A 93,797-nucleotide genomic window follows, 5' to 3' on the forward strand; every position below is an offset into this window, starting at 1 on the left:
TTGGTCACCGACTCCTTGGCCATGTCCGGGTATTCCCAGTCCTTGGTCTCGGGCTTCTCGAACTTGGTCATGCCCACACCGATGACGAACACGCGGTTGCCCATGGTGCTACCTCGCTACCTTCACGGGACGCCTTTTCTTTTGCCTCTAGACTATAACTCCGCTATGTGAACGGTGCTTGTCGACTGTTCAGTCCAGGGATGAGACGCGCGATGTAACTGCCGATAACCTCGTCCACGTGTCGCTCCATACTCCTCGTGAGCATGGCTGACATGGCCGCCGCGGTGAGCGGGCGGAAGCGCTGGGCCAGTGCCGTGAGTTCGGTCACCTCCTCGCCGCGGGGCAGCTGGTCCCCGTGCTCGCGCAGGAAGTGTTGGTAGAACAGCACGATCAGGTCGTGCATCGCCGAGTCGACCGCCCGGCCGAGCCGGCCGACCAGCTCGAGCACCCCGTCCAGCGGGACCCCGGCGGTGACCAGCTCGGCGGCCGCGCGCAGCAGTCGGGGGCTGGGCACCCGCAGGTCCTTCTCCTCGCGCTCCACCAGCTCCGCGTGGATGGCCTTCTCGATCAGGTCGTCGGCGTCCGGCGCGCCGAACAGCGCGTGGACCTCCTCGACGGTCATCGACTCGGCCGACTCCTGGCCCCAGAACCCGGTCACCACCTGTTCCAGGCCGAGGATCTCGGACAGGTCCCGGCCCTGGGTCCACGCGGTGAGCAGCTCGGTGATGGTGGCGACGGTGTAGCCGCGGCCGAGCAGTTGGGTGATCACCCGCAGCCGGGCCAGGTGCGCGTCGGAGTAGATGCCCACCCGGCCCTCGCGCCGGGGGGCGGGCAGGATGCCGTGGTCCTGGTAGGCGCGGATGTTGCGCACGGTGACCCCGGAGGCCTGGGCCAGCTCGTCAATGCGGTATCTCGTCACGTCCCGGTCTCTCCGGCTGCGGTACTCTGGCCGCGCCAACGTTGCCAGTCTTCACTGTCTCAGTAGTGGAAGATAGTGAATCGGTGATGTTTCTGTCGCGGGGGAGGTTATTGGATGAGCCCGGTTGGTGGGCGGACCAACTGGTCCCGGTTCGGGCTGGTGTTCGTGCCGGCGCTGCTAGTCCTGGTGGTCATCGCGCTGGGCGCGACCAGCGGCGCGGTGCCGGTCGCCCTGGCGGTGGAGGGGCGGCAGGCGGTCAAGATCAGCGTGCGGAAGCTGTCCCTGCAGGCGGCGGGCACCATGCCGGAGTTCTTCCAGACCGCCGGCGGGGAGAAGAAGCCCACCGTGGTGATTACGTTGAAGGACATCCACGCGCAGGGGCTGTGCGGCTCGTTCCGGGTGGACACGCCGGCCGGGCCGTACGTGCTGCGGTTCACCACGCCGGACGACCGCGACCCGGTGAACATCGGAACCCTGCGGTTCGCCCTGGAGAGCGTGGACGGGTTCGGCGTGCTCGGTGAGGACATGGAGCTGAACCGGGCATTCACCGAGGCCGGCCTGCCTACCGACGCGGGCGACCCGGGTTTCCTGCCGATCAAGGCGGGCGGCCTGCTGCTCAACCTGAACGTGACGGTCCGCTGGGCCACGGCGAACGGCCTGCGGCTGTCCGGGGTCCGGATGGCGGTCGGTAGTGACCAGAAGGAGTGTTTCTAGTGGTCCTCGGGGTGGTCACGCGCCCTGTGGGTGCGCACCGGGCCGCGTCGCCGGGCTGGCGGGACTGGTGCCGGGGGCGTCCGTTGCTGGCCGGGGCGTGCACGTTCGCCGGCGGGCTGGTCGTGGTGCTCCTGCCGGCCGGCGCCTACACGGTTCTGCTGCTGCCCGGGTTGGCCGGGGTGTCCGGGTTCCTGCTGGGCGGGATGCTGTGCGTGTGCGGGCTGTGCCTGGTGTGGTCGCCGGGGTTGCACGGCTTCCTCGGCCTGGTCGCCGCACTGATCGCGCTGACCGCACTGGTCTCCAGTAACATCGGCGGCTTCCTGCTGGGCACCCTGCTCGGCCTGCTGGGCGGCTCGCTCGGCTTTGCCTGGACACCCGGGGAAATTGCTCAGGAAAGCAGGTAAAGAACTTGTTGACTACGTGCTCAACTCATTGTTAACGTAGTAGTTGCAAGCACAATCACCCGCGTTCTACTTTCCCTGTCTACAGTTGTGCCTGGTCACCGGTGGTCTCTCCGGTGAAGCGGATTCGAGCTGGGGGGCAATTCCGCAATGCGCACTTCTATCTGGTGTGACCATGTGCAGTTTTACGTGCGGGATGCGCGCGCGGCTGCTTCGGAGTTCAGCTCCGCCTACGGGTTCGTCGAGCTGCTCGCCGCGCCGGCCGGGCCGGCGCGGTCGGTGGTGCTGGGGCAGGGCTCGATCGTGCTGGCGCTCACCGAGCCGCCGGACATCGGTCCCGGGCGGGACTTCCTGGCCGCGCACGGTGACGGTCTGGCCCGGATCGGGTTCGCCTGCACCGACCTGCGCGAGGTGTATGCGCGCGCGGTGGCCGGCGGAGCGCGGGTGATCGAGCCGCCGCGCCGGTTCGGCCCGGTGCGGATGGCCGCGCTGCGCGGGGTGGGCGACATCGTGCACACCCTGGTCGAGCAGCCCGCCGGGGCGCCCACCCGGTTCCTGCCCGGGCTGGGCTCGGTGCCGCGCGGACCGGTGCCGGCTCCGCTGGGCCTGCGGGAGATCGACCACTTCGCGATCTGCGTGCCGCACGGCGAGTTGGCCGAGGTGGTCGCGCACTACCAGCGGGCGTGGGGTTTCGAGCAGATCTTCGCCGAGCGCATCGAGGTAGGCGCGCAGGCGATGGACTCGGTGGTCGTCGCCAGCCCCGACCGGGGCGCGGTGTTCACACTGATCCAGCCGGGCGGCGCGGAGCCGGGGCAGATCGACCACTTCCTGCGCGAGCACGGCGGACCCGGCGTGCAGCACATGGCGCTGCGCACCGACGACATCGTGGCCACCGTGGGTGAACTGCAGGCCCGGAACGTCCCGTTCGGGCAGACCCCGGGGGCGTACTACGAGCAGCTGCCCGGCCGGGTGGGGAGCACCCGCCATGAGGTGGAGCTGCTGCGGCGCCTGGGCGTGCTGGCCGACCGGGACCACGACGGCGACCTGTTCCAGATCTTCACCCGCTCCGGGCACGACCGGGGCACCTACTTCACCGAGATCATCGAGCGGGACGGCGCGACCACCTTCGGCGCGAACAACGTGAAGGCGCTGTTCGAGGCCAAACAGCGCGAGCTGGACCAGCTGGCGGCCCCGGCGCGGTCGGCTTCGTGACCACCTCGTGAGCACTGCCGCAGCGGTCGCGCCGCCGCGCCAGCTCGAGGGGCTTTCCCGCTGCGCGCTCGGTCCCTGCCTGCTCGGCACCGCGTTCCTGGTCACCCAGCAGCTGCCGGTCAGTCCGATGTGGAACTCCGTGGAGCGGGTGGTCCCGGCCGGGCTGTTGCTGCTCGCCCTGCGCCCCGCGTTGCCCCGGGGCAGCTGGTGGCTGCGTTCGCTGGGGCTCGGTGCGCTCAACTTCGGCGCGTTCTTCGCGCTGCAGGCGTTCGCCGTGCACCGGGTGCCCGGGGCGGTGGTGGCCACGGTCACCGCGACCCAGGCGGTGCTGGTCCCGCTGCTGGTGGCGCTGTTCGGTGAGCGGATCCAGCCGCGCCAGGTGGCCGCGGCGGCGCTCGGCGTGGTCGGGGTGGCGTTGCTGGTCCTGCGCGCGGGCCACCGGCTGGACGCGGCGGGCGTGGCGGCCGCGCTGGTGCTGGCCGGCTCGGCGGCCGCCGGAATGCTGCTGACCCGCCACTGGGGCACCCCGCCGGGCACCCATCACCTCAGCACCACGGCCTGGCAGATGCTGGCCGGCGGGTTCGCGCTGGTACCGCTGGCGTTCATGCTGGAGGGCGGCCCGCCGGCGATGACCCACGGACAGGTCCTGGCCGCTGGCTGGCTCGCCGCGGCCGCCACCGCGGCCGCGTTCGCGCTGTTCTTCGGGGGCCTGCACCGCGGCGTGCCACCGGCCACGGTCGCCCGGCTGGCCCTGCTCAGCCCGGTGGTCGCGGCGTTGCTCGGCTGGACGTTCGCCGGTGAGACACTCAGCCCGGCGCAGCTGGTGGGCATCGCGATGGTGCTGAGCGCCCAGCTGCTGGGCGCCTCCCGGCGGGGTTGAACGCCTACTGCTGGTAGCCCTCCACCACGCCGGCGGAGCGCACCTCGGCCCCGTCCGGCTGCTGCCCGCTGGACCGGCGGGCGCGCCGCTGTCGCAGCAGGTCCCAGCACTGGTCCAGCTGCACCTCGAGGTCGCGCAGCCGCCGGTGGTCGTCGTCGGAGGCCTCGTCGCCCTGGGTGTGGCGCTGCAGGTGGTGCTCCTCGTCGACCAGATGGTTGATCCGCCGCAGGATGTCCTCGTCCATGGGTGTCCCTTCAGGAGTGCGTGGGTCCGGGGGGTACGTCCAGCTCGAACGCCACTTGGTCCGGGTAGCACCAGAACCATTCCTCACCGGGCTCGAACGAACGCACCAGTGGGTGGCCCGTGGTCCGGTAGTGGTCGGTGGCGTGCTTGCCGGGGGAGGAGTCGCAGCAGCCCACGTGCCCACAGCGCTGGCACATGCGCAGGTGCACCCACCGGCCGCCGAGCTCGAGGCACTCGTGGCAGCCGTCGTCGCTGGGGCTGTTCGGGGTGATCGTGTCCAGGTGTCCGCACTCGGCCATGTCTTCTCCCGGGATCAGGGGTGCGCCACCGGAACCGTAGTCCCGGCGGGCCGGTCCAGGCGGGTCAGCACCCGTTCGGCGAAGTCGCGCAGGGTGTCCACCTCGCGCGCGGTGAGCTGGTCGAAGAACACCTCGCGGACGGTGGTGACGTGGGCCGGGGCAGCCTCCTGGATGGCGCGCAGGCCGGCCGGGGTCAGCGTGACCACGGTGCCCCGGCCGTCCTCGATGCAGTCCTCCCGGCCCACCAGGCCCCGGTGCCGCATCCGGGCCAGGTGGTGGGACAGCCGGCTCTTCTCCCACTGCAGCGCGGCCGCCAGCTCGAGCACCCTGGCGCGGTGGTCCGGCCGGTCGGTGAGCTGGACCAGCACGTCGAAGTCGGCCAGGGACAGCCCGGACCGGGCCTGCAGCTCGCGGTGCAGGTGCGCGGTGAGCCGGGCGTTCATCGCCAGGTAGCCGCGCCAGGCGCACTGCTCGCGCTCGTCCAGCCATCGGGTTTCGGCCACCCGGCCAGTCTACGGGAATGGATGACGTGTCATCTACGTTGCCGGGACTGAAAGTTCGATGCGTCTACCATCTGCTTCGGCGGGAGAGGAGCCAGGCAATGAGCACCACCACGTTGCGTCCCGGGGTGGACGTCCGGCGGTCGGCCGACCGGCTGACCACGAAGATCGACTGGCTGGACTCCCGGCACTCGTTCTCCTTCGGCGGCCACTACGAGCCGGAGAACACCCACCACGGCCTGCTGCTGGTCAACAACGACGACCGGATCGCGCCCGGCACCGGGTTCGACACCCACCCGCACCGGGACATGGAGATCGTCACCTGGGTGCTGTCCGGCTCCCTGGTGCACCAGGACTCCCGGGGCAACTCCGGGGTGATCTACCCCGGCCTGGCCCAGCGGATGAGCGCGGGCACCGGGATCCAGCACTCGGAGAAGAACGACTCCTGGCGGCTGGCCGGGGAGAAGCACGACGACCCGGTGCACCTGGTGCAGATGTGGGTGGTGCCGGACGAGGCCGGCATCACGCCCGGCTACGAGCAGCTGGAGATCGCCCCCGAGCGGCTGGCCGGCCAGCTGGTCACGGTTGCCTCCGGAATGCCCGCGCACCGGGACGAGGCGGCGATCCACATCAGCAACCGGTACGCCGCGCTGCACGCCTCGCGGCTGGAGCCGGGGGAGTACGTGCGGCTGCCCGAAGCGCCGCTGCTGCACCTGTTCGTGCCGAGGGGATCGGTGGAGCTGGAGGGCGCCGGGAAGCTGGAGACCGGTGACGCGGTGCGGCTGACCGGCATCAGCGGGCAGCGGGTCACCGCCGTCGAACCGGCGGAGATCCTGGTCTGGGAGATGCACGCCACCATCGACTAGAGCGGCCGGATCGCGGTCTGATCGACGCGGCGAATATGTTTACCGGCATGCCGGGCAGCAAGCTGGAGTTCACCGGGGCCACCGGGGCGCGGCTTGCCGCGCGACTGGACCTGCCGGATTCCCCACCGCGGGCGTACGCGCTGTTCGCGCACTGCTTCACCTGCAACAAGGACGTGGTCGCCGCCGCCCGGATCGCCCGCGCGCTGACCGCGCACGGGATCGCCGTGCTGCGGTTCGACTTCACCGGCCTCGGCGGCTCGGGCGGGGACTTCGGGCACACCGACTTCAGCTCCAACGTGGCCGACGTGGTGTGCGCGGCGGAGTACCTGCGCGACCACGCCGGCCCGGTGTCGCTGCTGGTCGGGCACTCGCTGGGCGGCGCGGCGGTGCTGGCCGCCGCGCACCGCATCGAGGGGGTGCGCGCGGTGGCGACCATCGCCGCGCCGGCCGACCCCGGTCACGTGCTGCGCCTGCTGGACGAGCACCGCGCGGACATCGAGCGGGACGGTGAGGCCCACGTGACGCTGGCCGGCCGGAAGTTCCGGATCCGCAAGGAGTTCCTGGACGACATCGCCGGCCAGCCCCAGTCGGAGCGCATCGCCCACCTCGGCGCCGCGCTGATGGTGGTGCACTCGCCGGTGGACGAGCTGGTCGGCGTGGAAAACGCGCGGCGCATCTTCGAGACGGCCCGGCACCCGAAGTCGTTCGTCGCGGTGGACGGCGCGGACCACCTGCTCACCAAGCGGGCGGACGCCGAGTACGTGGCCGGGGTACTGGCCGCCTGGGCGTCCCGGTACGTCGGCGAAGCGCCGTCGCCGGCCGAAGACCGGCCCGCCGAGGGCACGGTTGTGGTCAGCGAGAACGGCGCCGGACCGTTCGGCCAGCGGGTCCTCGTCGGGCGGCACGAGCTGACCGCCGACGAGCCCGAGCCGGTCGGCTCGGACGGCGGGCCTTCGCCCTACGACCTGCTGCTGGCCGGCCTCGGCGCGTGCACGTCGATGACCATGCGAATGTACGCGCAGCGCAAGGGGCTGCCGCTGGACCGGGCCACCGTGCGGCTGCGGCACTCGCGCATCCACGCCAGCGACTGCGCCGACTGCGAAACCAAGGTCGGGCGGCTGGACCGGATCGACCGCGAGATCGTCCTCGAGGGGGCACTCACCGAGGAGCAGCGCCGGTCCCTGCTGGAGATCGCGGACAAGTGCCCGGTGCACCGGACTCTGCACTCCGAGGTGGAGATCCGGACCAGCGAGGCGGCGGGGGCCTAGGCCGGGGTGAAGACCACGTCCAGGCGTTCCGGGCCGAGCGTGTTGCTGCCGCCCCGCCAGACGATCTCGCCGTCGTCGGCCAGCCGGTAGTCGGGCAGCGTGCCGAGCATCTCCTGCAGCACCACCAGCATCTCGGTCACCGCGAGGTGCTCGCCGATGCACCGGTGCCGCCCGGTGCCGAAGGCGAGGTGGGCCTTGCCGTCCCGGTCGATGTCGAACGAGTCCGGCTCGGCGAACTTGGCCGGGTCCCGGTTGGCCGCCCCGTAGTTGAGCATCACCTTGTCGCCCCGGCGCAGGTGCGATCCGGCCCGCTCGTGGTCCTCCACCACGGTGCGGGCCATGTGCATGATCGGCGGGTCCAGGCGCAGCGACTCGTGCACGGTGGCCCGCATCAGGCCGGGGTCGGCGAGCAGCCGCTCGCGCAGCCCGGGCGTGGTGACCACCCGGTACAGCAGGCTGCCGATGCCGTGCACGGTCGTCTCGTGCCCGGCCACCACCATCAGCTGCACCATGCCGAGCGCGATCACCGGCGGCATCTCCTCGCCGTCGATGAGCGCGTTGACCAGCACGCTGAGCGTGTCCTCCCTCGGCCGCTCGCGGCGTTCCCGGATCTGCTCCTCCAGCCAGTCCTCCAGCTCCTTGGCCGCCGCGATCTTGGCCTCCAGGCCCACCTTGGCCGAGGAGAGGAAGTTGCCGGCCAGCCGCCGGACCGTCCCGCAGTCGGCCGGGTCCAGTCCTAGCGCGAGCCCGATGACCAACGGCGGGACCACCTCGGCCAGCGAATCCACCAGGTCGGCGCGTCCGTCGCCCCGGAACGTGTCGATCGCGTCGCGGACGATCCGCCGGATGCCGGGCTCCAGCCGGGCGATGGCCGGCGCGGTGAAGTAGGGCAGCGCCAGCTTGCGGTACGGGGTGTGCTCGGGCGGGTCCAGCTCGGCCGGGATGACCGGCATGGACGCCCCGGTCGGCGGGATCATGATGCCCTGGGTGGTGGTGTACCGCTCGTGGTCGCGAGCCGCGCCCAGCACGTCCGCGTAGGTGGAGAGCAGCCAGAATCCGCCGTACCGCGAGCTCCAACCCAGCGGGCAGGTGGCGCGCAGTTCGGCCAGTCGATCGTGCAGGACGGTGCGCATTGCCGGGTCGGCGAAGTCGTAGTCGACCACCGGGCAGCGCGTCTCGCTGGCGGTCATGCCAGAAAAACTAACGCTATTTGGTTGTCGCCGTCAAGCGCTCGCCGGGGAGGTCCGCTCCTCGGTCGCGGCCACCACGCTGTCGATGATCTTCTCGCAGACGATCTCGAAGATCGCCTCGGCCGACACCGCGCGCTGGGTGATCGCCCGGGCCAGGTTGGGTGCCTTGGCCGTGTCGTGCTCCTGGTCGGCGATCGGGGTGTCGCCCCGGGTCTCGTGCAGCGCGCTGGCGATCGCGTACAGCTCCAGCGCCTCCAGCATGGGGGCGATGGCGCCGGTGGGCACGTCCTCGTCCTCGAGCAGCCGCACCGTGGCGTCCAGCTGGGCGGTGCCGATGCCCAGTGGTTGACGGCGCAGCATCACCGGCACCAGGTCCGGGTGCCGGCGGAACGCCTCACGCAGCCGCCCGGCGTTGCGCAGGATCCACACCCGCCACGGCTCGTCGTGCGTCTGGGGCGTGCGCACCTCTTCCAGCGCGAGCATCGCCGCGCCCACCACGATCTCTTCCTTGTTCTCGAAGTGGTGGTACAGCGACGCGCCGTTGACCTTGAGGCGATCGGCCAGGCGCCGGATGCTCAGGGCGTCGATGCCCTCGGTGTCGATGATGTCCAACGCAACCTCGAGCGCCTTGCGCTTGGAGATCAGCGGAACTTTCGGTCGCGCCACGCCTCATTGCCCTTCGGATACCGCCCGGACCAGGAACACTGGCCAGGGTACCGCTTCAACTGGTGAAACGATCGCGGCGCCGGTCGAAGCCCGGTTCGGCGTGGCCGGAACGTTCAATACCGGTGCCCCGGGGGTGGGGACGATGTGCGGCGTGAAACCGAACCTTTCCGCCGCCGCCTCCTTCCTCGCCGCGCATGCCCGAACCCTCGACCGCCGCCGGTTCCAAACACTGTTTGGCGAGGTCGACGCGCCCGCGCTGTTCGCCGCCGTGGACGCCTACCGCAACCCGGACGGCGGCTACGGCTGGGGTCTCGAGCCCGACCTGCGCGCCGGCGAGAGCCAGCCCGGCGGGGCGCTGCACGCGTTCGAGGCGTTCGCCGACGCCGCTCCGGTGGTTACCCCGCACGCCGCCGAGCTGTGCGACTGGCTGGCCTCGGTCACCCTGCCGGACGGCGGCCTGCCGTTCGCCCTGCCCATCGCCGACCCGGCCGGCTGTGCGCCGTTCTGGCTGGACGCCGACCCGGGCGCATCCTCGCTGCAGAGCACCGCGTTCACCGCGGCGGCCGCGTGGCGGGTGGCCGCGCACGACCCGGCGGTCGCCGCGCACCCCTGGCTGGCCCGGGCCACCCGGTACTGCCTGGACACCATCCGCGACCTCGACACCCGGCCGCACGCCATCGCGCTGTGCTTCGCGGTGCACCTGCTGGACGCGGTGCACTCCGCGTATCCCGAGGCGCCGGAGCTGTTGGACCGGTTGGGCGCGTTCATCCCTTCCGACGGGATGCTGCCGGTGGAGGGCGGCGCCGCCGACGAGAAGATGCGCCCGCTGGACTTCGCTCCCGTCCCCGGCCCGGCGCGCCGGCTGTTCCGGGATGAGGTGATCGGTTCGGAACTGGAGCGGTTGGCGGGCCGGCAGGAGGAGGACGGCGGCTGGCGGGTCAATTTCCGCAGCTACTCGCCGGCCGCCGAGCTGGAGTGGCGGGGCTACGCGACGGTGGGTGCGGTGTCCGTGTTGCGCCGGAACGGGTTGGTCTAGGGGGTTGGCGCTGCTCCGGAGACGGCTCGGTGCGGACGCCGGTTCCGGTGCCGGTCGGGAGACGGCGCGGTGTGGGTGTGGTGTCGGTCTGAAGGCGGTGCGGCCTACGTGTGGTGTCGGTCTGAAGGCGGTGCGGCCTACGTGCGGTGCCGGTCTGAAGGCGGCTTGGACGGCGCGGCGTGGGCGGTCTGCCGAGGCTCTGGTTCGGCCCCGTGCGTTGGCGACCTGGTCGGTGCCGGCTCACTTCGCGCGGCCCCTTTCATGGTCATCAGGTATCCAGTGCGATTTTTCGCTGGGGAAATCGCGCTGAATGCCTGGTGATCATCGATTACATGGTCATCAGGGCGTGGTGGTCGCTTTGGAGGTCTGGAGGCGGCCCTCATGCCCTGATGATCATAGATGGAGGTGCGGGGGCGGTCCCGGGAGTCGCATCGGCAACATGCGTTTCGTGACTGACACGCCTTGGGTTTTCGATCATGCACCAACCCCCACCACGTACCACTCGCGAAACGGAAGTGACGGATGAGACGTGGGCGTGCCCACCTCCCCGGCAGCGACCCCAACACGACGGTCGTGCTCGGGTCGCGCGGCCCGAGCCCCGGTGCCGCCCCAACGTATCGTTCGCGCCCAGACCTCGGCCCCAACGGAACGGGCCGAACCCGAGCCGCGGCAGACCGACCACGCCGCGCCGTCCGAGCCGTCTCCACACCGGCACCGCGCCGAGGCAGCGCCGCCTTCGGGTCCGGCGCCGTGCCGCTTTCGGGACCGGCGTCGCACAGGTAGTTCGCGGCCACCAGGCCGTTGTGTCCGGCGCCGATGACCAGCACGTCGCGGTCGCCCGCAGTCATGTGCCGACTATATGGTCGGTTAATTTACACATACAGGCAGGGAGATGGTTGATTGACAGACTAAATGGTCGGTTCTATCGTCGGTGCCACACCATCCGAGGAGGTCAGCGTGAACCCACCCGGTGACGCTCCCGTCCATATGGTCGTCGACCCGGCCTGGCAGTGGGGGTTCGGTCTGCTCCATTTCGGTGTCGCGGCGCTGACCGTGGTGCTCGCCGCCCGGGGGCCGATCCGGCAACGGGACTGGCGGGAGCTCACGTTCCGGATGGTGGTGCTGTTCAGCGGGGCGCTCGGGGCGGTGGTCTTCGAGGGCGCGGTGGACCGCGCCGGCAAGCTCTGGTACGCCGAGCAGGGCGCGTGGCCACTGGTCACCCTGTGGGGCGTGCACGTGCCGCTCTGGGTCGCGCCGGTGTACCTGTGGTTCATCGGCGGCGGGGCGTTGGTGATCATCCAGAAGATCCGCAACGGCGGCCGCCCGCGCGACTTCCTATATATTTTCGGTGGAATCGCGGTGGCCGACCTGCTGCTTGAGATCCCGATTATCAAGATTGCCGGGTTGTACACCTACTACGGCGACAACCAGCCATTCTTCCACCCCGAGTGGTTTCCCCTGCCGCTGTGGTTCATCACCACCAACCGCCTGCTCGACCTGGTGCCGGCAATGCTGATCCTGGTGCTCATGTCGGCGAGGTCGAAGCACGTCATGTGGGCAATTCCGGTGGTCATGTTCGGCTCGATGTACGTGTCCTACGCATTCGTCACCTGGCCGACCATCGCCGCACTGCACTCCGGGGCCAGCGCGCTGGTCGCGCACCTGGCGGCCACCTACACGATCGTCATCGGCCTGCTCGCCACCTACTTCGGCGCGCAGCTGGCGCCGAGGATGAAAGAGCTGATGAAGCACCACGAGAAGCCCAGAGCCGCCCCGGATGTGACGGCTAGTCCGCTCCCCGTGCGGGCGTAGCGGGCGGCCTCGGGCGCCGGGTGCCGTCCAGCATCACCTCGATCACCGTGTCCACCACCTGGCGGTGGCTCCAGGTGCCGTCGGGCCGGAACCACTCGACCACCGAGTCGGCCATGCTGAACACCAGGTGGACGAGCAGCGCGGGGTCGTGCCCGGACAGCAGATGGCCCGCCGCCTGGGCGGCGCCCACCAGTCCGGCGATGTGTTCGGAGAACCTGGCCCGCTCCGCCCGCGCCCAGCGTTCCGTCGGGGTGTTCCCCTGGACCCGCTGGAGCAGGGACATCTCGGCCTGCAGGCGCAGCTGCGCGGCCATGATCTGCCGCATGATGTGCACCAGCCGGGCCAGCTCGTCGCCCTCGTTGGACTCCGGCTGCTCCAACACCGCCCACAGCGCGCCCAGCGCCCGCCCGGCCGCGTGCCGCAGGAAATCCTCTTTTCCCGTGACATGGTGGTAGACGCTGGATTTGGAAATGTTCGCCGCCCGCGCGATGTGTTCCATGCGGGTCGCGTCGTATCCGCGCTCGGTGAATATGCGAACCGCGACATCGGTGAGCGAATCGAGGGTGTAAGGCGCGCGTTCGCTGCGTTTCGGTGGCGCCACCCGGATCAGCCTAGCGTGGAGCGTTTGCCGAGCGCGCGCCCAGTTCGGCGAGCGCGGGAGGCGCCAGTGCCCGCTGCATGAGAATGGTGTCCAGCCAGCGGTCGTGTTTGCGCCCGACCCGGCGCAGCCGGCCGGCCTCGGTGAACCCGTGCCGCCGGTGCAACAGGGCGGAAGCGGGGTCGCCGGTGTCGGCGATCACCGCGATCAGCTCCCGGATGCCGGCGGCCGAGGCGGCGGTGACCAGCTCGGCGAGCAGCGGGCCGCCGAGGCCCCGGCCGGTGGCCCAGGGAGCCAGGTAGATCGAGTTCTCCGCAGTGTGCCGGTAGGCCTCCCGGGCCTTCCACGGCGTGCAGTAGGCGTAGCCGGCGAGCTTCCCGTCCAGCTCGACCACCAGGAACGGCAGGCCGGCGCCGGTGATCGCGTGGTACCGCTCGGTCCAGGCGGCGGTGTCCGGCACGGCCAACTCGAAGGTGGCGGTGCTGTGCGCCACGTAGTGCGCGTAGATCTCCCCGACGGCTTCGAGGTCGTCCGGAGCGGCGGGGCGGATCGTCGGCACGGGGCCTCCTGGGACGTGCTTTCTCTATAGAGGAATTACTTCGTATTATAGAGCACGTGGATCTGGCCTGGCTGGGCAACCGCGCGCGTGACCTGCGGCTGGAACGTGGCCTGACCCTGCACGCCCTGGCCGCTCAGTGCGGGGTGAGCGTGAGCATGCTGTCGTCGGTGGAGCGCGGGGACAAGGCGCCCACGGTGGTGGTGCTGGACAAGATCGCCACGGGGTTGGGCATCCCGCTCACCGAGCTGCTCTCCGAGGTCGACCGGGGGTTCCTGGTGCGCCGGGCGGTGGAACAGGACGTCGCCGAGGAACCCGGTGGTTGGTGGCGCACCATCCTCACCCCGGTGGTGCCCGGTGTGAACTTCGAGCTGGTCCGCTCCACCCTGCCGCCGGTCTGCGACGCCGGCTGGTTCCCGGCCTACGCCGGGGGGTCGCACGTGTTCGTCGTGGTGGTCGCCGGGGTCCTGCGGCTGACGGTCGGGGAGCGCACCGAGACCCTGCGCGCCGGTGACTCCGGCTACTTCGCCGCGCACCTGCCGCACCGGTACGCCAACGCCGGGGAGACGGACTGCGAGTACTACGTGGCCGCGCTGATCATGCGCTCGCGGGCCCCTGGCCGCTGACCTCTCCGCGACTTATATTGCCCTCAGTTCGAACGCTGAATACCAGGGGGAGCCCGATGCGCCCAATCGACCGACGCACCGTGTTGACCGGGATCGGCGGGGCGGCCGTGGGGGCGGCGCTCACCGTGGCCCTGCGACCGGGGCAGCCCGAGCCGGCCGCGCCGGCCAAGGTGGCACCACCCGCTCCCGTCGCTCCGGGAGCCGGCCCGATGAGCGGGCTGCCGCTGGCCAAGGACGCCGCCGCGCTCCAGCCGGACCTGGTGCGGCTGCGCCGGGCCTTGCACCGGCAGCCCGAGGTCGGCCTATCCCTGCCCCGGAGCCAGGAGGCGGTGGTCAAGGCCCTGGACGGGCTCCCGCTCGAGGTGCGCACCGGCAACGCCGTCAGCTCGGTCGTCGGGGTGCTGCGCGGCGGTGCGCCCGCGCCGGCCCGCCGGTCGGTGCTGCTGCGCGGCGACATGGACGCGCTGCCGCTGGCCGAGAAGAACGGGCTGGACTACCGGTCCCAGACCGCCGACACCATGCACGCCTGCGGCCACGACCTGCACACCAGCATGCTGGTCGGCGCGGCCCGTCTGCTCTCGGCGCACCGGGAGAAGCTGGCCGGTGACGTCGTCTTCATGTTCCAGCCCGGCGAGGAGGGCTTCGACGGCGCCGGGAAGATGATCGCCGAGGGGGTCCTGGATGCCGCCGGGCAGCGCCCGGTCGCCGCGTACGCGCTGCACGTCGGGTCGACCATGCCGCTGGGCAGCTTCGTCACCCGGCGCGGGCCGATGCTCTCCGCGTCGGACACGCTGAAGGTGACCGTGCACGGCAAGGGCGGGCACGGGGCGGTGCCGTACCAGGCCAACGACCCCATCCCGGTGGCCAGCGAGATGGTCACCGCGCTGCAGGCCATGGTCACCCGCCAGTTCAGCGTGTTCGACCCGGTGATCTGCACCGTCGGCCTGTTCCAGGCCGGCACCAAGAGCAACGTGATCCCCGACCAGGCGCACTTCGAGGCCACCGTGCGCACCTACTCCACGGCCGCCCGGGATCGCTTCATCGAGCAGGTGACCCGGTTGCTGCGCGGCATCGCCGACTCGCGGGGGATGACCGTGGACGCGGTGTTCAGCGAGGACCACTACGACGTCACCGTCAACAACGCGGGCGAGGCCGAGTTCCTCGCCGACACGGTGGCCCAGCTGCACGGCGCGGAACGGTTCGCCTGGCTGCCCGACCCCCTGACGCCCTCGGAGGACTTCTCCAAGGTGCTCGCCCAGGTGCCCGGCGCGATGGCCATGCTCGGCGCGTGCCCACCCGGCCGGGACCCGGCCACCGCGCCGGCCAACCACTCGCCGCTGGCCGAGTTCGACGACGCCGTGATGGCCGACGGCGCGGCCGTGCTGGCCGAGCTGGCGCTGCGCCGGCTGGTCAGCTGAGCAGGAAGTCGGTGACCACGCCGGCGAACTTCTCCGGGATGGTGTCCATCGCCATGTGCGCCTGGCCGGGCAGGTCCAGGATGTCGCTGCCCGGGACGGTCCGGTGGGCCGCCCGGGTGGCCGCGCGCACGTATTCGGGGCTGTCGGTGCCGAGCAGGAAGCGCACCGGCACGGTCAGCCGGGACAGCTCCGGGCGCGGCCGGTAGGTGTCGGCCACCCGGCCCTCGCGCACGATGGTGTGCGCGGCGGCCAGCCGGGCCGGCCACATCGGGGTGCGCCGCTGGGCGTCCACCGCGGCCTCGTCCAGCCCGATCGCGCCCCGGAAGAACGCGGCCAGCACGCCGTCCCGGTCGTCGGCCGCGAGCCGCTCCGCCATGGTGTCCAGCACGCCGGACGGGAACACCGCCAGCCCGTTGGTGCGGAACGGCGGCTCGTACAGCACGACCCGGTCGAACGGCCCGCCCCGGGGCAGCGTCTCCAGGGTGATCAGTGCGCCGTAGGAATGGCCGAGCAGGTGCACCAGGCCGTTCGCGCCGGCCGCGGCCTCGGCGACCGCGAGCAGGTCCTCGGCCTCCCGCTCGATGGTGTACGCGGCCTCGGGGCCGTCGCCGCTGAGCCCCCGGCCCCGGCGGTCCACCAGGTACAGGGTGAACCGCTCGGCCAGTATCGGCGCCACCTGCGCCCAGCGGGTCCGGTCGGCGGTGCCGCCGTGCAACAGGATCAGGCCGGGTCCCACGCCCCGCACCTCGAAGCCGATCCGGGTGCCGTCCGCGGAGATCACACTGCTGGTCATGACTCCGACCATAGGCGCGCCGGCTTTCGGCCCGCTTTCGTTTAGCTGCCCAGCGTCTCCGCGTACATCTTGGCCAGCCGCTTGTGCATCAGGCGGGGGTAGGCGGCCGGCAGGTAGCGGGTCAGCTTGTCGATCATCTTGGTGTCCGCGCCGACCATGACCCGGGTGCGGTCGCGGACGATTGCGTCGAGCACGGTGGACGCGACCTGCTCGGCGGTGGCGGACTGCTTGGAGCCGGTGAGGTTGCGCTGCAACGCCGCCCGTTTGCCCTCGTCGATGACCGGCGAGTTCTCCATGATGGAGGTCTTGGTGCCCCCGGGGCAGACCAGGGTGACGCACAGCGGTCCCTCGGCGAACTCCATCTGCAGCGCCTCGGTCAGGCCGCGCACGCCGAACTTGCTGATGTTGTAGGGGGACATCGCGGTCATGCCCATCAGGCCGGCGAAGCTGCAGATGTTCACCAGGTTGGCCGCCGGGCGGGTGAGCAGGTGGGGGAGGAACAGCCGGCTGCCGTGGATGGCCCCCCACAGGTTCACGTCCAGCACGGTGCGGAAGGTGGCCAGGTCGGTGTCCACGGTCGGCTCCGGCGCGGTGGAGATCCCGGCGTTGTTGACCACGATGTCCACCGCACCGTGCTCGCCCAGCACGGCGTCCACCAGCCAGCGCATCTGGTCCTCGGCCGAGACGTCCACCGCGTGCGCGCTGGCCCGCCCGCCGGACTCGACGATCCGGTCGGCGGTGGCGTCGGCCGCCTCCGGACGCAGGTCACAGACGGCGACCGTGGCGCCCTTGCCGGCGAGGGCCAGGCACAGCGCCCGGCCGATGCCGGAGCCGCCGCCGGTGACCACGGCCACCTTGCCGTTCAGATCGCGCATCTTCCCTCCGGCCACTCGGTTTGCCGGAAATGTAGCGCGTACTTACTGTCTTAGCTACCCGGCTTGCGACGTCCGACCAACAGGGTGAGCGGCACGGCCACGGTGCCGATCGCGGCGGCGACCAGGAAGGCCGCCTGGCCGCCCGGCGCGTCGGTCGCCTTGGTCGGGTCGTGGGCGGCCAGCGTCATCACGGTGATGAACAGCGCCGTGCCGGCGGCGCCGGCCACCTGCTGCAGGGTGCTCACGATGGCCGTGCCGTGGGAGTCCAGGTCGCCGGGCAGCAGGCCCAGCGCGTCGGTCATCAACGGGGTGAACATCAACGACAGGCCCACCACCAGCACCACGTGCATGCCGACCACCAGCCACAGCGGGGTGCCGGTGCCCAGGGTGACGAACGACCACAGCGCCAGACAGAGCACGACCGCGCCCGGGGTGACCAGCGGCCGGGCGCCCAGCTTGTCGTACCAACGGCCGACCACCGGCCCGAGCAGCCCCATCACCAGGCCGCCCGGCAGCAGGGCCAGGCCGGTGGCGAACGCGTTCACGCCCATCACGTCCTGCAGGTACAGCGGGAGCAGGATGAGCACGCCGAACAGCGACATCATGCCGAGCATCATCAGCAGCAGGGAGATCGTGAACGCGCGGTGCGCCAGCGGCCGCAGGTCCAGCAGCGCCCGGCCGTCCCGCTGCAGCCGCAGCTGGCGGGCCACGAAGACGGCCAGGGCAACCGCGCCGGCCACGGCGGGCGGCCCCGGGCTCAGCTGGCCCACGCCGCGCACGGCCTCGCCGACCGCGGACAGCCCGAGCACCAGCCCGCCGAAGGCCACCACGGACAGCAGCACCGACCACACGTCCAGCGGCACCCGGCGGGTCTCCGCCGCCATCCGCAGCCAGGTGGCCCCGGCGGCCAGCGCGATCAGTGCGATGGGCAGCACCAGGCCGAACATCCAGCGCCAGCCCAGGGTGGTCAGGATCGTCCCGGACAGCGTCGGGCCGATGGCCGGCGCCACGGCGATCACCACGGTGATCGTGCCCATGGTGGCGCCCCGCCGGTCCGCCGGCACCAGCCGGATCACCGAGGTCATCAGCAGCGGCACCATCACCGCCGTCCCCGCCGCCTGCACCACCCGGCCGGCCATCAGCGCGCCGAAGCCGGGCGCCAGCGCGGCGGCCAGGGTGCCGGCGCTGAACAGGGACATGGAGGTGAGGTAGACCGCGCGCGGGGTGAACCGCTGCAGCAGGAAACCGGTGATCGGGATGACCACGGCCATGGTCAGCAGGAAGCCACTGGTCAGCCACTGCGCGGTGGCCACGGTGACGTGCAGCTGGGTGACCAGCGTCGGCAGCGCGACGCTCATCACCGTCTCCATGAGCACCATGACGAACGCGGAGCCGACCAGCAGCCATACGGCGAGCGACGGCTTGCCGTTCGTTTCGGTGGCTCCCGGCCCGGTCTCCCGGGCCACCAGCCCCGACGCGCCGGGGTTCTCGGCGGCACCGGACATCAGCAGATCCCCCTCCGGATATCGGCCCGCGAGGTTACCCAGGGAGAGGGACGTAAAGCGAACGAGTTAACCGGGGGCTGAACGGGCGGTAGCGTGGCAGAATCGCCCGATGGGCGATTAGGACCGTCGTGCAGCGGGTAGAGGATGTCGGCGGCCGGAAGCGTCGCCTGGCCGCACGGCGACCCGTGCCGGCCACCGAGTAGCGATCCCGCGAGGACTGCACATGCTGATGGCCGGGAAGCGTGACGTTGCGCAAGGCCAGCCAAGAACGCAACAGGAGATCGAGCTCTGGACGGCGCTCGCCGCCAATGCCGAGTTTCTCGGTAGTTCGTCCCCGGACAAACGCATGTCGCTGTTACGCGAGCGGGCGCGACTGTGGGATGAACTCGCCACAATCAGCAGCCCCGCCTGCGGCCAGGCCTATCGGGATGCCGCCGCGAAATGTCGCGCGGAGGCCGAGCACCTGAGCTGACCCGGCCCCGCACGCTTTCAGTGGTGCGTCTCGTAGTTGTGGCTGTCCTCGAAGTTGGCGTCATTGTGCGAGCCGCTGGTGTCGTGGCTGTCGGAACTCGAGTGGTCCTCGAAGTCGCTGCGCGAGCTGTTGTCCGCGGCGTGCTGATCGGTGTAGCCGTCGGCATAGCCGTGCTCGCCGGCGGCATTGACCGTTGTCGAGCCGTCGCCGGAATTGCGCGCGTAGGTGCTGGTGTCGTTGTCCGTGCTGTAGCCGTCGGCGTTCGCGCCGACGGAAAGCGCGGCGCCGTCGCCGAACCGGCCGTACCCGATGTCGGTGCCGTTGGCGTCCCCCGAGCCGAAGGCGGCGCTGTTGTCGTCGCCGGTCACGGCCTGGTTGTTGTCCCCGACCACGTTGCCGCTGCCGGTGGTCAGCGTGCTGTCGGTGATGTCGCCACCGGCCGCCACCGCACCGTCCCCGGACGCCACCACCGGGTCGTTGTCGATCACCTGGCTGAAGTCGCCACCACCGGTGTCAATGTCCTGGTGCACCGAGTTGTCGATGTTGGTCTCGTGTTTCTCGATGGTCGTGTAATTGTTCACGTAGTGCTTCAGATAGTGCGTGCCGCCGTGGTGGCCGTTGTCATCGTCGCCGTTGTCGTCATCGTCGTCGTGGTCGTGATGACGGGGCGAAGGAACCCGGTCGTCGTCATCGGCCGCCAGACACAACGCGTCCCGCATGTCCGCCGCCGATACGTGCTGAAAGCCATGCTGGGCCGCATACGATTCCGGGTCGGCCTTGAATGCCTCGCGCGCGTTCTCGTCGCGGAATAGGTCCATCAACCACTCAAGCAGCGAAACCGAGGTCGTCATCTCGAGTATCTCCAGCCCAATATGCCGGTATAAGCGTCGTCGGCGATTGTGCATCGCGTGCGGCCACGCTAAGTGAAGGCGCAACGGGAAATTAGTGAAAACCTTCGATCGAGTGACGCACGGGCGGGCGATCCGAGACAGAAGTCAACACGTTCGGTTGAGGATTGTTTCGCATGTGAGGGTCGGGCTGGGTCGTGTTCTTAAACACGGCCTGGTGCGGCGGCCGTTGGCCGGTGCGGTTGGATCACCGGTGTGGCGTGGTTCTCGGCCTACGGACAGTCGCACTGGGTGGTGCTGGCGATCACCGTGCTCGGGGCGGCGGCGTTGGTGCTGGCCGGCCGCCGGGCCTCCGGCGGCGTTGCCCTCGGCTGCTCGTGGGGGCTCGCCTCGGTGATCGTCGCACTGAACGTCACCATGCAGGTGTGGGCGTTCGACCCGGCCGACCCGGCGGTCTCGCTGCCGCTGCAGATCTCCGACCTGGCCCCGTACGCGAGCGCGATCGCGCTGGTCACCCGCCGGCCCTGGGCGGCCGCGCTGACCTACTACTGGGGCATCACGCTGAGCACCCAGGCGCTGCTCACCCCGGTGCTGAACGCCCCGGACTTCCCGGGCGTCGAGTTCATCGCCTTCTTCGCCATCCACGTGCTGGTGGTCTGGGCGGCGATCTTTCTCACCTGGGGGCTGGGTGTGCGGCCGACCTGGTGGAGCTACCGGTTCACGCTGGCCGTGACCGTGTGCTGGGCGGCGGTGATGTTCCTGTTCAACGCGCACACCGGCAGCAACTACGGCTTCCTCAACCGCAAGCCCAGCACCGGCTCGATCCTGGACCTGCTCGGCCCGTGGCCCTGGTACCTGCTGCCGGAGTTCGGGCTGATCGTGCTCGCTTGGGCGATCATGACCTGGCCGTGGCACCGCCGGACGGTCAGAACTGGAACACTGGTGGAGTGACCATCAGCCACACGTCATCCCAGGACCGCGACGACGAGCTGGCCACCAAGCGGGGCGGGCTCACCGGCAAAATGCTCAAGTCGGCGGTGGAGCGGGCGCTGCGCATCCAGCAGCCCGCCGTTGCCTCCTACGTGGCCAAGATCCGGCGGGACCAGCCGTCCGCCTCCCCGGCCGAGGTGATCGCCACGCTGGACAAGCTGTACCTGCGCGCCGTCGGCGGCACCGGCGCGGTGGCCGGCGGCACCGCGTTCATCCCCGGCGTGGGCACGGTCGCCTCGCTGGCCACGGCCACGGTGGAGGCGCTGGCCGCGCTGGACGCCTCCGTGCTGTACACGCTGGCCGTCGCCGAGGTGCACGGGCTGCACATCGAGGACGTGGAGCGGCGCCGCGCGGTGGTGCTGGCCATCGTGCTGGGCGACGGCGGCGGCAAGCTGATGCGCAAGGTCACCGGCGGTACCGGGCAGTGGGCGGGCGAGGTGGCCGAGATGGTCCCGCTGCCGAAGCTCGGTCCGGTGAACCAGACGCTGGTCCGATGGTTCCTGCGCCGCTGGCTGACCCGCCAGGGCGCGCTGGCCTTCGGCCGGGCGCTGCCGTTCGGCGCCGGCGCGGTGATCGGCGCGGTGGGCAACGTGGCGGTGGCCAAGGGTGTCATCCGCTCCACCGTCGACGCCTTCGGCCCCCCGCCGGCGGAGTGGCCGGCCACCGCCCCGGCGGCGTTGGAGAAGTAGCGCCAAGCGCGCGCGGGAGATCTAGCTCACTCGCACATCAGGTCCAGGCGGCGCCAGAGCGCCTCGGTGGCGCGGATGGCGGTGCGCGCCTTCTCGCCGCGTAGGCGGGTGATCTCCGCGAGCAGGGCGTGCACCACGGCCATGGCGGCGGTGAGCGAGGGGAAGTGGCTGGTCCCCTCGCTGGGCACGGTGATCACGTGCTCGGCTACCTCGGTCAGCCCGGAGCGCAGCAGGTCGGTCAGTACGCAGGTGGTCACGCCGGCCTCGCCGGCCACGGCGGTGGCGTCCCGGATCTCCCGGGGCAGGCGCCAGAAGTTGATCGCCACCAGGCAGTCACCGGGGCCGAGCTGGGTCAGCGTGTTCACCAGCGTGGTGCCGCCGCGCACCGCGAACTGTGCGTCCAGGCCCATGAACGCGCACGAGTGGGCCAGTTGGTACGCCGGGCCCGAGAAGCTGCCCGATCCGAGCACCACGGTGCGCCGAGCGGCCGCGATCGCCGCCGCCACCGCCTCCACCGCGGCCACGTCCACCGTGCGTACCGCCAGGCTCAGGTTCTCCAGGTCGGCCCGCAGTGCCCGCTGCACCGGGTCGGCGGCGGCCTCGTGCTGGCCGAGCACCTCGGCGGCCCCCAGCGAGGACAGGTAGCGGCCGCGCAGCTCGAGGCGCAGGTCCGGCCAGCCGGTGAAGCCCAGCGCGCGGGCGGTGCGCACCACGGTGGCCGCGTCCACCCCGGCCCGCTCCGCGACCGCGCCGGCGGTGGCGTAGGAGGTGAACTCGGGCTGGGTGGCGAGCAGGTGGGCCACCCGCTCGGACTTGGGGCCGAGAGCGGCGTCCTCGGTACGCGCGCGGACCCAGGCCTCGGCGGTCTCCATCAATGCTCCTTGCAATGCCTATTGCACAGATGAGTGAGTGCCGTCACTATTGCATACCATGGGTGACCAGCAGCGCATCATCATCCGCAACGCGTCCGTGTTGGACGCCTCCGCCGGCGCCCTGGTGCCGGACCGCACCGTGGTGGTCGAGGGCGCCGAGATCGTGGACGTGGACGGCCCGGCCACCCGGGCCGAGGGCGCGCGGGAGATCGATGCCGGCGGCCGGGTGCTGATGCCCGGGCTGATCGACGGGCACGTCCACGTGCTGGCCTACACGGCGGACCTGCCCGGGGCCGCCGAACAGTCGCCGAGCTACGTGGCCGCGCGGGCCGGCGCGATCCTGCGCGGCATGCTGGACCGGGGCTTCACCACGGTGCGGGACGCGGCCGGCGCGGACCACGGCCTGGCCCGGGCGGTGCGGGAGGGTTGGTTCGTGGGGCCCCGGGTGCTGTTCGGGGGCAAGGCGCTGTCCCAGACCGGCGGGCACGGGGACATCCGGGGAGCCGGCCGGGACGCCATCGACCACGCCTACTGCACGCCCAACCACTGCCGGATCGCCGACGGCGCGGACGAGGTGCGCAAGGCGGTGCGGGACGAGATCCGCCGGGGTGCCGACCACATCAAGCTCATGCTCAGCGGTGGCGTGGCCTCGCCGACCGACCGGATCGACAGCCTGCAGTACTCGGTGGACGAGATCCGTGCCGCCGTGGAGGAGGCCGGCGCCGCCAACCGGTACGTGCTCGGCCACGCGTACACCGCCGCCGCGGTCAACCGGGGGCTGGCGGCCGGCGTGCGGTCCATCGAGCACGGCAACCTGATCGACGAGAGCAGCGTGAAGCTGTTCACCACCCATGACGCGTTCCTGGTGCCGACGCTGGCCACCTATTCCGCGCTGGCCGAGGAGGGCCTGGCCGGCGGCCTGCCCCCGGTCAGCCACGCCAAGGTGTTCGACGTGCTGGACGCCGGGCTGCACGCGCTGGAGCTGGCGCACCGGGGCGGCGTGAAGCTGGTCTACGGCACCGACCTGCTCGGCGACATGCACTACCGCCAGCTGACCGAGTTCTCCCTGCGCGCGCAGGTGCAGCCGCCGGCAGACCTGATCCGCTCGGCCACCACCACAGCCGCCGAGCTGCTCCAGCTGCCCGGCCGGATCGGCGTGATCGCCCCCGGCGCCCATGCCGACCTGCTCGTGCTGGACGGCGACCCGCTCGCCGACATCTCGGTGCTGACCAGACCGGACACCTCGCTGCGCCTGATCGTGCACGCCGGCCGGGTGCACAAGAACACCCTGGACGCGCGATGACCCAGCCGACCCAGCCGGCCGAGCCGACCCGGGCGGGGGAGCGGGAGCTGTTGGCCCGGGTGGAGCGCCTGCCGATGTCCCGCCCGCACCTGCACCTGCTGTTCCAGGGCGGGCTGGGCTACACGTTCGACGGCATGGACGCGGCGGTGATCGCCTTCATCCTGCCGGCGGTCACCGCGCTGTTCGCGCTGAGCGGCCCGGAGCAGGGGTTGCTGGGCAGTTCCACGCTGATCGGGTTCTTCTTCGGCGCGCTGACCGCCGGGTTGCTCGGTGACCGGATCGGCCGGCGCAAGGTGATGATGTACGCGCTGGCGGTGTACACGCTGGCCTCGCTGGTCACCGCCGCCGCACCGGACTGGCCGGTGCTGCTCGGCTCGCGGATCGTGGCCGGGTTCGGCACCGGCGCGGAGAGCGCGATCATTGCGCCGTTCCTGTCCGAGTTCGTGTCCAGCCGTTACCGGGGGCGGTTCATCGGCTCGCTGGCCGGCTTCTTCTCCTTCGGCTACGTGGCCGCCGCGTTGCTCGGCTACCTGCTGGTGCCGGCGTTCGCGGACGGCTGGCGGGTGGTCCTGGTGATCACCGCCGTGCCCATCCTGATGCTGCTCTGGTGGCGCCGCGCGCTGCCCGAGTCACCCCGCTACCTGCTGTCCCGGGGCCGCCGCGAAGAGGCGGAGGCGGTGGTGGCCCGGCTGGAGCGGCTCACCGAACGGGCCACCGGCCGCGAGCTGCCGCCGGTGCGCGCCGAGGACGTCACGGCGCCGATACCCGAACCGGTCCGGTCCGGACCGCATGGATTGGTCCGACTTTGGCGCGGTCCATTGGCCCGGCAGACCGCAACCACCTGGACCCTCTGGTTCGCCATCACCTTTGCCTACTACGGGTTCTTCACGTTCATCCCGTCCCTGCTGGTGCAGCAGGGACTGACCATCAGCAAGAGCTTCGGCTACTCGATCGCCATTTACGTGGCGCAGATCCCCGGGTACTACTCGGCCGCGTTCGTCTCCGAGCGACTGGACCGCAAGTGGACCATCGGCGGATACCTGGCCGGGGCGGCGCTGGCCGCGTTCGGCCTGGCCAACGCCGACACCAACGGCCAGCTGATCGGCTTCGGCATGCTGCTCTCGTTCTTCATGAACGGCACCTACGCCTGCCTGTACAGCTACACGCCGGAGGTGTACCCGACGGCGATCCGGGCCACCGGGATGGGCGCCGCGTCGGCGTTCGGCCGGATCGGCGGGATCTGCTCGCCGATCATCATCGGCAGTGCCTACGCCCAGCTCGGCTTCTCCGGGGTGTTCACCCTCACCTGCGCGGTGCTGGCCGTCGGCATCCTGGCCGTCGCGGTGCTCGGGGTGACCACCAAGGGGCGCACCCTGGAGGACATCAGCGCGCAGACAGCTAGTGTCGCGGGCCGGGACACTGGGTGAGCGCGTCCAGCAGCCCGGGGAACGCCCGGTCCATGTCCTCGCGGCGCAGCGCGTTCAGGCGGGCGGTGCCCACGTAGTACTGCCGGATCAGGCCGGCCTCGCGGAGCACGTTGAAGTGGTGCGTCGCGGTGGACTTGCTGACCGGGATGTCGAACGCGCCGCAGCGGACGTCCTCGCCGGCGGCGGCCAGCTGCGCGACGATGCTGCGCCGCACCGGGTCCACCAGCGCTTCGAGCACGCGCTGCAGGTCGAAGTCGGCCAGCTCGGGGTGGGGCGGTGTGCGCTGCACGGGCCAATAGTACGACACGCATCAAAGTTTGACGGCGGTCGTACTTCGCGGCTACCTTCGGCGGCATGGCGAAGACGGTGCGGTTCCACGAGCTGGGGGAACCAGAGGTCCTGCGGCTGGACGAGGTGGACCCGGGGGAGCCGGGCCCCGGCGAGGTGCTGCTGCGGGTGGACGCGATCGGCGTCAACCGGGCCGAGGTGCTCTTCCGGCGCGGCCAGTACATCGAACCGGCCCGGCGGCTGCCGTCCGGCCTCGGTGCGGAGGCCTCCGGGGTGGTCGAGGCGGTGGGGCCGGGGGTGACGGAGTACTCGCCGGGGCAGGCGGTGAGCGTGCTGCCGGCGTTCTCGCAGAACGACTACCCGATGTACGCCGAGCGGGCGCTCGCGCCGGTGAGTGCGCTGCTGCCCCGGCCGGACGGCCTGGACGCGGTGGCCGGAGCGGCGGTGTGGATGCCCTACCTCACCGCGTACGGCGCGATGGTCGAGGTGGCCGGGGTGAGGCCGGGAGACGTGGTGGTGCTGAACGCGGCTTCCAGCAGCGTCGGCCTAGCCGCCGTGCACACCGCCAACCGGCTGGGCGCCACCCCGGTGGCGATCACCCGCACCCGGGCCAAGCGGGAGCGGCTACTGGCGGAGGGTGCGGCCGAGGTGATCGTCGCGGCGGAGCAGGACGTGCCGGCCAGGGTGCTGGCGGTCACCGGCGGCCGGGGCGCTGAGCTGGTGCTGGACGCCGTCGCCGGGTCCGGTGTGCTGGAGCTGGCCCGGGTCATCGCCCCCGGCGGCACGCTGCTGCTGTGGGGCGCGCAGAGCGGCGAGCCCACCCCCTACCCGGGATTCGACCTCGGCATGCCGGCCCTGAACATGCGTTCCTACACCGTGCACGAGATCACCCGGGACGCCGTCCGGCTGCGCCGCGCCTCGGCGTTCGTCACGTCCGGCCTGCGCACCGGGGCGTTCCGCCCGGTGGTGGACCGGCTGTTCCCGCTGGAGCGGATCGTGGACGCGCACCGGCACATGGAGTCGAACACCCAGGTCGGAAAGATTGTGGTAACCGTCGGTCACGACTGATCGGGGGTCGCCAGAACGAGGGATAGCGGGAACGGGTGAACGGAGGATAGTTATATCGGCAAACGGCTCACAGGAGGTAGTCAATGTCGACGCAGACCGGACCGTCCGACTTAGCCGCGCTCGACCTCACCAACCTCGATCTTTTTGCCGAAGGCCCCCCGCACGAGCTGTTCGCGCGGATGCGCACCGAGTCTCCGGTGCACTGGAACAACACGGCAGACGGGCCGGGTTTCTGGTCGCTCACCCGCGGCCAGGACATCGTGCACGTCAGCCAGGACCCCGCGACGTTCTCGCCCGCTCGCGGCGGCATCTTCTTCCGCCCGGACACGCTGGTGCCGCTGGAGGTCGGCCAGCGTGACTTCATGCTGTGGAAGGACCCGCCCGAGCACTCCCGGTACCGCGCCGTGATCACCACCTTCTGCCTGCCCCGGACGCTGATCCTGGTGGACCAGGTGATCGAGGGGATCGTGGCGGAGACGGTGGACGCGGTGGCCGGGCGCGGGGCGTGCGACATCGCCACGGACATCGCGATGCCGGTGCCGCTGAAGGTGGTGGCCCGGCTGTTCGGCGCCCCGGACGAGGATCTCGACCAGCTGAACCGCTGGACCAAGGACATCGAGCAGGGCATCACGCACGACATGAACATGACCCGCAGCGTGGAGGAGATGGGGATCTACTGCGCCAAGCTGGTGGGCAACCAGGTGATCCACGGAGTGGACAGCCTGGCCAACACGCTGGCCCAGCCGGACGAGTCGGGCGAGCGGCGGCTGAGCGAGTCGGAGATCGCCGCCTACTTCGGCATGCTGCTGTTCGTGGGCAACAACCACCCGCGCAACGCGATCTCACACGCGGTGCACACTCTGCTGCAACATCCCGACCAGCTGGCGGTGCTCCGGGACGACCCGGTGAAGCTGCGTCCCACCCGCTCCGGGCTGGCGCCGGTGGCCCTGGAGGAGCTGATGCGCTGGTCCACCCCGGTGAACTATCTGGCCCGCACGGCGACGGTGGACACCCAGGTCGGCGAGACCCCGGTCAAGACCGGTGAACGCCTGGTCATGTGGTACGCGTCGGCCAGCAGGGACCCGGAGGTGTTCCCCGGCGCGGACCGGTTCGACGTGGGGCGGGCCCGGTGCAACCCGCCGCACTACGCGTTCGGCGGTGGCGGCGAGTACTTCTGCCAGGGTGCCGCATTGACGTACCGGATGCTTTCGGTAACGCTGCGCGAGGTGCTGCGGCGGATGCCCGGCATCGAGCTGGCCGGCCCGGTGACCTACGAGCCGTCCGCGTTCGTCAATGCGATCACGTCGCTGCCGGTGCGGTTCAAGCCGACCGGCTGAACTTGGGGGGGTAGATGAACCTCGCGGAGAACCTGGTGCGCACGGCCGCCGAGCGGCCCGAGGCACCCGCGCTGGTGGCCGGTCCGGTCACGGTCAGCTACCAGCAGTTCCTGGAGGCAGTGCGGCGCGGCGCCGGTTGGTTGCGCGCAAACGGTGTCCAGCCGGGCGACCGGGTGGGGCTGATCCTGCCGAACGTGCCGGCGTTCCCCGCGATCTGCTACGCCGCGCTGTACGCCGGCGCGACGGTGGTGCCGATGAACCCGCTGCTCACCGAGCGGGAGGTCGGCTACTACTTCTCCGACGCGGGAGTGCGGCTGGCGTTCGCCTTCGAGCAGCTGCCCGACGGCGGCGCCGCCGCGCTCGCGGCGGGCCGGGCGGAGGACGTCCCGGTGACCGTGGTGGGCCCGTTCGGCCTGCCGCTCGACGAGCTGGCCTCGGTCGACCCGCCGGCCGGGCCGGAGCCGCGCGCCGACGAGGACCTGGCCGTGCTGCTCTACACCTCGGGCACCACCGGCCGCCCCAAGGGCGCCGAGCTGACCCACCACAACCTGGCCTCCAACGCCGCGACCGCCGCCGCCGAGCTGCTGCGCACCGGGCAGACCGACGTGGTGATGGGCTGCCTGCCGCTGTTCCACGTGTTCGGGCTGACCTGCGGGCTGAACACCTCGGTGCTGACCGGGGCGTGCCTGGCGCTGCTGCCCCGGTTCGATCCGGTGGCCGCCCTCGAGCTGATCCAGGAGCACCGGGTCACCGTGTTCGAGGGCGTGCCCACGATGTACTCGGCACTACTGCACGCGCCCGGCGCGGAGGGCTACGACACGTCCAGCCTGCGGCTGTGCATTTCCGGCGGCTCGGCCATGCCGGTCGAGGTGCTGCACGCGTTCGAGCGGAAGTTCGAGGCGACGGTGCTGGAGGGCTACGGGCTGTCCGAGACCTCGCCGATCGTGTCGTTCAACCACCCCGACCAGGAGCGCAAGCCGGGCTCCATCGGCACCCCGGTGCGCGGGGTCGAGGTGCGGATCGTGGACCAGGGCGGCGCCGACGTGCCGGCCGGTGAGGTCGGCGAGCTGGCGGTGCGCGGCGAGAACGTGATGCGCGGGTACTGGAACCGGCCGGAGGCCACCGCCGAGGCGATCCCGGACGGCTGGTTCCGCACCGGCGACCTGGGCCGGGCCGACGAGGACGGCTACCTGTACATCGTGGACCGGAAGAAGCAGCTGATCATCCGGGGCGGGTACAACGTGTATCCGCGCGAGGTGGAGGAGGCGCTGCACGAGCACCCGGCGGTGGCCGAGGTGGCGGTGATCGGGATCAAGCACCCCAGCCTGGGGGAGGAGGTCGGCGCCGCCGTGGCGCTGGTCCCCGGGGCGAGCGCCACCCCGGACGAGCTGCGCGCGTTCGCCAAGGAGCGGGTCGCCGCCTACAAGTACCCCCGGCGCATCTGGCTGGTCGACTCACTGCCCAAGGGGCCGACCGGCAAGATCCTCCACCGCGAGGTCACCCCGCCACCGGAGGATTGAGGAACGCGCGGACGGCCGGGTGTCCCGGGTGACGTGCCGGATCAGATAGTACGACAGCACCATGATCCACGAGAAGAAGAAGATCATCGGTATGCCCAGGCCGATGATGCCGTTCCAGGCCAACGGCCCTTCCCTGAAAAAGATGATGAACCCGGTCGGGATCAGCTCGGCCGCCGTGGCGAAGCAGAGGAAGCCGGCCCAGCGGGGGAAGACCACCGGCGTGGCGGTGTCGCGCAGGATCGCGCCGCCCTGGGCGAGCAGCAGGAGGCTGAACACCGGGTAGGGCATCACGAAGCAGAACCAGGCGATGTCGTAGAGGGCCTGGGTGACGTGGACGGGGATCTCGCCCACTCGGTACACCATGATCCCGAAAAACATCGGGCTGAGCGCGAGGATCGCCGCGCTCGCGCCGCCGCACACCAGCTGTACGTAGGTCAGCGCGGGGTACCGGCCGTCCGTGTGGCGCAGTTCCAGGGCGACGCCGCAGACGAAGGTGGCGAACAGGCCGAACCCGATGATCATGAAGATAACGCCGACCCGGATGCCGAACTTGTTGCCGGCGAGCTCGGCCACGACCTGTTCGGCCGGGATCCCCGGGCTGGGGAACGGGAGGAACCGGGCGAATGCCACGAACCCGATGGCGAACAGGACCGTGCAGGCTACTCCGCTCCAGGCGCAGGCGAGCCGCGCGGTGCGGTTGACCGCGGGATCCGCTTGGTCGGTGGTCACAATACGGACCTCCTTCTGACTTGAACAGAGTGTACGAGTCATACAGTAAGTACAACTCTCGTAGACTGTCCAGGTGCAGAGCTTCCAGGCCGTAGTGGGGCGGCGTCGACGGGAGGCGTCGGCGCGAGAGATCCTCGAGGCCACCCGGCGGCTGCTGGCCGGTGGCGAGCCGTTGGCGCGGGTGAGCGTCGGCCGGATCCTGGCCGAGGCGGGCGTCTCCCGGGCCACCTTTTACGCGTGTTTCCCGGACAAGCGTGCTGTGATCGGCCGCCTCGCCCAGCAGTCGCTTGCCTGGCGCGAGGACGTCTCCGGCGAGGCCCTGGCCGACCCGTGCCTGCGCCGCGAGACCCTGGACGAGCTGATGCGCGCAATCGTTCGGCACTGGCGGGCGAACCGCCCCGTGCTGTCGGCGATCATCGAGCTCGCCGAGCAGGATCCCGGAATGCGGGAGGCGTGGAGCACCGCCGTCGGAGAGATCGCGAGCCAGACCGCGGGGCATCTGCGTGCGCGGTGGGACGGCAGCCCGGACGCCCCCGATGACCCGGCCTGGATCGCAGCGGCGATGACCTGGATGTTCGAGCGGTGCTGCCACCAGCTCGTCGTCGACGACGTTTCCGCCGAGGCCGTCGCGATGGCGCTCTCGGAGATCCTCTGGCGGACCGTCACCTTCCGCGCCGGTGCCGGGCCGGGTGACTAACGTCTACCGCCGGTCCGGTTCCGAGCGGATCCGGTTGTTCGTCACGGACTGTAACGCCGGTGGGACAGCGATGAAGACTGGTCTGGAAAGCATTCGTCGACATCGACATCAGGCTGATCTCACCATGATCGAACCAGCCTCACGTCGATGTCGATGAGGCAAACGAGACCGGACATCCACTCGACCGTCACACATCGTGACAATGGTGGCGAGAGCTACCGAACGCCAACGGCCGCAACCGGGCCGCGGCAGACCAGCCCACGCCGTCCCGGCCGTCGGTCAGCCCAGCTACCACCGAAGCCTGCGGCATCCCGCCGGGATCATGGCGATCAACACCGCCTCAGGCCAGGAACGCGCTGACGGCCGGCAGCACCAGGTCCGGCCGCCGGGTCAGGTCCATGTGCGTGCACCCTGGCAGTACGGCCAGTTGTGCGTCGGGGATGAGCTGGACCATCTCCGCCGCGTGCTCGACCGGCATGAAGTCGGTGTCGCCGGCCATCACCAGGGTCGGCACGGCCAGCCCGCGCAGCTGGTCGTCCGACCAGCCAGGGAAGGCGCCGACCGCCGCGCTCACCTTCTCCTGGAACGCGTCGAAGTGGTCCGGGTCGGGGGCGACCCGCCGGTAGTCGGCGCGCATGGCGGCGAAGTCGTCGGCGGTGGGCATCCGCCGCGAGGTGGCCCACCGGTCCGGGTTGCGGATCTCCTCGTGGAACCCGTCCGGCCGGAACTGGATCGACGCGGCCACCAGCTTGCGCACCCGCTCGGGGTGGGTCAGCGCGACCTGCATGGCGGTCAGCCCGCCGAGGCTGAAGCCGTAGAGGTCAGCCCGCCGGATGTCCAGGTGGTCGAGCAGGCCGACCACGTCGTCGGCGAAGCCGGGCACCGACGCCTCGCGGTCGGTGTCGGCGGTGCGGCCGTGCCCCTGCAGCTCGACGGCGATCACCCGGTGCCGCTCGGCGAGCCGGGGTATCAGCTCCCCGAAGCTCAGCTCGGCGGTGAGCAGGCCGCCGTGCAGCAGCACCAGCGGGTCCCCGGCGCCGTGCGTCCGGTAGTACATCTTCAGGCCGTTCACCGGCGCGTATCCCTCGGTCATGGCTTCTCCCCGGTCGGTCGTCGAGAGGGTTGACCACGACCGGGCCCGAAACTCATCGGGAGGGTCGGCCCCCGCTCTCGGCGGCCAGCGTCCGTTCCGCCGCCAGCCGGTGGCCGATCACGCCGCGTACCTGCGGCAGGTCCCGGATGGCGATGTCGGCGGGCTGCACGGTGTGCTGGGCCGGCCAGCGGCGGTAGGTGGCCACCACCCGGTCCACCCACACGCCCGGCCAGTGCGTGGAGAAGGCGGCGAGCAGCACCGCGTCGGCCGAACGGGCCACCGCCGGCCAGCCGCCGTGCGCGACCAGGTGGGTGCGCCGGTAGGTGGCGATGGCCGCCGGGAACGGGAAGTCGTCGGTGCGCACGAAGGTCTCTGCGATCACCGCCGGCTCGATGCGCCCCGGCGGGAACACGTCGGGCTTGACCCAACTGGCGCCGTCCGGGTTCCGCCAGCGGATCCGGCCGCAGGACCACGCCGCCCCGGGGTCCCCGGCCAGCGGGGTGACCAGTGCGGGCAGGCCGCCCGGCTCGTACCAGTCGTCGTGGTCCATCCCGGCGACCAGGTCACCGGCCGCCCGGGCCAGCGCCACGTTGCGGGTGGCCGCGCCGCCCAGCTGCACGCCGAGCGCGTCGTACCGGATGCGCGGGTCGTCGGGCAGCCGGTCCCGCACGCCCGGCGCCGGGCCGTCCTCCTGGACCAGCCACTCCCACTCCCAGCCCGGCGGCAGCGACTGGGCAGTCAGGGAGTCCCACAGCGCCCCGATGTGGTCGGCATTGCGGGCCTGGGTCGGGGTGATTACGGAGACCAACGGCACGGGGTCACTATGCCACGACGGCCACGAGTATCCCGGCGGCGACCAGCTCGACCCAGAAGTAGAACCACACCGGATAAAATCCGGTCGGTTTCTCCACGAATCGCGCAATCAGCCGGCCGAATGCCATTCCGGCCAGCGCGGCGGCCACCGCCCATATCGCCCCAGGGCGCAGACCAGCGACGTCGGTGGCGGTGAGGCCGAGCAGGACCGCAATGAACACCCCGAAACCGCCGTACACAGCCCGCACCTCGGCCCGCGCGTCGGCGTTGGACAAAATGACGCCAAAGGGCTGGATAATCGTTGCGGGCGCGACCAGTGCGGCAATTCCCATGGCCAGGAAGAAAAGCGCGATCAGCACCAACACCACCGTTGTCATGGCGGTATCGTCGCCCATGTGACGTCGTCCGCGCTGTCAGAAACCTGCTCGGCCACGCTGTGGCTCGGGGCCGAGGGGTTCGTGTTCCGGGGCGCCTCGCCCGGGCTGGACCGGCACGCCGGCGCGGTGCCCTGCCTGGTGGTCGCGCTGGACCGGGCGTTCACCCTGCACGTCGGCTCCGCCGCGGCCGCCGCCCGTTCCGCGCTGGTGCCGGCCCGGGTGCCGCACCACCTGGACGCCCGGGGCGGCGAGATCGTCTCCTGGTATCTGGACCCGGCATCGCCCGCGCCCCGGGCCTGCCGCGCGGCGATGCGGCGCGAGCACGGGCCGGTGGCGCTGGAGCATCGCGAGCAGGACAAACTGGTCGAGCTGGGCCGCGCGCTGCGCCCCGGTGGCGACCCGGGCGCGGTGGACCGGTGGACCGGCACCGCCACCGGACCGCTGCCGCACGAGGCCCCGTCCCCGATCACCGCGCTGGCGGCGAAGTTGTTGGCCGATCCCGCCGGGCACTGGCCGGCCGGCGCCTGCGCCAGGTTGGTCGGCCTGTCCGAGTCGGCCTTCCTGCGCGCCTTCGTGGCCCAGACCGGGACCAGCTTCCGCCGGTACCGGCTCTGGACCAGGACCCTGCGCGCGATGCACGTGCTGGCCAGCGGGGAGAACCTCACCCGCGCGGCCGCCGAGGCCGGCTTCGCCACGCCGTCCCACCTGAGCAGCACCTTCCACGGGCTATTCGGGCTCGCCCCGACGCGGATGCTGAACATCGGCCTGACCATCGTCGAGGATCGGTAGTTCTACGGGTTCGCCGGCGGCCCGGCGCGGTCATGCTCGGGTCATGCACACTCCCGCCGAGCGGATCCCGAGGCTGGTCCAGGAGCTGGACGAGCTCGGCCGCCGCATGTACTGGATCCGCCAGGAGCTGGTATCCCTGGCCGTCGCCGCGCCGCCGCCCGGCCCCCTCCCGACGCAACCGAGGGCTCAGGCGGCGGCCGGGCCGGCCGAGGGGGCGGCGCGGGGTACGGCGACGGCCGGACCGGCGCGGACGGCCGGGCCGGTGGGGGCCGGAGAGGCGGACGGGAGCGCGCGGGCCGAAGCCGAAGGGGCGGAGGGCGCGTCACCCGGCGGGGGCGCGGAGGGCGCGTCGCCCGGCGAGGGCGCGGACGGGGCGTTGCCGGGAGGTGGTGTGGAGGGGCCGCGACCGGGCGGGGGTGTGGACGGGCCGGGCGGGGCGGACGGTGGGCGGCTGCTGGCCTGGGCGGGCGGCTCGATCACGCTGGTCGGCGTGGTGATGTTCCTGGTGCTGGCGGCCAGCCGGGGCTGGCTCGGCCCGGTGGCCCGGCTGGTCGCCGGCGGCCTGCTGGGGCTGGTCCTGGTCGGCGCCGCCGCCTGGACGCACCGCCGCCCGGAGGGACACACCGGTGCGCTGGCGCTGGCCGCGACCGGGTTCGCCACGCTCTACCTGACCCTCGGCGCGGCCACCGGCTACTACCGCTACCTGGCCGAACCGGTCGGGCTCGGGCTGGGCCTGCTCACCGTGGGCGCCGGGCTGGCGCTGGCCGACCGGTGGCGTTCCGAGCTGCTGGCGGCGGGCACGGTGCTCGGCGTGGACGTGCTGACGGCGGTGGTCGCGGACGGCGCCTGGCCGTTGACCGTCTGGCTGGTGCTGGTTCCGCAGCTGGCCGCGGCGGCGGTGGTGGCGCGCCGGGGCTGGCCGGTGTTGGCGCTGGTCGCGGCGGTCTTCCCGGTGCTGTACGGCGCGATCACCGTGCTGGCCGGGGGAGCCGCCGACACCGCGCGGGTGGCCGCCGTGCTCGGTGTGTTCCTGGTCGGCTCGGGGGTGGCGCTGCTCGGGAAGGTGAGCCCGGTGGCGTTCGCCGCCGCCGCGGTTCCGGCACTGGCGATGGCCGTGCGGCTGGGGGAATGGCGCGGCGCGCTGCTCGCCGGAGCCGTCGGGGTGTGTGCGCTCGGCGCGGCGCGGTACCGCCCGGCCCGGCTGGCCGGGGTACTGGTCGGTGCGGCGGCGATGTTCCAGGCGACCGCGCTGCCGTTGGACGGTGCGGCGCTGTCCGGGGTGCTGCTCGGGCAGGGGTTGGTGCTCACCGTGCTGGCCGTGCGCACCGGCCACGTCCTGCCCCGGTACCTGGGAGCCGGGTACGGGCTGGTCGGACTGGGGTTGGCGGTGGCGCGCGACGCCCCGGCCCACGCGTTGCTGGTGTTCCCGGCCGAGCCCTACCTGGTCCTGGGCCGGCCGGACCGGTCGGCGATGGCCACCGGGCTGGCCCTGGCCGTGCTGTCCCTGCTCCTGGCGGTGGCGGCGGGATGCGCGGACCGGCGGTGGTGGGTGCCGGCCGGCGCGGTCGGGCTCTACGGCGCCGCCGGCACGGTGATCCTGCTGGCGCTGCTGGTGGCGCCGACCAGGGCCGGGTTCCTCACCGGGCACGCGGTCACCACCGTCTCCTGGGCGCTGGTCGCGCTGGCCATGCTGGCCCGGGGCGTCGCGTCGCGGGCCTGGCGGGTGGTCGGGCTGGTGCTGATGGGCGCGACGGCGGCGAAGCTGCTGCTGTTCGACCTCCTCGCGCTGGACGGCATGGTCCGGGTGGCCGCCTTCGTCGGCGCCGGGCTGCTGATGCTCTTCGCCGGCGGCCGGTACGCCCGGCTGGTCGCCGCCGCGCGGTTACCCGGGACGTAATTGGCAGGTCAGGGCCGTGCGGCCAGGCTGGAGGCAACCGAGGGAGAGGGGAACCGAGATGCCTTACCTGACCGCCAACGGAACCCGGCTGTTCTACCGCGACTGGGGCGCCGGCCGCCCGGTGGTCTTCGTGACCAGCTGGGGACTCAGCTCGCGGATGTGGCAGAACCAGATGCTGCACCTGGTCGAGCAGGGCCACCGGGCGATCGGCTACGACCGGCGCGGGCACGGCCGGTCGGACGACCCGGGCGGCGGCTACGACTTCGACACCCTGGCCGGCGACCTGGCCGCGCTCCTCGACCGGCTGGACCTCTCCGACGTCACGCTGGTCGGCCACTCGATGGGCGGCGGCGAGGTGGTCCACTACCTGAGCCGGCACGGCGGCGCGCGGGTCGGCCGGATCGCCCTGGTCGCGTCCACCGTGCCGTGCCTGATGCGGTCCGCCGACAACCCGAACGGCGTGGACGGTGCGCTGCTGGAGGGGACCGTGGCGGCGATCCGGGACAACTTCGGCCAGTGGATCCTGGACAACTCGCCGCCGTTCTGGGGCGACTGCCCGGCCGCCCGCGAGCTGCCGCAACCGATCAAGGACTGGACCATCCGGGACATGATGGACGTGTCCGCGCAGGCCGCCGTGGAGTGCACCAGGGCGAACATCTGTGCCGACTTCCGGCCGGAGCTGCCCGGTATCGGGGTGCCCGCGCTGGTCGTGGCCGGTGGGCGGGACGTGTCCGCGCCGGTCGAGCTGTGCGCCCGGCCGAGTGCCGAGCTGCTGCCCAACGCGCGGCTGGAGATCTACCCGGACGCGGCGCACGCGCTGTACCTCACCCACCGCGACCGGCTCAACGCCGACCTGGCGGCGTTCGCCCGGGAAACCGCGCCGGTGGCGGCTTGCGATTGACAAGCTCGGGTGACTGGTCGGGCTCGAGCGGGCGGCGAATAATGGACCGCGTTCGCGGCTACCTGAGAAGGGGAGGTGAAGCCGAGTGGTTCGTTACCAAGGGGACAACGAGAGACCCGGGGAGGACGAGTTCCCCCGCGGCGTTCCCGCCCGGTCCGACCAGGTGCCGGCGGGGCCGACCATCTTCTGGGCGCTTCTCCTGCTGGCCGCCGTGATCGTGTTCGCGTTCGTGGCCCGGCACGGCGCGTACTAGTGGCCGGTGAATCGTCCTTCGTGGAGCGCGCGCCGGCGCCCGCGCTGGCCGCGTTCGCGGCGTCGGTCTGGATCCAGCGGGCCGGCGACCGGCCCGTGGCCCAGCGGCACGAGCCCCACGGCGGCGCCGAGGTCCGGTGTGTGCTCGGTAGGGTGCCCCAGCTGCTCGGACCCCTGACCACCGCGATCTACCAGGAGGTCCCGGCGGGAGGCACGGTCGTCGGGGTGCGGCTGCGTCCGGGTGTGCTCGGGGGGCTCGCCGGAATGCCGGCGGATGAGCTCGCCGACCAGGACGTCCCGGCCACCGAGATCTGGCGCGACATGGCCCGCCTGACCGACGTCCTCGGCGGAGCCGCCACACCGGCGGCCGCGCTCGCCGCGCTCCAGTCGTTCGTCGCGCGGTCCGCCGGCGAGTCCGACCCGCTGGTCGACGAGGCGGTCCGGCGCCTCATGCCCTGGCACAACGGCGGGACGGCCGCCCTGCCCGCGCTGCTGTCGATCTCGGAACGGCAGTTGCGGCGCCGGTGCCGGGCCGCGGTCGGCGTCGGCCCGAAGGAGCTGCACCGCATCCTGCGCCTGCGGGGTTTCAGCGCGCGCGTGCAGGCGTCGATCGCCCGGTGGGGCGATGCCGACGTCGACCTGGCGCGGTGGGCGGTCGAGACCGGGTATCACGACCAGGCCCACCTCACCCGCGAGTGCCGCCGGCTGCTGGGGGTGACGCCCGGCGAGTTCCTCGCGCAGTCCAGCGCCACCTGCACCTGCGGGCACGACCACGCCGCGTCCTACCTCCCGATGCTGCGCCCCAGGGATGTCCGTTCCGTACAAGAGCGGCGACCGGTTCCGGCCTAGCGTCACGCGGGTGATTCTGGTTACCGGAGGCCTGGGTTCCATCGGGTCGCACACCGCACGGGCGCTGCTGGACCTCGGGGAGTCGGTCGTGGTCACCGCGCACCGCTCCACCCGGCCGCCCGAGTTCCTCGCCGGCCGGGTCGTCGTCGAGCCGCTGGACACCACGGACGAGGCCGCCTTCCTGGACATCGGGAAGCGGCACGAGATCACCGGCATCGTGCACCTCGCGGCGGCCCGCCACGACCTGCCCGACCCGGTCGAGTACCTGCGCGCCGACACCGTCGCCCTGCTCAACGCGCTCAAGGCGGCGACCGTGTGGGGCGTGCGGCGGTTCTCCGTGGCCAGCAGCATCGCCGTGTACCTGGGGGTGGACGAGGCCCCGTGGCGTGAGGATTCCCCGCTGCCGGTCCTGGCGGCCCATCAGATACCGGTGTTCAAGAAGACCGCCGAGCTGTTCGCCGAGCTGGCCGGCGACAGCGCCGGGTTCGACGCGGTGAGCCTGCGGATCGGCACCATCTGGGGTCCCCTCGGCCTGCCCGACAACCCGTTCACCCCGCTTCCCCGCCTGCTCAGCGCGGCGGCCTGGGGCCAGGACCCCGACCTGCGGCCGCCCCGTCCGGCCGCGTACGCCGAGGACGCCACGGACCTGTGCTACGTGAAGGACTGCGGCCGGGCGATCGCGCTGCTCATGCTCGCGGAGCGGCTGAACCACCGCATCTACAATGTCTCGAGCGGGCGGCTGGTGCGCTACGGCGAGGTCGTCGACGCGATCAACGCGGCCGTGCCGGGCGCGAACCTGACCCTGCCGGCGGGGCGCAATCCCGACCGGCCCCCGGGCAACCACATGGACATCACCCGGCTGCGGGCCGACACCGGCTTCGCGCCGGAGTACGACGTGGACCGGGCCGTCCCGGACTACGTCGACTGGCTGCGCGGACACGAGCGTTAGGAGTGGAAATGGCCAGGGTTGTCATTCAGGCGGTCGTGTCGGTGGACGGGTTCATCGCCCGTCCCAACGACTCCGTCGGGCCGTTGTTCGACTGGTACTTCAACGGCGACACCGAGCTGTCCGCCCGGCCGAGCGGCTGGACGTTCCAGGTCTCGCCGACGTCGGCGGACTACGTCCAGCCCTTCTGGGACTCCATCAAGGTCACGGTGATCGGCCGCCACCTGTTCGACACCACCAACGGCTGGGACGGCAAACCGGCGGCCGGGGAGCAGCTGGTCGTCGTCACCCACCGGCCACTGCCGGAGCAGTGGCTGGCCGACCACCCGGACGCCCCGTTCCACACCGCCGACTCGGTCGAGGCGGGCGTCGCGCTGGCCAAGAAGCTCGCGGGCGACGGGCTCGTCGCGGTGACCGCCGGCGACCTCGGTGGGCAGGCGTTCTCCGCCGGGCTGGTGGACGAGGTGGAGATGGACGTCGTCCCGGTGGTGCTGGGCGAAGGGGTGCGCTTCTTCGGCAGCCATGCCGGCACGGTGCTGCTCGACGACCCCGACCGGGTGGTCCAGGGCGACCGCGTGCTGCACCTGCACTACAAGGTCAAGCGCTGACCGCCGCTAGGCGCCGGCCGCGTAGCGCCAGAAGGCGCGCATCCACTCGGGCGCGACCGGGCTGTCCTCGCCGACCTGGGTGAGCAGGATGGCCACGCCACCGGTGGCCGGGACGATGTGCGCCGAGGTCCCGGTGCCGCCGACCCAGCCGTACCGGCCCGGCACGTTCCACGGCTCGGTGGCCGCGATGTCCACCGAGCCGCCCATGCCCCAGCCCTGTCCCTCCAGGAAGAGTGCGCCGATATCCCGCTGGGCCGGGGTGGTGTGGTCGGTGGTCATCAGGCGCACGGACTCCTCGGTGAGCACGCGCCGGCCGTCGGTGGTGGCGCCGCCGGCGAGCAGCATCCGAGCGAACGCCAGCCAGTCGTCCAGCGTGCCGGCCAGGCCGCCGGAGCCCAGCGGGAGCGCCGGCGGCGAGCTCCACCGGCCGTCCGGGGCGTCGGCCAGCCGCAAGCCGGTCTTGTAGAAGCTGGTGAACCGGGCGCTCTTGCCGGCCGGCACGTGGAAGTCGGTGTCCACCATGCCCAGCGGCTCGAACAGCCGCTCGGCCAGGAACTCGGGCAGCGGCCGGCCGGAGGCCCGGGCGACCAGCACACCCTGCAGGGCCGAGCAGGTGTCGTACAGCCAGGACTCGCCGGGCTGGTAGACCAGTGGAACCCGGGCGAGGGCGGCCAGCCACTCGTCCGCCGGCGGGAAGGTGTCCGGTTCCCGGCCGTCCCGCTGGACCGGGAACAGCGCCTGCACCGCCGGCAGCGTGAAGTCGGAGGCGAAGCCGTACCCGGCCCGGCTGGTGAGCAGGTCGTACACGGTGATCGGCCGGGCCGCCGGCACCACGTCGTGCACCGGGCTGGCCGGGGTGCGCACCACCGACGGCTCGGCCAGCTCGGGCAGCCATTCCGCCACCGGGTCGGTCAGCCCGATCGTGCCGTCCTCGACCAGCATCAGGGTGGCCGCCGCCGTGATCGGCTTGGTGATGGAGGCGATGCGGAAGATCGTGTCCCGGGCCATCGGCGCGGTCCCTTCGACGTCGACCGAGCCGACCGCGGCCACCTCGGTGCGGTCGCCGCGCGCCACCAGGCCCACCGCCCCGGGCAGGTCTCCGCTGTCCACGTAGGCCTCGAGCACCCCGCGCAGATCGGTCATCGCACCGCTCCTCCCGTGACGAACCGTCACAAGCTAGGCGCCCGGCCGGACCGCCCGGTCATCGGTCCCTCGGCAACTGTGTCCGCCGACACATACGGGAGCCCGGTGGCGTTCAGCCAACCTGCTCGCGGAGCGCGTCGCGGACCGCGCGGACGGCGGGGTGCGCCTCCCCGCCGCGCCGCATGACGGCGTACAGCGTGCGGGCCTGGCCGGGCACGGGGATCAGCCCGACCGGGGGCGTGCGCCCCCGCCACAGCAGGTCGGAAAGGAAGCCGACGGCGTGGCCGAGCCGTACCAGCTCCTCGTGCGCGGTCATGTCGTCCGACTCGTAGCCCACCTCGGGCTCGAAGCCGGCCGCCCGGCACAGGTTCGTCGCCCAGGCCCGCGCCGCGCTGCCCTTCGGCTCCATCACCCAGATCGCGTCCCGGGCCGCCGCGATGCCGGGCGTCCGGGTCTGGTCGGCGACGGCGAACCGCAGGGGGTCGGTGCACAGCTCGGTGCGCGCCAGGCCGTCCGGGATCTCCGCCCGAACGCCGGGGTAGTCCTCGCCGATGACGATGTCGAAGTCCCGGGCGAGCAGCGCCGGCAGGGCGGACTCCGGCTCGAGTACGGACAGCCGCACCGCCAGTCCTTCGTGGCGGCGGAGCCGGGCCAGGGCCGGGAGGACCAGGGCGTGCGTGGCGGTCTGGAAGGAGGCCACGCGCACGGTGCCTCGGGGTTCCCCGGACAGCGCGGCCAGCTCCGCGCCCGCCTGCTCCAGCCGCGCCAGGATGGCCTCGGTGTGCGCGACCAGTGCGCTGCCCGCCGGGGTCAGCTGCAGGCGCCGGCCGACCCGTTCCAGCAGGGGCACACCCACCTCGGACTCCAGCTGGTTGAGCTGCTGGGAGACGCCGGAGGGGGACAGGTGCAGGGCCTTGCCCACCTCGGCCACCGTGCCGCGCCGGCTCAGCTCCCGGAGCAGCCGCAGGCGGCGCAGCTCAAGCATCACCGGCGAGCCTGCCACATCGGGTGCCGGCGAGCCGGAATCGGATGAGCCGCCCCGCGCCGGCCTGCGCGGCCGCGTCCACGTCGGCCGACACCACCACGGCGATCACCGGGTAGCCACCGGTGATCGGATGGTCGGCCAGGAACAGGGTCGGGCGCCCGTGGGTGGGTACCTGCAGCGAGCCCAGCACCGTGCCCTCGCTCGGCAGCTCGCCGGCGTGGCGCCTGGTCAGCTCGGGGCCGCGCAGCCGGATGCCCACCCGGTTGCTGTCGGTGGTGACCTCGAACGGCTCGGTCAGCAGCCGGTCCACCGCCGCGTCGGTGAACCAGTCCTCCCGAGGTCCGAGCACGACCCGCAGCTCCAGGTCCCCGGCGCGCCGCGGCGCGACCGGTGCGAGTTCCGCCGCCGGCCAGGACCGGGTGTCCGAGCCGACCGGGAGCAGCGTGCCGGCCACCGGGACCGGTGGGCCGAGCCCGGACAGCAGGTCGGTGGACCGGGAGCCGAGCACCGGGTCGACCGCGATGCCGCCGCGCACCGCCAGGTAGCCGCGCACCCCCTCGGTCACCGCCCCCATCCGCAGCACCGCGCCGGCCGGCAGGTGCAGCGGGCAGTCGGTGCCCTCGGCGCGCCGGCCGACCCACAGCACCACCCGCGCCCCGGTGACCGCGACCAGCAGCGGACGCAGCGCCCGCACGGCCAGCCCGCCGTAGGTGGTCTCCAGTGCGGCGGCGCCCTCGTCGTTGCCGACCAACCGGTTGGCCAGCCGCAGGGCCGCCCGGTCGGCGGCCCCCGACGGGCCCACGCCGACCCGGGCCAGCCCCGGCCGGCCGAGGTCCTGCACGGTGGTGCACGGCCCGGTGGCGAGCACCTCGAGGCCGTTCACCCGCGCCGCTCCACGAACCGCACCCGGGTGCCCGGGGTGAGCAGCGCCGGCGGGTCGCGCTCCACGTCCCACAGCGTGAGCTCGGTGCGGCCGATCAGCTGCCAGCCGCCGGGGGAGGCGCGCGGATAGATGCCGCTGAACGACCCGGCCAGGCCGACCGCGCCGGCCGGCACCCTGGTCCGGGACTCGGGCCGGCGCGGCACCTCCAACCTCGGGTCGCCGTCCACCAGGTAGGCGAACCCGGGCGCGAACCCGCCGAACGCCACGGTCCACTCGACCCCGGTGTGCGCGTCGACCACCTCCCGCACGGACAGCCCGGTGTGCGTGGCGACGTCGGCGAGATCCGCGCCGTCGTAGCGCACCGGGATGCGCACCAGGCCGCCCGCGGCGGCCGCCGCGCCGTCCGGTTCGGTGGCGCGCAGCACCTCGGCCAGCCGCGCCGGGTCGGCGACGGCGGGGTCGAACCGCACCAGCAGCGTCCGGGCCGCCGGCACCAGGTCGACGGTGCCCGCCGGCGGGTTCCGGGCCAGCGCGGCATACACCCGCCGCACCGCGTCCAGGTCGGAGAACTCGGCCAGGTAGCCGGTGTCCCCGCAGCGCATCAGGCGCATGGCAGGAAGTATCCGTCCGGCCGGGCGGGTTGGCCCTGGCACTAGTCGCCAAAGCCGCACCGGCAACCACGACGACTTCTGCCGAAGTCCCTTCACCCCGGCCGTGGCTATGGTCCGAGTGCTGACAGTCCTGGATACCGGGAGGGGACACATGGCCATCACGGTCGCGCTGACCACCGACATCGGTGAGGGTTTCGGGCGGTGGGAGCTCGCCGACGACGCGGCGCTGCTGGACGTGGTATCCAGCGCGAACATCGCCTGCGGCTTTCACGGCGGTGACCCGGACATCATGCGCCGCACCTGCGACCTGGCCGCGCGCAACGGGGTCGCGGTGGGTGCCCAGTTCAGCTACCGGGACCTCGCCGGGTTCGGCCGCCGGTACATCGCGGTGTCCCGCGAGACGCTGACCAACGACCTGCTCTACCAGATCGGCGCGCTGGACGCGTTCGCCCGCGCGGCCGGCACCCGGGTGTCCTACACCCGCGCTCACGGCGCCCTCTACAACGTGGCCGCGACCAACGAGGATCACGCCGCGGCGATCGTCGAGGCCACCCGGCTGTGGAATCCGGAGCTGCCGGTGCTCGCCCAGGCCGGCACGGCGACCTGGAAGCACGCCGAGCGCGCCGGCATCCCGGTCATCGCCGAGGCGTTCGTGGACCGGGCGTACACCAGCGACGGCCTGCTGCTCTCCCGCGACCAGCCGGGAGCGCTGCTCGGCGACGCGGACGAGGCCGCCGCCCGCGCGGTCCGGATCGCCACCCAGGGCGAGCTGACCGCGGTGAACGGGGAAACCGTGCGGGTCACCGGGCGGGCGCTGCTGGTGCACTGCGACACCCCGGGCGCCCTGGAAATCGCCACCCGCACCCGGCAGGCGCTGCTGGACGCCGGCGTGCGCATCGTCCCGCTGCCCGAGCTGCTGAACTCCTGAGGAGCCGCCCCATGTCCGTCACCTACGGGCTCGCGCTGGAGAACTTCACCTCGGCGGCGAGCAACCCCGACATCGACGCGCTGATCGGCTACGCCCGCCGGGCCGAGGAGCTGGGCTTCACCGGGCTGTGGGCCTGGGACCACCTGTTCCTGGGCTCCCGCCAGCCCTTCCCCTGCCTGGAGGCGCTGACCACCCTCACCACGCTGGCCGCGCACACCACGTCCATCGGGCTGGGCACCGGGGTTCTGGTGCTGCCCATCCGCGACCCGGCCCTGCTGGCCAAGACCGCCGCCAGCATCCAGGAGCTGTCCAAGGGCCGGCTCACCCTGGGCGTGGCCGCCGGCTGGTACCAGCGGGAGTTCGCCGCCACCGGCGCCCCGTTCCGGGGCCGGGGGAAGCGCTTCGAGCGCAACCTGGAGATCTGCTACAAACTGTGGGCGGACGACGAGGTCACCGGCGAGTGGGAGGACCTGAGCTTCCGCCGGGTGCGCATGCTGCCGCACCCGAAGCCCCGGCCGAGGTTGCTCATCGGCGGCTACGTGGACCGGGTGCTGCGGCGGGTGGCGACGCTCGGCGACGGCTGGCTCACCTACTTCTACCGGGCCGAGGACTTCGCCCGCTCCTGGTACAAGATCCGGGACTACGCCGCCGAGGCCGGCCGCGACCCGAACGAGCTGCGGAACGTGGCCCAGCTGCCGATCTGCATCGACGAGTCCTTCGAGGCGGCCGACCGCAAGGTGGGGCCGTTCCTGGCCGAGTACTTCGACAACCCGGAGTGGAGCGACGCCACCCCGGAGAGCGCCGTCCGGGGCACCCCCGAGCAGTGCGCCGAGCAGCTGGCCGAGCACATCTCGGCCGGCGTGGAGCACATCGCGCTGGTGCCCTATCGCTACCGGCAGGAGCAGGTCGAACGGTTCGCCGCCGAGGTGCTGCCGTTGTTGCCCGATACCGCGCGCCCGGCCGCGGGCGTCCGATGACGTCCGCGCGGGCCGAGCTGGAGGCGCACCGCCGCCCGGTGGCGGACAAGGTGACCAGCGCGACCGAGGCGGTGGCGCTGGTCCGGGACGGCGACCACGTCTCCATCGGCGGCACCAACTACTCCCGCACCCCGATGGCCCTGGTCTTCGAGCTGCTGCGGCAGCGGCGCACCGGGCTCACCGTGTCCCGCCCGCTGTCCTGCTTCGAGGCCGAGCTGCTGCTGGCCACCGGCACCGCCGACACGCTGATGACCAGCTGGGTCGGTGTGGGCCACGGCTGGGGGCTGGCCCGGGTGGTGCGCCACCAGGTGGAGCACGGCCTGGCCCGGTTCGAGGAGTGGAGCCACCTGGCGCTGGGCATGCGCTACCGCGCCGCCGCCATGGGCCTGCCGTTCCTGCCCACCTACACCATGCTCGGCTCGGACCTGGCTCGCCGGGTCGACGCGCGCACGGTGACCTGCCCGTTCACCGGCGAGGAGCTGCTCGCCGTGCCGGCGCTGCACCCGGACGTGGCGTTCGTGCACGTGCAGCGGGCGGACCGGTTCGGCAACGCGCAGATCGACGGCTACCCGTTCATGGACGTGGACATGGTGCACGCGGCCCGCCGGGTGGTGCTGAGCGCGGAGGAGATCGTCGAGCCGGAGCAGCTGCGGGCCCGCCCGAGCGAGACCGTCATCCCGCACTTCGCGGTGGACGCCGTGGTACACCAGCCGTACGGCTGCTACCCGCACGAGTGCTACGGCGGGTACGAAGTGGATGCCGCGCATTTCACCGAGTACATGAACCACGTTCGCGACCAAGGGGTGCCGGGTGCCCTGCGCTACGTGGACGCCAACATTCGCGCGCACGCCGACTTCACCGGTTTCCTGGCCACCATCGGCGGCGACCGGCTGGCCGAGCAGCGCCGCCGAGCACTGGAGCTGATGCCGCGGTGATCACCCCGAACGAGGTCATGACCATCACCGCCAGCCGGCTGCTCGCCGACCACCGGGTGGTGTTCGCCGGCATCGGGTTGCCGCTGGTCGCGTCGGCGCTGGCCAAGCGCCGGCAGGCGCCGAACCTGACGATCGTGCTGGAGGGCGGGATCGTCGGGCTGCGGCTGCGCCCCGGGCAGCTGCCGGACTCCACCAACGAGATGTGCGCCGCCGTGGACGCCGACATGATCACCGGCATCTGCGACGTGTTCCTCGCCGCGCAGCGCGGCCACTTCGACTACGGCTTCCTGGGCTGCGCGCAGATCGACCGGTTCGGCAACATCAACACCAGCATCATCGGCGACCCGGACGCGCCGACGGTCCGGCTGCCCGGCACCGGGGGAGCGAACGACATCATCTCGCTGTGCAACGAGACCTTCGTGGTCACGGCGCACGAGCCCCGGCGGTTCGTGGAGCGGGTGGACTTCGTGACCAGCCCCGGCTACCTGTCCGGTGGGGCGGCCCGGCGGCGGGCCGGCCTGGTGCACGGCGGCCCCAGCCGCGTGATCACCGACCTGGCGGTACTGGACTTCGAGCCGGAATCCCGCCGCATGCGGGTAATCGCCCTACAACCCGGCGTAGCCCTGGCCGACGTCCAAGCCGCAACGGGCTTCGACCTCCTGACCGCCGACCAGGTAACCCGCATCCCCGAACCAACCCCCGAAGAGCTCGACCTCCTCCGCCACCTCCTAGCCCAACCCGTTTCAGTCGCTTCAGCACCCTGATTCAGTCGCTTCAGCACGGTGATTCAGTCAACGTCGTTGACTGAATCGGCCCGCGGAACTGACTGAATCGGCCCGCGGAACCGACTGAATCGGCCCGCGGAACCGACCGAATCAGGTGGGGAGGGGGTTGGCGGTGGTGCTTTCGGTGCTCAGAAGCAGCACCACGGCGTTGGGGGTCAGGGCGGTGGCGGCGCGGCGGGGCGGGTCCTGGGCGACCGCGCGGACGCCGGCCAGGGCGGCGGCGCCGCAGGGGCCGGCGTCCACGCCGAGTGCGGTCAGGTCGTGCACCGCGCTGGTGGCCTGCGCCTCGGTCACGGTGACCGCCGCGTCCATGCCGGCGGCCAGGTACGGCCAGGCGTTCGCCGAAGGGGTGCCGCAGTTGAGCCCGGCCATGATGGTCGGCTCGGTCGGCACCGAGATGGGCTCGCCGGCGTGCAGCGAGCTGATGACCGCCGGCGCGTTACGCGCCTCGACGCCGAGCACAACGGGGCCGGTCGAGCCGCCGGACCGGTAGTGCCGCACGCAGGCCTGGGCCAGCGAGCCGACGCCCATCGGGACCGCCACCAGGTCGACGCCGGCCACGCCGTGCGAAGCCAGCTGCGCGTCCGCCTCGGCGAACAGCGTGGCGTACCCGTCCACGATCCACGCCGGAACCCGCTCGTAGCCCGGCCACGCGGTGTCCTGCACCAACAGCGCGTCCGAGCCGGCCTCGCGGGCCCACGAAGCCGCCGCGTCGACCACGTCGTCGTAGGGCAGGGGCAGCTCGACGACGGTCGCGCCCTCGCCCGCCACCGCATCCACCGCCGCGCGGGACAGCGTCGCCGGCAGGAAGATGCGCGCGCCCAGCCCGAGCAGCCGGGCCACGTGGGCGACCGCGCGGCCGTGGTTTCCGTCGGTCGCGGCCACCAGGGTGGGCCCGCCGCGCGCGGCGAGCTCGGCGAAACCCAGCGCGGCGGCCCCCTGGCCGAGCCGCTCGGACAGCGCCCTGGAGATCGCGTAGGACGCCCCGAGGATCTTGAACGCGGGCAGGCCCAACCGGGCCGACTCGTCCTTCACGAACACCCGCGCCACCCCCAGCTCGCCGGCCAGCGCCGGCAGCTCGACCAGCTCGGTCCGCCGGTACCCGGGCAGGCCGAGGTGGAAGGCCAGCACGTCGCCGCCGACCGGATCGGTGCGCCAGGCGCGCGCGTCCGGATGCCGGTACCAGGAGGGAGCGGTGGTCTGGGTCTGCATGCCGCCAGCTTGCCCCGCCGGGGCGGACCGCGTTAAGCGAGGATTTCTGCCGGTAACCATCCAGTTCTACTTGCTGGTGCGGCGCCTCAAGGGGTGGCAGTATCCGCCGTGCCGGGCTACGTTCCTGGGCAATTCTTGATAGGGAGCGCCGCCATGACCGACGCGCTCGTCGTCCGTGACCTGCTCGCCATGACGATCCTGGAGCGAGCGGTGGTGCTCGCCGGGCGCAGCGGTCTGGACCGGCCGGTGCGCCGGCTGAACGTGATGACCGTGCCGGACATCCTGCCGTGGACCAAGGCCGACGAGTTCATGCTCAGCACCGGCTACCCGCTGCCCCGGGACGCGGGCGAACTGGTCACCCTGGTGACCGAGTTCGCCGGGCGGGGCATCGCGGCGTTCGGGGTGAAGTTCGGCTCGTCCGGCCGGCGGCTGCCCGCCGAGGTGCTGCGCGCCGCCGACCGGCTGGGCCTGCCGATCGTGGAGATACCCGACGATGTGGCCTTCGACGACATCCTGAGCCGGGTGTTCTCCGACATCGTGAACCGCCAGGCGGCCACCATCGCGCGGGCCAAGGAGATCCACGACGCGTTCCTGCAGATCGTGCTGACCGGCGGCCAACTGCCGGAGATCGCGGCCCAGCTGTCCGACCTGCTGTCCGGGGCATCGGTGCTGGTGGTGGACTCGGACGGCCGGCGTCTGGCGGCCGCCCGGCCGGAACGGCACGAGCCCTGGCTGCGTGAGCTGGGCGTGCTCGAGCGGGACGGCGCCGCGCGGGTGGACCGGCTGGGGCCGGGGGTGCACACGCCGGGGCCGGGCCGGGTGGTGGTGATCGCCGAGCTGCGCGCCGGGAAGCTGCGCCTCGGGCACCTGCTGGTGGCGGCCGAACAGCTGGGGCCGGAGGCGACGGTCGCGGTGGACCAGGCCGCCGTCGTGGCCGCACTGGACGTCACCCGCCAGCTGGCCGTCTCGGCGGCGGAGCGGCAGTTCGAGTCCAACGTGCTGCACGACCTGGTGACCGGCGGCGGCGGCGAGATCGAGGACGCGCTGGCCCGGGGCGCGGCGTTCGGCTGGGACCTGCGCCGGCCGCTGGTGGTGGTCGTGGGACACGCCGAGCGCACCGGCGAACCCGACCTGGTCCGGCAGCCGGACATCGAGCTGTGGTCGGCGGAGATCCGCAACCAGGACCGGGGCGCGGCGGCCGCCGCGTTCGCCACCAACCTGGTCGGCATCGTCGGCTGCACCGGCGCGGCCGGCGACCCGGCCGAGGTGCCGGGCCGGGTGTGGGCCGGGCTGCGCGCGACCACCCGGCACGCCTTCTCCCTCGGGGTCAGCCGCCCGTTCCACGAGCCGGCGCTGATCCCGGCCCGGTACGAGGAGGCCCGCAAGGCGCTGCGCATGGGCCGGCGCAGCCACGGCCCCGGCAAGGTCACCTACTTCGCCGAGCTGGGCCTGTTCCGCCTGCTCAGCCTGATCGACGACGTCGGCGAGCTGCGGGACTTCGTGCGCGACGCGCTCGGCGAGCTGACCGCGCTGGAGGCCAGGGAGCGCGCCGAGCTGGTGCGCACCCTGCAGGTGCTGCTGGACAACCACCTCAACGTGGCGAAGTCGGCCCGCGACCTGCACGTGCACTACAACACCATGCGCTACCGGATCAGCAAGCTGGAGCGGCTGGTCGGGCCGTTCATGTCGGACAACCGGTTGTGCCTGCGCCTGGCCGTGGCCATGCAGGCGCTGGAGATGTACGAGGTGTCGCCGAAGGGTGCGCCCTGACCGGCTATGGCAACACCTACCTACCACTCGCCGGTGGACCTCGGCGATTCTCGCCAATGACCAATCGTAATGAGGTCACTTAGTTTTCAGTGACGCGTCACGAGGAGGACTTCGTGGTCTGTGCGCCATTCGACTATCTCCGGGTCGGCAGCTACGCCGACGGGATCGGTGCCCTGCTCGAGTACGGCGAGGACGCCAAGATCCTCGCCGGCGGCCAGAGCCTGGGGCCGATGCTGGCGCTGCGCCTGGCCCGGCCGAGCATGCTGATCGACATCAACGACATCGGCGAGGGGCGGCCCAGCCTGTCCGGCGACGTGCTGCACGTGCCGGCACTGACCAGGCAGTACACCGTGGCCGAGTCCCCGCTGGTCGCCGAGTACGCCCCGCTGCTCGGGCACTGCGTGCGGCACGTGGGCAACGTGCGGGTGCGCAACCGGGGAACCATCGGCGGGAGCCTGGCGCACGGCGACCCGACCGCCGAGATCGCCTGCGCCGCGCTGGCGCTGGACGCCCAGCTCCTGGTGCGGGGGCCGGAGGGGGAGCGGGTGATCCCGGCCCGGGAGTTCTTCGTCTCCTACCTCACCACCGCGCTGCGCCCGGCCGAGCTGGTGGTCGACATCAGGTTCCCGGTCATGCGGCCGGGCCAGGGCTGGAGCTTCCACGAGATGACCCGGCGGGTGTCGGACTACGCGGTGGTCGCGGTGGCGGCGGTGGTCGAGCTGGCCCCGGACCGGAGCATCCGGGAGGTCGGCGTGGCCCTGGCCGGCGTCGCCGACCACCCGGTGCGTGGCCCGGATGCGGCACTCGCCGGCCTGGTCGGCACCACCGGCGACCCGGCCGCCGTGGCGGAGGCCGCGCGGGCGCTGGCCGGGTCCACCGATCCGAGCGACGACGTGCACGCCACCGGGGCCTACCGGAAGCGCCTGGTCGAGGTGCTCGGCCGGCGGGCACTGGCCGAGGCGGTCGGCCGGGCCGGCGCGGCGGAGGTGCCCGCATGAGCGCGGCCACGAACCCGCCGAAGCGCCTGGTCAGCCTGTCCGTGAACGGTCGCCGCCACGACGTGTGGGTCACGCCGAGCGAGCTGCTGCTGGACGTGCTGCACGACGAGCTGGGGCTGCCCGAGGTGCGCTACGGGTGCGGCGAGGGGGTGTGCGGCACCTGCACCGTCCAGCTGGACGGCCGCCCGGTGAGCGCCTGCCTGATGTTCGCCGTGCAGGCCGAGGGCCATGCGGTCACCACGGTGTCCGCGCTGCTCGGCGCCGGTGAGGAGCTCCACCCGCTGCAGGAGTGCCTGCTGCGCCACGGCGGCGCGCAGTGCGGGTTCTGCACGCCGGGCATGCTGCTCACCGCGGACAGCCTGGCCCGGCGGGGCGGCCGGCCGAGCCGGGAGGACATCCGCTACGAGCTGGTCGGCAACCTCTGCCGGTGCACCGGCTACACCAAGATCCTGGACGCGGTCGAGGAGTACGTCGAGGGGGCGGAGCGGCCATGACCCAGACGGAACCGGTGACCCCGCCGTTGGAAAGAGCGGCGCCGATGCGGGTGGTCGGCCAGCCGGTGGTGCACCACGACTTCGTCGACAAGGTGAAGGGCACCCAGCTGTACGCGGCGGACTGGAAGCTGCCCGGGATGCTGTACGCACGGGTGGTCCGCGCCCCGCTTCCGTCCGCGCGCATCACCGCCGTCGACACCGCCGAGGCGGAGGCCCTGCCCGGGGTGATCGCGGTGCTCACCGCCGAGGACGTGCCGTGCAACCGGGTGATCGAGCGGGCCAGCGGCGGCCTGGGCGAGCTGGCCGTCGAGATGCCGGTGCTGGCCCGCGACCGGGTGCGGTTCGCCGGGGAACCGGTCGCGCTGGTCGCGGCGGTGAGCCAGCAGGTGGCCGACGAGGCGGCCGAGCTGGTCGAGGTGGAGTACGAGGACCTGCCCGGGGTGTTCGACCCGGAGGCCGCACTGGCCGCTGACGCACCCAGGGTGCACGACGAGGGCAACGTGCTGGTGGAGTGGCATATCCGGCGCGGCGACGCGGAGAAGGCGCTGGCCGAGGCCGACCTGGTGGTGACCGGGGAGTACCGCAGCCAGCACGCCGAGCACGCCTACCTGGAGCCGGAAGCCGGCGTCGGCTGGCTGGAGAACGGGGTGGTCACGCTCCGGGTTTCCACCCAGGTGATCGAGCACGCGGCGGCCATCGCCGGCATCCTCGAGGTGCCGGAGAACAAGGTGCGGGTGATCAGCTCGTACATGGGCGGCGGGTTCGGCGGCAAGGAGGACATGACCGTCGAGCCGTACCTGGCCCTGCTGGTCTGGCACACCCGGCGGCCGGTGCGGATGATCTGGGACCGCCAGGAGTCCATGCTGGCCAGCACCAAGCGGCACCCGTTCGTCATGCGCTACCGCACCGGGGTGCGCTCCGACGGCACCATCCTGGCGCAGGAAGTGGACATCGTCGGCGACGCCGGTGCCTACCCGTACCTGAGCGCCCGGGTGCTGTTCGCCGGGACGGCCCTGTCCTGCGGCCCGTACCGCACGCCGAACGCGTCCCTGCGCTCCCGGGCGGTGTTCACCAACAACGTGCCGACCAGCGCGTTCCGCGGCTTCGGCGCGATGCAGGTGACCCTGGGCTACGAGTCGCAGATGGACCGCATCGCTTCCGCGCTGAACCTCCCGCCGGCCGAGGTGCGCCGGCGCAACTTCCTGGCCAAGGGGGACACCATCCCCACCGGGGAGACCCTGGACACGGCGGTGGCCTGCGAGGAGACCCTGCGGCGGGTGCTGGACCGGATGGGCGAACCGCCGGCGCCGAGCGGCCCGGGCAAGCGGGTCGGCCGGGGGTTCGCCTGCAACATGCAGCCCTACGGGCGCACCATCTGGTTCCGCGACCGGGCGTCGGCCTGGCTGAGCCTGCAGGCCGACGGCACCCTGCTGATCAGGTCGGGCATCACCGACCTGGGCGCGGGGCAGGCCGCCAGCCTGTGCCAGATCGCCTCCGAGGTGCTCGGCGTCCCGCTGGCCGAGATCTCCGTGTACATCGGGGACACCGCGCTGAATCCGCCGGCCGGCGGCACGTTCGCCACCCGCCAGCTGTACATGTCCGGCAACGCGGTGCTGCACGCGTCGCGCCTGCTGCGGGACCGGATCGCGCCGGTGGCGGCCGAGATGCTGGGCTGCGCGGAGGCGGAGCTGAGCTTCGAGGACGGGTTGGTCCGGGACGCCGGCGGGTCGGGAACCGGACTGCACCTGGCCGAGCTGGTCGCCGCCTGCGAGCAGCGGGAGGTGGACACCGCGCTGCTCGCGGTCTGGCGGGCCGAGCAGGGCAGCTTCGACCCCCGGCTGGGCCAGGGCGACAGCTTTCCCGACTACACCTACGGCACGCACGCCGCCGACGTCGAGGTGGACACCGAGACCGGCGAGGTGACCGTGCTGCGCTACGTGGCCTCGCACGACGTCGGCCGGTGCATCAACCCGCTGCGGGTGGTCGGCCAGATCCAGGGCGGCGCCATGCAGGGACTCGGCTACGCCCTGATGGAGGACGTGGTGATGGAGGAGGGCAACGCCGCCTCCAGCCTGTTCGCGCACTACTTCATCCCCACCTCGATGGACATGCCCGACGTCGAGGTGGAGATCGTGGAGAGCGGCGAGGGCAAGGGGCCGCTGAACGCCAGGGGCATCGGCGAGCCGCCGATCGCCAACAGCGCGGCCGCCGTCGCCAACGCCATCACCGCCGCCATCGGGCGGCGGCCGACCCGACTGCCCATGACCCCGGAACGAGTCCTCGACCTCTGCCAGGAATGACTCTGTCAGGAATGACCCTGCTGAAAACGATCCGCGCACCACCGCCGGGAAGAACAGGTGAACCATGTCCACCAACCCCACCAATTCCACGGAGAACGCGCTCGCCGTCGAACGGCACGGCATCGAGTACATCGACGAAGGGCAACGCCACGGCGACCCGCGCAACCAGTTCAGCATCCGGTTCTCCCCGGTCATCTACCTGGCGGCGATCGTGCTCGGCGGATCGGCGGTGCCGATGGGCCTGGGCCTGTCCGGCAGCCTGACCGCCATCCTGCTGGGCAACCTGCTCGGCGCGATCTGCACGGCCGCGTGCGCGGTGATGGGACCGAGGCTGGGGCTGCCGCAGATCCCGATGGGCCGGTCCGCGTTCGGCTACCGGGGCAACCACCTGCCGGCGGCGCTTTCCTCGCTGCTCTACCTCGGCTACTTCACCCTCGGCACCATCCTCGGCGCCAAGTCGCTGGCCGAGCTGTTCAAGCTGCCGTTCGTGCCGGTGATGATCGGCGTGGTGCTGGCCAGCGTGCTGATCGCCATCTTCGGCTACAACCTGCTGCACGCGTTCGGCCGCTGGGTGACCAGGGTCAGCATCGTGGTGCTGGTCGTGGTGTCGGTGCTGCTGGTGATGCACGGCCCCGGCGCCGGCGCGGCCGCCCGGCTCGACGGCACCGAGTACTGGCTGGTGTGGCTGCTGGAGTTCACCATCGTGTTCTCCTACACGATGAGCTGGGCGCCCTACGCCTCGGACTACTCCCGCTACCTGCCGCGCGACACCAGCCGGGGCAAGATCTTCGGCTACGCCTTCGCCGGGCTGTTCCTGTCCACCACCTGGATGATGGCGCTGGGCGCGATGCTCACCACGCTGGGCAGCCAGGGCGGGGTGATCGGGGCGTTCGAGCTGGCGCTGCCCGGCCCGGTCCTGGTGGTCACCCTGTTCACCCTGGGCATCGCGGCCATCCCGCACAACTCGGTGAACCTGTACAGCGGCGCGATGGCCAGCCTGACCTGGGGCTTCCCCCTGAACCGGAGTGCCACCGTGGCGCTGTCCGGCGTGCTCGGCGCGGTGCTGGCCGTGCTCTTCGGCGGCGCGGCGTTCGAGGACGCCTTCCACGCGTTCCTGTTCCTGGTGGCCTACTACGTGACGCCGTGGCTGGCCATCGTCTGCGCCGACTACTTCTGGGTGCACCGGGGCGGCCGGGGCTACCCGCCGGCGGCGGAGTTCGGCCGGCCGGACGGCCAGCTCGGCGGCATTCGGTGGCCGGGCATGGCGGCGTTCCTGCTCGGCATCCTGGTGTCCGTGCCGTTCATGGCCACCGACCTGTTCACCGGGCCGATCGGGCGGGCGCTGAACGGGGCCGACCTGAGCTACTTCGTGTCCTTCCTGGTGGCCGGCGGCGTGTACGTCCTGGCCGCGCGCCGGGTCTCCGGCGTCGCCGGTGAGCGGCCGGCCCCCCGGGCCACCTCGGAGCACGCCGACTGAGCGATGATTCCCCGTGGCGGGCGCGGCCCGTCACGGGGAGGCAGTGATGGACATCCGGGCCGAGCTGCGCGCGGACTGCGCGAGCTGCTTCGGCCTGTGCTGTGTCGCCCTCCCGTTCACCGCCTCCGCCGACTTCGCCTTCGACAAGGAGGCCGGCGAGCCGTGCGTGAACCTGCTGGCCGACCACCGCTGCGGCATCCACGGCTCGCTGCGCGAGCGCGGCTTCACCGGCTGCACGGTGTTCGACTGCCTCGGTGCCGGCCAGAAGGTCTCCCGGGTGGCCTCCGGCGGGCACGGCTGGCGGGACGACCCGGACGTCGCGGACCGGATGTTCCGGGCGTTCCCGGTGGTCCGCGCGCTGCACGAGCTGCTCTGGTACCTGGCCGACGCACTGGGCCGCCCGGAGGCCCGCCCGGTCCACGCCGACCTGCGCGCCGCCGCCGACAAGATCGACCGGCTCACCCGGGCCGAGTCGTTCGCCGAGGTGGACCCGGCCGCGCTGCGCGGAGAGGTGGATGTCCCGCTGCGGCGGGCCAGCGAGCTGGTGCGCGGGGGAGGGCGGCCGGACCGCCGGGGCCGGGACCTCATCGGCGCGAAGCTGCGCGGCGCCGACCTGTCGGGGGCCGACCTGCGCGGCGCCTACCTGATCGGCGCCGACCTGTCCGGGGCGAACCTGCGGCTGGCCGACCTGATCGGCGCGGACCTGCGCGCCGCCAACCTGGCCGGCGCCGACCTGCGCGACTGTCTCTACCTCACCCAGTTCCAGGTAAACGCGGCGAGTGGTGACCTCGCGACACGCTTGCCGGCGGTGCTCGAACGGCCGACGCACTGGCCGGCACGTGAACCCCAAGGGTGACAGTTGTGTGGGCATGACGCCCCGGCAGGCTCCCGCACGAGACCGTCAGGCGCGCGGTCTTGGCCAAGCGGCGGCTACCAGTGCGCTGCCCCTTAGCTCTGCGTGGAGATATGCAACGGCGGCTAATCGGAACCCACTTTTCGTGACAGTTGGGGTGAAAGCGACGGGTGGGATGCGTGTCGAGCCCGGTCGAGGCGTCGGGGACCGTTCCGTGGCTTTGCGCCGGGAACGCGGACCGCGCCGAGTTCACCCTGAGAGACATTCGATCCCGGGAAAAGGTCTCTGGGGATGAACTCGGCGTGCGGCCGGCCGGTGAACACGGAGCGCCAACGCCGACGATCATGCACGGTGGAGCGTGGCGGGAAGACCGCGGTCGGCGATCAGGAGACGCGGGCGGTGCGCGGTGGTCGGTCCGCGCTCGAGCGGACTCTGGCCAGGCGGTGGTAGAGCAGGCCGGAGACCACCGCGCCGACCACCCAGGACACGTCCCCGCCGTCCAGCGCCCGGGCCACCGGCCCGTGTACGTAGGCGTTGTGCATGAACGGCAGCTGGACGGCGAACCCGATCAGGTAGGCGGCCATGCCGGCCGGGTTGACCCGCCCGTAGACGCCGTCCGGCCGGTACATCGCGTCCACCGCGTACTCGCCCCGGCGCACCACGTAGTAGTCGACCAGGTTGACCGCCGTCCACGGGCTCATCAGCGCCATCACGATCACCAGGAAAGTCTCGAACGAGCCGAGCAGGTTGTCCCGGTACAGGAAGCCCAGGTAGGTGGCCACGGCGGCGACCGGCAGGATGAACGCCAGCCGGACCGCGAGCCCACCCCGCCAGCGCCGGTAGAACGTGGTCGCCAGGGTCATGGTGGACATGTAGCCGCCGTAGATGTTCAGCGCGTTGATGCTGAGCACGCCCAGGATCAGCGCGACGAAGGTGATCGCGGCGAACGTGCCGCCCGCGCCGTGCGCCACCGTGCCGATGGCCGCCACCGGGCCGCCCAGGAAACGCTGCTGCAGCGCCGCGCCCAGGATCATCAGCCAGGCGCCGCTCACCCCGACGCCGGCGTAGGTGTACCAGAACACGCTGGAGATCGGGGTGCTGGCGGGCAGGTAGCGGGCGTAGTCGGCCACGTAGGGAGCGAAGCCCAGCTGGGAGATGGCCGGCACGGACACCGCGAGCAGGAACGGCCCGAGGGCGAAGCCGGTGCTCACCGGGGTGATCTCGCCGGGGTGGTGGCGGGTCACCAGCAGCACGGTGAGCACCAGGAAGACCGCCGCGACCAGGTAGGACAGGTACCGCTCGAACCGGTGGATGAGGTTGTAGCCGAACACCGCGACCACCGTGCTGGCCAGGGAGAGGATCACGATCCCGGCGGTCACCGGCACCTTCGCCAGCTCGTACAGCGCCTGCGCGCCGAGCACCACGCCGGCGGCGTAGAAGCCCAGGTACATGAGCACCACGAAGATGAGCGGCACGGCGGCCCCGTAGTAACCGAACTGCGCCCGGCTCTGGATCATCTGGGGCATCCCGAGATGCGGCCCCTGCGCGGAGTGGCTGGCCATCAGCAGGGTGCCGAGCAGCACGCCGATCAGGATCCCCAGGACCGCCCAGCCCAGGCTCAGCCCGCTGGCCACCGTCGTCGCCCCGGCGGCCACCACCGGCAGCTCCATGTTCGCGCCGAACCAGACGAACATCAGGTCCGACGGCTTCCCGTGGCGCAGCTCGTGCGGGATGAACTCGATGCTGCGCTGCTCGACCAGGAAGTCGGCGCGCTCGTTCGCTTGCCCCATCGGAGGAGGTTAACCGGCGATTGTCAACAATCCTAGAGTTGACAACGCGCTCGCGGTTGACGTGTTAAGAACGTGGCATGCCCGAGCTCGGACGGACCGCACTGGTGATCCCGGTACCCGAGGCGGACCCGGCGCTGGCGGCGGTCGGCACGCGATACCCCCGGCTGGCGCGGCCGGGCCTGCCGGCGCACCTCACCGTGCTGTACCCGTGGCTGCCGGCGGCCTACGTGGACGACCGCGCCCGGCGGTCGTGTGCCGCGCTGGCCGCAACGGCGGAACCGGCGGAGGCGGAGTTCCGGGAGATCGGCGTGCACCCCGGGATGGTGTTCCTCAGACCGGCCGACCCCGGCCCGGTGGACCGGCTGATCGCCGGCGCCCGTACTCGCTGGCCGGAGCTGCCGCCGTACGGCGGAAAGTACCCGGACAGCCCGGCCCACGTCAGCCTCGCGCTGGGCGGGATGAGCCCGGAAGAGGTCGACGGGGTACGCGACCTGGTCGGGCCGATGTTGCCCATCACGTCCCGGCTGGCCGAGCTGTGGCTGGTCGCGCTCGGCCCGGACGGCTGGCTGGCGACGGACCGCTGGCCGCTCGGTGTGCTCCAGGACACAGCTGAACGGCGGTGAGCGCGAGCCCGCCGGACCGGTCGTAACAGTGTCACGAAGTTGACCCGACCGGGCGGAGGAGCGGGCATGATCGATGTGTCGGTCGCGCGGGCGCGGGGAGCCGCGCCCCTCAAGCTGGTCGCGGTCCTCGGCCTGATGTTCGCCATCGGCCCGATCGGCATCGACATGTACCTGCCGGCCATGCCGGCCATCGGCCGCGAGCTGGCCAGCGCCGACACGGCGGTCCAGCTGACCCTGACCGGTTACGGGCTGGGCATGGGTCTCGGCCAGCTGCTGGTCGGGCCCTGGTCGGACGCGGTGGGCCGGCGCCGGCCGATGCTGATCGGGCTGGCGCTGTTCGCTGCCGCCTCGCTGGCCTGCGCGGCGGCGCCGACCGTGCCGCTGCTGGCCCTGGCCCGGCTGGCGCAGGGGCTGGCCATCTCGTCCGGCTCGGTGCTGGCCATGGCCGTGGTGCGGGACCTGTTCACCGACTCGGCGGCCTCCACCCTGCTGTCCCGTTTGATGCTGGTGCTCAGCGCATCGCCGATCCTGGCGCCGTCGCTGGGCAGTCTGGTGCTCGGGGTGACCGTCTGGCCGGGCATATTCGTGACCCTCGGGCTGGTCGGGGTGCTGCTCGCCCTGGTGGTCCTCCGCACGCTGCCGGAAACCCTGCCTCCGGACCGGCGCCGGCCGCTGAACGCGGGCGCCGTGGCCCGGTCCTACGTCCACCTGCTGCGGGACCGGAGGTTCGTCGGGCTGGTGGTGGCCACCGGGCTGGCCACCACCGGGCTGCTGGGCTTCGTCACCGGTTCGCCGTTCGTGTTCCAGCACCAGCTGGGACTGGACGAGCGGCGGTTCGGCCTGCTGTTCGCGGCCAGCGTGCTGTGGATGATCGCCGCCACGCAGGTCAACGCCCGGTTGATGCGCCGACTGCACCCCCGCCAGGTGTTGCTCCCCTCGACGGCCGCCGCCACCGGCACGGCCCTCCTCGCGCTCGGGCTCGCCCTCACCGGTCTGGGCGGCGCGGTGGGCCTGATCGGCGCGCTCTGGCTGACCCTGTTCTTCATCGGTTTCGCCCTGCCGAACCTGCCCGCCGTGATCCTGGCCGACCACCCTGACGCGGCCGGCACCGCCTCGGCGCTGATCGGCGCCAGCCAGATGGTGATCGCTTCGGCCCTCTCCCCGCTGGTCGGGGTGTTCGGCAACGACGGCGCCGCGATGGCCGGCGTGATCGCCGCCGCACTGGGCGCGAGCACGCTCATCCTGCTCACGGCTCAGCGGTAGGCCTTGACCAGGCGTTGGATGGTGCCCAGGGTGCGGGTGGTGGCGGGCACCCCGAGCCGGGCCTCCAGCTCCGAGGTGGGGTCGCCGGTCCGCCCGCCGATGTCCCGGACCAGGCTCAGGGCCACCCCGTCGGCGACCGAGATGATCTCCAGATCACCGCGCTTGTTGGTCCACGGCAGGGGGGCGCCGAACTCCGGGGCGTCGTCCAGGAAGGTGAACGTCTCGCGGTAGGTGCGCTCGTCGGTCAGCCCGGCGAAGGGCTCGCGGTCCAGGATCGCCACCAGTTGCTGGAACGGCCGGACGAACGCCACCTCCCGGTAGCCGCACGCGGCCTGCAGGCCGGCCGCTGCCCGGTCCGCCACCGCACGGGGGTCCGCGGCTTCCACCAGCACCGTCCCGTTGGTCTGGAACGACCGAGCGGACTCCGCCCCGGCCTCCTCCAGCACCCGCTCGAGCACCTGCCGGACGGGGCTGTTGCGGTGACCGAGATTCATATTCCGGTAGAAGACGACGGCCCTGGCCACGGGCGGAGTGTGCCATGCGGCGACCGGGCCGGTCCGGGCCGACACCGATACTGCCGGGGTGACGGACACCTGGGCGCAGCTCCTCGCGGTGCTGATGCTGGCCGGCCTGCTGGCGTTCGCCATGGTCCAGCCGAAGGGGCTGCCCGAGGCGGTGTTCGCGGTCCCGGCGGCGGGGTTGCTGGTCGCGGTGGGGGTGGTCGGCCCGGAAGCCGCCTCGCGGCAGGTCGTGGCGCTGGCGCCGACGGTGGGTTTCCTGGCCGCCGTCCTGGTGCTGGCCCAGCTGGCCGATGCGGCGGGGGTGTTCACCTGGGTGGGCGCGCGGTTGGCGCGCGGCTCGGTCGGCCACCCGGGACGGCTGCTGGGCCGGGTGTTCCTGGCCGGCTCGGCGACCACCGCCACGCTGAGCCTGGACGCCACGGTGGTGCTGCTGACCCCGGTGGTGTTCGCCACCGCCGCCCGCGTCCGGGCGCGGCCGAAGCCGCACGTCTACGCGTGTATCCACCTGGCCAACTCGGCGTCGCTACTGCTGCCGGTGTCCAACCTGACAAACCTGCTCGCGTTCTCCGCGTCCGGGCTGACGTTCCTCCAGTTCGCCGGGCTGATGGCGGCGCCGTGGCTGCTGGTGATCGGGATCGAGTACCTGGTGTTCCGGCGGTTCTTCCGCTCCGACCTCGGCGGGCGGCCGCACGGGGCCGAAGTGGTCGAGGGCGCTGGTCAGCCGGCTCCCCGGTTCGCGCTGGCCGTGCTGGCGCTCACCCTGCTCGGGTTCGGGGTCTCCGGGCTGGTCGGGGTCGAGCCGGTGTGGGTCGCCGTGGCCGGGGCGGTCACGCTGGCCGGGCCGGAGCTGGCCGGCCGTCGGATCGGCGTGCCGGCGCTGGTGCGGGCCGCGTCCCCGCCGTTCTGCCTGTTCGTGTTCGCGCTGGGCGTGGTGGTGGCCGCCGTGAGCGGGGGCAGCCTGGGCGCGGCGGTGACGTCGGTGCTGCCCACCACGCCGACGCTGCCCAACCTGCTGCTGGCCGCCGCGATCGCGGCGGTGCTGGCCAACCTGGTGAACAACGTGCCGGCCACGCTGATGCTGGTCACCGCCCTGGCCGGGCACGCGCATCCCGGTCTGGTGCTGGCCGTGCTGGTCGGCGTCAACATCGGGCCGAACCTGACCTACACCGGCTCGCTGGCCACGCTGCTCTGGCGCCGGGTGCTGGTCCGGCGGGACGCCACCCCGGCGCAGACCGAGTTCCTCCGCCTCGGGGCGATCACGGTGCCGTTGTGCCTGGTCGTCGCGGTGGTCGCGGTGTGGCTCGGTTTGACGCTGGGACGAGGATGGCTGTTATGACCGCCGACAGCGTCGTGGTGTGGCTGACCGAGGACACCTGGCCGGCGTGCGTGGACGTGGCGGCCGGGTTGCCCAGTGCCGAGCGGATCCGGCTGCTGCACGTGGTCGACGAGGCGCCGGCGGAGGCGGCGCACGGCGCCCTCGGCGGCCTGCTCGGGCGGCACGGAGCCTGGCACCGCGACCCCGGTGAGGTGATCACGGAGGCGTCCCGGGAGGCGTCGGCCCGGCTGTTGGCGGACGCACAACGCCGCCTCGGCCGGGATGCGCGCCTGGAGACCCGGGCCGGGCGGATCGAGCGGGAGGTCGTCGCGGCCGTCGCGGACGCGCGGCTGCTGGTGTGTGCCCGGGACGGGGAACGCGACCGGCTGGGCCCGCACAGCATCGGCCACCACCTGCGGTTCGTGGTCGACCACGCGCCGTGCGCGGTGCTGCTCATCTGGCCGGAGGACCCGCCCGAACTGGGATCGATCCCACCCCCGCCGCCGCACTAGGTGGCAAAGATCTGGGAGTCGTCGGCGAAGGCCTTGAACTCGAGCGCGTTGCCGGCCGGGTCGAGCAGGAACATGGTCCACTGCTCGCCGGGCTGCCCCTCGAACCGCACGTACGGCTCGATGACGAACTCGGTGCCGGCCGCCTTCAACCGGTCCGCGAGCTGCCGGAACCGTGCCACGGTGAGGATCAGGCCGAAGTGGGGCACCGGCACGTCGTGCCCGTCGACCGGGTTGTGGATCTTCCCCTGCCGGGTGGGGGACAGGTGGGTGACGAACTGGTGCCCCTCCAGGTTCCAGTCGATCCAGGTGTCCGCCGACCGGCCCCGGGCCAGCCCGAGCACCTCGCCGTAGAAGTGTTCCGCCGCCGCCAGGTCGTCGACCGGCATGGCCAGGTGGAAGCGTGGGATCGGGGACTCGAGGATGGTCACGGCTCAATGTTAACATTTGGACATTAATGACATCACCGCGCCCGACCCGGCCGGCCCTCCCGCGCCGCCCCCGGCCCGTGGCTGGCGGCGGTTGTACGCCGAACGCGTGCTCCAGGCCGACCAGGGCGCCGACCTGGACTTTCTCTAGCTGGAAAGGATGTGCTGGAGTGCGGCGGTGAGCGCGGTGGCCGGGTCGTCCACTCCGGCCATGGCGCGGAAGGCGACGTAGCGGTCGGGGCGGACCAGGACCGCGCCGGTGGCGGTGATGCCCCGGTTCTTCAGCCAGGCGCAGCGCACGTCGACGTAGTCGCTGCCCAGGACCCCGACCCGGCCGGCGCGCAAGGGCAGCCCGGTCTCGGAGGCGATCTTCTCCGCCGCGTCCACCCAGGCGTGCCCCTCCTCGCCGGCCAACAGCACGAATTGGCCGCCGTCGACCAGGCTGGCGAGGGGGATCCGCTCGCCCTCCCGTTCCACCCAGGCGTGCGGCAGCGGGTGGCCCGGGGTGGTCCCCGGCTGGTAGAGCCGCACCGGGTCCAGGGGAGTGGGGCGGGGCGCGCCGTCGTCGACCACGGCGGTGGAGACCGAGGGGTCGTAGGTGTAGCCGAACTCCACGTTGTGGTGGCGGAACTCGATCGTCTGCGAGCCGATCGCCTGGTTCACGGCGTGCCGGCGGGCCGCGGAGTTGGGCAGTTCCTCCCAGAGCGGCCGCACCTCGGCCCAGTTCTGCTCGGGTGTCTTCTCCGGGGAGAGGCCGAGGGCCTGGTCGATGCTGAAGTGGTTCATCGCGCCGTTGACCGCCGCATCCACGTTCGCCGCATCCACCGGCCGGCGCTCGGCCTCGTAGGTGTCCAGCAGGCCGTCCCCGGCCCGGCCGGCCAGCACGGCGGCGAGCTTCCACGCGAGGTTATAGGCGTCGTGCACGGCGCTGTTCAGGCCCAGCCCGCCGGTGGGCGGGTGCCGGTGCGCCGCGTCCCCGAGCAGGAACACCCGGCCGGCCCGGAACCGGTCGGCCAGTACGCCCTCCATGAGCCACTGGCTGATGTGGTGCACGGTCGGGGCGAAGTCCGGGATGCCCAGGGTGGTGCGGATGCGCGCGAGCACCTTGTCCGGGTCCTGGGCGTCGGGGTCGTCGGCGCCGTACTGGAGGTGGAACACCCACTCCTCGGAGTCCGGTCCCCACTGGTCCGGCCCCATCGCGACCAGCACCCCGGATGCGTACGAGCCGCCGAAGTCCGGGTTGATCATCCACCGGATCAGCACGTCGGGGTCGCGCAGGTAGTCACGGAGGCCGGCGGTCATGTGGGTGGACACCATGCGCATCAGGTCGGTGGGTCCGCTCATGCCGATGCCGGCCAGCCCGCCGACCGTGCGGCCCCCGTCGGCGCCGATCAGGTAGGAGGCGCGCACGGCGTAGCGCTCGCCGCTGTCGCGGTCCAGCACGGTGGCGGTGACCCCGTCCTCGTCCTGGGCGAGGCCGACCAGCTCGTGGTGGAACCGGATGGTCGCCTCGGGCGCGGTCTCCGCGTGCGCCTTGAGCAGCGGCTCCAGCCGGATCTGTGGCAGGTTGGCGGTGCGGCAGGGGCTGGCCGCGATGAAGTCGGGATCGGTGTAGCCGCCGCCCCAGGCCTCCAGCCGGCCGATGCACCGGCCGTACCCGTCGTGTGGCCCGGTCACCCCGGTGTACCAGGCCGCGGCGGCCATGTTCTCCGCCGGCGTGCTCCGCTCCATGATCGCCGGGGCGACGCCGAGCTCGGTGAAGATCTCCATCGTGCGCTGGTTGAGCACGTGCGCCTTGGGCAGGACCGAGGTCCCCGGGTAACGGGAGACCAGGTAGGACGGCACCCCGAGCCGGGACAGCAGCATGGAGGCGGTGAGTCCGCCCCCACCGCCTCCGACGATCAGCACCGGCGTCTCGACCTGTCTCATCGCGCGCTCCTCGACATGGCGGTCAGTGGCGCTCAGTGAAGCAGTCACTTATTCGAAAAGTCAAGAAAATCTCGATATTTTGCGCCCAGCCTCCGCCGCTGGTGGGCGGCGGTTATTCGGGGATCCCCGTCCGGTAGCGGTCACGCAGGTCGGGCTTGCGGATCTTGCCGGTGGCGGTCTTGGGCAGCTCGGGGACGAACCGGACGTGCCGCGGGATCTTGAAGCCGGCCAGCCGCTCGCGCAGCGCGTCGCGCAGGGCCTCCGCGTCGGCCGGCGCCCCCTCGCCGGGGACGATCACGGCCAGGCCCACCTCGCCCCACCGCGGGTCCGGCACGCCGATCACCGCCACCTCCACGACCCCGGGCAGCTCGAGCAGCGCGGACTCCACCTCGGCCGGGTACACGTTCTCCCCGCCAGAGATGATCATGTCCTGGTAGCGGTCGTGGATGAACAGGTAGCCGTCGGCGTCCAGCGAGCCGGCGTCGCCGGTGCGGTACCAGCCGTCGGTGAGGGCCTGGGCGGTCTGCTCCGGGTCGTTCCAGTAGCCGGCCATCACGTTGGGTCCCTGCACCAGCACCTCGCCGACCTCGTCCACCTCGGCGTCGGCGCCGTCCGGCCGGACCACCCGCAGGTCGGTGAAGAACATCGGCTTGCCGGCCGAGCCGACCTTGCGCACCGCGTCGGCGGCGTCCAGCACGGTGCAGCCGGGGGACGCCTCGGTCATGCCGTAGGCCTGCTGCATCGTCACGCCCCGGTCCAGCCAGGTGCGCAGGGTCGGCAGGGGCAGCGGGGCGCCGGCCGCGCCGATGGTGCGCAGGGCCGAGAGGTTCCGGGTGCGGAAGCCGGGCTCGCGGGACATCGCGTCCAGCATGGTCGGCACGGCGAAGAACGAGGTGACCCGCTGGGACTCGATGACCTCCAGCGCCGCCGCCGGCTCGAACCTCCGGATGACCACCGCGCAGCCGCCGTGCAGCAGCGTCGGCATGACCGTGCCGTTGAGCCCGCCGATGTGGAACAGCGGCGCCATGGCCAGGGTGCGCTCGGCCGGGGTGATGTCGAAGCCGAGCAGGTGGTTGGTGGCGTTCCAGGTCATGTTGCCGTGGCTGAGCACCGCGCCCTTCGGGCGACCGGTGGTGCCGGAGGTGTACATGATCAGGCACGGATCTTCCAGGCCCACCGGCTCGTCTCGGGGCTCGGGGGAAGCGGCGGCGAGCAGCTCCGGGTAGGGCAGCGAATCGGCGCCACCCTCGCTCGGCGGCTCGGTGGTCACCCAGGAGCGCACACCCGGCACCCGGTCGCGCAGCGCGTCGGCCAGGCCGCCGTGGTCGGGGCCGTGCACCACCACCGAGGTGCCGGAGTGGTCGAGCAGGTACTCCACCTCCGGCGCGGTCATCCGGGCGTTCAACGGCACCCAGATCGCCCCCAGCTGGCCGCAGGCGAACAGCGTCTCCAGCGCGGAGGGGTGGTTGCCGCTGATCCAGGCCACCCGCGCGCCCGCGCGGACCCCGAGGCCGGCGAGCGCGCCGGCGGTGCGGCGCACCCGTTCGGCGAAGCCGGCGTGCGAGACCGTGGACCCGTCGAACCAGACCGCGTCCCGGTCCGGGCACATCCGCCGCAGGCGTTCCGGCCAGGAGCCGAGACCGCCGTTACGCATCGCCGAGGCCGAGCGCGCGGATCGCGTTCCGCTTCATCACCAGCGGCTTGACCTCGTCCCGGATCTCCAGCCGCTCGAAGTCGGCGATCCAGCGCTCGGGCCGCAGCAGCGGGTAGTCCGAACCGAACAGCACCTTGTGTTTGAGCAGGTTGTTCGTCGCCCGCACCAGCTGCGGCGGGAAGTACTTCGGCGACCATCCGGACAGGTCGATGTACACGTTGGCCTTGTGCTGGGCGACCGCGATCGCGGAGTCCTGCCACGGCACCGAGGGGTGCGCCATGATGATCGTCAGGCCGGGGAAGTCGGCGGCGACGTCGTCCAGCAACATCGGGTCGGAGTAGCGCAGCTTGATGCCGCGCCCGCCCGGCAGCCCGGACCCGATGCCGGTCTGCCCGGTGTGGAACAGCGCCGGCACGCCGAGGTTCTGCAGCTGTTCGTACAAGGGGTAGACGCGCCGGTCGTTGGGCACGAAGTCCTGCAGGCTGGGGTGGAACTTGAACCCGCGCACACCGTGTTCCTCGACCAGCCGGCGGGCCGCGCGGATGCCCGCGACGCCCCTCGCCGGGTCGATCGAGCCGAACGGGATGAGCACGTCCGGGTGCGCCGCCGCCGCGTCGGCGATCTCCTCGTTGGACAGCGCCGGCTGGCCGGTCGCGGCCTCGGCGTCCACGGTGAAGATCACCGCGGCCATGTTGTTGCGCCGATAGTCCTCGGCGATGTCGGCCACCGTCGGGTCGTACCGGTCGCCCTTGAAGTACTTGGCGGCCGCCGACGCGAGTTCCTCGTCGAGGGCCATGTGACCGTGCGGGTCGGCGTGCACGTGCACGTGTACGTCGATGGCGTCGAGTGCGTCGATGTCCAGGGCAGGGGTCATGGGTCATATAATAGAGCTTGTCAATGATTGAGAGGCTCATGGATCTACCGGCACTCACCGACGACGTCGGCTACCTGCTGTCCCGGACCAGCGGCATCACCGCGCGGGCCGCGAACACCGCGCTGGCCGGGTACGGGTTGCGGGTGCGCCAGTACTCGGTGCTGTCCCTGGCGGCGGACGCGCCGGACGGGCTGTCCCAGCGCGAGCTGGCCGGGGTGCTGGGGCTGGACCCGAGCCAGGTGGTGCTGCTGGTGGACGAGCTGGCCGACGCCGGCCTGGTCCTGCGCCGCCCGTGCCCCGGCGACCGGCGCGCCCGGCTGGTCGTGGCCACCGACGAGGGCCGGCGCGTCCTCGGCGGCGCGCGGCGCCAGGCCCACGACGGCGTGCGGCACCAGCTGCGCGCACTCAGCGACCGCGAGCAGGAGACCCTCCGCGACCTGCTCGCCCGCGTAGTCCGATCCGCCGGCGGTGTTTCCGTCGGGCGCTGAACTGGGCGCCCGACCCAGCGCGCCGGCTCCGCCCGGCGGTTCAGCCTGAGCGGATGCCGGAGAGCAGCTGGTCCACCCGGGCCGTCGCGCCGTCCGCCAGCCCCTCCAGCAGCTCGCGGGTCGCGGTCATCAACCGGAGCACGGCGTGCTCCGGAAGCTGCCGGTCGTAGTAGAAGAACTGCAGGTCCAGCGTGTCGCCGAAGGCGAAGACGGCGACCCGCAGCGGGTGCTCGGTCTTGGTCTGGCCCTCGACGATGTTCAGCTCGGTCCGCCGCATCGCCTGCTCGCCGTCCCGGCTGAACGGGAAGTTCAGGAACACGAAGCAGGACTCGTAGAGGTCGGCGTCCTCGGCGAGACCGGCCCAGTCCCGGATCTCCCCGAGCGAGGCGTGGTGGTGGGCGTCCAGCTCGAGCTGCAGCCGCTGCGCCCGTTCGACCCAGTCCAGGAAGCTGGCCTCCCCGGGCACGTCCAGCTGCAGCGGCAGCACGCTGGTGAAGATCCCGATCATCCGCTCGTAGCCGGCCAGTTCGGCGGACCGCCCGGTCATCATGTTGCCGAACGACACCCGGGAGCGCCCGGTGAAGCGCGCCAGGACCAGCGCCCACGCGGCGAGGACCAGGTTGCTCAGGGTGAGGTTCGCGCGCTGGGCCACGTCGCGCAGTGCCCGGGTGGCCTCGGCCGAGACGACCGCGTCCCGGCGGATGTAGGCGCCGGCCCGGCCGGGCGGGCCCGGCGTGCCGCCCAGCGCGGACACCAGCGGGGTGACCTCGTAGTCCGACATGGCGCGGCGCCAGAACGCCTCGACCGCGCGGTGGTCGCGGGCGCGTTGGTGGTCGACGTAGTTGCGGTAGGGGATGACCGGCCGGGGGTTGGTGCCCCCGTGCCAGAAGGTCAGCAGGTCGGCCAGGATGAACGAGAGGCTCCAGCCGTCCGAGAACATGTAGTTGTACAGGAAGGCCAGGTAGAGCTCGTCCGGTCCGACCTGGAAGAGCCCGACCCGCAGGTGTCCCGGCCGGTCCAGGGCGAAGCCCCGTTCGCGGGCGGCCTCCACCCAGCGGTGCACCTCTTCGTCCCGCGCACCGGCGGCCAGGCCGGACAGGTCATGGCGCTCGACCGAGATCCGGCAGGTCCGGTGCACGATCTGCACCGGCCCGGCCGGGCCGTCCCAGCGGAACGAGCTCCGGAACACCGCGTGCCGGTCGACCACCGCCTGCCAGGCGGCTTCCAGCGCGTCCAGGTCGAGCCGTTCCCCGGACACCGACCGGACCTTGGCGATGACGCTCTGCACGTACAGCCCGACCGGCGGATCGGTGCGCTGCCGGCGCACCATCTCCGACTGGTACATGGACAGCGGGTAGGCGTCCTCGATCTCCTCCCCGAGACCGGTCAGCTCGGCGATCTCGCCGCGCACGCTGGTGGACGGGGCCGGGGCCGTGTCGGCCGGTGCGTCCGCCACGCGGGCGGCGAGCTGGCGGATGGACGGATAGCGCACCACATCGGCCGGGGTGACGCGGATTCCGGCGTCGTTGGCCCGGGCGACCAACTGAATGCTGTCGATGGAGTCGCCGCCGAGGGCGAAGAAGTTGCCGTCCACGTCCACCCGGTCCAGGCCCAGCACCGCCGCCCACACCGACGCGAGGGCGCGCTCGGTCGGCGTGCTCGGGACGTCCCCGCCGGTGTCCTCCGACCCCGGCCGGGGCGGGATGGGCAGCGCCTGGCGGTCCAGCTTCCCGCTCGAGGTGACCGGCAACCGGTCCAGCACGACGAACGCGTGCGGGATCATGAAGTCGGGGAGCGTCGACCGCAGGTGTTCGCGCAGCTCGGCGCCGAGGGCGCGGGCCGCCGGCGCCGAGCTGTCCGGGCCGGCCCCGGGCACCTCCGCCTTCATGTACCCGGCGAACAGCCCCTGCCCGCGCGTGGTGGTGGCCCGGTCGGCGTCCTCGGTGGGTACCGCGTACGCGACGAGCTGGCGGCGATCCCCGCCGTCCTCCCGCACCACCACGGCGGCGTCCGCGACGTGCAGGTGCGTGCGCAGGGCGGACTCGATCTCGCCCAGCTCGATCCGCATGCCGCGCAGCTTCACCTGGGAGTCCAGCCGGCCGAGGAACTCGATGTCCCCGCTCGGCTGCCAGCGGGCCCGGTCGCCGGTGCGGTACATCCGCGCGCCGGGTGCGGCGGCGAACGGGTCGGGCAGGAACCGTTCGGCGTCCAGCTCCGGCCGGTTCAGATACCCGCGGGCGACGTTCGTGCCGCCGATGTGCAGCTCACCGGGGACACCGACGGGGGTGGGCCGGCCGGCGCGGTCCAGGATGTAGATCCGGGTGTTGGCGATCGGCCGGCCGATCGGCACGACCGGTGAGGTGTCCTCCTTGCGGCACTGCCAGGCGGTCACGTCGACGGCCGCCTCGGTCGGCCCGTACAGGTTGTGCAGCTCGGCCCAGGGCAGGCGGGCGAAGAAGCGGTCCCGGAACTCCGAGGGCAGCGCCTCGCCGCTGCAGATGACCCGGACCAGGGACGAGCACCCCTCGAGGCCGGGATGGTCGAGCATCACCCGGAGCATGGACGGCACGAAGTGCACCGTGGTGATCCGCTCCCGTTGGATCGTCTCGACCAGCGCCGCCGGGTCCTTGTGCTCGTCCGGGCGGGCCACGACCAGCGTCGCTCCGGTCATCAGCGGCCAGAAGAACTCCCACACCGACACGTCGAAGCTGAACGGCGTCTTCTGCAGCACCCGGTCCTCCGGCGTCAGCCCGTACGCCTGCTGCATCCAGAGCAGCCGGTTGCCGATGCCCAGGTGGCTGTTCATGGCGCCCTTGGGCCGGCCGGTGGAGCCCGAGGTGTAGATGACGTAGGCCAGCCGGTCGGCCGGCATGCCGACCGAAGGCCCGCTCACCCCGCTCCCGGCGTCGTCCTCGCCGAGCCGGATGACCGGTGGGGCGATGCCGCGCAGCCGGGGCGGCAGCGGCCGGTCGGCCAGCAGCACCGGCGCGTCGATGTCCCGGATCATGTGCTCGACGCGCTCGTCCGGGTAGGACGGCTCCAGCGGGACGTAGGCCCCGCCGCTCTTCAACACCGCCAGCAGGGCCTCCACCAGGTGCGCCGACCGCTCGGCGTAGACCCCGACCGGGCCGTCCGGCCGCACGCCGGCCTCGACCAGCCGGTTCGCCAGGCGGTTCGACCGTTCGTCCAGCTCCCGGTACGTGAGCGTCTCGCCGTCGAAGGACACCGCGACGCGGTCCGGGGTGCGCCGGACCTGGGCCTCGACGTGCTCGTGCAGCAGCCGGGGCGGGCCGTAGTCGACCGCCGTGTCGTTGAACCCGTCGAGCAATTCGACGCGCTCCCGCTGGTCGAGCAGTGGGATGGCGGAGAGCGAGAGCTCCGGGTCGGCGGTCACGGCGGTGAGCACCCTGGTCAGGTGCCGGGACATCCGCGCGATGGAGCCCGAGTCCCAGAGATCGTTGTTGTACTCGAACGTCGCCGTCCAGGCACCGTCGACCAGCATGAACTGCAGCCACAGGTCGAACTTGGAGGTCCCCGTGTAGACCTCCTCGAGGTGGGTGGCCAGCCCGGGGAACGCGTCCCGCTCCAGCGGGGCGTTCTGCACCACCATCATCACCTGGAACAGCGGGTTGCGGCTGGTGTCCCGCTCCGGGGCCAGCTCGTTCACCAGCTCCTCGAACGGGAGGCTCTGGTGGGCGTACGCGCCGAGCGTGCGTCGCCTGACCCTGGTGAGCAGCTCCCGGAAGGTCGGGTCGCCGGACAGGTCGGTGCGCAGGACCACCGTGTTCGAGAAGTAGCCGATCAGGCCTTCGGTCTCCACGGGGATCCGGTTGGCGATGGGTGAGCCGACGGCGATGTCGTCCTGGTCGCTGTACCGGGCCAACAGCGCGGTGAATGCGGCGAGGAAGAACATGTACGGCGTGACGTCGGCGCGCTGGGCGGTACCCCGCACCGCCTCGGTGAGCGACCCGGGCAGGGCGACCTCCAGGCGCGCGCCCCGGAAGCGCTGCATGGCCGGCCGGGCCCGGTCGGTGGGCAGGGCCAGGGTGGCGAGCCCGGTGAGCTCTTGGCGCCAGTAGCCCAGGTCGGCGGCGAACGCGCCGTCCTCGCGCCGGCCGCGCTGCCAGGCGGCGTAGTCGCCGTACTGGATGGGCAGCTCGGCCAGCGGACTGGCCTGCCCGGTGCAGAAGGCCCGGTAGAGAGTCACCAGCTCCCGGTTCAGCACGCCCAGGGACCAGCCGTCGGAGACGATGTGGTGCAGGGTGATCTGGAAGACGTGCTCCTCGGGCGCGAGGCGGAGCAGCTGGGCGGCGATCAGCGGCCCGCGCTCGAGCGGCAGCAGCTGCCGGGCGCCGGCGGCCAGCAGTTCCCCGGCCCGGCCCTGTGGGCCGTCCCCGGTGAGGTCGTGCACCGTGACCGGCGGCTCGAACGGCTCGCCGATCACCTGCCGGGCCCGCCCCTGGACGCTCGGGAAGGTGGCGCGCAGGCTGTCGTGCCGGCGCACGATCTCGGTCAGCGCGCGGCGCAGCGCCGGCACGTCCAGCGGGCCTTTCAGCCGGAAGGCGATGGAGAAGTTGTAGGCCGGCGTGCCGGGGACGAGCTGGTCCAGGTACCAGACGCGTTCCTGGGTGGACGACAACGGCGCCTCGGCGCGCTCGGCCAGCCGGGGCACCGTGATGGCCGGCGCCTGGGCGCGCCCGCGCTTCCACTCGTCCAGGAGCGCACGCTTCGCGGCGGACATCTCCAACGTTGGTCTCCTCATCGGTCCGGGTTCATGGCGGCCAGCAGCTGTCCGGCCTCTTCGTCGGAAAGCTCCGCGAGGTGCTCGACGAGGTGTTCCTCGACCAGCGGAGCGAGAGCGGCGATCGTCGGGCTGCCGAAGAACAGGTCGAACCGGATCTCCACCGGGAACGCCGCCCGTAGCCGGGTCAGTACCTGGCCGGCCTGCAGCGAGCTGCCGCCGAGCTCGAAGAAGTTGTCGTGCACGCCGATCCGGCCGATGCCGAGGACCGCGCGCCAGGCGTCGGCGAGCAGGCGCTCGAGCTCGGTCTCGGGCGGCGCGTACGGGGTGTCGATCGGCGGGCGCGGGCGGCTCGGTGCGCTCGCGTCGCCGTTCGGTTCGACCGGCGGGGGAGCGGACTGACCGCCCGGGTCCTCGGCCTTCCGGTGGATCGCCCGCCACCGGGAGAGCGCCGGGAGCAGCCGGGCCAGCGCGGCGCGCTCGCCGTCGTCGACGCCCAGGGCCTCGGTCAGCGCGCCGAGGTCCGCCCGCTCGACCGCGGTCCAGAAGCTCCGCTCGGTGGGGTCGGCGCGGGGACGCGGTGGGTTCAGCCAGTAGCGCTCGCGCTGGAACGCGTAGGTGGGCAGGTCGACCTCGGCCGCCTGGGGCAGCACCTTGGACCAGTCCACCGGGTGGCCCTGGGCATGCAGCTCACCCACGGACAGCAGCAGGCGGTCCCGGCCGCCCTCGTCCCGGTGCAGCGAGCCGACCACCGCGCCGGCGACTTCCTCGGTCCGCAGCGCCTCCCGCAGCACCAGTCCGAGTACCGGGTGCGGGCTCACCTCGACGAAGAAGCGATGGCCGTCGGCGAGCAGCCGCCGGGTGGCCTCGTCGAAACGCACCCGTTGGCGCAGGTTGCGATACCAGTGATCGCCATCCAGCTCGGACCCGTCCACCCGCTCGCCGGTCACCGTGGAGTAGATCGGGACCGCGCCGGCGCGCGGCGCGAGCCCCGCGATGCTGGCGGCCAGCTCGTCGCGGACCTGTTCGACGTCCGGGCCGTGCGAGGCGTAGTCCACGTTGATCCGCCGGGCGAACACGGCGTCTCCGGCCAGCTCGCCGAGCAACTCGTCGAGCGCCCGAGGGTCACCGGAGACCAGGCAGGAGTGCGGCCCGTTGACGCCGGCCAGGGACAGCCGCGCGCCGAATCGGGCTAGCCGGCCGGTCAGCGGCTCGGCGGGCAGCTCGACGGCGGCCATGCCTCCCCGGCCGGCCAGCCGGGCCAGTGCCCGTCCGCGCAGCGCGACCAGCCGGGCCGCGTCCTCGCGGGACAGCGCGCCCGCCACATGGGCGGCGGCGATCTCGCCCTGGCTGTGGCCGACCACCGCGTCCGGTTCCACGCCGAACGAGCGCCACACCGCGGCCAGCGAGACCATCACGACGAAAAGCGCCGGCTGGACCACGTCCACGCGATCCCACGGGTGGTTCGCCACCGCCGCCTCGTCGCCGCGCAGCAGCGCCAGGGGCGACCAGCCCAGGTGTGCCGCCAACGGGCGGTCGCAGGCCTCGGCCTCCGCGCGGAAGACCTCCGAGGTGGCCAGCAATGACCGGGCCATGGCTGGCCACTGCGAGCCCTGCCCGGGGAAGACGAAGGCCACCTTGCCGGTCGGCGCGGCCTGGCCGGTGAACACGTGGGGCGCCATCCGGCCTCCCGCGAGAGCATCCAGGCCGGCGTCCAGGGTGGCCCGGTCGTGCGCGACCACCACCGCCCGGTGGTCGAAGTGGGTGCGGGTGTGCGCCAGCGAGCGGGCCAGGTCGGCGAGCGCGATTGCCGGGTCCGAGTCCAGTAGCGCGCGCAACCGGTCCGCCTGCGCGCGCAGCGCCGGCGCGGTGGCGCCCGAGACGGGGAACAGCGCCGGGCCGGCCGGTCCGTGCTCCGGCGGGGACCCCGGCGTGGCCGGGACCTGCTCCAGCACCACGTGTGCGTTTGTCCCGCTCACCCCGAACGAAGACACCCCGGCCCTTCTCGGCCGGCCTTCGGCCGGTGTCCAGCCGGTGGCCTCGGTGAGCAGCCGGACGGTGCCGGGGGACCAGTCGACGTGCGGGGACGGGTGCTCCGCGTGCAGCGTCCGGGGCAGCAGCCCGTGCCGCATGGCCAGCACCATCTTGATCACGCCGGCGACCCCGGCGGCGGCCTGGGTGTGCCCGATGTTCGACTTCACCGCGCCCAGCCAGAGCGGACGCTCGCCGGAGCGTCCCGGCCCGTAGGTGGCCAGCAGCGCGCGGGCCTCGATCGGGTCGCCCAGGGTGGTCGCGGTGCCGTGCGCCTCCACCGCGTCGACGTCGGACGGCGACAGGCCCGCACCGGCCAGGGCCTGCCGGATGACCCGCTCCTGGGCCAGCCCGTTGGGCGCGGTGAGCCCCTGGCTGCGCCCGTCCTGGTTGACCGCGCTGCCCCGGATCACCGCGAGCACCGGGTGCCCGTTGCGGCGGGCCTCGGACAGGCGTTCCAGGACGAGCATGCCGGCGCCCTCCGACCAGCCGGTGCCGTCGGCTTCGGCGGAGAAGCTGCGGCAGCGGCCGTCGGGGGACAGGCCCTTCTGCCGGCTGAACTCCACGAACGTGGCCGGCGTCGCCATCACCGTGACGCCCCCGGCCAGCGCGAGCGTGCAGTCGCCCTGCCGCAGGGCCTGGCAGGCCAGGTGGAGCGCCACCAGCGAGGAGCTGCAGGCCGTGTCGACGGTGACGGCCGGGCCCTCCAGGCCGAGGGTGTAGGCGATCCGGCCCGACGCGACGCTGCCGGCGCTGCCCAACCCGACGGAGGCCTCCAGCTCGGGCTGGTCCAGGGTGCCGGCGAGGCGGGCGCCGTAGTCCTGGTACATGACGCCGACGAAGGCGCCGGTCCGGCTGCCCCGGAGCGTCCGGGGGACGATCCGGCCCCGCTCCAGTGCCTCCCAGGTGATCTCGAGCAGCAGGCGCTGCTGCGGGTCGATGGTCATTGCCTCGGCCGGGCTCACGCCGAAGAAGGACGCGTCGAAGTGGCCGGCATCGTGCAGGAAGCCACCGTGCCGCGCGTAGCTCTTGCCCGCGGCGTCCGGGTCCGGGTCGTAGAGCCCATCGAGATCCCAGCCCCGGTTCTCCGGGAACCCGGAGATGACCTCCCCGCCATCCACCAGCAGCCGCCACAGGTCCTCGGGTGAGCCGATTCCACCGGGGAAGCGGCAGCTCATCGCCACGATGGCGATCGGGTCGTGGTCGTCGCCGGCCGGCCGAGGGTCCGGTTCCGGCGCGGACGGCCCGGGTGACGCGCCGACCAGCTCGCCGATGAGGAACCGGGCCAGCTGCACCGCCGTGGGGTGCTCGAACAGCAGGGTGGCCGGCAGCGCCCGGCCGCACGCCTCGGCCAGCCGGTTGCGCAGTTCGACCGCCATCAGCGAGTCGAGCCCCAGCTCCTGGAGTGGGCGGTCCATCGGCACCGCGCCCGGCGAACCCAGGCGGAGTACGGCGGCGGCTTCGCCGGCGACGACGTCCAGCACCGCGCGTTCGCGGTCCGCCGGGTCGAGCGACCGCAGCCGGTGCGGGAGCGACTCGGCCGGCCCGCCGGGTCGGGCGCCCAGTTTGGCGCCCGACGGACCCACCGGCGCGGTCCCGTTGTCGGCGGCCGCGCGCGGGGGCGCCTGGATCCGCTCGAAGCGCGCGGCGACCAGCGCGGGTTCCGGCCGGGTGAGCGCGGCGTCGAAAAGCGCGAGGCCCTCCTCGGCGGAGAGCGCGCCGATCCCCCGGTCACGCATGCGCCGGGTGTCGGCGTCGGTGAGGTCCTTGGTGAGGCCGGTGCGCTCGGCCCAGTAGCCCCAGGCGATCGAGCAGCCGGCCAGCCCTCGGCGGCGGCGGTGCTGGGCGAGTGCGTCGAGGAACGCGTTGGCGGCGGCGTAGTTGCTCTGCCCGGGGCTGCCGATCGAGCCGGCCACCGAGGAGAACAGGACGAACGCGGCCAGGTCGTGGCCGCCGGTCAGCTCGTGCAGGTTGACCGCCGCGTCGAGCTTCGCGGCGAACACCGACGCGATGCGCTCGGCGCTCATCGCGGTCAGCACGCCGTCGTCCAGGACCCCGGCGGCGTGCACCACGGCGGTGAGCGGGTGCTCGGCCGGTATGCCGGCGAGCCGCACGGCCAGCGCGTCCCGGTCCGCCGCGTCGCAGGCGACGACGGTGGCCGTCGCGCCCTCCGCGCACAGCTCCCGCACCAGCGCGCCGGCACCGGCCGCGTTCGGGCCCTGGCGGGAGAGCAGAAGCAGGTGCCGGACCCCGTGGGCTCGCACGAGGTGCCGGGCGAACAGGGCGCCGAGCGTGCCGGTCCCCCCGGTGATGAGCACGGTCCCCTCCGGGGCCAGCGCTCGGCCGGCGGGTGGGTCACCGGACACCGGCGCCAGCCGGGGCACCAGGCGTCGGCCGCCGCGCAGGGCGAGCTCCTCCGGCGGGTCGGCCAGGGCCGCCAGGTCGCCGGTGTCGGTGTCGGTGTCGGTGTCGGTGTCGGTGTCGGTGTCGCACAGCGTGATTCGGTGGCCGGGGTGCTCGATCCGGGCCGAGCGGACCAGGCCCCAGACCGGGGCGTGCGCCAGGTCGGGCACGTCCTCGTCCGGGCGGGCCGCCACGGCGCCCCGGGTGAGCAGCACCAGCCGTGACGACGGCGTGCGCGGGTCGGCCAGCCATGCCCGCAGGAGGTCCAGTGCTCGCACCGTGGCCCGCCGCGCTGCCCCGGCCAGGTCCGCCGTAGCCGGTGCGGCCAGGGGAACGACGGCGACAGCGGGCAACCGCGCACCCCGTTCCAGTGCCTCGCGCAGCGCCGCCGGATCCGCGTAGCGCTCGACGTCCGCCGCTGACTCCAGGGAAGCCGGTGCCGCTTCGGACCAGCTGATCCACCGCAACGGGCGGTGGGCGGCGAGCCGGGCGCGGAACTCGTCGGCGGTGTCCGGCCGGGTGCTCAGTGCCGCGACCGAGGCGACCGGCGCACCGAGGGCGTCCGCCAGCGAAACCGCCACGGTCCCTCCCGGGCGGCGCTCCAGGTGTACCCGGACGGTCGAAGCACCCACCGCGTGTACGGACACCCCCGTCCAGGTGAAGGGCAGCCGGACCTCCGGCCGGCCGGTGTCCAACGCCGCCAGCGCGTGCAACGCGGTGTCCAGCAGCGCGGGGTGCAGCGCGAACCCATCGGACTCTCCGGCGGTCTCGGGCAGTGTGACCTCGGCGAACAGCTCCTCGCCGCGCCGCCACGCCGAGCCGAGTCCCCGGAAGGCCGGGCCGTAGTCAACTCCCGCTTCGGACAGGCGCCGGTACAGGCCGCCCAGCGCGACCGGGTCCGCGTCCGGCGGCGGCCAGCTCGCCGGGCCGGCGGCGGCCGGCGCGGCTGCCGGCGCGAGGATGCCGGTGACGTGCCGGGTCCACGGCGCGCCCGGCGGCGCGTCCTCGGCCCGGGCGTGCAGGGTGAGCGTCCGCCGGCCGGACTCGTCCGGGCGGTCCACTTGCAGCCGCAGCTCCACCGAGGCCCGGTCGGGGAGCGTGATCGGGATCTCCGCGACCAGCTCCTCGACCCGGTCCAGCCCGGCGTGCTGGGCGGCGGTCAGCGCGAGTTCCAGGGTCGCCGCGCCGGGCAGGGTCACCTCGCCGAAGACGGCGTGATCGGCGAGCCACGGATGCTCGGTGAGCGACACCCGGCCAGTGAGCAGGGCGCCGCCATCGGCCAGTTCGACCGCGGCGCCGAGGAACGGGTGCGCCAGCGGCGCCTGCCCGAGCGGTGCTTCGCCGGTGCGCCGGGTGGCGGCCGGCGACAGCCAGAACCGCTCTCGTTGGAACGCGTAGGTGGGCAGGTCGACCTTGCGCCCCGGGAGCGCGCGCGACCAGTCGATCCGGTGCCCCCGGGTGAGCAGCTCGCCGAGTGAGAGCAGGAGACGCTCGTGGGTGCCCTGGTCGCGGCGCAGCGAGCCGACCGCGACCGGCGCCTGCTCGGTGCCGGCACGGGTCTCGGCCAGTGCCTGGGTCAGCACCGGATGCGGACTGACCTCGACGAAGAACCGGTGACCCGCGTCGATCAGGCGCTCGGTGGCTTCGGCGAACCGGACGGTTTCGCGGAGGTTCCGGTACCAGTACCCGGCGTCCAGCTCGCCGCCGTCCAGCTCGTCGCCGCTGACGGTGGAGTAGAGCGGGAGGGCGGCGGCGCGCGGGCGGATCTCGGCGAGCCGGCTCATCAGCTCCTCGCGGACCGCCGCCACCTGGCCCGAGTGCGCGGCGTAGTCCACCCGGACCTTGCGCGCGAGCACCTGCCGGGCGGCGAGCTCGCCCAACAGCGCCTCGATCGCTTCCACATCGCCGGAGACCACCGTGCTGGCCGGGCTGTTGACCGCGGCGACGGAGAGCCGGTCCCCGAACGGGGCGAGGTACCGGGTCAGCTCGCGGCCGCCGAGCTCCACCGAGGCCATCGCGCCGGCGCCGGCCAGCGCGGTGAGCGCCCGGCTGCGCAGCGCCACGACCTTCGCCGCGTCCGCGCGGGACAGGGCGCCGGCCACACAGGCGGCGGCGATCTCCCCCTGGCTGTGTCCGACGACCGCGTCGGGGGTGACGCCCACCGACCGCCAGAGCGCGGCCAACGCCACCATCACCGCGAACAGCGCGGGCTGCACCACGTCGACCCGATCCAGGGACGGCGCGCCCCGCTCGCCACGTAGCACCTCGAGCACCGGCCAGTCGACGTGCGGGGCGAGCGCGTCGGCACAGGCCTCCAGCTCCTCGCGGAACGCCGGCGAGCTCGCCAGCAGAGACCGCGCCATGCCCGGCCACTGCGAGCCCTGCCCGGGGAAGACGAAGGCGAGCCGGCCGCCGCCGCGTTCCGCCCGGCCCAGCGCGGTGCTCGTCGTCGGCCGCCCCTGGACCAGCGCGTCCAGCGCGTCCCGCAGCTCCGTGCGGTCCGCGGTGACCAGCGCGGCGCGGTGCTCGAAGTGCGTGCGGGCGGTGGCCAGGGAGTGAGCCACGTCGGCCGGGTCCAGGTCGGGACGGGCCGCCAGGTGCGCGCTCAGCCGTCCGGCCTGGGCCCGCAACGCTTCTTCGCCGCGTCCGGAGAGCAACACGGGCAGGGCCGGTGCCGGTGGCGCGGGCCGGCGGGAGACGCCGGCCTCGTACAGCGCGGCCAGGGTCTCCAGCATCGCGTAGCGCTCGTCCCGGTCCCGCCGGCACGAGCCCAGCGCGACGCCGGCTCGCCCCGAGGCCCGGAGCGTTTCGGTCATCGACCGGACGAGGATCGGGTGCGGGCTCAGCTCGACGAACACGGTCCGGCGCGCCGAGGCGAGCCGCTCGACGACCGGGGCGAACCGCACCGAACGGCGGATGTTCCTGATCCAGTACTCGGCGGTGCACTCCGGTCCGGCCAGCTCGCCCTCGGTCACCGTGGACAGCATCGGCGTGCGCGCCTCGACCGGCGTCAGCCCTTCCAGCGCCTCGGCCAGCGGCCCGGCCAGCTCCTCCACCCTCGGGCAGTGCGAGGCGAAGGTGACGTGCACCCGGCTCACCTCGATCCGCCGTTCCTCCAGGTCGAGCAACAAAGGCTCCAGCGTGTCGCGATCGCCGGAGAGCACCTGTGCGGTGGGACCGTTGTAGGCGGCCACCGCGACCCGCTCCCGGTGCGGCTCGACCAGCGCGTCGGCCTCGCTCGCGGTCAGCGTGACCAGGGCCATGCGACCCGGACCGGCCTGGCGTCTCGCCAGTCGGCTGCGTGTGCAGCTGACCCGCACCGCGTCCTCGAGCCGGAGGATGCCGGCCAGGTAGGCGGCCGCGACCTCGCCCATGCTGTGGCCGACGACCATGTCGGGTTCGATGCCCCAGGCCCGCCACAGCGCGCCCAGCGAGACCTGGATGCCGAACAGCACCGGCTGCACGACGTCGATCTCGTCCAGCCGGGAGCGCTCCGGAGCGGCCAACAGCTCGTCCAGGATGGAGAAGCCGGCCTGCCGGCGCACCTCGGCGTCACAGGCGATGAGCTCGGCCCGGAACACCGGTTCGGTGTGCATCAGTGAGCGGCCCATCCCGAGCCACTGCGACCCCTGTCCGGGACAGACGAACACCAGCCGGGGGCGCTCCCCGGCCGGATCGCCGGCCGGCCGGCTGATCCGGGCGAGCAGCTTGTCCAGCAGCTCGGCCTTGTCGTGGGCCACGAAGCCCGCCCGGTGCTCCGCCGTCACCTCGGCCGCGTCGGCCTCGGTGATCAGCGCGCGGCTCAGCGCGGCCAGGGCCGGCGGTTCCCCGGGCAGCTCGGCGACCCTGGGCAGCAGCTCGAGCAGGCGACGGTGCAGCGCCGCCCGATCGTCGGCGCGGACCGGGAAGAAGTGCGCCCGGGCGGGCACTCCTTCGAGCACGACGTGGCAGTTGGTCCCGGAGAAGCCGAACGAGCTGACACCGGCGACGGGCGGTTCCTCGGAAGACGGCCAGGCCCGGCTCTCCCCGGTGACCTGGAGCCGCAGCTCGTCCCAGGCCACGTGGGGGTTCGGCGTCTCGAAGTTGAGGTTCCCGGGAATTGTCCGGTGCCGGAGTGCCAGGGCGGTCTTGATGAACCCGGCGATGCCGGCCGCGGCCTCCAGATGGCCCAGATTGGTCTTGACCGAGCCGAGGACCAGGGGCCGCGCCGCATCGCGGCCCGCGCCGAGCACCGCGCCGACCGCGCCGGCCTCGATCGGGTCGCCGAGCATCGTCCCGGTGCCGTGGGTCTCCACATAGTCCACGCGGGCCGGGTCGACGCCGGCGTTCCGGTACGCCGAGCGCAGCACCGCCTGCTGGGCGTGCGGGTTCGGCGCGGTGAGGCCGTTGCTGAAGCCGTCGTTGTTGACCGCACTGCCCCGGATGAGGCAGGTGATGTCGTCGCCGTCCCGGAGCGCCCGGGAAAGCGGCTTGAGCACCAGCAGGCCGGCGCCCTCGCCCCGGACGTATCCGTTGGCGCGGGCATCGAAGGTCTTGCAGCGGCCGTCCGGTGCCATCGCGCCGAACTTGGACAGGGCCACGGTGCTGTCCGGTGACACGATCAGGCTGACTCCGCCGGCCAAGGCCAGCGTCGACTCACCACGTCGCAGGCTCTGGCAGGCCAGGTGCACGGCCACCAGCGAGGAGGAGCAGGCGGTGTTGACGGTCAGGCTGGGCCCCTCGAGGCCTAGGATGTACGAAACCCGTCCGGACAGCACGCTGGTGTCCTGTCCGGTGGCGGTGTGGGAGTCGATGGCGGCCGGGGCGGCGAGCCGGGCGTAGTCGCTCCACATCGCGCCGAGGAACACGCCCGTGGCCGTGCCGCGCAGTGAGTGGGGCACGTGCCGGGCGTCCTCCAGCGCCTCCCAGGCCAGCTCGAGCACCAGCCGCTGCTGCGGATCCATCTGCGTGGCCTCGCGCGGCGAGATGCCGAAGAAGGCGGCGTCGAAGCGGTCCACCTGGTCGAGGAACCCGCCCCAGCGGGTGCTCATCTTGCCCGGCGTGCCCGGGTCGGCGTCGTAATGACGGTCGATGTCCCACCGGTCCCCGGGCACCTCGCGGATCGCGTCGACCCCGTCGCGGAGCAGGGCCCAGAATGCCGAGGGTGAGTCGCAACCGCCGGGGAGGCGACACGCCATCCCCACCACGGCAATCGGCTCGTCCGTGCTGGTCGCCGGTGTACCGCCGCCGGACGGCGCTTCAGGGGAGGGGCTTGTCGCGCTCTCCAGATGACCCGCCAGCGCATCGAGGGTCGGGTACTCCCAGGCGAGGGTCGCCGGGAGGGGGCGCTTCAGCCTGCTCGCCAGCCGGCCCACCATCGCGGTGGCCGCGGCTGAGTCGATGCCGTAGTCGCGGAACCGCCGTGCCGGGTCGTATGACTCCTCCGCCACTCCCGCCACCCGCGCGAGCTCCGCGCGCAACCATTCACGAATCCCCGGACCACCGTCGTGCTCGACGGGCCGCGGTTGTCCCCCGTTGGCCATGCCGCATCCCTCGCCCACCACGCGGCCGAACGATCTCGGCCGTGGGTCCAACACCTGGACACCGTCACCAGCCTGGTTCCGCGCCGAGGGATCTGTCCAGTTTTCTTTGTCCAGTTTTTATGTTTTGACGACCGTTGCGAGTGGTGGTATTTACCTCGGCCGGATATGTCAGCCGAATGACAAACAATTCCGGAATGCGAAAACTTGGGTATTCGCTCAGCCGGCGGGTTGGCGGACCTGGCCGGTGACCACGTAGTCGAGCTGCCGGGTGACCGCGACGGCCTGGTCGGCGAACCGCTCGAAGTAGCGGGCGAGCAGCGCGACGTCGATCCCGGCCCGCACGGGGTAGGCCCCGTCGGCGTCGCGGAGCCGCTCGAGCACCTCGCGGTGCAGCAGGTCCAGCTCGTCGTCCATCCGCCGCATCGCGGGCAGCGAGATCCCGGCCGGCGAGGCGACGGTCTGCTCGACGTGCCGGCCGGCCCGCAGCGCCAGTGCGCTCATGCGGGTGAACGGCTCGCGCAGCTCGGGCGGCAGCGCCGGGCGGGGGTGGCGCAGCCGGGCGATGTGGGCGATGTGGCAGGCCAGGTCGCCCATCCGGGAGATCCGCTCCGACGCGCGCAGGCCGCTCACCACCACCCGCAGGTCCTTGGCCACCGGGGCCTGCAGCGCCAGCAGGGCGCGGGCGTGCTCCTCGCAGCGCTCGCCCCGGTAGCCGATCTCGGTGCGCGTCGTGATGACCTGTTCGGCGAGGTGCAGGTCGGCGTCCAGCAGCGCCGCGCTGGCCTGCTCCATCGCGGTGCACACCAGCGCGCACATGTCCGCCAGTGCCCGCCCGAGCAGGGCGAGCTCCCCCTGGAACAGCTCGCGCATTCGATCTACATTACGAGTCCTGCGGGTGCTGGGACGGTTTGTTCAACCAATGTTCAGCTAGCAGCTCGAAAGAATGAATGCGGTCGCCCGTGCCGTGTACCCGGGTGGTGACGATCAGCTCGTCGGCCTCCGTCTCGGCGACGAGCCGGCGCAGCTGTTTGCCCACCGTTTCCGGCGAGCCGACAATCTTGCTGGAGAAATGCCCGTCCAGGTATTTGAGGTCGAGATCGGTGTACCGATGGTCGGCCGCTTCCTCCGGTGTGGGCAGCAGGATCGGCGTGCCGCGCCGGCGCATCACCGCCTTCAGCCGGCTCGGTCCGGCCAGCCAGCGGGCTCGCCGGTCGGTCTCGGCGGCGATCACCCAGGCGCTGACCATCACGTACGGCCGGTCCAGCCTCCGGGAGGGCCGGAACGCCGCCCGGTAGGCGGCCAGCGCCGGATGCAGGTTCGCGTCGTTGAGGTGGAAGGCGTAGGCGTAGGGAAGGCCCAGCGTGCCGGCGAGCGCCGCGCTGACCACGCTCGATCCGAGCAGCCAGGGCTGCGGCCGGTTGCCCTCGGCCGGGATCGCCCGGACCGCCCCCGGCTCGGCCGGCTCGAAGAAGCCGAGCAGTTGTTCCAGGTACTCCGGGAAGGCCTCGTGGCCGCGGTCGGTGCCGTCCCGCAGCGCGCGCGTCGTCCGCGGCGAACCACCCGGGGCCCGGCCGACGCCGAGATCGATCCGGCCGGGGTGGAAGGCCTCCAGGGTGCCGAACTGCTCCGCGACCACCAGCGGGGCGTGGTTGGGCAGCATCACCCCGCCGGCGCCGACCCGGATCGTCGCGGTTGCCGCCGCGACCTGTCCCATCAGTACCGAGGTCGCGGCACTGGCGACTCCCGGCATGGAATGGTGTTCGGCGACCCAGAAGCGTGAATATCCGAGGCATTCCACCCGCCGGGCCAGATCCACGGTCGACCGCAATGCGTCGCGGGCGGTCGACCCGCTGACCACCGGCGACAGGTCGAGCACGGACAGCGGAACACTCAACGAAGCCTGCCTCGCCTGGCCCGGGTGATCGTGGTGGTTCCCGGCGCCCGCATCCCATAATGTCAGCTCGGCCGAACGCGTGACGACACCGCCGTCGTCAGGGGAGGACAGGGCGCATGTCAGTGCTGGCCAGTGGCCTCATCGACTGGGAACACCTCACCGGGCAGTCGAAGTTCGTCATCGACATCGTGAGCATTCCGATTTTCAGCGCGATTGCCGGAATTCTTACGAATTGGACCGGTGTGCTCATGCTGTTCGCCCCGACGCGGTTCACCGGATTCTATGTTCCCGGCCTGAAGACGCTGTTCCCATTTCTGCCCCGAAAGCTGCAGATTCTGCCCATTTTCGCCCCGGGCGGGATCCTCGGATTCCAGGGCTTCGTGCCGGCCCGCGCGGAGAAAATGGCCAGCTTCATCTCGGACAAGGCGCTGGTCAAGATCGGCAGTCCGAGCGACTTCTACCGTGAGCTGGACCCGGACGCCCTGGCCGCGCGCATCGCCTCGGCCGGGCGGCCGCTGCTGCGGCCGATGGTCGACGAGCTCATGCGGCGCGAGCACGCCCAGCTCTGGCGGGACCTGCCGCCGAGGTTGCGGGAGCTGCTCTACCGGCAGCTGGAGGCGCGGTTCCCGGAGATCACCAAGCGCGCCTTCGACCAGATCGGGGACAACATCGAGCAGCTGGTCGACATCAAGCTGCTCGCGGTCGGCCACATGCGCCGGTACCCGGAGCTGCTGAAGTTCATCTTCTACAGCATGGGCGCTCCGGAGCTGCGCTTCATGACGCGGATCGGCATTCTCGGCGCGCCACTGGGCCTGCTGCTGGCCCTCTACCTGCAGGTTCACCACTCCATACCGGTGGTCGGGCTGCTCCCGCACTGGTTGATCGTGCTGCTCGGAGCGGCGGTGATCGGGATCGTGGTGAACATCATCGCGATCAAGGTGGTGTTCACCCCCGGCGAGCCGAAGCCCCGGTACAAGTGCCTGTGGAAGCAGGCGAAGCTGGCCAAACGCCAGCCGCAGGCGGCCGCCGACCTGGGCCACGTGTTCGGCTACACGGTCATCACGCTGGAGAACGTGACCCGCGAGGTGCTGGACGGCCCTCGGGGCGACCGCACGCGGGGGTTGCTCGAGGACATGCTGCGGGCGGAGATCGCCTCGATCCTCGGCCCGATCGGCTCGGTGGTGCGCGCCGCGGTCGGTGCGCGCGAGTTCGACGCCATCCAGGCCGGCGCCGCTGGCGGGCTGGTGGTGGACATCGCGCCGGTCCTCACCCAGGACGAGGAGTTCACCAAGGCGCAGTCCGGGCGGATCGAGAAGTTCTGCACGGCCAAGCTGCGGGCGCTCTCGCCCGGCGAGTTCATGGACATGCTGTACTCCGCCATCGAGCAGGACGCCTGGCTGTTGTACGCGCACGGCGGCTTCCTCGGCATCTTCGTCGGCGCGGCACACCTGCTGATCTTCGGAGCGTGACCATGTCCGACGGGCCGAGGAAACCGGAGCAGGGCAGCGGCGAGCCGGACCCCGACACCGGCCTGATGCCCACCACGGCGGACGTGGTCGGCGTGGTCCGGGTGGCCGGGGCGGTGATGTGGCGGGCGGTCACCGGGCTCACCAAGGGATCGGTGGACGCGGTGCAGGAACTGGCCAAGGAGGTCCAGGCCGGCGAGCCGATCACGCACATCGTGGATCACCAGGTGGCGCTGGCCCAGTCCGCCCTGCTGCGCGCGCTGGGGGTGGAGAACGACCAGGCCGCGCACGCGCCCAGCCGGACCCCGAGGCGGATCAACTCCGACCAGGACCTCAGGCTGGCCGGGAGCGCACTGCTGAAGGGCTCCTGGCGGGTGGAGGGCGAGCCCGGCGCGCAGCACCCCTCCTTCGCCCTGATGCTGCAGTCGCTCACCCCGGACGAGGCCCGGATCCTGCGGTTCCTCGCGGTGGCCGGCCCGCAGCCGGCGATCGACATCCGGACCAAGACCCCGTTCGGGATCGGGTCCGAGCGCCTGGCCGGCGGCATCAACCTGATCGCCGAGATGGCCGGTTGCACCCGGCCGGAGCGCGACCGCCACTACCTGGCCAACCTCAACCGGCTGGGCCTGGTCCGGTTCTCCGAGGAACCGGTCACCGACCGCCGCCGCTACGCGTTCGTCGAGGCCCAGCCGAAGGCGACGGAGCCGATGGAACGGGTGCGAAAGGCCCGCACCGTCTACCGCAGCATTTACCTGTCGCTGTTCGGCCAGCAGTTCTCCGAGACCTGCTTCAACCTCGAGGGCTACGACGCCGGCGGCTGGGCCGACGACGACCGCGGTGACCGCATCCTCGGCCGGCGCCCCCGCGAGCGGCGCAAGAAGCACCACTAGCCAGGTGGGTCGCGGCGGCCTCCGGTCGTCGGCGTAGGGTTCCGAGACTTGGTATGCGGAAATTGGATCGGTCCAAAATCGGTCCAATATGCAGATCGGACTGTAAATGCCTTCGATTGCCTCGGATGCCGTTGCCACCCTGGTCGGTCCGGACTGGAAGCGGGATCGGCCTCGTTACCGGGCGCTGGCCGAGCACCTGCGCCGGGCCATCACCAGCGGGGAGCTGCCCGTCGGTGCGCGGCTGCCGGCGGAGCGGGAGCTGTCCAGCGCCCTCGGCATCAGCCGGTCCACGGTGATCGGCGCGTACGGCCTGCTGCGGGAGTCGGGCCGGTTGGTGGGACGTACCGGCAGCGGCAGCTACGTCGCCGCCCCTCGCCCTCCCGGGCGGCCGGCCCAGCTGCGCGACCTGGTCGGCGGCCGGTCACCCGAGGGCAACGGCGGCCACGCCGCCGGGAGCGCGATCAACCTGTCGGTGTCCCATCCGGCGCCGCTGGAGGCCGAGCTGAAGTCGGCTATCGCGACCGCCGCCGAGGCGGTGGGACCGCTTTCCGGCAGCGTCGAGTACGCCCCCCAGGGCCTGCCCGAGCTGCGCGCGGTGCTCGCCGACGCGTTCACCCGCCGGGGCCTGCCGACCACCGCCCGCCAGATTCTGGTGACCAACGGCGCCCAGCAGGCGATCGCCCTGGTCGCCCAGCTCTACCTCGGCCCCGGCGACGCGGCGGTGCTGGAGAGCCCGAGCTACCTCGGGGCCATCGACACCCTCCGCACGCGGGGCGCCCGGCTGGTCGCGCTGCCCGGCAACACGGCCGAGCTGGACCCCGCCGAGGCCGAGGCGCTGATCCGCCGGGTGAACCCGGGGCTGGCCTTCCTCATGCCCGGCTGCCACACCGTGACCGGGGCGGTCACCTCGGCCGAGACCCGCCGCCGGATGGCCGAGCTGTCCGAGGAGCTGCGGCTGCCGGTGATCGACGACGACACCTTCGTCGGGCTCACCTTCGACGGGGACGCGGTGCCCCCGATGGCCGCGTACGCGGAGGACGCGCCCATCTTCACCATCGGCTCGACCAGCAAGCTGTTCTGGAACGGCCTGCGCGTCGGGTGGCTGCGCGCGCCCGAGGCGGTGGTCAACCGCCTGGCCCGGCTGAAGAGCGGCGTGGACCTGTGCACGTCGCTGGTCCCCCAGCTGGTCACCCTGCACCTGTTGGAGCGGGCGGAGGAGATCGGCGCGATGCGCCGAGCAGAGATCCGGGACCGGCTGGACCTGGCCGGCCGTCTGCTCGCCGGTGCGCTCCCGGACTGGTCGTGGCGGCCGCCGCGCGGCGGGCGGTCGCTGTGGATCCAGCTGCCCGGCGGGTCGGCGGCGGAGTTCGTCCAGGTGGCGCAGCGGCACGGGGTGTGGGCCGTCCCCGGGGGCACGCTGACCTCCGACGGCGCTCACCGGGACCGGTTGCGGGTGCTGTTCGTGCAGCCTCCGGAGATGCTCTCCGAGGGCGTCCAGCGGCTGGCCATGGCCTGGGCCGCCCACCGGCCGGGCGACGCGCGGCGACCCGGGGCGAAGGGGCGCCGCGCGGCCCGCGCCTGAGCCGGTCAACCCGGCCAGCGAGCGGTGCCGTCAATCATTCTATTGGACCGATCCATGACAGCGAATGAAACCGGTCCAATAATCAGAATTGGTCTTGGTGCTCGGACCAGACGTAGCTCTCCGGCAGTAGGTCGGTGATTGGAACGGTCCGCACGCGGTCGCCGCTGCCGACGATGACGCGCACGGTGGGGACGAGGTCGAGCAGCACCTGGCGGCACCGGCCGCACGGGGGAACGACCCCCCGGCCGCGGTCGCCGACGGCGACGACGGTGTCCAGCTCGCCGGCGCCCTGGGCGGCCGCCGTGCCGAGCAGGACCAGTTCCGCGCACGGGCCTCCGGTGAAGTGGAAGACGTTCACCGCCGTGACGATCCGGCCGTCCCGCGCGCGGCCGGCCGCCGCCATGGTGTGGGTGTCGCCCCCGCACCGGGTCCGCGCGACGTGCGCGGCCGCCTCGATGAGCTCATGATCGACCTGGACGGGATGCGTGGCCATCTTCTCCAACTAACATGGGCGGCGAGCGAACATCGGCAGAGGCGGCTAACCATGGCAATCGCCACGATCAACCCCACCACCGGGGAGACGCTGCGGGTCTTCGACGAGATCGGCGATGCCGAGATCGAACGGAAGATCGGGCTCGCCCACGAGAGGTGGCGTAGCTACCGGTCGACCAGCTTCGCCCAGCGGGCCGAATGGCTGCGGGCCAGCGCCGACCTCATGGAGAAGGACGTCGAGGAGCTCGCCCGGTTGATGACGACCGAGATGGGCAAGACGCTCGACTCCGCCCGGGCGGAGGTGCGCAAGAGCGCCAACGGCATGCGCTACTACGCCGAGCACGCCGAGGGTTTCCTGGCCGACGAGCCGCTGGCCGACCCTTCGGTGGTCGGCGCGTCGCGGGCGCTGGGCCGCTACCAGCCGCTGGGCGTGGTGCTCGCGGTGATGCCGTGGAACTTCCCGCTGTGGCAGGTGATGCGGTTCGCCGCCCCGGCGTTGATGGCCGGGAACGTCGGGCTGCTCAAGCACGCCTCGAACGTGCCGCAGAGCGCCGTCTACCTGGAGGAGGTGCTCCGCCGGGGCGGCTTCCCGGAGGGCTGCTTCCAGACCCTGCTGATCTCCGCCCGCAAGGTGGAACCGATCCTGCGTGACCCCCGGGTGGTGGCCGCGACCCTGACCGGCAGCGAGCCGGCCGGGCGGTCGGTGGCCGCGATCTGCGGCGACGAGGTGAAGCACACCGTGCTCGAGCTGGGCGGCAGCGACCCGTACGTGGTGATGCCCTCGGCCGACCTGGATGCCGCGGTGGCCACGGCGGTGCGCGGGCGGGTGCAGAACAACGGGCAGTCCTGTATCGCGGCCAAGCGGTTCATCGTGCACACCGACATCTACGACGCCTTCGCCGAGAAGTTCGTCGAGCGGATGCGGGCGCTGCGGGTCGGCGACCCGCTCGACGAGGCGACCGAGATCGGGCCGCTGGCCACCGAGCAGGGCCGTACGGACGTGGAGGAACTGGTGGCCGACGCGGTGGGGAGCGGGGCCAAGGTGCTCTGCGGCGGGCAGCGGCCGGACCGGCCGGGCTGGTTCTACCCGCCCACGGTGATCACCGAGATCACCCGGGACATGCGTATGTTCGGCGAAGAGGTGTTCGGGCCGGTCGCCTCGCTGTTCCGGGTGGCCGACATCGACGAGGCGCTGGAGATCGCCAACGCCACCAGCTTCGGCCTCGGTTCCAACGCCTGGACCAACGACCCGGTCGAGCAGGACCGGTTCATCGACGAGCTGTACGCCGGCCAGGTCTTCATCAACGGCACCACCACGTCCTACCCGGAGCTGCCGTTCGGCGGGGTCGCGCGTTCCGGCTACGGCCGCGAGCTGTCCGCCCACGGCATCCGGGAGTTCTGCAACCTCAAGTCCGTCTGGATCGGGTGACCGTGAGCGGGAACGACCAGAAGGTCGCCGTCGTCACCGGCGCCTCACAGGGGATCGGCGCGGGCCTGGTCGCCGGCTACCGGAAGCTCGGCTACGCGGTCGTCGCCACCTCGCGGGGGGTCGAGCCGTCGGAGGACGCCGGCGTGCTCGCGGTCCAGGGGGACGTGGCGGACCCGGCGACCGCGCGGCGGGTGATCGACAGTGCGGTGGACCGGTTCGGCCGGGTCGACACGCTGGTGAACAACGCCGGCATCTTCATCGCCAAGCCGTTCACCGACTACACGGCCGAGGACTACCAGCGGTACGTCGGGGTGAACCTCACCGGGTTCTTCGCCGTCACCCAGCTGGCGGTGGCCCGGATGCTCGAGCAGGGGAGCGGCGGGCACGTGGTGACCATCACCACCACCCTCACCGAGCACGCCAACTCGAACATCCCCTCGGTGCTGGCCTCGCTCACCAAGGGTGGCCTCAACGCGGCCACCAAGTCGCTGGCGATCGAGTACGCCGGCCGGGGGATCAGGGTGAACGCGGTGTCGCCCGGAGTGATCAAGACCCCGATGCACGCGGTCGGGACGCACGAGCTACTCGGCGGGATGCACCCGGTCGGCCGGATGGGCGAGGTGGACGACATCGTCGACGCCGTGCTCTACCTGGAGGGGGCCGGGTTCGTGACCGGGGAGATCCTGCACGTGGACGGCGGCCAGAGCGCCGGCCACTGAGCGGCGCCGAGTCCATGCTCGACCGGGCGTTCCGCCGCCAGATCCGCTACGTCACCCCGGTGCCGGCCGGCGACCTGGCCCGCCGGGTGAGCGCGCAGATCACCCGGGACGTGGGTGCGGTGGTGCCGCCGTATGCCCTGCATCTGCCGGCCCCCGAGGTGCTGGCCGCGAGCTGGGCGATCACCCGGGAGCCGGTGTTCGGGGCGGCGCTGCCGAGGGTGCTCAAGGAGGCGGTCGGGGCGGCCGTCTCGGCCACCAACGCCTGCCCGTACTGCGTGGACGTGCACACCTCGACGATGTCCGCGCTGGACCGGTCGCGGGACGGCGAGGCGCTGGCGGCCGGGCGGGACGACCGGATGACCGACCCCCGGTTGCGCGCGCTGGTGGGTTGGGCCCGGGCGACCCGGTCACCGGGCTCGCCGCTGCTGGCCGACCCGCCGTTCTCCGCCGCCGAGGCGCCGGAGGTGATCGGCACGGCGCTGGGCTACCACTACATCAACCGCATGGTGAGCGTCTTCCTGGTGGAGTCGCCCTTCCCGACGGGCGCCGGTGGTGCGGTCAAGCGGGCGCTGGCCTGGCTGGCCCGTCCGGTGCTGCGGGCCAGCGTACGGCGGACCCCGCTGCCGGGCGCCGCGCTGGAGTTCCTGCCGGATACCGGGCGCTGGTCCGGCTGGGCCGGGCCCGACCCGGTGATCGGGGCGGCGTTCGCCGGGGCCGCCGAGCTGTTCGAGCGGGCCGGCCGGCGGGTGCTGGCCGAGCCGGTCCGAGAGCTGGTCCTGGCCCGGCTGGCCGGCTGGTCGGGGGAGCGGCCGCCGCTGTCTCGCGGCTGGGTGGAGGACGCGGTGCACGGGTTGCCCGACGCGCTCCGGGCCGAGGCCCGGCTGGCGCTGCTCACCGCCCTGGCTCCCTACCAGGTGGACGCGGATGTGATCGACGGGTTCCGGGCCGGTGAGGAGGCTCTCGTCGCCGCCACCGGCTGGGCGAGCTTCGCCGCGACCCGGCGGGTGGCGGACTGGATCTAGCGACCTGCACCAACTGGGGCCTCCCGGGTCCGGGGCTCGCCGGTGAGCTCGGCTCCGGTAAGTAGGGCAGGAAGGTCTTCGAAGTTAAGCGATTGCTTGTATCGCCACACGAAGGTCGCGGTGCGCCCGGAAGCCGGCGTTGGGGTGGAACGACCGGGTGTGCCCGGCGGCCAGCCGCAGGTCGGGGAACGCCCGGGCCAGCGCGGTGAGTGCGCGTTCCGCCTCCAGTCGGGCCAGCGCCGCGCCCACGCAGAAGTGCGCGCCGTGGCCGAAGGAGAGGTGCTCCCTCGCGTCCGGCCGGTCGGTGTCCAGCAGGTCCGGCTGACCGAACACGGCGGGATCCCGGTTGGCCGCGCCGAGCAGCAGCAGGCAGCGGGCACCGGCCGGGATGGTGACCGGGCCCAGCTCCACCGGCGCCGAGGTCACCCGCAGCCAGCCGTCGATCGGCGGGGTGAACCGCAGGGTCTCCTCGACCAGCGCCGGCACGTGCCCGGGGTCGCGCGCGATGCGCCCCCACAGCTCGGGCCGGGACAGGGCGTGGTCGATGCCGTGCGCCAGCAGCCCGGCGGTCGTCTCGTGCCCGGCGACCAGCAGGTTGAACGCGAAGCTGGCCACTTCGTCGATGCTGAGCACCGCGTCGGCGCCGCCCCGGTACCGCAGCACCCGGCCGAGGAAGTCGTCCGGCCGGCCCGCGGCGGGTTCGTCCAGCCGACGGGTGACCAAGGAACGGCAGTACCGCCAGAAGTCGAGCAGCCCGCCGGCCAGCCGTTCCTGGTCGGCGGGGGAAGGACGGCCCCAGACCAGCGCGATCTGGCCGTCGGCCCAGTTCCGGATCAGCGGGATGTCCCGCTCCGGCACACCGAGCAGGTCCACCAGCACCAGCAGCGGCAGCTCGGAGGTGAAGGCCGGCACCAGGTCCACCTCGGCGCCCGCCCGGTCGGCCAGCCGGCCGACCAGTTCGTCCACCCGCCGGTCGATGACCTCGAGGTACTGCTCCGCCACTCCCTTCGCGGTAGTGGCGAAGGTGGCGCGCAGCGCCTTGCGGGTGCGGGTGTGTACCGGGGCGTCGGCGGCCGCCGTGGTGGCCGGCGCGTCGATGCGCATCGCCACGTCCATCGCCGCCGGGCAGAGCTCGAACAGCGGCGTGAGGGTGAGCGCGTTCTTGAACCGCTCGCCGTCGGCCAGCGCGCGGCGCACGTCCTCGTGCCGCCAGATCAGCCACAGGCCGAGGTCCTCGGCGAAGTGTGCGCGGTCCGGGCCGGCCAACAACTCCCGCCAGGTCGCCGCTGGATCGATTACGTAGTTGCCGTCGAACGCCCCGAGCTCCATGCCCACCCCTCTCGCGGCACCACCCCCGCGGTGGCGTGTCAACCATGCCGGTTGCCGCCGCCCCGGACCAGGGTCAGTGTCCGACCGGCATCTGGGGGCCTTCGGTCGCCGAGGGTTTGCGCAGGAAAAGCGCGAGCAGCACGCCCGCCCCGGTGAGCGCCGCGACGACCAGGAACAGGTTGGCGTAGGACGTGGCGAGCACCTGGACGGACAGCGTCCGGTAGCGCCCGTACAGCTCGCCCAGGCCCTCCGGCGTCGTCGGTGGCGCCGCGGTCGCCCGGGTGAGCGCGGTCCGGTCGGCAAACAGCTGGGCCTGTTGGCTGGTGGACAGCGCGTTCAGCACGGCCAGGCCGAGCGCGCCGGCGGTCTGCCGGACCACGTTGTTCAGCGCGCTGCCCTCGTTGGTCCGGGCGGGCGGCAGCGCGGCCAGCCCCGCCGTCATCAGCGGCATGATCGACAGGCCGAGACCGAGCCCCCATACGCAGCTCCACGCGATCAGGTCGGCCCTGGTCATGTTCGGGGTGATGCCGCCGAGCAGGTAGGTGCCGCTGGCGCAGATGCCCAGCCCGAACACGCCCAGCCAGCGCGGGCCGATCTTGTCGTAGAGCTGTCCGGCGATCGGAGTGACCAGGCCGGTGGCCACCGCCGACGGCAGCATCAGCAGGCCCGCGTCGAAGGCCTGCTTGCCCTGGCCCTGTTGCAGGAACACCGGGATGAGGAACGACGTGGCGATCATGTTGACCTGGAGCGCGGCCAGCATGAGCAGCGACGAGGTGAACGGCCAGACCCGGAACGCGCGCAGGTCCAGCAGTGGCTGGTCCACCGAGAGCTCCACCACGACGAATGCGGCGAGCGCGAGTGCCCCGAAGGTCAGCAGCATCAGGATGCGGTAGCCGCCCCAGCCCCAGTCGCTGCCCTCCTCGGCGGCCAGCAGCACCGCAAACAGGCCCAGCCCGATGCAGGTGAAGCCGGGCAGGTCGAACCGCCGGCCCCGCCGGCCCGCGGTCCGGGGCAGCACCAGGTGGGCGGCGAGCGCGCCCAGCAGGCCGACCGGCACGTTCACCAGGAACACCAGCCGCCAGTCCAGGTGCTGGACGAAGTAGCCGCCGAGCACCGGCCCGGTGGCCGGCGCGAACACGATGCCCACGCCGAAGATGCCCATCGCCTGGCCCAGCTTCTCCCGGGGCACGATGACGTACACCATGGTCATCGAGACCACCGGCATGATCCCGCCGGGGATCGCCTGCAACACCCGGAACACGATCAGCGAGCCCAGGTTGCCCGCGATGCCACACAGCGCGGACCCCACCGCGAACCCGGCCAGGGACAGCGCGTAGATCCGGGCCAGGCCGAATCGTTCGGCCAGCCAGCCGCTCACCGGCACCACCAG

The 93,797-nt window shown here is 72.4% G+C and carries 85 protein-coding genes (1 of these 85 only partly in view); 48 read left to right on the top strand and 37 right to left on the bottom strand.

Annotated features, from left to right (window positions below):
• A protein-coding gene (locus ABEB12_RS40550) for a thiolase C-terminal domain-containing protein (RefSeq protein WP_185065618.1) crosses the window boundary here: on the bottom strand, nucleotides 1–104 show its 5' end (the start). Its footprint begins 1,084 nt before the window's first position; only the first 104 of its 1,188 coding nucleotides appear in the window; the start codon lies at nucleotides 102–104; its stop codon lies beyond the left edge, outside the window.
• A 59-nt stretch (nucleotides 105–163) separates the two neighbouring features.
• Nucleotides 164–919, bottom strand: coding sequence for a MerR family transcriptional regulator (locus tag ABEB12_RS40555; RefSeq protein ID WP_185065619.1), 756 nt, complete (start codon nucleotides 917–919; stop codon nucleotides 164–166).
• 114 nt (nucleotides 920–1,033) lie between these two features.
• Between ABEB12_RS40555 and ABEB12_RS40560 the strand changes: the two genes are divergently transcribed.
• From ABEB12_RS40560 to ABEB12_RS40575, 4 genes are all read left to right on the top strand, one after another.
• Nucleotides 1,034–1,633: a DUF6230 family protein gene (locus ABEB12_RS40560; protein WP_185065620.1), complete on the top strand. Its 600-nt coding sequence runs from the start codon at nucleotides 1,034–1,036 to the stop codon at nucleotides 1,631–1,633.
• 11 nt (nucleotides 1,634–1,644) lie between these two features.
• Nucleotides 1,645–2,037, top strand: coding sequence for a DUF6114 domain-containing protein (locus tag ABEB12_RS40565; RefSeq protein ID WP_185065621.1), 393 nt, complete (start codon nucleotides 1,645–1,647; stop codon nucleotides 2,035–2,037).
• A 174-nt stretch (nucleotides 2,038–2,211) separates the two neighbouring features.
• Nucleotides 2,212–3,246: a 4-hydroxyphenylpyruvate dioxygenase gene (gene hppD / locus ABEB12_RS40570; RefSeq protein ID WP_221498785.1), complete on the top strand. Its 1,035-nt coding sequence runs from the start codon at nucleotides 2,212–2,214 to the stop codon at nucleotides 3,244–3,246.
• A 7-nt stretch (nucleotides 3,247–3,253) separates the two neighbouring features.
• Nucleotides 3,254–4,126 carry an EamA family transporter gene (locus ABEB12_RS40575; protein ID WP_185065623.1) on the top strand — a complete coding sequence of 291 codons (873 nt, stop codon included), beginning with the start codon at nucleotides 3,254–3,256 and terminating at the stop codon, nucleotides 4,124–4,126.
• Nucleotides 4,127–4,130: 4 nt separating this feature from the next.
• Here ABEB12_RS40575 and ABEB12_RS40580 read toward each other — a convergent pair whose 3' ends face one another.
• Genes ABEB12_RS40580 through ABEB12_RS40590 form a run of 3 tightly spaced genes read right to left on the bottom strand, consistent with a single transcriptional unit; the run spans nucleotide 4,131 to nucleotide 5,111 of the window.
• The gene (locus tag ABEB12_RS40580) at nucleotides 4,131–4,370 is read right to left on the bottom strand and encodes a DUF2630 family protein (protein ID WP_185065624.1); all 240 of its coding nucleotides are present in this window, start codon (nucleotides 4,368–4,370) and stop codon (nucleotides 4,131–4,133) included.
• Between the two features lie 10 nt (nucleotides 4,371–4,380).
• Nucleotides 4,381–4,668: a UBP-type zinc finger domain-containing protein gene (locus ABEB12_RS40585; protein ID WP_185065625.1), complete on the bottom strand. Its 288-nt coding sequence runs from the start codon at nucleotides 4,666–4,668 to the stop codon at nucleotides 4,381–4,383.
• A 14-nt stretch (nucleotides 4,669–4,682) separates the two neighbouring features.
• Nucleotides 4,683–5,111, bottom strand: coding sequence for a MarR family transcriptional regulator (locus ABEB12_RS40590; RefSeq protein WP_185066179.1), 429 nt, complete (start codon nucleotides 5,109–5,111; stop codon nucleotides 4,683–4,685).
• Nucleotides 5,112–5,269: 158 nt separating this feature from the next.
• Between ABEB12_RS40590 and ABEB12_RS40595 the strand changes: the two genes are divergently transcribed.
• Both ABEB12_RS40595 and ABEB12_RS40600 read left to right on the top strand, forming a co-directional pair.
• Nucleotides 5,270–6,034 carry a pirin family protein gene (locus tag ABEB12_RS40595; RefSeq protein ID WP_185065626.1) on the top strand — a complete coding sequence of 255 codons (765 nt, stop codon included), beginning with the start codon at nucleotides 5,270–5,272 and terminating at the stop codon, nucleotides 6,032–6,034.
• 47 nt (nucleotides 6,035–6,081) lie between these two features.
• Entirely contained in the window at nucleotides 6,082–7,302 is a 1,221-nt protein-coding gene (locus ABEB12_RS40600) for an alpha/beta fold hydrolase (RefSeq protein ID WP_185065627.1), read from the top strand.
• Here the strand turns inward: ABEB12_RS40600 and ABEB12_RS40605 are convergent.
• Both ABEB12_RS40605 and ABEB12_RS40610 read right to left on the bottom strand, forming a co-directional pair.
• The gene (locus ABEB12_RS40605) at nucleotides 7,299–8,492 is read right to left on the bottom strand and encodes a cytochrome P450 (protein ID WP_185065628.1); all 1,194 of its coding nucleotides are present in this window, start codon (nucleotides 8,490–8,492) and stop codon (nucleotides 7,299–7,301) included. The genes ABEB12_RS40600 and ABEB12_RS40605 overlap by 4 nt on opposite strands.
• Before the next feature lie 33 nt (nucleotides 8,493–8,525).
• Entirely contained in the window at nucleotides 8,526–9,158 is a 633-nt protein-coding gene (locus ABEB12_RS40610) for a TetR family transcriptional regulator (RefSeq protein ID WP_185065629.1), read from the bottom strand.
• Nucleotides 9,159–9,309: 151 nt separating this feature from the next.
• Here ABEB12_RS40610 and ABEB12_RS40615 point away from each other — a divergent pair, with 151 nt between their 5' ends.
• Nucleotides 9,310–10,194, top strand: a complete 885-nt coding sequence (locus ABEB12_RS40615) for a hypothetical protein (RefSeq protein ID WP_185065630.1) — start codon at nucleotides 9,310–9,312, stop codon at nucleotides 10,192–10,194.
• 957 nt (nucleotides 10,195–11,151) lie between these two features.
• Nucleotides 11,152–12,006: a hypothetical protein gene (locus ABEB12_RS40620; protein WP_185065631.1), complete on the top strand. Its 855-nt coding sequence runs from the start codon at nucleotides 11,152–11,154 to the stop codon at nucleotides 12,004–12,006.
• Here ABEB12_RS40620 and ABEB12_RS40625 read toward each other — a convergent pair.
• Entirely contained in the window at nucleotides 11,981–12,607 is a 627-nt protein-coding gene (locus ABEB12_RS40625; protein WP_185065632.1) for a TetR family transcriptional regulator, read from the bottom strand. The two genes, ABEB12_RS40620 and ABEB12_RS40625, sit on opposite strands and share 26 nt — an antisense overlap.
• Before the next feature lie 10 nt (nucleotides 12,608–12,617).
• Nucleotides 12,618–13,154, bottom strand: a complete 537-nt coding sequence (locus tag ABEB12_RS40630) for a GNAT family N-acetyltransferase (RefSeq protein ID WP_185066180.1) — start codon at nucleotides 13,152–13,154, stop codon at nucleotides 12,618–12,620.
• A 65-nt stretch (nucleotides 13,155–13,219) separates the two neighbouring features.
• On the opposite strand from ABEB12_RS40630, the gene ABEB12_RS40635 reads away from it, so the two are divergent.
• Together ABEB12_RS40635 and ABEB12_RS40640 are read left to right on the top strand one after the other, a co-directional pair.
• Nucleotides 13,220–13,786: a helix-turn-helix domain-containing protein gene (locus ABEB12_RS40635; RefSeq protein ID WP_185065633.1), complete on the top strand. Its 567-nt coding sequence runs from the start codon at nucleotides 13,220–13,222 to the stop codon at nucleotides 13,784–13,786.
• A 218-nt stretch (nucleotides 13,787–14,004) separates the two neighbouring features.
• A complete protein-coding gene (locus ABEB12_RS40640; protein ID WP_185066181.1) occupies nucleotides 14,005–15,204 on the top strand; it encodes an amidohydrolase in 1,200 nt (399 codons plus the stop codon).
• On the opposite strand, the gene ABEB12_RS40645 is transcribed toward ABEB12_RS40640, so the two are convergent.
• The 3 genes from ABEB12_RS40645 to ABEB12_RS40655 are packed head-to-tail and all read right to left on the bottom strand — an operon-like array spanning nucleotide 15,197 to nucleotide 18,377.
• The gene (locus tag ABEB12_RS40645; protein WP_345703578.1) at nucleotides 15,197–15,997 is read right to left on the bottom strand and encodes an alpha/beta fold hydrolase; all 801 of its coding nucleotides are present in this window, start codon (nucleotides 15,995–15,997) and stop codon (nucleotides 15,197–15,199) included. The genes ABEB12_RS40640 and ABEB12_RS40645 overlap by 8 nt on opposite strands.
• 41 nt (nucleotides 15,998–16,038) lie before the next feature.
• Nucleotides 16,039–16,872: an SDR family NAD(P)-dependent oxidoreductase gene (locus ABEB12_RS40650; RefSeq protein WP_185065635.1), complete on the bottom strand. Its 834-nt coding sequence runs from the start codon at nucleotides 16,870–16,872 to the stop codon at nucleotides 16,039–16,041.
• Nucleotides 16,873–16,922: 50 nt separating this feature from the next.
• Nucleotides 16,923–18,377 (bottom strand): DHA2 family efflux MFS transporter permease subunit, encoded by a 1,455-nt coding sequence (locus ABEB12_RS40655; RefSeq protein WP_185065636.1) that lies wholly within the window; start codon nucleotides 18,375–18,377, stop codon nucleotides 16,923–16,925.
• Nucleotides 18,378–18,600: 223 nt separating this feature from the next.
• Between ABEB12_RS40655 and ABEB12_RS40660 the strand changes: the two genes are divergently transcribed.
• A complete protein-coding gene (locus tag ABEB12_RS40660) occupies nucleotides 18,601–18,849 on the top strand; it encodes a hypothetical protein (RefSeq protein ID WP_185065637.1) in 249 nt (82 codons plus the stop codon).
• 17 nt (nucleotides 18,850–18,866) lie between these two features.
• Here ABEB12_RS40660 and ABEB12_RS40665 read toward each other — a convergent pair whose 3' ends face one another.
• A complete protein-coding gene (locus ABEB12_RS40665) occupies nucleotides 18,867–19,700 on the bottom strand; it encodes an IniB N-terminal domain-containing protein (RefSeq protein ID WP_185065638.1) in 834 nt (277 codons plus the stop codon).
• 252 nt (nucleotides 19,701–19,952) lie between these two features.
• Between ABEB12_RS40665 and ABEB12_RS40670 the strand changes: the two genes are divergently transcribed.
• Nucleotides 19,953–20,648: a YwaF family protein gene (locus ABEB12_RS40670; RefSeq protein WP_345703579.1), complete on the top strand. Its 696-nt coding sequence runs from the start codon at nucleotides 19,953–19,955 to the stop codon at nucleotides 20,646–20,648.
• The gene (locus ABEB12_RS40675; RefSeq protein ID WP_185065639.1) at nucleotides 20,645–21,376 is read left to right on the top strand and encodes a hypothetical protein; all 732 of its coding nucleotides are present in this window, start codon (nucleotides 20,645–20,647) and stop codon (nucleotides 21,374–21,376) included. The genes ABEB12_RS40670 and ABEB12_RS40675 overlap by 4 nt, the downstream gene beginning before the upstream one ends.
• Nucleotides 21,377–21,402: 26 nt before the next feature.
• Here ABEB12_RS40675 and ABEB12_RS40680 read toward each other — a convergent pair whose 3' ends face one another.
• Nucleotides 21,403–22,248 carry a MurR/RpiR family transcriptional regulator gene (locus ABEB12_RS40680; RefSeq protein WP_185065640.1) on the bottom strand — a complete coding sequence of 282 codons (846 nt, stop codon included), beginning with the start codon at nucleotides 22,246–22,248 and terminating at the stop codon, nucleotides 21,403–21,405.
• A gap of 58 nt (nucleotides 22,249–22,306) precedes the next feature.
• On the opposite strand from ABEB12_RS40680, the gene ABEB12_RS40685 reads away from it, so the two are divergent.
• Nucleotides 22,307–23,551 carry an amidohydrolase family protein gene (locus ABEB12_RS40685; RefSeq protein WP_185065641.1) on the top strand — a complete coding sequence of 415 codons (1,245 nt, stop codon included), beginning with the start codon at nucleotides 22,307–22,309 and terminating at the stop codon, nucleotides 23,549–23,551.
• On the top strand, nucleotides 23,548–24,978 hold the full coding sequence (locus tag ABEB12_RS40690) for an MFS transporter (protein WP_185065642.1): 1,431 nt from the start codon (nucleotides 23,548–23,550) through the stop codon (nucleotides 24,976–24,978). Before ABEB12_RS40685 ends, ABEB12_RS40690 begins: the two co-directional genes overlap by 4 nt.
• Here ABEB12_RS40690 and ABEB12_RS40695 read toward each other — a convergent pair.
• Nucleotides 24,950–25,267 (bottom strand): helix-turn-helix domain-containing protein, encoded by a 318-nt coding sequence (locus ABEB12_RS40695; RefSeq protein ID WP_185065643.1) that lies wholly within the window; start codon nucleotides 25,265–25,267, stop codon nucleotides 24,950–24,952. The genes ABEB12_RS40690 and ABEB12_RS40695 overlap by 29 nt on opposite strands.
• 65 nt (nucleotides 25,268–25,332) lie before the next feature.
• Between ABEB12_RS40695 and ABEB12_RS40700 the strand changes: the two genes are divergently transcribed.
• From ABEB12_RS40700 to ABEB12_RS40710, 3 genes are all read left to right on the top strand, one after another.
• A complete protein-coding gene (locus ABEB12_RS40700) occupies nucleotides 25,333–26,334 on the top strand; it encodes a zinc-binding dehydrogenase (RefSeq protein WP_185065644.1) in 1,002 nt (333 codons plus the stop codon).
• A gap of 83 nt (nucleotides 26,335–26,417) precedes the next feature.
• Nucleotides 26,418–27,671, top strand: a complete 1,254-nt coding sequence (locus tag ABEB12_RS40705) for a cytochrome P450 (RefSeq protein ID WP_185065645.1) — start codon at nucleotides 26,418–26,420, stop codon at nucleotides 27,669–27,671.
• Nucleotides 27,672–27,685: 14 nt separating this feature from the next.
• Nucleotides 27,686–29,191: a long-chain-fatty-acid--CoA ligase gene (locus tag ABEB12_RS40710; RefSeq protein ID WP_185065646.1), complete on the top strand. Its 1,506-nt coding sequence runs from the start codon at nucleotides 27,686–27,688 to the stop codon at nucleotides 29,189–29,191.
• On the opposite strand, the gene ABEB12_RS40715 is transcribed toward ABEB12_RS40710, so the two are convergent.
• Nucleotides 29,126–29,920, bottom strand: coding sequence for a hypothetical protein (locus tag ABEB12_RS40715; protein ID WP_185065647.1), 795 nt, complete (start codon nucleotides 29,918–29,920; stop codon nucleotides 29,126–29,128). The two genes, ABEB12_RS40710 and ABEB12_RS40715, sit on opposite strands and share 66 nt — an antisense overlap.
• A gap of 73 nt (nucleotides 29,921–29,993) precedes the next feature.
• On the opposite strand from ABEB12_RS40715, the gene ABEB12_RS40720 reads away from it, so the two are divergent.
• Nucleotides 29,994–30,617, top strand: a complete 624-nt coding sequence (locus tag ABEB12_RS40720) for a TetR family transcriptional regulator (protein ID WP_185065648.1) — start codon at nucleotides 29,994–29,996, stop codon at nucleotides 30,615–30,617.
• 340 nt (nucleotides 30,618–30,957) lie between these two features.
• Here the strand turns inward: ABEB12_RS40720 and ABEB12_RS40725 are convergent, their stop codons facing one another.
• From ABEB12_RS40725 to ABEB12_RS40735, 3 genes are read right to left on the bottom strand one after another with little or no spacing between them, the layout of a single operon-like run.
• Nucleotides 30,958–31,710, bottom strand: a complete 753-nt coding sequence (locus ABEB12_RS40725; protein WP_185065649.1) for an alpha/beta fold hydrolase — start codon at nucleotides 31,708–31,710, stop codon at nucleotides 30,958–30,960.
• Nucleotides 31,711–31,762: 52 nt separating this feature from the next.
• A complete protein-coding gene (locus ABEB12_RS40730; protein WP_185065650.1) occupies nucleotides 31,763–32,524 on the bottom strand; it encodes a glycosyltransferase in 762 nt (253 codons plus the stop codon).
• A gap of 7 nt (nucleotides 32,525–32,531) precedes the next feature.
• Complete coding sequence (locus ABEB12_RS40735) at nucleotides 32,532–32,918, bottom strand: DUF4345 family protein (protein ID WP_345703580.1); 387 nt, start codon at nucleotides 32,916–32,918, stop codon at nucleotides 32,532–32,534.
• Between ABEB12_RS40735 and ABEB12_RS40740 the strand changes: the two genes are divergently transcribed.
• From ABEB12_RS40740 to ABEB12_RS40770, 7 genes are all read left to right on the top strand, one after another.
• Nucleotides 32,919–33,689, top strand: coding sequence for a helix-turn-helix domain-containing protein (locus ABEB12_RS40740; RefSeq protein WP_185065651.1), 771 nt, complete (start codon nucleotides 32,919–32,921; stop codon nucleotides 33,687–33,689). It begins immediately after the preceding gene.
• A 43-nt stretch (nucleotides 33,690–33,732) separates the two neighbouring features.
• Complete coding sequence (locus tag ABEB12_RS40745) at nucleotides 33,733–35,586, top strand: DUF2339 domain-containing protein (protein ID WP_185065652.1); 1,854 nt, start codon at nucleotides 33,733–33,735, stop codon at nucleotides 35,584–35,586.
• Nucleotides 35,587–35,644: 58 nt separating this feature from the next.
• The gene (locus ABEB12_RS40750; protein WP_185065653.1) at nucleotides 35,645–36,487 is read left to right on the top strand and encodes an alpha/beta fold hydrolase; all 843 of its coding nucleotides are present in this window, start codon (nucleotides 35,645–35,647) and stop codon (nucleotides 36,485–36,487) included.
• A gap of 85 nt (nucleotides 36,488–36,572) precedes the next feature.
• The gene (locus ABEB12_RS40755; protein ID WP_185065654.1) at nucleotides 36,573–36,740 is read left to right on the top strand and encodes a hypothetical protein; all 168 of its coding nucleotides are present in this window, start codon (nucleotides 36,573–36,575) and stop codon (nucleotides 36,738–36,740) included.
• On the top strand, nucleotides 36,740–37,588 hold the full coding sequence (locus ABEB12_RS40760; RefSeq protein WP_185065655.1) for a helix-turn-helix domain-containing protein: 849 nt from the start codon (nucleotides 36,740–36,742) through the stop codon (nucleotides 37,586–37,588). Before ABEB12_RS40755 ends, ABEB12_RS40760 begins: the two co-directional genes overlap by 1 nt.
• 10 nt (nucleotides 37,589–37,598) lie before the next feature.
• Complete coding sequence (locus ABEB12_RS40765; RefSeq protein ID WP_185065656.1) at nucleotides 37,599–38,537, top strand: NAD-dependent epimerase/dehydratase family protein; 939 nt, start codon at nucleotides 37,599–37,601, stop codon at nucleotides 38,535–38,537.
• Nucleotides 38,538–38,545: 8 nt separating this feature from the next.
• Nucleotides 38,546–39,142 (top strand): dihydrofolate reductase family protein, encoded by a 597-nt coding sequence (locus tag ABEB12_RS40770; protein WP_185065657.1) that lies wholly within the window; start codon nucleotides 38,546–38,548, stop codon nucleotides 39,140–39,142.
• Between the two features lie 6 nt (nucleotides 39,143–39,148).
• Here the strand turns inward: ABEB12_RS40770 and ABEB12_RS40775 are convergent, their stop codons facing one another.
• The 4 genes from ABEB12_RS40775 to ABEB12_RS40790 form a co-directional block, all read right to left on the bottom strand.
• A complete protein-coding gene (locus ABEB12_RS40775; RefSeq protein ID WP_185065658.1) occupies nucleotides 39,149–40,285 on the bottom strand; it encodes a serine hydrolase in 1,137 nt (378 codons plus the stop codon).
• A 112-nt stretch (nucleotides 40,286–40,397) separates the two neighbouring features.
• Complete coding sequence (locus ABEB12_RS40780) at nucleotides 40,398–41,270, bottom strand: LysR substrate-binding domain-containing protein (protein ID WP_185065659.1); 873 nt, start codon at nucleotides 41,268–41,270, stop codon at nucleotides 40,398–40,400.
• Nucleotides 41,263–42,153 (bottom strand): 5-oxoprolinase subunit C family protein, encoded by an 891-nt coding sequence (locus ABEB12_RS40785; protein ID WP_345703582.1) that lies wholly within the window; start codon nucleotides 42,151–42,153, stop codon nucleotides 41,263–41,265. Before ABEB12_RS40785 ends, ABEB12_RS40780 begins: the two co-directional genes overlap by 8 nt.
• The gene (locus ABEB12_RS40790; protein WP_185065661.1) at nucleotides 42,150–42,764 is read right to left on the bottom strand and encodes a carboxyltransferase domain-containing protein; all 615 of its coding nucleotides are present in this window, start codon (nucleotides 42,762–42,764) and stop codon (nucleotides 42,150–42,152) included. The genes ABEB12_RS40785 and ABEB12_RS40790 overlap by 4 nt, the downstream gene beginning before the upstream one ends.
• 151 nt (nucleotides 42,765–42,915) lie before the next feature.
• Between ABEB12_RS40790 and ABEB12_RS40795 the strand changes: the two genes are divergently transcribed.
• Genes ABEB12_RS40795 through ABEB12_RS40810 form a run of 4 tightly spaced genes read left to right on the top strand, consistent with a single transcriptional unit; the run spans nucleotide 42,916 to nucleotide 46,368 of the window.
• Nucleotides 42,916–43,692, top strand: coding sequence for a 5-oxoprolinase subunit PxpA (locus ABEB12_RS40795; protein ID WP_185065662.1), 777 nt, complete (start codon nucleotides 42,916–42,918; stop codon nucleotides 43,690–43,692).
• An 11-nt stretch (nucleotides 43,693–43,703) separates the two neighbouring features.
• Entirely contained in the window at nucleotides 43,704–44,669 is a 966-nt protein-coding gene (locus ABEB12_RS40800) for a TIGR03619 family F420-dependent LLM class oxidoreductase (RefSeq protein WP_185065663.1), read from the top strand.
• Nucleotides 44,666–45,604 carry a CoA transferase subunit A gene (locus tag ABEB12_RS40805; protein ID WP_185065664.1) on the top strand — a complete coding sequence of 313 codons (939 nt, stop codon included), beginning with the start codon at nucleotides 44,666–44,668 and terminating at the stop codon, nucleotides 45,602–45,604. Before ABEB12_RS40800 ends, ABEB12_RS40805 begins: the two co-directional genes overlap by 4 nt.
• A complete protein-coding gene (locus tag ABEB12_RS40810) occupies nucleotides 45,601–46,368 on the top strand; it encodes a CoA-transferase subunit beta (RefSeq protein WP_345703583.1) in 768 nt (255 codons plus the stop codon). The genes ABEB12_RS40805 and ABEB12_RS40810 overlap by 4 nt, the downstream gene beginning before the upstream one ends.
• Nucleotides 46,369–46,479: 111 nt before the next feature.
• Here the strand turns inward: ABEB12_RS40810 and ABEB12_RS40815 are convergent, their stop codons facing one another.
• Complete coding sequence (locus tag ABEB12_RS40815; protein ID WP_185065665.1) at nucleotides 46,480–47,601, bottom strand: diaminopropionate ammonia-lyase; 1,122 nt, start codon at nucleotides 47,599–47,601, stop codon at nucleotides 46,480–46,482.
• Between the two features lie 153 nt (nucleotides 47,602–47,754).
• On the opposite strand from ABEB12_RS40815, the gene ABEB12_RS40820 reads away from it, so the two are divergent.
• The 6 genes from ABEB12_RS40820 to ABEB12_RS40845 all read left to right on the top strand — a co-directional run bounded on the left by ABEB12_RS40820 (nucleotide 47,755) and on the right by ABEB12_RS40845 (nucleotide 55,496).
• Entirely contained in the window at nucleotides 47,755–49,371 is a 1,617-nt protein-coding gene (locus ABEB12_RS40820; RefSeq protein WP_185065666.1) for a PucR family transcriptional regulator ligand-binding domain-containing protein, read from the top strand.
• Between the two features lie 89 nt (nucleotides 49,372–49,460).
• Entirely contained in the window at nucleotides 49,461–50,369 is a 909-nt protein-coding gene (locus ABEB12_RS40825; protein WP_345703584.1) for an FAD binding domain-containing protein, read from the top strand.
• Nucleotides 50,366–50,863 (top strand): 2Fe-2S iron-sulfur cluster-binding protein, encoded by a 498-nt coding sequence (locus ABEB12_RS40830; RefSeq protein ID WP_185065667.1) that lies wholly within the window; start codon nucleotides 50,366–50,368, stop codon nucleotides 50,861–50,863. The genes ABEB12_RS40825 and ABEB12_RS40830 overlap by 4 nt, the downstream gene beginning before the upstream one ends.
• Nucleotides 50,860–53,163 carry a molybdopterin cofactor-binding domain-containing protein gene (locus tag ABEB12_RS40835; protein WP_185065668.1) on the top strand — a complete coding sequence of 768 codons (2,304 nt, stop codon included), beginning with the start codon at nucleotides 50,860–50,862 and terminating at the stop codon, nucleotides 53,161–53,163. Before ABEB12_RS40830 ends, ABEB12_RS40835 begins: the two co-directional genes overlap by 4 nt.
• Before the next feature lie 64 nt (nucleotides 53,164–53,227).
• A complete protein-coding gene (locus tag ABEB12_RS40840; protein WP_185065669.1) occupies nucleotides 53,228–54,640 on the top strand; it encodes a cytosine permease in 1,413 nt (470 codons plus the stop codon).
• Nucleotides 54,641–54,686: 46 nt separating this feature from the next.
• Nucleotides 54,687–55,496 carry a pentapeptide repeat-containing protein gene (locus ABEB12_RS40845; RefSeq protein ID WP_185065670.1) on the top strand — a complete coding sequence of 270 codons (810 nt, stop codon included), beginning with the start codon at nucleotides 54,687–54,689 and terminating at the stop codon, nucleotides 55,494–55,496.
• Nucleotides 55,497–55,876: 380 nt separating this feature from the next.
• Here the strand turns inward: ABEB12_RS40845 and ABEB12_RS40850 are convergent, their stop codons facing one another.
• On the bottom strand, nucleotides 55,877–57,283 hold the full coding sequence (locus ABEB12_RS40850) for a cytosine permease (RefSeq protein WP_185065671.1): 1,407 nt from the start codon (nucleotides 57,281–57,283) through the stop codon (nucleotides 55,877–55,879).
• Between the two features lie 77 nt (nucleotides 57,284–57,360).
• Here ABEB12_RS40850 and ABEB12_RS40855 point away from each other — a divergent pair, with 77 nt between their 5' ends.
• On the top strand, nucleotides 57,361–57,906 hold the full coding sequence (locus ABEB12_RS40855) for a 2'-5' RNA ligase family protein (RefSeq protein ID WP_185065672.1): 546 nt from the start codon (nucleotides 57,361–57,363) through the stop codon (nucleotides 57,904–57,906).
• A 66-nt stretch (nucleotides 57,907–57,972) separates the two neighbouring features.
• The gene (locus ABEB12_RS40860) at nucleotides 57,973–59,169 is read left to right on the top strand and encodes a Bcr/CflA family efflux MFS transporter (RefSeq protein WP_185065673.1); all 1,197 of its coding nucleotides are present in this window, start codon (nucleotides 57,973–57,975) and stop codon (nucleotides 59,167–59,169) included.
• On the opposite strand, the gene ABEB12_RS40865 is transcribed toward ABEB12_RS40860, so the two are convergent.
• Nucleotides 59,160–59,693 (bottom strand): DUF1697 domain-containing protein, encoded by a 534-nt coding sequence (locus ABEB12_RS40865; RefSeq protein ID WP_185065674.1) that lies wholly within the window; start codon nucleotides 59,691–59,693, stop codon nucleotides 59,160–59,162. The genes ABEB12_RS40860 and ABEB12_RS40865 overlap by 10 nt on opposite strands.
• Nucleotides 59,694–59,787: 94 nt before the next feature.
• Between ABEB12_RS40865 and ABEB12_RS40870 the strand changes: the two genes are divergently transcribed.
• Entirely contained in the window at nucleotides 59,788–61,026 is a 1,239-nt protein-coding gene (locus tag ABEB12_RS40870) for an ArsB/NhaD family transporter (RefSeq protein ID WP_185066186.1), read from the top strand.
• Nucleotides 61,023–61,517: a universal stress protein gene (locus tag ABEB12_RS40875; RefSeq protein WP_185065675.1), complete on the top strand. Its 495-nt coding sequence runs from the start codon at nucleotides 61,023–61,025 to the stop codon at nucleotides 61,515–61,517. Before ABEB12_RS40870 ends, ABEB12_RS40875 begins: the two co-directional genes overlap by 4 nt.
• On the opposite strand, the gene ABEB12_RS40880 is transcribed toward ABEB12_RS40875, so the two are convergent.
• Nucleotides 61,514–61,945, bottom strand: coding sequence for a VOC family protein (locus ABEB12_RS40880; RefSeq protein ID WP_185065676.1), 432 nt, complete (start codon nucleotides 61,943–61,945; stop codon nucleotides 61,514–61,516). The genes ABEB12_RS40875 and ABEB12_RS40880 overlap by 4 nt on opposite strands.
• 16 nt (nucleotides 61,946–61,961) lie before the next feature.
• On the opposite strand from ABEB12_RS40880, the gene ABEB12_RS40885 reads away from it, so the two are divergent.
• Entirely contained in the window at nucleotides 61,962–62,093 is a 132-nt protein-coding gene (locus ABEB12_RS40885) for a hypothetical protein (protein WP_345703585.1), read from the top strand.
• Here ABEB12_RS40885 and ABEB12_RS40890 read toward each other — a convergent pair.
• From ABEB12_RS40890 to ABEB12_RS40900, 3 genes are all read right to left on the bottom strand, one after another.
• Nucleotides 62,090–63,871 (bottom strand): FAD-dependent monooxygenase, encoded by a 1,782-nt coding sequence (locus tag ABEB12_RS40890; protein ID WP_185065677.1) that lies wholly within the window; start codon nucleotides 63,869–63,871, stop codon nucleotides 62,090–62,092. The two genes, ABEB12_RS40885 and ABEB12_RS40890, sit on opposite strands and share 4 nt — an antisense overlap.
• Before the next feature lie 112 nt (nucleotides 63,872–63,983).
• Complete coding sequence (locus tag ABEB12_RS40895; RefSeq protein WP_185065678.1) at nucleotides 63,984–65,525, bottom strand: long-chain-fatty-acid--CoA ligase; 1,542 nt, start codon at nucleotides 65,523–65,525, stop codon at nucleotides 63,984–63,986.
• Nucleotides 65,518–66,399, bottom strand: coding sequence for an amidohydrolase family protein (locus tag ABEB12_RS40900; protein ID WP_185065679.1), 882 nt, complete (start codon nucleotides 66,397–66,399; stop codon nucleotides 65,518–65,520). The genes ABEB12_RS40895 and ABEB12_RS40900 overlap by 8 nt, the downstream gene beginning before the upstream one ends.
• Before the next feature lie 38 nt (nucleotides 66,400–66,437).
• On the opposite strand from ABEB12_RS40900, the gene ABEB12_RS40905 reads away from it, so the two are divergent.
• Nucleotides 66,438–66,887 (top strand): MarR family winged helix-turn-helix transcriptional regulator, encoded by a 450-nt coding sequence (locus ABEB12_RS40905; protein WP_345703586.1) that lies wholly within the window; start codon nucleotides 66,438–66,440, stop codon nucleotides 66,885–66,887.
• A 40-nt stretch (nucleotides 66,888–66,927) separates the two neighbouring features.
• Here the strand turns inward: ABEB12_RS40905 and ABEB12_RS40910 are convergent, their stop codons facing one another.
• The 4 genes from ABEB12_RS40910 to ABEB12_RS40925 all read right to left on the bottom strand — a co-directional run bounded on the left by ABEB12_RS40910 (nucleotide 66,928) and on the right by ABEB12_RS40925 (nucleotide 83,478).
• Complete coding sequence (locus ABEB12_RS40910; RefSeq protein ID WP_345703597.1) at nucleotides 66,928–71,628, bottom strand: amino acid adenylation domain-containing protein; 4,701 nt, start codon at nucleotides 71,626–71,628, stop codon at nucleotides 66,928–66,930.
• Nucleotides 71,629–71,645: 17 nt separating this feature from the next.
• The gene (locus ABEB12_RS40915; protein WP_345703587.1) at nucleotides 71,646–81,584 is read right to left on the bottom strand and encodes an SDR family NAD(P)-dependent oxidoreductase; all 9,939 of its coding nucleotides are present in this window, start codon (nucleotides 81,582–81,584) and stop codon (nucleotides 71,646–71,648) included.
• Nucleotides 81,585–81,800: 216 nt separating this feature from the next.
• Nucleotides 81,801–82,454, bottom strand: a complete 654-nt coding sequence (locus ABEB12_RS40920) for a PhoU domain-containing protein (RefSeq protein WP_185065682.1) — start codon at nucleotides 82,452–82,454, stop codon at nucleotides 81,801–81,803.
• A 10-nt stretch (nucleotides 82,455–82,464) separates the two neighbouring features.
• Complete coding sequence (locus ABEB12_RS40925) at nucleotides 82,465–83,478, bottom strand: MsnO8 family LLM class oxidoreductase (RefSeq protein WP_185065683.1); 1,014 nt, start codon at nucleotides 83,476–83,478, stop codon at nucleotides 82,465–82,467.
• Between the two features lie 116 nt (nucleotides 83,479–83,594).
• Between ABEB12_RS40925 and ABEB12_RS40930 the strand changes: the two genes are divergently transcribed.
• The 3 genes from ABEB12_RS40930 to ABEB12_RS40940 all read left to right on the top strand — a co-directional run bounded on the left by ABEB12_RS40930 (nucleotide 83,595) and on the right by ABEB12_RS40940 (nucleotide 87,416).
• Complete coding sequence (locus tag ABEB12_RS40930) at nucleotides 83,595–84,947, top strand: hypothetical protein (RefSeq protein WP_185065684.1); 1,353 nt, start codon at nucleotides 83,595–83,597, stop codon at nucleotides 84,945–84,947.
• Nucleotides 84,948–84,949: 2 nt separating this feature from the next.
• A complete protein-coding gene (locus ABEB12_RS40935) occupies nucleotides 84,950–85,834 on the top strand; it encodes an Abi-alpha family protein (RefSeq protein WP_345703598.1) in 885 nt (294 codons plus the stop codon).
• Nucleotides 85,835–85,940: 106 nt separating this feature from the next.
• Nucleotides 85,941–87,416 (top strand): aminotransferase class I/II-fold pyridoxal phosphate-dependent enzyme, encoded by a 1,476-nt coding sequence (locus ABEB12_RS40940; protein WP_185065686.1) that lies wholly within the window; start codon nucleotides 85,941–85,943, stop codon nucleotides 87,414–87,416.
• Between the two features lie 82 nt (nucleotides 87,417–87,498).
• Here ABEB12_RS40940 and ABEB12_RS40945 read toward each other — a convergent pair whose 3' ends face one another.
• A complete protein-coding gene (locus ABEB12_RS40945; protein ID WP_185065687.1) occupies nucleotides 87,499–87,909 on the bottom strand; it encodes a cytidine deaminase in 411 nt (136 codons plus the stop codon).
• Between the two features lie 51 nt (nucleotides 87,910–87,960).
• On the opposite strand from ABEB12_RS40945, the gene ABEB12_RS40950 reads away from it, so the two are divergent.
• Genes ABEB12_RS40950 through ABEB12_RS40960 form a run of 3 tightly spaced genes read left to right on the top strand, consistent with a single transcriptional unit; the run spans nucleotide 87,961 to nucleotide 91,078 of the window.
• Nucleotides 87,961–89,337, top strand: a complete 1,377-nt coding sequence (locus ABEB12_RS40950) for an NADP-dependent succinic semialdehyde dehydrogenase (RefSeq protein ID WP_185065688.1) — start codon at nucleotides 87,961–87,963, stop codon at nucleotides 89,335–89,337.
• A gap of 2 nt (nucleotides 89,338–89,339) precedes the next feature.
• On the top strand, nucleotides 89,340–90,056 hold the full coding sequence (locus ABEB12_RS40955; RefSeq protein WP_185065689.1) for an SDR family oxidoreductase: 717 nt from the start codon (nucleotides 89,340–89,342) through the stop codon (nucleotides 90,054–90,056).
• Between the two features lie 14 nt (nucleotides 90,057–90,070).
• Nucleotides 90,071–91,078 (top strand): carboxymuconolactone decarboxylase family protein, encoded by a 1,008-nt coding sequence (locus ABEB12_RS40960; RefSeq protein ID WP_185065690.1) that lies wholly within the window; start codon nucleotides 90,071–90,073, stop codon nucleotides 91,076–91,078.
• A gap of 84 nt (nucleotides 91,079–91,162) precedes the next feature.
• Here ABEB12_RS40960 and ABEB12_RS40965 read toward each other — a convergent pair whose 3' ends face one another.
• A complete protein-coding gene (locus ABEB12_RS40965) occupies nucleotides 91,163–92,407 on the bottom strand; it encodes a cytochrome P450 (RefSeq protein ID WP_185065691.1) in 1,245 nt (414 codons plus the stop codon).
• 73 nt (nucleotides 92,408–92,480) lie between these two features.
• Nucleotides 92,481–93,797, bottom strand: a 1,317-nt coding sequence (locus tag ABEB12_RS40970; protein WP_345703588.1) for an MDR family MFS transporter, incomplete at its 5' end; no start/stop codon positions are given.

The organism is Actinospineispora eucalypti (assembly GCF_039543365.1).
GTDB classification, from domain to species: Bacteria; Actinomycetota; Actinomycetes; order Mycobacteriales; family Pseudonocardiaceae; genus Pseudonocardia; species Pseudonocardia eucalypti.

Excerpts from the sequence above, each read along its gene's own strand:
- ABEB12_RS40560 (WP_185065620.1), top strand. The coding sequence starts at position 1,034 with ATGAGCCCGGTTGGTGGGCGGACCAACTGGTCCCGGTTCGGGCTGGTG.
- ABEB12_RS40580 (WP_185065624.1), bottom strand. The coding sequence starts at position 4,370 with ATGGACGAGGACATCCTGCGGCGGATCAACCATCTGGTCGACGAGGAG.
- ABEB12_RS40585 (WP_185065625.1), bottom strand. The coding sequence starts at position 4,668 with ATGGCCGAGTGCGGACACCTGGACACGATCACCCCGAACAGCCCCAGC.
- ABEB12_RS40590 (WP_185066179.1), bottom strand. The coding sequence starts at position 5,111 with ATGAACGCCCGGCTCACCGCGCACCTGCACCGCGAGCTGCAGGCCCGG.
- ABEB12_RS40595 (WP_185065626.1), top strand. The coding sequence starts at position 5,270 with ATGAGCACCACCACGTTGCGTCCCGGGGTGGACGTCCGGCGGTCGGCC.
- ABEB12_RS40600 (WP_185065627.1), top strand. The coding sequence starts at position 6,082 with ATGCCGGGCAGCAAGCTGGAGTTCACCGGGGCCACCGGGGCGCGGCTT.
- ABEB12_RS40605 (WP_185065628.1), bottom strand. The coding sequence starts at position 8,492 with ATGACCGCCAGCGAGACGCGCTGCCCGGTGGTCGACTACGACTTCGCC.
- ABEB12_RS40645 (WP_345703578.1), bottom strand. The coding sequence starts at position 15,997 with ATGACCAGCAGTGTGATCTCCGCGGACGGCACCCGGATCGGCTTCGAG.
- ABEB12_RS40650 (WP_185065635.1), bottom strand. The coding sequence starts at position 16,872 with ATGCGCGATCTGAACGGCAAGGTGGCCGTGGTCACCGGCGGCGGCTCC.
- ABEB12_RS40655 (WP_185065636.1), bottom strand. The coding sequence starts at position 18,377 with ATGTCCGGTGCCGCCGAGAACCCCGGCGCGTCGGGGCTGGTGGCCCGG.
- ABEB12_RS40660 (WP_185065637.1), top strand. The coding sequence starts at position 18,601 with ATGCTGATGGCCGGGAAGCGTGACGTTGCGCAAGGCCAGCCAAGAACG.
- ABEB12_RS40665 (WP_185065638.1), bottom strand. The coding sequence starts at position 19,700 with ATGACGACCTCGGTTTCGCTGCTTGAGTGGTTGATGGACCTATTCCGC.
- ABEB12_RS40680 (WP_185065640.1), bottom strand. The coding sequence starts at position 22,248 with ATGGAGACCGCCGAGGCCTGGGTCCGCGCGCGTACCGAGGACGCCGCT.
- ABEB12_RS40685 (WP_185065641.1), top strand. The coding sequence starts at position 22,307 with ATGGGTGACCAGCAGCGCATCATCATCCGCAACGCGTCCGTGTTGGAC.
- ABEB12_RS40690 (WP_185065642.1), top strand. The coding sequence starts at position 23,548 with ATGACCCAGCCGACCCAGCCGGCCGAGCCGACCCGGGCGGGGGAGCGG.
- ABEB12_RS40700 (WP_185065644.1), top strand. The coding sequence starts at position 25,333 with ATGGCGAAGACGGTGCGGTTCCACGAGCTGGGGGAACCAGAGGTCCTG.
- ABEB12_RS40705 (WP_185065645.1), top strand. The coding sequence starts at position 26,418 with ATGTCGACGCAGACCGGACCGTCCGACTTAGCCGCGCTCGACCTCACC.
- ABEB12_RS40710 (WP_185065646.1), top strand. The coding sequence starts at position 27,686 with ATGAACCTCGCGGAGAACCTGGTGCGCACGGCCGCCGAGCGGCCCGAG.
- ABEB12_RS40725 (WP_185065649.1), bottom strand. The coding sequence starts at position 31,710 with ATGACCGAGGGATACGCGCCGGTGAACGGCCTGAAGATGTACTACCGG.
- ABEB12_RS40735 (WP_345703580.1), bottom strand. The coding sequence starts at position 32,918 with ATGGGCGACGATACCGCCATGACAACGGTGGTGTTGGTGCTGATCGCG.
- ABEB12_RS40745 (WP_185065652.1), top strand. The coding sequence starts at position 33,733 with ATGCACACTCCCGCCGAGCGGATCCCGAGGCTGGTCCAGGAGCTGGAC.
- ABEB12_RS40750 (WP_185065653.1), top strand. The coding sequence starts at position 35,645 with ATGCCTTACCTGACCGCCAACGGAACCCGGCTGTTCTACCGCGACTGG.
- ABEB12_RS40770 (WP_185065657.1), top strand. The coding sequence starts at position 38,546 with ATGGCCAGGGTTGTCATTCAGGCGGTCGTGTCGGTGGACGGGTTCATC.
- ABEB12_RS40775 (WP_185065658.1), bottom strand. The coding sequence starts at position 40,285 with ATGACCGATCTGCGCGGGGTGCTCGAGGCCTACGTGGACAGCGGAGAC.
- ABEB12_RS40780 (WP_185065659.1), bottom strand. The coding sequence starts at position 41,270 with ATGCTTGAGCTGCGCCGCCTGCGGCTGCTCCGGGAGCTGAGCCGGCGC.
- ABEB12_RS40790 (WP_185065661.1), bottom strand. The coding sequence starts at position 42,764 with ATGCGCCTGATGCGCTGCGGGGACACCGGCTACCTGGCCGAGTTCTCC.
- ABEB12_RS40795 (WP_185065662.1), top strand. The coding sequence starts at position 42,916 with ATGGCCATCACGGTCGCGCTGACCACCGACATCGGTGAGGGTTTCGGG.
- ABEB12_RS40800 (WP_185065663.1), top strand. The coding sequence starts at position 43,704 with ATGTCCGTCACCTACGGGCTCGCGCTGGAGAACTTCACCTCGGCGGCG.
- ABEB12_RS40805 (WP_185065664.1), top strand. The coding sequence starts at position 44,666 with ATGACGTCCGCGCGGGCCGAGCTGGAGGCGCACCGCCGCCCGGTGGCG.
- ABEB12_RS40815 (WP_185065665.1), bottom strand. The coding sequence starts at position 47,601 with ATGCAGACCCAGACCACCGCTCCCTCCTGGTACCGGCATCCGGACGCG.
- ABEB12_RS40820 (WP_185065666.1), top strand. The coding sequence starts at position 47,755 with ATGACCGACGCGCTCGTCGTCCGTGACCTGCTCGCCATGACGATCCTG.
- ABEB12_RS40830 (WP_185065667.1), top strand. The coding sequence starts at position 50,366 with ATGAGCGCGGCCACGAACCCGCCGAAGCGCCTGGTCAGCCTGTCCGTG.
- ABEB12_RS40835 (WP_185065668.1), top strand. The coding sequence starts at position 50,860 with ATGACCCAGACGGAACCGGTGACCCCGCCGTTGGAAAGAGCGGCGCCG.
- ABEB12_RS40840 (WP_185065669.1), top strand. The coding sequence starts at position 53,228 with ATGTCCACCAACCCCACCAATTCCACGGAGAACGCGCTCGCCGTCGAA.
- ABEB12_RS40845 (WP_185065670.1), top strand. The coding sequence starts at position 54,687 with ATGGACATCCGGGCCGAGCTGCGCGCGGACTGCGCGAGCTGCTTCGGC.
- ABEB12_RS40850 (WP_185065671.1), bottom strand. The coding sequence starts at position 57,283 with ATGGGGCAAGCGAACGAGCGCGCCGACTTCCTGGTCGAGCAGCGCAGC.
- ABEB12_RS40855 (WP_185065672.1), top strand. The coding sequence starts at position 57,361 with ATGCCCGAGCTCGGACGGACCGCACTGGTGATCCCGGTACCCGAGGCG.
- ABEB12_RS40860 (WP_185065673.1), top strand. The coding sequence starts at position 57,973 with ATGATCGATGTGTCGGTCGCGCGGGCGCGGGGAGCCGCGCCCCTCAAG.
- ABEB12_RS40870 (WP_185066186.1), top strand. The coding sequence starts at position 59,788 with ATGCTGGCCGGCCTGCTGGCGTTCGCCATGGTCCAGCCGAAGGGGCTG.
- ABEB12_RS40875 (WP_185065675.1), top strand. The coding sequence starts at position 61,023 with ATGACCGCCGACAGCGTCGTGGTGTGGCTGACCGAGGACACCTGGCCG.
- ABEB12_RS40890 (WP_185065677.1), bottom strand. The coding sequence starts at position 63,871 with ATGAGACAGGTCGAGACGCCGGTGCTGATCGTCGGAGGCGGTGGGGGC.
- ABEB12_RS40895 (WP_185065678.1), bottom strand. The coding sequence starts at position 65,525 with ATGCGTAACGGCGGTCTCGGCTCCTGGCCGGAACGCCTGCGGCGGATG.
- ABEB12_RS40900 (WP_185065679.1), bottom strand. The coding sequence starts at position 66,399 with ATGACCCCTGCCCTGGACATCGACGCACTCGACGCCATCGACGTACAC.
- ABEB12_RS40905 (WP_345703586.1), top strand. The coding sequence starts at position 66,438 with ATGGATCTACCGGCACTCACCGACGACGTCGGCTACCTGCTGTCCCGG.
- ABEB12_RS40910 (WP_345703597.1), bottom strand. The coding sequence starts at position 71,628 with ATGTCCGCCGCGAAGCGTGCGCTCCTGGACGAGTGGAAGCGCGGGCGC.
- ABEB12_RS40915 (WP_345703587.1), bottom strand. The coding sequence starts at position 81,584 with ATGGCCAACGGGGGACAACCGCGGCCCGTCGAGCACGACGGTGGTCCG.
- ABEB12_RS40920 (WP_185065682.1), bottom strand. The coding sequence starts at position 82,454 with ATGCGCGAGCTGTTCCAGGGGGAGCTCGCCCTGCTCGGGCGGGCACTG.
- ABEB12_RS40930 (WP_185065684.1), top strand. The coding sequence starts at position 83,595 with ATGTCAGTGCTGGCCAGTGGCCTCATCGACTGGGAACACCTCACCGGG.
- ABEB12_RS40935 (WP_345703598.1), top strand. The coding sequence starts at position 84,950 with ATGTCCGACGGGCCGAGGAAACCGGAGCAGGGCAGCGGCGAGCCGGAC.
- ABEB12_RS40940 (WP_185065686.1), top strand. The coding sequence starts at position 85,941 with ATGCCTTCGATTGCCTCGGATGCCGTTGCCACCCTGGTCGGTCCGGAC.
- ABEB12_RS40945 (WP_185065687.1), bottom strand. The coding sequence starts at position 87,909 with ATGGCCACGCATCCCGTCCAGGTCGATCATGAGCTCATCGAGGCGGCC.
- ABEB12_RS40950 (WP_185065688.1), top strand. The coding sequence starts at position 87,961 with ATGGCAATCGCCACGATCAACCCCACCACCGGGGAGACGCTGCGGGTC.
- ABEB12_RS40960 (WP_185065690.1), top strand. The coding sequence starts at position 90,071 with ATGCTCGACCGGGCGTTCCGCCGCCAGATCCGCTACGTCACCCCGGTG.
- ABEB12_RS40965 (WP_185065691.1), bottom strand. The coding sequence starts at position 92,407 with ATGGAGCTCGGGGCGTTCGACGGCAACTACGTAATCGATCCAGCGGCG.